This is a genomic window from Pseudomonas sp. KBN12P06040, from assembly GCF_037574965.1.
Lineage (GTDB): Bacteria > Pseudomonadota > Gammaproteobacteria > Pseudomonadales > Pseudomonadaceae > Pseudomonas > Pseudomonas aeruginosa.
Window position 1 is genome coordinate 6,134,174 of sequence record NZ_JBBELS010000001.1, and the last position, 111,436, is coordinate 6,245,609.

112 protein-coding genes and 4 pseudogenes (2 of these 116 cut by a window edge) are annotated in these 111,436 nt (G+C 62.8%); 57 read left to right on the forward strand and 59 right to left on the reverse strand.

Going from position 1 to position 111,436, the window contains the following annotated elements; all coding sequences use genetic code 11:
* Both VQ067_RS28810 and VQ067_RS28815 read left to right on the forward strand, forming a co-directional pair.
* Positions 1-139: the 3' end of a class I adenylate cyclase gene (locus VQ067_RS28810; RefSeq protein WP_340080951.1), read on the forward strand. It extends 2,714 nt beyond the left edge of the window; 139 of the gene's 2,853 nt are visible here — the last part of the coding sequence; the start codon falls outside the window, past its left edge; the stop codon is at positions 137-139.
* Between the two features lie 40 nt (positions 140-179).
* Positions 180-878 (forward strand): glycine-rich domain-containing protein, encoded by a 699-nt coding sequence (locus tag VQ067_RS28815; RefSeq protein ID WP_003096422.1) that lies wholly within the window; start codon positions 180-182, stop codon positions 876-878.
* Between the two features lie 43 nt (positions 879-921).
* Here VQ067_RS28815 and rnk read toward each other — a convergent pair whose 3' ends face one another.
* The 3 genes from rnk to cyaY form a co-directional block, all read right to left on the reverse strand.
* Positions 922-1,326, reverse strand: a complete 405-nt coding sequence (gene rnk / locus VQ067_RS28820) for a nucleoside diphosphate kinase regulator (RefSeq protein WP_003096424.1) — start codon at positions 1,324-1,326, stop codon at positions 922-924.
* 135 nt (positions 1,327-1,461) lie between these two features.
* The gene (locus VQ067_RS28825) at positions 1,462-1,671 is read right to left on the reverse strand and encodes a DUF1289 domain-containing protein (protein WP_003161172.1); all 210 of its coding nucleotides are present in this window, start codon (positions 1,669-1,671) and stop codon (positions 1,462-1,464) included.
* Positions 1,649-1,984, reverse strand: coding sequence for an iron donor protein CyaY (gene cyaY / locus VQ067_RS28830; protein WP_003121284.1), 336 nt, complete (start codon positions 1,982-1,984; stop codon positions 1,649-1,651). The genes VQ067_RS28825 and cyaY overlap by 23 nt, the downstream gene beginning before the upstream one ends.
* Before the next feature lie 253 nt (positions 1,985-2,237).
* Between cyaY and lptM the strand changes: the two genes are divergently transcribed.
* From lptM to VQ067_RS28860, 6 genes are read left to right on the forward strand one after another with little or no spacing between them, the layout of a single operon-like run.
* Positions 2,238-2,378, forward strand: a complete 141-nt coding sequence (lptM, locus tag VQ067_RS28835; RefSeq protein ID WP_003096430.1) for an LPS translocon maturation chaperone LptM — start codon at positions 2,238-2,240, stop codon at positions 2,376-2,378.
* Between the two features lie 10 nt (positions 2,379-2,388).
* Positions 2,389-3,636: a diaminopimelate decarboxylase gene (lysA, locus tag VQ067_RS28840; RefSeq protein ID WP_033989490.1), complete on the forward strand. Its 1,248-nt coding sequence runs from the start codon at positions 2,389-2,391 to the stop codon at positions 3,634-3,636.
* 10 nt (positions 3,637-3,646) lie between these two features.
* Positions 3,647-4,477, forward strand: a complete 831-nt coding sequence (gene dapF, locus VQ067_RS28845; RefSeq protein WP_003098223.1) for a diaminopimelate epimerase — start codon at positions 3,647-3,649, stop codon at positions 4,475-4,477.
* A 30-nt stretch (positions 4,478-4,507) separates the two neighbouring features.
* A complete protein-coding gene (locus VQ067_RS28850) occupies positions 4,508-5,209 on the forward strand; it encodes a DUF484 family protein (protein ID WP_003096433.1) in 702 nt (233 codons plus the stop codon).
* Positions 5,210-5,228: 19 nt separating this feature from the next.
* Positions 5,229-6,140 (forward strand): tyrosine recombinase XerC, encoded by a 912-nt coding sequence (gene xerC, locus VQ067_RS28855; protein ID WP_015503839.1) that lies wholly within the window; start codon positions 5,229-5,231, stop codon positions 6,138-6,140.
* Positions 6,137-6,835: an HAD family hydrolase gene (locus tag VQ067_RS28860; protein WP_003123715.1), complete on the forward strand. Its 699-nt coding sequence runs from the start codon at positions 6,137-6,139 to the stop codon at positions 6,833-6,835. The genes xerC and VQ067_RS28860 overlap by 4 nt, the downstream gene beginning before the upstream one ends.
* Positions 6,836-6,865: 30 nt before the next feature.
* Here the strand turns inward: VQ067_RS28860 and VQ067_RS28865 are convergent, their stop codons facing one another.
* Positions 6,866-8,035: an MFS transporter gene (locus tag VQ067_RS28865; protein WP_033990913.1), complete on the reverse strand. Its 1,170-nt coding sequence runs from the start codon at positions 8,033-8,035 to the stop codon at positions 6,866-6,868.
* A gap of 162 nt (positions 8,036-8,197) precedes the next feature.
* On the opposite strand from VQ067_RS28865, the gene VQ067_RS28870 reads away from it, so the two are divergent.
* Positions 8,198-9,574 (forward strand): aminotransferase-like domain-containing protein, encoded by a 1,377-nt coding sequence (locus VQ067_RS28870; RefSeq protein WP_023910432.1) that lies wholly within the window; start codon positions 8,198-8,200, stop codon positions 9,572-9,574.
* Positions 9,575-9,598: 24 nt separating this feature from the next.
* On the opposite strand, the gene VQ067_RS28875 is transcribed toward VQ067_RS28870, so the two are convergent.
* The 5 genes from VQ067_RS28875 to glnK all read right to left on the reverse strand — a co-directional run bounded on the left by VQ067_RS28875 (position 9,599) and on the right by glnK (position 13,737).
* Entirely contained in the window at positions 9,599-10,513 is a 915-nt protein-coding gene (locus VQ067_RS28875; protein ID WP_023100055.1) for a fimbrial protein, read from the reverse strand.
* Between the two features lie 436 nt (positions 10,514-10,949).
* Positions 10,950-11,267, reverse strand: coding sequence for a transcriptional regulator SutA (gene sutA, locus VQ067_RS28880; protein ID WP_003096440.1), 318 nt, complete (start codon positions 11,265-11,267; stop codon positions 10,950-10,952).
* Between the two features lie 77 nt (positions 11,268-11,344).
* Complete coding sequence (locus VQ067_RS28885) at positions 11,345-11,770, reverse strand: secondary thiamine-phosphate synthase enzyme YjbQ (RefSeq protein WP_003096441.1); 426 nt, start codon at positions 11,768-11,770, stop codon at positions 11,345-11,347.
* A 260-nt stretch (positions 11,771-12,030) separates the two neighbouring features.
* The gene (locus tag VQ067_RS28890; RefSeq protein ID WP_003109815.1) at positions 12,031-13,359 is read right to left on the reverse strand and encodes an ammonium transporter; all 1,329 of its coding nucleotides are present in this window, start codon (positions 13,357-13,359) and stop codon (positions 12,031-12,033) included.
* A gap of 39 nt (positions 13,360-13,398) precedes the next feature.
* Positions 13,399-13,737: a P-II family nitrogen regulator gene (glnK, locus tag VQ067_RS28895; RefSeq protein ID WP_003096476.1), complete on the reverse strand. Its 339-nt coding sequence runs from the start codon at positions 13,735-13,737 to the stop codon at positions 13,399-13,401.
* 439 nt (positions 13,738-14,176) lie between these two features.
* Here glnK and VQ067_RS28900 point away from each other — a divergent pair, with 439 nt between their 5' ends.
* From VQ067_RS28900 to VQ067_RS28915, 3 genes and pseudogenes are all read left to right on the forward strand, one after another.
* Positions 14,177-14,437: an accessory factor UbiK family protein gene (locus tag VQ067_RS28900; protein ID WP_003096478.1), complete on the forward strand. Its 261-nt coding sequence runs from the start codon at positions 14,177-14,179 to the stop codon at positions 14,435-14,437.
* Between the two features lie 40 nt (positions 14,438-14,477).
* Positions 14,478-15,506 (forward strand): annotated as a pseudogene (locus tag VQ067_RS28905) (YifB family Mg chelatase-like AAA ATPase); the annotation flags it as partial.
* 637 nt (positions 15,507-16,143) lie between these two features.
* Positions 16,144-16,365 (forward strand): hypothetical protein, encoded by a 222-nt coding sequence (locus VQ067_RS28915; RefSeq protein ID WP_003109817.1) that lies wholly within the window; start codon positions 16,144-16,146, stop codon positions 16,363-16,365.
* A 263-nt stretch (positions 16,366-16,628) separates the two neighbouring features.
* Here the strand turns inward: VQ067_RS28915 and VQ067_RS28920 are convergent, their stop codons facing one another.
* From VQ067_RS28920 to VQ067_RS28955, 8 genes are all read right to left on the reverse strand, one after another.
* A complete protein-coding gene (locus VQ067_RS28920) occupies positions 16,629-16,886 on the reverse strand; it encodes a hypothetical protein (RefSeq protein WP_003109818.1) in 258 nt (85 codons plus the stop codon).
* 62 nt (positions 16,887-16,948) lie between these two features.
* Positions 16,949-17,179 (reverse strand): hypothetical protein, encoded by a 231-nt coding sequence (locus VQ067_RS28925; protein WP_153274562.1) that lies wholly within the window; start codon positions 17,177-17,179, stop codon positions 16,949-16,951.
* 413 nt (positions 17,180-17,592) lie between these two features.
* Complete coding sequence (locus VQ067_RS28930; RefSeq protein ID WP_010794463.1) at positions 17,593-17,784, reverse strand: AbrB/MazE/SpoVT family DNA-binding domain-containing protein; 192 nt, start codon at positions 17,782-17,784, stop codon at positions 17,593-17,595.
* A 111-nt stretch (positions 17,785-17,895) separates the two neighbouring features.
* Positions 17,896-18,180 (reverse strand): hypothetical protein, encoded by a 285-nt coding sequence (locus VQ067_RS28935; RefSeq protein ID WP_003109820.1) that lies wholly within the window; start codon positions 18,178-18,180, stop codon positions 17,896-17,898.
* Entirely contained in the window at positions 18,177-18,578 is a 402-nt protein-coding gene (locus VQ067_RS28940) for a hypothetical protein (RefSeq protein WP_003109821.1), read from the reverse strand. Before VQ067_RS28940 ends, VQ067_RS28935 begins: the two co-directional genes overlap by 4 nt.
* A 185-nt stretch (positions 18,579-18,763) precedes the next feature.
* On the reverse strand, positions 18,764-19,558 hold the full coding sequence (locus tag VQ067_RS28945; RefSeq protein WP_003118060.1) for an SIR2 family protein: 795 nt from the start codon (positions 19,556-19,558) through the stop codon (positions 18,764-18,766).
* Positions 19,555-20,115, reverse strand: coding sequence for a non-canonical purine NTP pyrophosphatase (locus tag VQ067_RS28950; RefSeq protein WP_042852419.1), 561 nt, complete (start codon positions 20,113-20,115; stop codon positions 19,555-19,557). Before VQ067_RS28950 ends, VQ067_RS28945 begins: the two co-directional genes overlap by 4 nt.
* Positions 20,112-21,161 (reverse strand): adenosine deaminase family protein, encoded by a 1,050-nt coding sequence (locus VQ067_RS28955; protein WP_034019956.1) that lies wholly within the window; start codon positions 21,159-21,161, stop codon positions 20,112-20,114. Before VQ067_RS28955 ends, VQ067_RS28950 begins: the two co-directional genes overlap by 4 nt.
* A gap of 311 nt (positions 21,162-21,472) precedes the next feature.
* Between VQ067_RS28955 and VQ067_RS28960 the strand changes: the two are divergent.
* From VQ067_RS28960 to VQ067_RS29000, 9 genes and pseudogenes are all read left to right on the forward strand, one after another.
* Positions 21,473-21,945: pseudogene (locus VQ067_RS28960) on the forward strand (transposase); the annotation flags it as partial.
* 285 nt (positions 21,946-22,230) lie between these two features.
* Positions 22,231-22,440, forward strand: coding sequence for a hypothetical protein (locus VQ067_RS28965; protein ID WP_079383353.1), 210 nt, complete (start codon positions 22,231-22,233; stop codon positions 22,438-22,440).
* Positions 22,441-22,500: 60 nt separating this feature from the next.
* Positions 22,501-23,663 (forward strand): IS3-like element IS222 family transposase gene (locus tag VQ067_RS28970; protein WP_086937300.1). Its coding sequence is split into 2 segments (ribosomal slippage): positions 22,501-22,756 and positions 22,756-23,663, totalling 1,164 coding nucleotides; the frame shifts between segments, so codons are not numbered across the junction.
* A gap of 64 nt (positions 23,664-23,727) precedes the next feature.
* On the forward strand, positions 23,728-23,937 hold the full coding sequence (locus VQ067_RS28975; protein WP_079759005.1) for a hypothetical protein: 210 nt from the start codon (positions 23,728-23,730) through the stop codon (positions 23,935-23,937).
* A gap of 28 nt (positions 23,938-23,965) precedes the next feature.
* Positions 23,966-24,925, forward strand: coding sequence for a hypothetical protein (locus VQ067_RS28980; protein WP_003109827.1), 960 nt, complete (start codon positions 23,966-23,968; stop codon positions 24,923-24,925).
* The gene (locus tag VQ067_RS28985) at positions 24,913-25,575 is read left to right on the forward strand and encodes a hypothetical protein (RefSeq protein WP_003109828.1); all 663 of its coding nucleotides are present in this window, start codon (positions 24,913-24,915) and stop codon (positions 25,573-25,575) included. The genes VQ067_RS28980 and VQ067_RS28985 overlap by 13 nt, the downstream gene beginning before the upstream one ends.
* Positions 25,576-25,659: 84 nt before the next feature.
* Complete coding sequence (locus VQ067_RS28990; RefSeq protein ID WP_162836287.1) at positions 25,660-25,815, forward strand: hypothetical protein; 156 nt, start codon at positions 25,660-25,662, stop codon at positions 25,813-25,815.
* A 123-nt stretch (positions 25,816-25,938) separates the two neighbouring features.
* The gene (locus tag VQ067_RS28995; protein ID WP_042853231.1) at positions 25,939-26,223 is read left to right on the forward strand and encodes a hypothetical protein; all 285 of its coding nucleotides are present in this window, start codon (positions 25,939-25,941) and stop codon (positions 26,221-26,223) included.
* Positions 26,171-26,600: pseudogene (locus tag VQ067_RS29000) on the forward strand (tyrosine-type recombinase/integrase); the annotation flags it as partial. The gene VQ067_RS28995 and the pseudogene VQ067_RS29000, both read left to right, overlap by 53 nt.
* 17 nt (positions 26,601-26,617) lie before the next feature.
* Here VQ067_RS29000 and VQ067_RS29005 read toward each other — a convergent pair.
* The 5 genes from VQ067_RS29005 to VQ067_RS29020 form a co-directional block, all read right to left on the reverse strand.
* Complete coding sequence (locus VQ067_RS29005) at positions 26,618-27,262, reverse strand: hypothetical protein (protein WP_034019957.1); 645 nt, start codon at positions 27,260-27,262, stop codon at positions 26,618-26,620.
* 1 nt (position 27,263) lies between these two features.
* Complete coding sequence (locus VQ067_RS29010) at positions 27,264-27,398, reverse strand: hypothetical protein (RefSeq protein ID WP_023082484.1); 135 nt, start codon at positions 27,396-27,398, stop codon at positions 27,264-27,266.
* 80 nt (positions 27,399-27,478) lie between these two features.
* Positions 27,479-28,261, reverse strand: a complete 783-nt coding sequence (locus VQ067_RS33550; protein ID WP_161564197.1) for an IS3 family transposase — start codon at positions 28,259-28,261, stop codon at positions 27,479-27,481.
* Entirely contained in the window at positions 28,258-28,551 is a 294-nt protein-coding gene (locus VQ067_RS29015) for an IS3 family transposase (RefSeq protein WP_031632600.1), read from the reverse strand. The genes VQ067_RS33550 and VQ067_RS29015 overlap by 4 nt, the downstream gene beginning before the upstream one ends.
* Positions 28,552-28,728: 177 nt before the next feature.
* Positions 28,729-29,238, reverse strand: coding sequence for a hypothetical protein (locus tag VQ067_RS29020; RefSeq protein ID WP_052156523.1), 510 nt, complete (start codon positions 29,236-29,238; stop codon positions 28,729-28,731).
* A 187-nt stretch (positions 29,239-29,425) separates the two neighbouring features.
* On the opposite strand from VQ067_RS29020, the gene VQ067_RS29025 reads away from it, so the two are divergent.
* From VQ067_RS29025 to VQ067_RS29060, 8 genes are all read left to right on the forward strand, one after another.
* A complete protein-coding gene (locus tag VQ067_RS29025; protein WP_034019959.1) occupies positions 29,426-30,046 on the forward strand; it encodes a hypothetical protein in 621 nt (206 codons plus the stop codon).
* Positions 30,039-31,148 (forward strand): XRE family transcriptional regulator, encoded by a 1,110-nt coding sequence (locus VQ067_RS29030; protein ID WP_034019961.1) that lies wholly within the window; start codon positions 30,039-30,041, stop codon positions 31,146-31,148. The genes VQ067_RS29025 and VQ067_RS29030 overlap by 8 nt, the downstream gene beginning before the upstream one ends.
* A gap of 341 nt (positions 31,149-31,489) precedes the next feature.
* Positions 31,490-33,412, forward strand: a complete 1,923-nt coding sequence (locus VQ067_RS29035; protein ID WP_034019963.1) for an ATP-dependent nuclease — start codon at positions 31,490-31,492, stop codon at positions 33,410-33,412.
* The gene (locus tag VQ067_RS29040; protein WP_034019966.1) at positions 33,409-35,079 is read left to right on the forward strand and encodes an ATP-dependent helicase; all 1,671 of its coding nucleotides are present in this window, start codon (positions 33,409-33,411) and stop codon (positions 35,077-35,079) included. The genes VQ067_RS29035 and VQ067_RS29040 overlap by 4 nt, the downstream gene beginning before the upstream one ends.
* 235 nt (positions 35,080-35,314) lie before the next feature.
* Entirely contained in the window at positions 35,315-36,955 is a 1,641-nt protein-coding gene (locus VQ067_RS29045) for an ATP-dependent nuclease (protein WP_160295900.1), read from the forward strand.
* A gap of 1 nt (position 36,956) precedes the next feature.
* The gene (locus tag VQ067_RS29050) at positions 36,957-37,769 is read left to right on the forward strand and encodes an HNH endonuclease (protein WP_128472872.1); all 813 of its coding nucleotides are present in this window, start codon (positions 36,957-36,959) and stop codon (positions 37,767-37,769) included.
* Between the two features lie 873 nt (positions 37,770-38,642).
* Complete coding sequence (locus tag VQ067_RS29055; RefSeq protein WP_225517907.1) at positions 38,643-39,176, forward strand: hypothetical protein; 534 nt, start codon at positions 38,643-38,645, stop codon at positions 39,174-39,176.
* The gene (locus VQ067_RS29060) at positions 39,173-40,885 is read left to right on the forward strand and encodes a UvrD-helicase domain-containing protein (RefSeq protein WP_171891570.1); all 1,713 of its coding nucleotides are present in this window, start codon (positions 39,173-39,175) and stop codon (positions 40,883-40,885) included. The genes VQ067_RS29055 and VQ067_RS29060 overlap by 4 nt, the downstream gene beginning before the upstream one ends.
* A 153-nt stretch (positions 40,886-41,038) precedes the next feature.
* Here the strand turns inward: VQ067_RS29060 and VQ067_RS29065 are convergent, their stop codons facing one another.
* The 4 genes from VQ067_RS29065 to VQ067_RS29080 all read right to left on the reverse strand — a co-directional run bounded on the left by VQ067_RS29065 (position 41,039) and on the right by VQ067_RS29080 (position 46,947).
* Entirely contained in the window at positions 41,039-42,289 is a 1,251-nt protein-coding gene (locus VQ067_RS29065) for a tyrosine-type recombinase/integrase (protein ID WP_171891569.1), read from the reverse strand.
* Between the two features lie 104 nt (positions 42,290-42,393).
* Positions 42,394-42,903 (reverse strand): hypothetical protein, encoded by a 510-nt coding sequence (locus tag VQ067_RS29070; protein ID WP_124082609.1) that lies wholly within the window; start codon positions 42,901-42,903, stop codon positions 42,394-42,396.
* The gene (locus VQ067_RS29075) at positions 42,887-44,851 is read right to left on the reverse strand and encodes an integrase (RefSeq protein ID WP_034020105.1); all 1,965 of its coding nucleotides are present in this window, start codon (positions 44,849-44,851) and stop codon (positions 42,887-42,889) included. Before VQ067_RS29075 ends, VQ067_RS29070 begins: the two co-directional genes overlap by 17 nt.
* The gene (locus tag VQ067_RS29080) at positions 44,851-46,947 is read right to left on the reverse strand and encodes a hypothetical protein (protein ID WP_034020102.1); all 2,097 of its coding nucleotides are present in this window, start codon (positions 46,945-46,947) and stop codon (positions 44,851-44,853) included. The genes VQ067_RS29075 and VQ067_RS29080 overlap by 1 nt, the downstream gene beginning before the upstream one ends.
* Before the next feature lie 85 nt (positions 46,948-47,032).
* Between VQ067_RS29080 and VQ067_RS29085 the strand changes: the two are divergent.
* Positions 47,033-47,497 (forward strand): annotated as a pseudogene (locus tag VQ067_RS29085) (ATP-binding protein); the annotation flags it as partial.
* Between the two features lie 124 nt (positions 47,498-47,621).
* Entirely contained in the window at positions 47,622-49,607 is a 1,986-nt protein-coding gene (gene betT / locus VQ067_RS29090) for a choline BCCT transporter BetT (protein WP_003096496.1), read from the forward strand.
* Between the two features lie 42 nt (positions 49,608-49,649).
* On the opposite strand, the gene pchP is transcribed toward betT, so the two are convergent.
* Both pchP and VQ067_RS29100 read right to left on the reverse strand, forming a co-directional pair.
* Positions 49,650-50,699, reverse strand: a complete 1,050-nt coding sequence (pchP, locus tag VQ067_RS29095; protein ID WP_003110458.1) for a phosphorylcholine phosphatase — start codon at positions 50,697-50,699, stop codon at positions 49,650-49,652.
* Positions 50,700-50,849: 150 nt separating this feature from the next.
* Entirely contained in the window at positions 50,850-51,767 is a 918-nt protein-coding gene (locus VQ067_RS29100; RefSeq protein ID WP_033991411.1) for a LysR substrate-binding domain-containing protein, read from the reverse strand.
* 148 nt (positions 51,768-51,915) lie between these two features.
* Between VQ067_RS29100 and VQ067_RS29105 the strand changes: the two genes are divergently transcribed.
* Positions 51,916-53,382 (forward strand): NorM family multidrug efflux MATE transporter, encoded by a 1,467-nt coding sequence (locus VQ067_RS29105; RefSeq protein ID WP_033991412.1) that lies wholly within the window; start codon positions 51,916-51,918, stop codon positions 53,380-53,382.
* Here VQ067_RS29105 and VQ067_RS29110 read toward each other — a convergent pair.
* Positions 53,294-54,970, reverse strand: a complete 1,677-nt coding sequence (locus tag VQ067_RS29110; protein ID WP_003121292.1) for a putative bifunctional diguanylate cyclase/phosphodiesterase — start codon at positions 54,968-54,970, stop codon at positions 53,294-53,296. The genes VQ067_RS29105 and VQ067_RS29110 overlap by 89 nt on opposite strands.
* A 187-nt stretch (positions 54,971-55,157) precedes the next feature.
* On the opposite strand from VQ067_RS29110, the gene rep reads away from it, so the two are divergent.
* From rep to VQ067_RS29125, 3 genes are all read left to right on the forward strand, one after another.
* Positions 55,158-57,167: a DNA helicase Rep gene (gene rep / locus VQ067_RS29115; RefSeq protein WP_003110454.1), complete on the forward strand. Its 2,010-nt coding sequence runs from the start codon at positions 55,158-55,160 to the stop codon at positions 57,165-57,167.
* 133 nt (positions 57,168-57,300) lie between these two features.
* Positions 57,301-59,019 (forward strand): ubiquinone-dependent pyruvate dehydrogenase, encoded by a 1,719-nt coding sequence (locus VQ067_RS29120; RefSeq protein WP_003096506.1) that lies wholly within the window; start codon positions 57,301-57,303, stop codon positions 59,017-59,019.
* 163 nt (positions 59,020-59,182) lie between these two features.
* Positions 59,183-59,755 carry a xanthine phosphoribosyltransferase gene (locus VQ067_RS29125; RefSeq protein WP_003096508.1) on the forward strand — a complete coding sequence of 191 codons (573 nt, stop codon included), beginning with the start codon at positions 59,183-59,185 and terminating at the stop codon, positions 59,753-59,755.
* Positions 59,756-59,762: 7 nt separating this feature from the next.
* On the opposite strand, the gene VQ067_RS29130 is transcribed toward VQ067_RS29125, so the two are convergent.
* The 9 genes from VQ067_RS29130 to VQ067_RS29170 form a co-directional block, all read right to left on the reverse strand.
* Positions 59,763-61,622, reverse strand: coding sequence for an acetyl-CoA hydrolase/transferase C-terminal domain-containing protein (locus VQ067_RS29130; RefSeq protein ID WP_074241225.1), 1,860 nt, complete (start codon positions 61,620-61,622; stop codon positions 59,763-59,765).
* A 209-nt stretch (positions 61,623-61,831) separates the two neighbouring features.
* Entirely contained in the window at positions 61,832-62,260 is a 429-nt protein-coding gene (locus VQ067_RS29135; protein ID WP_003096511.1) for a c-type cytochrome, read from the reverse strand.
* 203 nt (positions 62,261-62,463) lie between these two features.
* Positions 62,464-63,012, reverse strand: a complete 549-nt coding sequence (locus VQ067_RS29140) for a cupin domain-containing protein (RefSeq protein ID WP_003096513.1) — start codon at positions 63,010-63,012, stop codon at positions 62,464-62,466.
* Between the two features lie 150 nt (positions 63,013-63,162).
* Positions 63,163-64,236, reverse strand: a complete 1,074-nt coding sequence (alr, locus tag VQ067_RS29145) for an alanine racemase (RefSeq protein ID WP_033939533.1) — start codon at positions 64,234-64,236, stop codon at positions 63,163-63,165.
* A gap of 90 nt (positions 64,237-64,326) precedes the next feature.
* Positions 64,327-64,680, reverse strand: a complete 354-nt coding sequence (locus VQ067_RS29150; RefSeq protein ID WP_003098273.1) for a RidA family protein — start codon at positions 64,678-64,680, stop codon at positions 64,327-64,329.
* A complete protein-coding gene (gene dadA, locus VQ067_RS29155) occupies positions 64,655-65,953 on the reverse strand; it encodes a D-amino acid dehydrogenase (protein ID WP_003098274.1) in 1,299 nt (432 codons plus the stop codon). The genes VQ067_RS29150 and dadA overlap by 26 nt, the downstream gene beginning before the upstream one ends.
* A 356-nt stretch (positions 65,954-66,309) precedes the next feature.
* On the reverse strand, positions 66,310-66,654 hold the full coding sequence (locus VQ067_RS29160) for a YdbL family protein (RefSeq protein ID WP_003096521.1): 345 nt from the start codon (positions 66,652-66,654) through the stop codon (positions 66,310-66,312).
* 12 nt (positions 66,655-66,666) lie between these two features.
* Entirely contained in the window at positions 66,667-66,858 is a 192-nt protein-coding gene (locus VQ067_RS29165; RefSeq protein ID WP_003096523.1) for a YnbE family lipoprotein, read from the reverse strand.
* 20 nt (positions 66,859-66,878) lie between these two features.
* A complete protein-coding gene (locus tag VQ067_RS29170; protein WP_033991416.1) occupies positions 66,879-69,446 on the reverse strand; it encodes a YdbH domain-containing protein in 2,568 nt (855 codons plus the stop codon).
* Between the two features lie 153 nt (positions 69,447-69,599).
* Between VQ067_RS29170 and dadR the strand changes: the two genes are divergently transcribed.
* The 3 genes from dadR (at position 69,600) to VQ067_RS29185 (ending at position 73,260) form a co-directional block, all read left to right on the forward strand.
* On the forward strand, positions 69,600-70,088 hold the full coding sequence (dadR, locus tag VQ067_RS29175; RefSeq protein WP_003096535.1) for a transcriptional regulator DadR: 489 nt from the start codon (positions 69,600-69,602) through the stop codon (positions 70,086-70,088).
* 177 nt (positions 70,089-70,265) lie between these two features.
* Positions 70,266-71,585: an NAD(P)/FAD-dependent oxidoreductase gene (locus VQ067_RS29180; protein ID WP_033991418.1), complete on the forward strand. Its 1,320-nt coding sequence runs from the start codon at positions 70,266-70,268 to the stop codon at positions 71,583-71,585.
* Between the two features lie 85 nt (positions 71,586-71,670).
* Positions 71,671-73,260 (forward strand): phospholipase D family protein, encoded by a 1,590-nt coding sequence (locus tag VQ067_RS29185; RefSeq protein WP_019485946.1) that lies wholly within the window; start codon positions 71,671-71,673, stop codon positions 73,258-73,260.
* A gap of 3 nt (positions 73,261-73,263) precedes the next feature.
* Here VQ067_RS29185 and VQ067_RS29190 read toward each other — a convergent pair whose 3' ends face one another.
* Both VQ067_RS29190 and VQ067_RS29195 read right to left on the reverse strand, forming a co-directional pair.
* Positions 73,264-74,427, reverse strand: a complete 1,164-nt coding sequence (locus tag VQ067_RS29190; protein ID WP_003096541.1) for an MFS transporter — start codon at positions 74,425-74,427, stop codon at positions 73,264-73,266.
* 146 nt (positions 74,428-74,573) lie between these two features.
* Entirely contained in the window at positions 74,574-76,067 is a 1,494-nt protein-coding gene (locus tag VQ067_RS29195; RefSeq protein ID WP_003098285.1) for an aldehyde dehydrogenase, read from the reverse strand.
* A 229-nt stretch (positions 76,068-76,296) separates the two neighbouring features.
* Here VQ067_RS29195 and VQ067_RS29200 point away from each other — a divergent pair, with 229 nt between their 5' ends.
* Both VQ067_RS29200 and VQ067_RS29205 read left to right on the forward strand, forming a co-directional pair.
* Entirely contained in the window at positions 76,297-77,631 is a 1,335-nt protein-coding gene (locus VQ067_RS29200) for an aspartate aminotransferase family protein (RefSeq protein WP_033991420.1), read from the forward strand.
* A 65-nt stretch (positions 77,632-77,696) separates the two neighbouring features.
* The gene (locus VQ067_RS29205) at positions 77,697-78,059 is read left to right on the forward strand and encodes a cupin domain-containing protein (RefSeq protein ID WP_003096551.1); all 363 of its coding nucleotides are present in this window, start codon (positions 77,697-77,699) and stop codon (positions 78,057-78,059) included.
* Positions 78,060-78,195: 136 nt separating this feature from the next.
* On the opposite strand, the gene rpmG is transcribed toward VQ067_RS29205, so the two are convergent.
* Together rpmG and rpmB are read right to left on the reverse strand one after the other, a co-directional pair.
* Positions 78,196-78,351, reverse strand: a complete 156-nt coding sequence (rpmG, locus tag VQ067_RS29210; protein WP_003096555.1) for a 50S ribosomal protein L33 — start codon at positions 78,349-78,351, stop codon at positions 78,196-78,198.
* Between the two features lie 11 nt (positions 78,352-78,362).
* Positions 78,363-78,599 carry a 50S ribosomal protein L28 gene (gene rpmB, locus VQ067_RS29215; protein WP_003096556.1) on the reverse strand — a complete coding sequence of 79 codons (237 nt, stop codon included), beginning with the start codon at positions 78,597-78,599 and terminating at the stop codon, positions 78,363-78,365.
* Between the two features lie 355 nt (positions 78,600-78,954).
* On the opposite strand from rpmB, the gene VQ067_RS29220 reads away from it, so the two are divergent.
* Entirely contained in the window at positions 78,955-80,535 is a 1,581-nt protein-coding gene (locus VQ067_RS29220; RefSeq protein ID WP_023100059.1) for an ABC transporter substrate-binding protein, read from the forward strand.
* Positions 80,536-80,874: 339 nt separating this feature from the next.
* On the opposite strand, the gene radC is transcribed toward VQ067_RS29220, so the two are convergent.
* Positions 80,875-81,549, reverse strand: a complete 675-nt coding sequence (gene radC / locus VQ067_RS29225) for a RadC family protein (RefSeq protein WP_003096559.1) — start codon at positions 81,547-81,549, stop codon at positions 80,875-80,877.
* Positions 81,550-81,688: 139 nt separating this feature from the next.
* Between radC and coaBC the strand changes: the two genes are divergently transcribed.
* From coaBC to argB, 4 genes are read left to right on the forward strand one after another with little or no spacing between them, the layout of a single operon-like run.
* Positions 81,689-82,897, forward strand: a complete 1,209-nt coding sequence (coaBC, locus tag VQ067_RS29230) for a bifunctional phosphopantothenoylcysteine decarboxylase/phosphopantothenate--cysteine ligase CoaBC (protein WP_003098292.1) — start codon at positions 81,689-81,691, stop codon at positions 82,895-82,897.
* A 7-nt stretch (positions 82,898-82,904) separates the two neighbouring features.
* The gene (dut, locus tag VQ067_RS29235; protein WP_003096567.1) at positions 82,905-83,360 is read left to right on the forward strand and encodes a dUTP diphosphatase; all 456 of its coding nucleotides are present in this window, start codon (positions 82,905-82,907) and stop codon (positions 83,358-83,360) included.
* Positions 83,361-83,396: 36 nt separating this feature from the next.
* Entirely contained in the window at positions 83,397-86,009 is a 2,613-nt protein-coding gene (locus VQ067_RS29240) for a phosphomannomutase/phosphoglucomutase (RefSeq protein WP_033991423.1), read from the forward strand.
* A 16-nt stretch (positions 86,010-86,025) separates the two neighbouring features.
* Positions 86,026-86,931 carry an acetylglutamate kinase gene (gene argB, locus VQ067_RS29245; RefSeq protein WP_003096572.1) on the forward strand — a complete coding sequence of 302 codons (906 nt, stop codon included), beginning with the start codon at positions 86,026-86,028 and terminating at the stop codon, positions 86,929-86,931.
* Between the two features lie 44 nt (positions 86,932-86,975).
* Here argB and sphR read toward each other — a convergent pair whose 3' ends face one another.
* Complete coding sequence (gene sphR, locus VQ067_RS29250) at positions 86,976-88,046, reverse strand: AraC family transcriptional regulator SphR (RefSeq protein WP_003096573.1); 1,071 nt, start codon at positions 88,044-88,046, stop codon at positions 86,976-86,978.
* Positions 88,047-88,271: 225 nt separating this feature from the next.
* Between sphR and VQ067_RS29255 the strand changes: the two genes are divergently transcribed.
* On the forward strand, positions 88,272-89,222 hold the full coding sequence (locus VQ067_RS29255) for a SphA family protein (protein WP_003096575.1): 951 nt from the start codon (positions 88,272-88,274) through the stop codon (positions 89,220-89,222).
* Between the two features lie 70 nt (positions 89,223-89,292).
* On the opposite strand, the gene VQ067_RS29260 is transcribed toward VQ067_RS29255, so the two are convergent.
* From VQ067_RS29260 to VQ067_RS29270, 3 genes are all read right to left on the reverse strand, one after another.
* Positions 89,293-90,501 (reverse strand): DSD1 family PLP-dependent enzyme, encoded by a 1,209-nt coding sequence (locus VQ067_RS29260; protein WP_074241022.1) that lies wholly within the window; start codon positions 90,499-90,501, stop codon positions 89,293-89,295.
* A gap of 82 nt (positions 90,502-90,583) precedes the next feature.
* Positions 90,584-91,912 carry a D-arabinono-1,4-lactone oxidase gene (locus VQ067_RS29265; RefSeq protein WP_003136261.1) on the reverse strand — a complete coding sequence of 443 codons (1,329 nt, stop codon included), beginning with the start codon at positions 91,910-91,912 and terminating at the stop codon, positions 90,584-90,586.
* Positions 91,913-91,989: 77 nt separating this feature from the next.
* The gene (locus VQ067_RS29270; protein WP_003098306.1) at positions 91,990-92,379 is read right to left on the reverse strand and encodes a c-type cytochrome; all 390 of its coding nucleotides are present in this window, start codon (positions 92,377-92,379) and stop codon (positions 91,990-91,992) included.
* A gap of 173 nt (positions 92,380-92,552) precedes the next feature.
* On the opposite strand from VQ067_RS29270, the gene VQ067_RS29275 reads away from it, so the two are divergent.
* The gene (locus VQ067_RS29275; RefSeq protein ID WP_033991768.1) at positions 92,553-93,017 is read left to right on the forward strand and encodes an acyl-CoA thioesterase; all 465 of its coding nucleotides are present in this window, start codon (positions 92,553-92,555) and stop codon (positions 93,015-93,017) included.
* Here VQ067_RS29275 and VQ067_RS29280 read toward each other — a convergent pair.
* Both VQ067_RS29280 and pyrE read right to left on the reverse strand, forming a co-directional pair.
* Positions 92,997-93,614, reverse strand: coding sequence for a hypothetical protein (locus tag VQ067_RS29280; RefSeq protein WP_033991769.1), 618 nt, complete (start codon positions 93,612-93,614; stop codon positions 92,997-92,999). The two genes, VQ067_RS29275 and VQ067_RS29280, sit on opposite strands and share 21 nt — an antisense overlap.
* A gap of 20 nt (positions 93,615-93,634) precedes the next feature.
* Positions 93,635-94,276: an orotate phosphoribosyltransferase gene (gene pyrE, locus VQ067_RS29285; protein ID WP_003096586.1), complete on the reverse strand. Its 642-nt coding sequence runs from the start codon at positions 94,274-94,276 to the stop codon at positions 93,635-93,637.
* An 80-nt stretch (positions 94,277-94,356) separates the two neighbouring features.
* Here pyrE and VQ067_RS29290 point away from each other — a divergent pair, with 80 nt between their 5' ends.
* On the forward strand, positions 94,357-95,136 hold the full coding sequence (locus VQ067_RS29290; protein ID WP_003098313.1) for an exodeoxyribonuclease III: 780 nt from the start codon (positions 94,357-94,359) through the stop codon (positions 95,134-95,136).
* A gap of 58 nt (positions 95,137-95,194) precedes the next feature.
* Here VQ067_RS29290 and VQ067_RS29295 read toward each other — a convergent pair whose 3' ends face one another.
* Positions 95,195-95,566: a DUF4870 domain-containing protein gene (locus VQ067_RS29295; protein WP_003096590.1), complete on the reverse strand. Its 372-nt coding sequence runs from the start codon at positions 95,564-95,566 to the stop codon at positions 95,195-95,197.
* Positions 95,567-95,612: 46 nt separating this feature from the next.
* Complete coding sequence (gene rph / locus VQ067_RS29300; protein WP_003096595.1) at positions 95,613-96,332, reverse strand: ribonuclease PH; 720 nt, start codon at positions 96,330-96,332, stop codon at positions 95,613-95,615.
* 180 nt (positions 96,333-96,512) lie between these two features.
* Between rph and VQ067_RS29305 the strand changes: the two genes are divergently transcribed.
* The 6 genes from VQ067_RS29305 to VQ067_RS29330 all read left to right on the forward strand — a co-directional run bounded on the left by VQ067_RS29305 (position 96,513) and on the right by VQ067_RS29330 (position 101,800).
* Positions 96,513-97,376 (forward strand): YicC/YloC family endoribonuclease, encoded by an 864-nt coding sequence (locus tag VQ067_RS29305; protein ID WP_003096599.1) that lies wholly within the window; start codon positions 96,513-96,515, stop codon positions 97,374-97,376.
* 58 nt (positions 97,377-97,434) lie between these two features.
* Positions 97,435-98,046, forward strand: a complete 612-nt coding sequence (gene gmk, locus VQ067_RS29310) for a guanylate kinase (RefSeq protein ID WP_033991771.1) — start codon at positions 97,435-97,437, stop codon at positions 98,044-98,046.
* Between the two features lie 88 nt (positions 98,047-98,134).
* Positions 98,135-98,401, forward strand: coding sequence for a DNA-directed RNA polymerase subunit omega (gene rpoZ / locus VQ067_RS29315; protein ID WP_003096602.1), 267 nt, complete (start codon positions 98,135-98,137; stop codon positions 98,399-98,401).
* Positions 98,402-98,466: 65 nt separating this feature from the next.
* Positions 98,467-100,572 (forward strand): bifunctional GTP diphosphokinase/guanosine-3',5'-bis pyrophosphate 3'-pyrophosphohydrolase, encoded by a 2,106-nt coding sequence (gene spoT / locus VQ067_RS29320; protein ID WP_003096603.1) that lies wholly within the window; start codon positions 98,467-98,469, stop codon positions 100,570-100,572.
* 61 nt (positions 100,573-100,633) lie between these two features.
* Positions 100,634-101,014, forward strand: coding sequence for a RidA family protein (locus VQ067_RS29325; RefSeq protein WP_003096609.1), 381 nt, complete (start codon positions 100,634-100,636; stop codon positions 101,012-101,014).
* Between the two features lie 54 nt (positions 101,015-101,068).
* Positions 101,069-101,800, forward strand: a complete 732-nt coding sequence (locus VQ067_RS29330; protein ID WP_003096611.1) for a hypothetical protein — start codon at positions 101,069-101,071, stop codon at positions 101,798-101,800.
* Between the two features lie 6 nt (positions 101,801-101,806).
* Here the strand turns inward: VQ067_RS29330 and VQ067_RS29335 are convergent, their stop codons facing one another.
* From VQ067_RS29335 to VQ067_RS29345, 3 genes are all read right to left on the reverse strand, one after another.
* Positions 101,807-102,427 carry a LysE family translocator gene (locus VQ067_RS29335; protein WP_033991773.1) on the reverse strand — a complete coding sequence of 207 codons (621 nt, stop codon included), beginning with the start codon at positions 102,425-102,427 and terminating at the stop codon, positions 101,807-101,809.
* A gap of 66 nt (positions 102,428-102,493) precedes the next feature.
* Positions 102,494-103,297 (reverse strand): AraC family transcriptional regulator, encoded by an 804-nt coding sequence (locus VQ067_RS29340; protein WP_033991776.1) that lies wholly within the window; start codon positions 103,295-103,297, stop codon positions 102,494-102,496.
* Positions 103,297-104,148, reverse strand: coding sequence for an NAD-dependent epimerase/dehydratase family protein (locus tag VQ067_RS29345; protein WP_023092768.1), 852 nt, complete (start codon positions 104,146-104,148; stop codon positions 103,297-103,299). Before VQ067_RS29345 ends, VQ067_RS29340 begins: the two co-directional genes overlap by 1 nt.
* A 137-nt stretch (positions 104,149-104,285) precedes the next feature.
* Between VQ067_RS29345 and oxyR the strand changes: the two genes are divergently transcribed.
* The 3 genes from oxyR (at position 104,286) to VQ067_RS29360 (ending at position 108,789) form a co-directional block, all read left to right on the forward strand.
* Positions 104,286-105,218, forward strand: a complete 933-nt coding sequence (gene oxyR, locus VQ067_RS29350; protein WP_003096622.1) for an oxidative stress transcriptional regulator OxyR — start codon at positions 104,286-104,288, stop codon at positions 105,216-105,218.
* On the forward strand, positions 105,215-107,290 hold the full coding sequence (gene recG / locus VQ067_RS29355) for an ATP-dependent DNA helicase RecG (RefSeq protein WP_033991777.1): 2,076 nt from the start codon (positions 105,215-105,217) through the stop codon (positions 107,288-107,290). The genes oxyR and recG overlap by 4 nt, the downstream gene beginning before the upstream one ends.
* A gap of 89 nt (positions 107,291-107,379) precedes the next feature.
* Entirely contained in the window at positions 107,380-108,789 is a 1,410-nt protein-coding gene (locus VQ067_RS29360) for an aminoacyl-tRNA deacylase and HDOD domain-containing protein (protein ID WP_003136268.1), read from the forward strand.
* A 71-nt stretch (positions 108,790-108,860) separates the two neighbouring features.
* Here the strand turns inward: VQ067_RS29360 and VQ067_RS29365 are convergent, their stop codons facing one another.
* The 5 genes from VQ067_RS29365 to VQ067_RS29385 form a co-directional block, all read right to left on the reverse strand.
* Complete coding sequence (locus tag VQ067_RS29365; protein WP_003096629.1) at positions 108,861-109,253, reverse strand: hypothetical protein; 393 nt, start codon at positions 109,251-109,253, stop codon at positions 108,861-108,863.
* Positions 109,254-109,388: 135 nt separating this feature from the next.
* A complete protein-coding gene (locus tag VQ067_RS29370; protein ID WP_003096630.1) occupies positions 109,389-109,661 on the reverse strand; it encodes an HU family DNA-binding protein in 273 nt (90 codons plus the stop codon).
* 201 nt (positions 109,662-109,862) lie between these two features.
* The gene (alkT, locus tag VQ067_RS29375; RefSeq protein WP_033990132.1) at positions 109,863-111,017 is read right to left on the reverse strand and encodes a rubredoxin-NAD(+) reductase AlkT; all 1,155 of its coding nucleotides are present in this window, start codon (positions 111,015-111,017) and stop codon (positions 109,863-109,865) included.
* Positions 111,018-111,068: 51 nt separating this feature from the next.
* Complete coding sequence (locus VQ067_RS29380; RefSeq protein WP_003098329.1) at positions 111,069-111,236, reverse strand: rubredoxin; 168 nt, start codon at positions 111,234-111,236, stop codon at positions 111,069-111,071.
* 183 nt (positions 111,237-111,419) lie between these two features.
* Positions 111,420-111,436: the 3' end of a rubredoxin gene (locus VQ067_RS29385; protein ID WP_003098330.1), read on the reverse strand. Its footprint extends 151 nt past the window's final position; only the last 17 of its 168 coding nucleotides appear in the window; its start codon lies off the right edge, out of view — the gene reads right to left on this strand; its stop codon occupies positions 111,420-111,422.

Genomic DNA, 111,436 nt, shown 5'->3' on the forward strand with positions numbered 1-111,436 from the left:
AAGCGAACCCTACCCCTGCTACCTGACCGACCTCGACCTGTCGCGGCTGTTCGCCGACGAACAGCCGCAAACGCTGCACTATCTGCGTTATAAAAGCGTCCTGGAAACGGCGCTGAACCAGGCGCTGCTGGAACAATGACCCAGCGCCGCACCGCGCGGGGCTCGACAAGGACGTACGGATGGCACTCCTCGGTATTACCCTGCTCGCTGGCGCCGCATTCGTGGGCGGCTATCTCTACCGCCGCGGCCTGGATCGCCGGCGCTACCGCTTCATCCAGCAATTCCGCCTGCCGCCGCGGGTCGCCCAGGCGGTCCGCGAGCGCTATCCGCAGCTCAGCGAGGAACAGGTCCAACGGGTGCTCGGCGGCCTGCGCGAATACCTGCTGCTATGCCGCGCCGCCGGCAAGCGGATGGTCGCGATGCCGTCCCAGGTGGTGGATGTCGCCTGGCACGAGTTGATCCTGCATACCCGGCTCTACCAGCACGTCTGCCGCAAGGGACTCGGGCGCTTCCTCCACCATACGCCGGCGCAGGCGATGCGCAGCCCCCGACAGGCCCAGGAAGGCATTCGGCGCGCCTGGAAGCTGGCTTGTCGCCGCGAAGGCATCGACCCCCAGAACCCCACGCGCCTACCGCTGCTGTTCGCTCTCGACACGGAACTGGCGATCGCCGACGGCTTCCGCTACACCCTGAACTGCGCGCAGCGGCAAGACGGCGGCGCAGCGGTGTATTGCGCCAGCCATATCGGTTGCAGCAGCGGCTGCGCCAGCGATAGCGGCAGTACCTTCGGTTCGGACGGACAGGATTCGCGCCACGGCTGCGGCGGCGATAGCGGTGGGGACGGCGGCAGCGGTTGCGGGGGCGGTGGGGGCGACTGAGGGTCGCGAAGCCCGTCGCCGGCAGGCGACGGGCGAAAACCGATCAGCGCGCGTAGTCGCCGGCGGCTTCCGGCTGGTATTCGATTTCCAGCAGGGTCAGCTTCAGCGTCTTGCCGCTCGGCGCCGGCCAGTCGATGGTCTGGCCGATGGTCAGGCCCAGCAGCGCGGTGCCCACCGGCGCGAGGATCGAGACCTTGCCTTCGCCGGCCACGTCTTCGGGATAGACCAGGGTCAAGGTGTACTCCTTGCCGCTGCTTTCCTCGCGGCAACGCACGGTGGAGTTCATGGTCACGACGCCCGGCGGAATCTCGTCATGCCCCACCACCTGGGCGCGCGACAGTTCGGCCTCCAGCGCCTCGGCGGCGGGTCCGAATTCGTCCAGGCCATCCAGCAGGCGCTCCAGGCGCTGCAGGTCCAGACGAGTGATGGTGATCGGCGGCGTGCTCATGATCGCAGGCGTGCTCCTTGGTCCGGTTCGGTTGATCGATGAAAAGCAGGAATCGCAAAAAAGCAAAAACCCCGCCCGAAGGCGGGGTTTTCCCGGACACTAACACAGTCGCAGGAATTAGCAACATCCCCCCTATCAGGAGAGACGGCCCGCCAGCGACTGGCGTCGAGCGGCCTGTGACCTGATCTGCAAGCGGCGGGAATCGTCGGCCTTGCCCCACTCGCGGATTTCCGCCAGGGAACGTCCGCAGCCGACGCAAACGTCCGCATCGTCGAGGCAGCACAGGCGCCGGCAAGGCGAGGCCACCGCCGGCGGCGAAGCCTCAGAGGCCGGGGAACTCGACATCCTCGCCCCCCTGCTCCAGGGTCGCCCGGTTGAGCAGCGCGCCCAGCGGTTCCTGGCTGCCATCGTGGCGCCAGAGACCGCTGGCCTCGTCGTAATCGAAGTGGAAGCCGCCCGACTTCGCCGCCACCCACAGCTGGCGCAACGGCGCCTGGCGGCTGAGGATCAGCTGCGAGCCGTTCTCGAAGCGTACGGTGAGCACGCCGCCGGCGTTCTCCAGGTCGAGATCCAGGTCGCTGTCATCGAAGGCGTCTTCCACCTGCTGCTGGAGCGCATCGACCAGGTCGTGGAAACGCGCTTCATTCATCGTACTCATGCATTGCCTCGGCATTCGCTAACGGGAAAAAAGGCGGGCGACTACCTTCGTCTTGCCCTATTCCGACAATTCTACGCTGGTATTGCCGTAGTCCGCGCTGTTTTGCCGCGACGCTCGCGGAAAACGCCGGCGCCCCCTCTGCCTCAGGCCATTCCCCTGCAAGCCCCGGCACACCTGATCCGGCTCGCATAGGCAAGGCGCCGGGGGGTCGGTATACTCCGGAACAATTCACGTTTTCTACAAGGATTCCGTCATGAAGCGGCTGTTCCTGTCCTTCGTCGCGCTCGCCCTCCTCGCCGGCTCCATCGCCGCCTGCGGCCAGAAAGGCCCGCTGTACCTGCCGGACGACGAAAAAGCCAAGAAAGAACACAGCAAAGACCGCTACGGTTTCTGAGAGAGCGCCCATGGACACATTCAGTTACCGCGACGGTGAGCTGTTCGCGGAAGGGGTGGCGCTTTCCCGCATCGCCGAGCGTTTCGGCACGCCCACCTACGTCTACTCCCGCGCGCACATCGAGGCCCAGTACCGCGCCTATGCCGACGCCCTCGCCGGCATGCCGCACCTGGTCTGCTTCGCGGTCAAGGCCAACTCCAACCTCGGGGTGCTGAATGTGCTGGCGCGCCTCGGCGCCGGTTTCGACATCGTTTCCCGCGGTGAGCTGGAGCGTGTCCTGGCCGCCGGCGGCGATCCGGCCAAGGTGGTGTTCTCCGGCGTCGGCAAGACCCGCGACGACATGCGCCGCGCCCTGGAAGTCGGTGTGCACTGCTTCAACGTCGAGTCCGGCGAAGAGCTGGAGCGCCTGCAACGGGTGGCCGCGGAACTCGGCGTGAAAGCGCCGGTGTCGCTGCGGGTCAACCCGGACGTGGATGCCCAGACCCACCCCTATATCTCCACCGGCCTGAAAGAGAACAAGTTCGGCATCGCCATCGACGAGGCCGAGGCGGTCTACGCCCGCGCCGCCGAGCTTGACCACCTGGAGGTGATCGGCGTCGACTGCCACATCGGCTCGCAATTGACCCAGCTGGAGCCCTTCCTCGACGCCCTCGAGCGCCTGCTCGGGCTGGTCGACCGCCTGGCCGGCAAAGGCATCGGCATTCGCCACCTGGACCTCGGCGGCGGCCTCGGGGTGCGCTACCGCGACGAACAGCCGCCGCTGGCCGGCGACTACATCCGCGCCATCCGCGAGCGCCTGCATGGCCGCGACCTGACCCTGGTGTTCGAGCCGGGCCGGTCCATCGTCGCTAACGCCGGCGTGCTGCTGACCCGCGTCGAGTACCTCAAGCACACCGAGCTCAAGGATTTCGCCATCGTCGACGCGGCGATGAACGACCTGATCCGCCCGGCTCTCTACCAGGCCTGGATGGACGTGCAGGCGGTACGCCCGCGCGATGCCGTGCCGCGCCGCTACGACCTGGTCGGGCCGATCTGCGAGACCGGCGACTTCCTCGCCAAGGATCGCGACCTGGCGCTCGCCGAAGGCGACCTCCTGGCGGTGCGCTCGGCCGGCGCCTACGGCTTCGTCATGAGCTCGAACTACAACACCCGCGGTCGCGCCGCCGAGGTGCTGGTGGATGGCGAGCAGACCCACGAGGTCCGTCGCCGCGAGACCGTCCAAGAGCTCTACGCCGGCGAAAGCCTGCTGCCGCAGTGAGGCCCAGACCATGCTTTTGCGCTTCACCAAGATGCATGGCCTGGGCAACGACTTCATGGTCCTCGACCTGGTCAGCCAGCACGCCCATGTGCAGCCCAAGCACGTCAAGCTCTGGGGCGACCGCAACACCGGGGTCGGCTTCGACCAGTTGCTGATCGTCGAAGCCCCGAGCAGCCCCGACGTCGACTTCCGCTACCGGATTTTCAACGCCGACGGCTCCGAGGTCGAGCAGTGCGGCAACGGCGCCCGCTGCTTCGCCCGCTTCGTTCAGGACAAGCGCCTGACGGTGAAGAAGAGCATCCGCGTAGAAACCAAGGGCGGCATCATCGAGCTGAATATCCGCCCGGACGGCCAGGTCACGGTGGACATGGGTCCGCCGCGCCTGGCCCCGGCCGAGATACCGTTCCAGGCCGAGCGCGAAGCCTTGTCCTATGAGATAGAGGTGAATGGCCAGCGCGTCGAACTGGCCGCGGTATCCATGGGCAATCCCCATGGCGTGCTGCGCGTCGAGAACGTCGACAGCGCACCGGTACACAGCCTCGGTCCGCAACTGGAAGTCCATCCGCGCTTCCCGAAGAAGGCCAACATCGGCTTCCTCCAGGTGCTCGATCCGCACCATGCGCGCCTGCGCGTCTGGGAGCGCGGCGTCGGCGAGACCCAGGCCTGCGGCACCGGCGCCTGCGCCGCAGCGGTTGCCGGGATTCGCCAGGGCTGGCTGCAATCGCCGGTGCAGATCGACCTCCCCGGCGGCCGCCTGCACATCGAGTGGGCAGGTCCCGGCCAGCCCGTTATGATGACCGGGCCTGCCGTCCGCGTGTATGAAGGCCAGGTCCGCCTGTAAGGGCCGTCGCCCGCGATAACCGAGACGCTTATGACCGAGAAAAGCCAGGAACCGACAGCAGCGCTGGACGCCGAGCAGGTGGCCGCCTATCTGAGCCAGCACCCGGAGTTCTTCGTCGAGCATGACGAGCTGATCCCCGAGTTGCGCATCCCGCACCAGCCCGGCGACGCCGTGTCGCTGGTGGAGCGCCAGGTACGCCTGCTGCGCGAGCGCAACATCGAGATGCGCCACCGGCTCTCGCAACTGATGGACGTGGCCCGCGAGAACGACCGCCTGTTCGACAAGACCCGCCGCCTGGTCCTCGACCTGCTCGACGCCACCAGCCTGGAAGACGTGGTCAGTACCGTCGAGGACAGCCTGCGCCACGAGTTCCAGGTGCCCTACGTGAGCCTGATCCTGTTCAGCGACAGTAGCGTCTCGGTGGGCCGCTCGGTGAGCAGCGCGGAGGCGCACCAGGCCATCGGCGGCCTGCTCTCCGGCGGCAAGACCGTCTGCGGCGTGCTGCGTCCACACGAACTGGCGTTCCTCTTCGGCGAGAGCGACCGCGACGAGATCGGCTCCGCAGCGGTGGTCTCCCTGAGTTTCCAGGGCCTGCACGGCGTGCTCGCCATCGGCAGTCCCGATCCGCAGCATTACAAGAGTTCCCTCGGCACCCTGTTCCTCGGCTATGTCGCCGAGGTCCTGGCCCGCGTGCTGCCGCGCTTCTCCTCGCCGCTGCGCTCGGTCCGCTGAGCGCGGCGGGCGGTCCGAGATGCGCGCCGACCTGGATGCCTTCCTCGAACATCTGCGCAGCGAGCGCCAGGTCTCCGCGCACACCCTCGACGGCTACCGCCGCGACCTGCTGAAGATCCTCGCCCTCGCCGAAAAGGCCGGGCTCCCCGACTGGAACGCCCTCGACACCCGCAGCCTGCGCACCTTCGTCGCCCGCCTGCACCAGCAGGGCCAATCCAGCCGCAGCCTGGCACGGCTGCTCTCGGCGACGCGCGGCCTCTACCAGTACCTGCTACGCGAAGGGCGCTGCCGGCACGACCCTGCCAACGGCCTGAGCGCGCCGAAGAGTCCGCGCAAGCTGCCCAGGACCCTCGACGCCGACCGCGCCCTGCAATTGCTCGACGGTGCCGTGGAGGATGACTTCATCGCCCGCCGCGACCAGGCCCTGCTGGAGCTGTTCTATTCCTCCGGGCTGCGCCTCTCGGAACTGGTCGGCCTCGATCTCGAATGGCTGGACCTCAAGGAAGGCCTAGTGCGAGTGCGCGGCAAGGGCAACAAGGTCCGCGAGCTGCCGGTCGGCAAGGCCGCGCGCCAGGCGCTCGAAGCCTGGCTGCCGCTGCGCGCCCAGGCCGCTCCGGAAGACGGAGCGGTGTTCATCGGCCGCGGCGGCAAGCGCCTGACGCCACGGGCGATCCAACTGCGAGTGCGCCAGGCCGGCGTCCGCGAGCTGGGCCAGCACCTGCACCCGCACATGCTGCGGCACTCCTTCGCCAGCCATCTGCTGGAGTCGTCCGGCGACCTGCGCGCCGTGCAGGAACTGCTCGGCCACGCCGACATCGCCACGACCCAGATCTATACCCACCTGGACTTCCAGCACCTGGCCTCGGTCTACGACCGCGCCCATCCCCGCGCCAAGCGCAAGGGCAACGCCGATGGAGGCAACGACCCATGAGCAGCCTGCGACTGATCACCTTCGACCTCGACGACACCCTGTGGGACGTCGCCCCGGTGATGAACAACGCCGAGGCCCTGCTCCGCGAATGGCTGGCGAGCAACGCGGCGCGCCTGGGTCCGGTGCCCATCGAGCACCTGTGGGCGATCCGCACCCGCCTGCTGGATCGCGAGCCGATGCTGCGCCACCGTCTCAGCGAGCTGCGCCGGCGCATCCTGTTCCATGCCCTGCTCGACGCCGGTTATCCACAGGCGGAGGCGGAAAGCCTGGCCGAGGCCGGTTTCCAGGTATTCCTCGAAGCGCGCCACCGGGTCACCCTGTTTCCCGAAGTCCACCCGACCCTGGAGATCCTCGCCGACCGCTTCACCCTCGGCGTGCTCACCAACGGTAACGCCGACGTGCGCCGCCTGGGCCTGGCCGACTACTTCCGGTTCGCCCTCTGCGCCGAGGAACTGGGCGTCGGCAAGCCCGACCCGACGCCATTCCGCGAAGCCCTGAAGCGCGCCGGCGTCGAGGCCTCGGCAGCGGTACACATCGGCGACCACCCCAGCGACGACATCGCCGGAGCGCGCCGCGCCGGCATGCGTGCCATCTGGTTCAACCCAAACGGCAAGCCCTGGGCCGGGGAGGAAGAGCCGAGCGCGGAGATCCGCAGCCTCGCCGAGCTGCCGGCCCTGCTCGCCCGCCTGCAATGACGAACCGGGCCCCCGGTCGCGGGTAGCGCCCTAGGCACGCGAAGCGCCGGCCTTGAAGCGCCCGACCCCGCGCAAGATGGAAAACGCCACCGCAACGGCAGCCAACGTCAGCGACACGCCGAAAAGCAGCAACGCCGTCGACGCACCGAAGCGATCCGCGATCAACCCGGTGAAGATCACCGGCAGGCTGAAGCCGAGGTAGGCCAACAGGAAGTAGCCCGCGCTGGCCCGCGGCTTTTCCGCACCGGCCAGGACATTCACCGCCGACAGCCCGCCCAGGTAGGTGAAGCCGTAGCAGGAACTGCTCGCGCCCAGCGCACCGAACAGCACCGCAGCCAGTGAGCCGTGGATCGCGCCCCAGGCCAGCAGGGCATAGCTCGGCGGCAGGATCACCAGCCCCAGGCAGGTCGCCGAGGCCGGCGCCATCCGCCGCGCCAGCGGCTGGAACAGCAGGCCGCAGCTGATCACGGTGAAGGTCGAGAAGCCCGACCAGCGCGCCAGCCCGTGGGCCGCCAGCAGCGAAGGCAGGACCGCGATGACCAGGCCCACAGTGGCCCATGCCAGCAGGATCGAGAAGCCGTACGGCAGGCTGCCGGCGGGAAAGAACGGCAGCCGCAGCATCGGCGTATCGCGCCCGCGCGGCGCCTCGTCCGGCAGGCCCGCCACCGCCGCCAGGGCCACGCAGGCCAGTCCCAGCTGGACCCAGAAGCTGCCGGGAACCAGGCTCTCCCGGAACAGCAGGAACAGACTGGTCAGTGCCGCGCCGAGGCCGAAGCCGAGCGAGGTGCTGGCGGTCACCCAGTTGGCCGAGGTGCGGGAATCCCCGCCCGCCATCAGTTCGCTCATGTAGGCCGTCCCGGTGGCCGATGCCAGGGCCGTGCCGACGCCAAGCAACAGGCGCGCCACGCCGAGCGCCTCCAGGCGCGGCCAGAGCGCCATCACCAGGGTGGCCACCATCGACAGCAGCAACGCGACGACGATCGGCGGCTTGCGCCCGATCCGATCGGACAACCCGCCGAGTACCAGCAGCACCGGCAGTACGCCAAGCACATAGCCGGAGAAAGCGCTGGCGGTAGCTGCCGCGCCGTAGCCGGAAAGCTCCGCGTAGGCGGTGTACAGCGGCGCCTGGAGGTTCACCGCCAAGGTGATCAGGCACAGGCCGAAGGCCAGGCATGCGGCGTGGCGATGGGTATTGCTCATGCGTTTCTCCGTACAAGGGCCTGCCGCGGCAGAGCGGTGGGCATTGGCTAGCCCGCGAGAAGAGGCGTCGACTATCCGGCGCGACGGCGCTACGGAACAAGTAACAGCTGTTCGGATTTGTGATTAACTGTTCGCCTGAAAAGACCGAACAGTGAGTCAGGCATGCACCTCCGGATCGACCGCAATGCCAGCGAGCCGCTGGTGCAGCAGATCGTCGCAGGGGTCAGCGGCTGGATCCGCGGCAATCGCGTCCGCGCCGGCACGCGGATTCCGTCGATACGCCAGTTGGCCAGGGAAAACCAGCTCAGCCAGTCCAGCGTGATCGAGGCCTACGACCGCCTGGTCGCCCTGGGGATGCTGGAATCGCGGCACGGCTCGGGGTTCTTCGTCGCCGAGGCACCCACCGCCGCTACCGAACTCGACAGCGAGTGGCACGAAGGCGCGGAAAACGCATGGGGCCAGTTCAGCGGCAGCTCGACGAAACTCAAGCTCGGCTGCGGCTGGATTCCGGACAGCTGGCGGGAAGTCGAGGAACTCAGCTACGCGATCCGCCAGGTCGCCCGCAGCGAACTCGCCGGGCTGTTCGACTACAGCACTCCACTGGGCCTGCCGGCGCTGCGCCAGCACATCCAGAAACGCCTGCGGCTAATCGATATCCATGTCGACCCGGAGCAGATCCTCACCACCACCGGCGCCAGCCATGCCCTCGACCTGTTGGTGCGCACGCTGCTCAAGCCGGGCGACGTGGTGGTGGTGGAAAACCCCGGCTACTACAACCTGTTCAACCTGCTGAAATTCCACGGGGTGAAGATGCTCGGCGTGCCGCGCACCCGCCACGGCCCGGACACCGCCGCGCTGGAGGCGATCCTCCGCGCACACAAGCCGAAGTTCCTTTTCACCAACAGCATGTACCACAACCCCACCGGCACCAGCCTCAGCCCCTCGGTGGCCCACCGCGTGCTGCAACTGGCCGAGCAGCATGACTTCCACATCGTCGAGGATGACATCTACGCCGACTTCCAGAACGGCCCCAGCACCCGCCTGGCGACCCTCGATTCGCTGCGCCGGGTGATCTACCTGGCGAGCTTTTCGAAGACCCTCAGTTGCTCGCTACGGGTCGGCTACCTGATCGCCGGCCCCGAGCTGATCCGGCGCCTGGCGGATGTGAAGATGTACACCAGCATCGGCAGCCAGCGCTTCGCCGAATGCGTGGTCTCGACCATGCTCGCCAACGGCAGTTACCGCAAGCTGGTGCAACGCCTGCGCCAGCGCCTGACCCGGCAGATGGCGGCGACCCTGCGGGTGCTTGGGGACAACGGCTGGGAGGTGTTCGCCGAACCGGTCGGCGGGATGTTCGTCTGGGCCCGTATCGGCGACTACCCGTTCGCCGAATTGCAGGCCGTGGCGACACGCCTGGACGTGCTGCTGTCGCCGGGCAGCGGCTTCAGCCCGGAAGGCGAGGAGAGCGACTGGCTGCGTATCAACATCGCCTATGCCAGCGACCCGCGCGCCCTGGCGTTCTTCGAGGCGTTCGGGTGAGGCGCGCTCTTGCCCTCCCCTGCCTCACTGGTAGTCGAGCAGGATCACCATCGCGGCCAGGACCGAGCCGGGCGTGATTTTCTCGGCGGTCTGCACATAGGACGCTTTCATCGGGATCCAGTACGCCCCGCCGGTGTTCTTGTCGTACGCGGTCACCGGCAACGAGAGTCCCATCCGTAGCGGCACGCCGGCCTCGTCGGTGATCCGGATCGATACGCCGGTCGCGGTGCTGCCCGCCAGGCGCGGCAGCACACCCGAGCCTTCGGCCACCGCCCCCCCCACCGCTTGAAGGCTGTAGCCGACGCGGTTGTACCCGCGAGGACAGCCGGCCACTACGAGATTGAACGGGGTAACGGCCGCGTAGGTGCCGACGCCGTTCAGCCGGGCGGCAGCGATCGACTGCAGCTTCACGGTCTGGTCGGCGACCTGGCAGGTCGCATTGATCGTGGTGACGCTCCCGGTCAACCTGACGGAAGAGGTGCCAGACGCGACAAGCCCGTCCTTGTAGGTAATGAGGAAGTACGAGTTGAACGCTCCGCTCGCGAATTGGCCGTCGGAGAGCGGCGTCGAGTTGCGGAACAACTGGACCTCCGCGATTTGCGAGAAAGTGCCCTTGAAACGGCTGCTCGCCGGTATGCCATCCAGCAGCAGGCGCACCGAAAGGCCCGGCACGTTGGTATTCAGGTCCGGACCATCGACCGGGTCCCAGACACTTCCCTTGTTGTACAGAGCGACGCCGATGAGATCGCAGCTGGGCTTGCCGCACAGTTGCATGGGAGTGAACGTGTAGCGCGACGTGACGTTTCCCTCGGGAAGGATCGAGGGGACGGCGATATCGCGGCCGCCGAAAGCGTACAGATTGGCAGCCATGCTGGTGCCGGCGGGAACGAACAGGACTGCCGCGATCAGCAGGGTTCGACGGAACGTCTTGAACTCCATGGGATGACAACCGATGTGTCCGGCATGTCCGGGAAAATCCGGCGGAACCGGCGCGAACTTGATGGGTGGCGAATCTTTTCAGAACGCCTGGAAAAGAGCCATAAGACAGGACCTACACGGCTCCGCGAATCCACCTAAGAATCGCTAGGAAAATTCTTAAGCAAGCTCTACAGCTCGCTCTCCGGCAAGTGCAGGATCGGCCCCGGACGCCGCTTGGAGCGCCTGGATGGCAAGCAGCTTCGGTTGACGATGTGGAACGGTAGCGCTGCCACCGGAAAGGAAAAGGCCTTGGCCCGTCGCCAGCCGTGCCTGAACAGGCGAAAGATCGGCTCGCCAACCGGGATGCGGCGGGGCGAGATGCCCGCCAAGATAGCAGGCGCCATAGCACAAGGCCCGCCACTCCCTCACGGGTGGCGGGCCTTGGGATGACGCGAAATCAGATGGGGCGGCTGCCGTACTTGCTGTCCGGCTTCTTCGGCGGATCGGCCACCACGTTGGGTTCGATCTCCTGCACCTTTCCACCGCGGGAAAGGAATTCCTCCATCGCCTTGGCGAGGGCGTCACGCTCTTTCTGCTTGGCTTCGACCGAGGGCAGTTCCTCTTCCACCACGGCGGCTTTCGCCTTCTTGCCGGGGGCGGGGGCCTCGTCGCCGTCACTGCTGTCCGCTTCGCCGTCGTCGGCCGCGGCCAGCTCTTCGCCGTCGTCCTCGTCAGCGCCGTCCAGCTCGTCCTGTTCCAGTTCTTCTTCGCTCATGGTCAACCTCTCGGTGCTGCAAAAGCAGGTTAGTTATAGCCCAGCCGCGCGTTTTGATGAGCGCCGCCGGAAAAAATTCATACTGACTCGCCCTGCCAGGTGGCGAGCACGCGCCGTGCCCCGCCCCTGTCCCGGTGTTCACCGAGATAGATCCCCTGCCAGGTGCCCAGTGCCAACCCTCCCGACTGTATCGGCAGGGTCAGTTGGCAGCCCAGCAGGCTGGCCTTGAAATGCGCCGGAAGGTCGTCCGGACCTTCGTCGTTGTGTTCATAGCCGACTTCGCCGCGTGGCGCCAGCCGCTCGAAAAAACGCTCGAAATCCCGGCGTACGGCAGGATCGGCATTTTCATTCAGGGTCAGTGAAGCCGACGTATGTTGCAAAAGCAGGTGCAGCAGGCCGACCCGGCACCGCCGAAGCTCCGGCAAGGCGTCGAGTATCTCCTCGGTGACGAGGTGAAAGCCCCGCGGACGCGGGCGCAAGGTGATCAGGGTCTGCTGCCACATGCTGCTGTTCCAAATCGGCTCCGATCCGTCGCGCCGCGCATTCTAGCGCGGCATTTGAAAAAGCAAAGAGCGTAAGAGACAGACCTGTGAAAGCTGAGGGTTGCGCAGTCCGCCGGCAGTCGCTGAAAGACCGGTTGCGGAGAGGTCGTGGCGGTCGCGGGAAGTGCCCAGGACTTTCGACGCACAAGGGCATGGCGTTCGGCGAAGGCGAGCGCGGGAGGCAAGCCGACGCCCGGCGGAAAGCCGGGCGCCGGCAGGTATTACAGGTTGTAGCCGCGCTCGTTGTGCAGCGCCAGGTCGAGGCCGACCGCTTCCTCTTCCTCGGTGACCCGCAGGCCCATGACCAGGTCCAGCACCTTGAGGATCACGAAGGTCACCACGGCGGTGTAGACCACGGTGAAGGCCACGCCCTTGAACTGCACGAAGAACTGCGCGCCGATGTCCTCCACGCTGCCGAAGCCGCCCAGCGACGGCGCCGCGAAGATCCCGGTGAGCAGCGCGCCGACGATACCGCCGACCGCATGTACGCCGAAGGCGTCGAGGGAATCGTCGTATTTCAGCGCGCGCTTGAGACTGGTGGCGGCGAAGAAGCAGATCACCCCGGAGGCCAGGCCAATCACCAGCGCGCCCATCGGACCGGCGGTGCCGGCGGCCGGGGTGATCGCCACCAGACCGGCGACCACGCCGGACGCGATGCCCAGGGCGCTCGGCTTGCCGTGGGTGATCCACTCGGCGAACATCCAGGCCAGGGCCGCGGCGGCGGTAGCGATCTGGGTCACCAGCATGGCCATCCCGGCGGTGCCGTTGGCGGCGGCGGCGGAACCGGCGTTGAAACCGAACCAGCCGATCCACAGCATGGCCGCCCCGACCAGGGTGTAGCCGAGGTTGTGCGGCGCCATCGGCGTGGTCGGGTAGCCCTTGCGCTTGCCCAGCACCAGGCAGGCGACCAGGCCGGCGATACCGGCGTTGATGTGCACCACGGTGCCGCCGGCGAAGTCCAGCACGCCCCAGTCCCACATCAGGGCGCCGTCGCCACTCCAGACCATGTGCGCGATCGGCGCGTAGACCACGGTGAACCAGACCGCCATGAAGATCAGCATCGCCGAGAACTTCATGCGCTCGGCGAAGGCGCCGACGATCAGCGCCGGAGTGATGATCGCGAAGGTCATCTGGAAGGTGATGAACACGCTTTCCGGGAACAGCGCGGTGGCGGAAGTCAGGCCGTCGGCGGTGAGACCGCTGAGGAAGGCCTTGTCCAGCCCGCCGACGAAGGAATTGAAGTTGAGGACGCCCTTCTCCATCCCGGCGGTATCGAACGCCAGGCTGTAGCCATAGACCACCCAGAGAATGGTGATCAGGCCGGTGATGGCGAAGCACTGCATCATGATCGACAGCACGTTCTTCGCTCGCACCATGCCGCCGTAGAACAGCGCCAGACCGGGGATGGTCATGAGCAGGACGAGCGCAGTGGAGATCAGCATCCAGGCGGTGTCGCCGCTGTTCAGGACGGGTTCCTCGGCGGCCAGGGCGACGCCCGGCAAAGCGAGGGACAATAGGGCTCCTAGCCCTGCGATCTTACGCAGAGTCATGTTGGTATTCTCCTGGGGCTTTTGGGGGTTCGGTTGGGCTTAGATCGCGTCGGTATCGGTTTCGCCGGTACGGATGCGGATGGCCTGTTCCAGGTTCACCACGAAGATCTTGCCGTCACCGATCTTGCCGGTATTGGCCGCCTTGGTGATCGCCTCGATGACGCGGTCCAGCTGGTCGTCGGCGATCGCCACGTCGATCTTCACCTTGGGCAGGAAGTCGACGACGTACTCGGCGCCGCGATACAGCTCGGTGTGGCCCTTTTGCCGGCCGAAACCCTTGACCTCGGTCACCGTGATGCCCTGCACACCGATCTCGGACAACGACTCGCGGACGTCGTCCAACTTGAACGGCTTGATGATGGCAGTGACTAGCTTCATGAAACTCTCTCCCGTGTTTGGTGGACTCGCCCCAGGAAAACGAACCCGAGGACAGTCTAAGCGCAGTGTCTGGCTTTGTAACGCGCCGGTCCCTCTGGGAAGCATGATCGGGACCCTCCGCCCCGACCTGGCCCTGCTGCGGCCGTTCGATGCCGCAACCTGCCGGCCTCCCGCAACCGCCTCATCTGCCGCACCGGTACTGCTTCAGTGCACGCCTCACCCCGGCCAAAGCAGAAAGCTTGCCAGCTCCGGCAAATCCGCCGGATTTCAAGCCCTTAGCCGCCAACCCGGGGATAGTGCGGAACGCCGGCCTCCGGGCGGCGCACCAAATAGGCGCAGACGCGCTCCGACAGTTGCGCAAAAAGTGTGCAATGGCCCTCCCGCGAGCGCCGCCGACATCGTGCTAGACTGCCGCCCACTCGTTACCGGAACCCTCGCCATGCTGCCGCCCAAAGCCGTCTTCGAAGCCCTCAGCCAACAAGCCAGCCGCCTGTTCGCCGGCGAATCGCCGTTGCCCAAGGCCGAGCTGGAGTCGCAGTTCCGCGCCCTGATGCAGAGCGCTTTCAGCAAGCTCGACCTGGTCAGCCGCGAGGAATTCGACAGCCAGATGCTGGTCCTCGCCCGCACCCGCGCACGGCTGGAAGCCCTGGAGGCCAAGGTGGCGGAACTCGAAAGCAAGCTGACGCCGCCCGCCGACTGATCCTTCCCCCTGCGAGCGGCGTGAGATCAAGGAGCGATCCATGTCCCTGGCGATTGTCCACAGCCGAGCCCAGGTCGGCGTCGAAGCCCCCTGCGTCAGCGTCGAGGCGCACCTGGCCAACGGCCTGCCTTCGCTGACCCTGGTCGGCCTGCCGGAAACCGCGGTGCGCGAGAGCAAGGACCGCGTGCGCAGCGCCCTGCTCAATGCCGGTTTCGACTTCCCCGCGCGGCGCATCACCCTCAACCTCGCCCCCGCCGACCTGCCCAAGGACGGCGGTCGCTTCGACCTGGCCATCGCACTCGGCATCCTCGCCGCCAGCGGCCAGTTGCCCGGCACCGCCCTCGACGGCCTGGAGTGCCTCGGCGAACTGGCCCTGTCCGGGGCGATCCGGCCAGTGCGAGGCGTATTGCCGGCCGCGCTGGCGGCGCGCGACGCAAGGCGCGTTCTGGTGGTACCGAAGGAAAATGCCGAAGAGGCCAGCCTGGCCAGCGGGCTGACGGTGTTCGCCGTGGACCACCTGCTGGAGATCGCCGGACACCTCTCCGGCCAGGCCCCGCTGCCGCCCTACCAGGCCCGCGGCCTGCTCCGCGCGCCCTTCCCTTATCCAGACCTGGCCGAGGTCCAGGGCCAGGCCGCCGCCAAGCGCGCCCTGCTGGTGGCCGCCGCCGGCGCGCACAACCTGTTGCTCAGCGGCCCGCCGGGCACCGGCAAGACCCTCCTGGCCAGCCGCCTGCCCGGCCTGCTGCCGGCGCTCGACGAGGACGAGGCCCTGGAGGTCGCAGCGATCCATTCGGTGGCCAGCCACGTCCCCCTCAGGCACTGGCCGCAGCGACCGTTCCGCCAGCCGCACCACTCCGCCTCCGCGCCGGCCCTGGTCGGCGGCGGCAGCCGCCCGCAGCCGGGCGAGATCACCCTGGCGCACCAGGGCGTGCTGTTCCTCGACGAACTGCCGGAGTTCGAGCGCAAGGTCCTGGAGGTCCTGCGCGAGCCGCTGGAAAGCGGCGAGATCGTCATTGCCCGGGCCAACGGCCGGGTACGTTTCCCGGCGCGCTTCCAACTGGTGGCGGCTTTTGTAAGCGAAACTGCTGATCAGGGATTTAGAAGCCAATGCTAGCTTCCCGCTCGCATACTCGCGCCTGAGAAAAGACAGGTCAGTCGCGCTGTTATCGAAGTACTTTGGCCCAGTCACGTCGGATCAGTGCTTCGCAGGATCGTATTCTGGCTGCGAAGTAGTGTTGCGAAACAATCCTCATGCTCCTCTACGTGGAGTAGGAGATGGTCACACCATCTGGATCAAGCAGACCCTACCAGCCCCGGTCAACAGCACATGCCCCACAACCACATCATGAGCCGATACCAGGAACAGTAAACCTCACCATCACCTGCCGCTACGCGAGCAAGTCGATAAGCGATACTTGGCATAGCGACAAAATGACCAGTCCAACATCACATCGTCATTGACCAACGACACACCGCGTCGTCAAGGCCGGACACGGAGGTACTGCTGTCGATCTCTTAGACTTGGAGCGCGATGCGCTGGCCCACGCTGTACCTGAGGGATGCTTGGCGGAGAACGGTTGGAAGGTGGGTCGCCGGGGTTCTTAGTCGATGCTATGAACAGTCGTCGAGTGTTCAAGAACGACTTCACCATGGCATTGGGCAAGGTTTTAGCGCAGCAAAAGACTTAATTCTAATTCGGAGGAAGCATGGGTATTTCGTACTACCTTGCATGTTTGGAGACGCGGCAATACGTCTGGGTAGGCAAGCTTGCCCCGCACGGGGTAGTGCCGGCGGCGGATGCCGACGGCTCCATCGCCATGTTCGCGCTGGAGAATCGGAACAAGCCGTTAATCGTCGTGAGCGAAAGCCATCCGATCCTCGAAGAGGGCGTAGAGTGGTCGCCGCCGATAACGCCGGGGCAACAATGACCAATTCACGCCAATCGAATCTCCAGACACTCGCCGCGCTACCTGTGATAGCGCACATCATCGATGGGCAGCTTGAAGCCCTGAAGAGCAGTACATCGCTCTCCAGCAAACACAAGACCAGCCCGGTTCGATGGATGACAGGACAGTTGAGCATGTGCTGAAAGGGGAAAACATGGGGCGCCGACAGCACTATTCTGCGGGGCCCCTCGCTTGCTTTTGGATAACACCAAGCACTGCCACCGAGATACCTTAAGACGCGGAGGCTAGGCGCTGGCACTTACCCGCCGAACCTGGATAGCATGGCCAACGCTCACCTTGCGGCGGGGCTTGGCGTTGCCCACGACAATCGCGGATCCGTCGGCTTTGGTTTCAACGAGGTAGCTGCCCTGCACCTTCATGACGGTATGCCCGGCTGCGAGCGCTCGCAGATAGGCCGCGCGAGTCGCATCTGCGGCGACTGCTGGAATCTCGTCTTCAAGATTCCGAATCTCGCGTTCGGTAAGGCGCTTTTTTCTTGGCATACGTTTCTCCCGAGAGGAAGCTGGGCGTATCGGTGCCGCTCTAGGGCAATGCTACCCGCCGCTCACCAGATTCCGGTAGAACCGACCATCACATCTTCATTCCACCAACAGCTCGAACGGTCGAGAATCGACTGGGTCCGAGAACAGCAACGCCACAAGGTATAGTGTTTGAGATATTCGGCGACATTGGCCAAGGTGTTCTCGCTGGAACTCATGAACTTCAGGGCATCGAAGGGAGCCACCTTTGAGCGCATGTTCATCGACCCACAGCCAAGATCGAGGCGAATGTTCATGGTTGTCTAGCAGGCTGATTCGCCAGCTCGTCAACTCTGTGCCCACCGGTTGCAGATCCAGCCATGGATCTGCTGCGCACGGGGCATTGACTCCCCATGCGAGCGTAACCTTGTTTAAGGTAGAGAACGATGTCCACTATTTGCTACATCCGGCACGCGGCCTGTATGACCTGCTCGTGATCCAAGTACTGTTATCGGCTGAGTCGGATCTGGAGCGGCACTGAAAGGGAGGATGAGGTCGACCGGAATTTCATGAGCGCGCCGTAATAGCGACCTTGCCCTCCAGACCTGATGTGTGCAGGCAAACCATGTCACGGCATCGACGTGAGGTGTCCGCGGGTGGGACGGTTTCCGATCAACAGGCCCCACAGCTCATACAACCAGATACATCAAAAAAATTACGATGGGCAGGTCTACTCGGCTGGCTCACCAGGCGGGTGCTTAAGTTTCAAGGACAGCACACCCTCGACACGCTCAAGGATCAACTCATCCCCCACGATCCATCCCAGCCTATCCAGCAACTCGGAAGGCAGCTCGATGATGGCGTCACCACTACCGTCTCCGGGGTCTTGGCAGACCACTCGCCAGCTGTTGAGGTCACCCATGGTCATGTCCTCGTCACGTGATTACATCGCAGGCAATCGAGCAGTGGTCCCGGCCAAGCCGCGTGAGTCCAAGCTGAGCCGGCCTGCTCTATGACTTACGGAATCGGCCGCTCATGAGTAGCGGTACTCTTGCGGCGAAAAGCGTCCCTGGGGACCAAACAACAGCGTGGCAGTGAACTTTTCCAAATAGGCCACCGCTTCCTCTGGTGCGTGCTGCGTGAAATACGCCCGTTGCGCTGCGGGCAGTATGGCGCGGTGCGCCAGACAGGCCTTCACCATTTCTGCCAGCACAGAACCGCGAACGTCGTAACGCGCATCCACGGTGTCTAGGACCGTGCGATAGCAGGAGTGGTAGGCCGATTGATGATCGACCTGCCGTTGGCCATCACGACTCATCCCTGACTTCCCGCCTGCCAGGAGGCCAGAAACTGCAGCACTCGTTCAACCTGGCCCTGACTGACCAGTTGCTCCGCGGTCTGCTGTTCGAAGGTCGGTAAAGGCTCGAGGCGAAACCAAGTGATCGCCCGCTCGACGGCGACTCCGCTCTCGGCTACGGCCAAGATCACCCGCAGGACATCCGCGATAAAACGTTGTGTCGCTTCGGCATCGGATGCGCTGGCCGCATTTGGTTGGCTGCGACGATAGGCCGCGACCTGACCGGCAAACACGGCAGGGCTGAGGCCAAAGATCTCGGCATAGTGCTCAACCGAATAGGGCGCCCCGTTCGCGGGACACAGACAGTCGATAAGCTCGGCGGCCGACAGCACCTCTGGCCGGAGTGCTCCCTGGTTCATGGCTCATTCCTCCTGCCACGTCTCGCTCACAGCATGCCCGCAAACCTGCAAGGGGCAAAGCTCCCATTCGCTAGCCCGGGCCATTACGGTCTCCTTTTCCACGGAGTCGGCCAAAAGCTGCCGCTCGTATGCCCACTCTCGCCATGAGGGATAAATATTAACCCCTCAGGTCGCGACCAAATTTCCTAGCTCACCAATTCCTGAAGAAAGTCCGTGAGCGCCTTCTTGGGGTCATCCTCCTCCGAGACGATCATCTCAATTCCCCATTGACCCAATACTTCCCGTGCCACAGGGTTTGGTCGATTCATGAAGACGTAGGACTTCGGTCTGGCAGATGGCAGAACCGAGCGCCCCCACATTTCAGTCAAGCGATAAAACAGGAGTCGAATGTTGATATCCGAAATGCTGTATCCGATGAAGAGAACGGAATTTCCCAAGACGTCGTTGCTGAGCTTGATGTCCAGCGGAGAGTCATAATTCAATCGCTGAAAGTAACTGGTTTCATCAAGTACGATTGATGCCTCGTCATCGAAATCTCCATGAAATTTCACAATCTGACGCCGACCCTCAGTAGCAGATACGAGGTCGGCAACGCTTGCAATCTTGTCGTATGGCACCTCGTACTTGTCGTGGGCCATTTCCAGCCATCGATCGTAGTTGGTAGTGTAGATCCGCGAGAATCGTCCAAGAGCAATCAAACGATGAATCTCGGATGCAGCGATATCTGTACTGGACTTGTGCCATTCGCGGTCCATCCAACTCCGAAGCGGCCCCAAACTACCTTTTTTCCTCTTGTAGTACTCCGCAAGCGCTAGCGGCGTTCCATAAGTGGAGAAGATCTTTGGGTCATAGCCCAAGTCCTGAGCAATGCGCGCGATTAGTTCACCCCAAGTAGGCAGGCTAAGATTGGCAGACACCCCAGCACCTACAAAAAGCATCAACTTGCCGGTTTGATATGCACGTAGTAACTCAGCGTTCATCTTATGCCCCCACAAGTTTTGAGATATTCGGCGAACTGGTCGAGTGCTTTGCGGCGCATTGAGATAGCGTCCTTAGCCGATCCCATCTCAGCGAAAGTTTGGGTGTGCCCGTTCGGGACGAAAACACAGTCCCATTGAAAGTCCGTTGGACCGGCCGGTACGAGTGGCACAGTTCCTTCGATGGAGCCTTCGAAAAGACGAATCTCGCGCCCATCACAATACCCGAGCACCGTCTTTGCGATTACTGCGGCATCTTTGAGACCAGCTACAAGCTTAACGAATCGATCTTCCTCCAGCTTATCCCAGAAAATCTGGGTTAAACCTGCTGGAAGCCCATTGAGACCGCTCAAGTAGAGTCCTGTGTGCTCGACGAAAAGAGGACGACCTATAGCCTCGAATGCCTTGGTCAACTTGTCCCGCACCAAGCGGTCAACATCCTCGGTCTGCAGCTCTTCAATTTTGCGCGACACCGATACGACTTCTACCCCAACAGGGGCAAGAATTCGCTGCACCTCAGTGACCTTGTGCTGATTTCCGGACATGAATCGAATTTTCAATCTAGACCCTCTATGAATGAATACCGTTTGGCGACGTCGAACTGCTCGTAAATATCACTAGCGGAGAGTCCCTCAATCATCGCCGTCGTATGATCATCCGCTAGGCCTCGCTGATGAATCGCCGGGTTGTCCGAGCAAATTACAAAGGGGACTTGGTGACGCCGAAACTCCAGCAGAGGATGGGCCTCGTCGACAGGAACAGCTCCGGTGAGCCGGTTGCTAATTGGGCATACTTCGACGCAGATATCCTGCTTTGCCAAGAGGTCTAGCAAATGAGGATCCTTGCTGGCTGCTGTTCCATGGCCAATACGATCTGCGCCAAACAATTCCACGGCTGCTCGAACGTTGTCCACGCGACCGGTTTCGCCTGCATGTATGGTGATCCCGAGTCCGAACCGATCTTTCGCCTTCCGAAACAGTGACGGTAATTCAGCTGGATGCGCAATTTCCTCGTCACCTGCCAGATCAAGCCCCACCACTTCATCCGGTTCACCGAGGTTTTGATACGCTTGCAGAAGTGCAGACAAACCAACCGAGCTGTAATCGCCGCGCGTCACCGTGAGGATCAAGCCGAGACGCATGCCGAAGAGGTCCGACGCGGCTCTGGACGATTCTATGAGGCGTTCCAGGGCTTGTGTGGGTGAGCAATTTTGCAGAGTAGCAAGGTACAAAACGCTGCTTCGGAGCTCCACAAAGCGCACATTGTTCTCCGCGAGACTCGTGACGACTGCAAGGGAAAGACGATCCAGGTTTTCGCGTTTTTTAGGAAAGAGCCGCAACACTTGCCAAGGGGTCAGGTATGACGCCAGTGACTGACACGGCGTGTACCGCAACAGATCCCGCTCAATTAGAAAGCCAGACGGCAGCTCTGTTAATTCGTCCGCAAGAATGTCTTGAATGGTCGATACCGGGATCGCTCCGTTCATGTGCACATGAAGCTCTCCGCGATACAGCTTACTAAATTCTGCAGTAAAGCTCTGGCGCACCACCTCGTGCTCTATCTCTTCGCTCTGCGTTTTTGATAGGTCAACCTGCCACTGATTCAATCGCTATCCTTAGTCGCTAGCCACGAGCCAAGTTTTCACACCCCTTGACCGTCTGCATTTTTACGACAATCCGAAAACCACCCTATGTACCTGCTGGTCAGGTAGTTCGTCCACATTTCTGACTTAGTACTTCCTCATTGCTATGGCTCGAGGGGTGACGGTTGGCCCGTACAGGGATCGGTGGCTGCCGGACTCGGTAGCATAAGCTGCTGTTCGTGACAGGCTGCTTCTAGCCGATTCTGTTGAAAAAGTAGCTGCTTCCCCATGCCGTCGGCAGAATTGCTCTGTCAGCGAGTGTGGGGGCGAACAGCATGATGGGACAGTTACCGAGAGGGCAGCAGCGCCTGTTCTACTCGTTCAATCTGGAAGATCACGTCCCAACCCAACACCTCCTGCGCAGCATCGACCAGTGTCTGGATCTCAGTGATCTGCGCGCCTCTACCTGGCGGATTTCTATAGCCCCATCGGGCGCCCCTCGATTGATCCGGAATTGATGGTGCGCATGCTGGTCGTCGGCTACTGCTATGGCATCCGTTCCGAGCGGAGATTGTGCGAAGAGGTACATCTAAACCTGGCCTATCGCTGGTTCTGCCGGCTGGGTCTGGAAGACGAAGTACCCAATCACTCGACCTTTTCGAAGAATCGCCACGGCCGTTTCCGTGACAGCGATCTGTTCCGCTGGTTGTTCAATGAGGTGCTGCGGCGCTGCATGGCGGCCGGCCTGGTAAAGGGGGAAGGTTTCGCCGTCGACGCCAGCATCATCAAGGCTGATGCCAGCCGGCAAACGCCGAAAGGCAACTTGAAGTAGCTTGCAGCCACTTCAACTACAGGCACACCCAACCGTCTGGCTGCCGCTGACCCTACTTTTTCAACAGAATCAGCCAAAAGCGGACGTCAAGAGTAGCGAAACCCACTGCCGGCAGTGCATTGTGCCCAGTCCCCCGGGCTCCACCCTGCTCCTAATGAACGACTTGTAATCCAAACGCATTCCTTGTGGGCATTGTCCGGTAATTAACATCAAAGTAGCATCAGGCCAGCCTACAGAAACCGATCTCAATGGATATGGTGCATGCACGATACGATCAATACGGACACTCGCCCCTCCCGCAGCGAGAGAAACATATCGCCTTTCTTAGCCAAGGCTGGGATACCTCGCACAGGTGAAGATCGGCTTCCGGGATATTACTGCGAGCAACAGAAAATGTGGGTGGTCGACACAGAGCAAGGCACACAGCCCATTATCAATGAGCAGGCGCTCTCGCAGTTGCTGACCATGTAGTGGCCTACTGATCCCGGACACCGATTTAGGCGAAAATCCTCGCCGTGAGAGAGGTGTCTGATGAGCAAGCAACGACGTACGTTTTCCGCCGAGTTCAAACGAGAGGCCGCGGCCCTGGTGTTGGACCAAGGCTACAGCCATATCGACGCCTGCCGTTCGCTGGGGGTGGTGGATTCGGCCTTGCGCCGTTGGGTGAAGCAGCTCGAGGCGGAGCGCCAGGGTGTGACCCCGAAGAGCAAGGCGTTGACGCCTGAGCAGCAAAAGATCCAGGAGCTGGAAGCCCGGATCAACCGGTTGGAGCGGGAGAAAGCGATATTAAAAAAGGCTACCGCTCTCTTGATGTCGGACGAACTCGATCGTACGCGCTGATAGACCAGTTGAGTGAGCAGGAGTCGGTGGAAGTGGTCTGTTCAGCTTTCGATGTGGCGCGGTCTTGCTACTACGTCCACCGTCTTCGACGGCGGCGTGTCGATGCTCGCCGCGTGGCGCTACGCAGCCAAGTCAACCAGTTGTTCAGCCAGAGTCGGGGCTCGGCCGGCAGCCGCAGCATTCTGGGCATGCTGCGCGAAGAGGGCGTGACCATCGGCCGTTTCCGAGTGCGTCGGTTGATGCGTGAGCTAGGCCTGGTTAGCAAGCAACCGGGCTCGCACGCCTACAAACAGGCCACGGTTGAGCGGCCGGATATCCCGAATCGGCTGAACCGCGAATTCGCGACCGAGCATCCAAATCAGGTGTGGTGTGGCGACATCACCTACGTCTGGGCGCAAGGCCGTTGGCACTACCTGGCCGCGGTGCTGGATCTGCATACCCGGCGGGTGATCGGCTGGGCGTTCTCGGCCAAGCCGGATGCCGAACTGGTGATCAAGGCCCTGGACATGGCCTACGAACAGCGCGGCAAGCCACAGCAGGTGCTGTTCCATTCAGACCAGGGCAGCCAGTACGCCAGCCGCCTGTTTCGGCAACGGCTCTGGCGCTATCGGATGCAGCAGAGCATGAGTCGCCGAGGGAATTGCTGGGATAACTCGCCGATGGAGCGCCTGTTCCGCAGTCTGAAGTCGGAGTGGGTCCCGTCAACGGGTTACCTGACGGCGCAGGAGGCCCAACGGGACATCAGTCATTACTTGATGCACCGCTACAACTGGATCAGGCCGCATCAATTCAACGACGGGTTACCACCAGCGGTGGCCGAAGAAAAACTCAACCCACTGTCCGGGATGGGTTGACCACTACACCAAGACGCGAGCGCACGAAGAGGAAGATGACGATTCCTACCTTGCGCTTGAACTGATGACCAAGACCCATCAGCAAATCGAGAGTGACGATGACACCCGGCCCACGGGGTACAGCAACCTCTTACAGCTAGTGACCAAAACTGAATCGGTTCAAGAGGTTGATGACAATTACTCAGCAAGCCAACTGCTGGAGCTGGTCACCAAGACCAAGGTTCAACAGGAAGCAGACGATGACGGCTTCCAGTCCTTTGGGTTTCATTGCTGACCAGGACGGATCAAGTTAGGGAAAACGAATGCTGTTATTAGTCACAAATCGCCGCGACATCACGGTCGATTACGTCGTGGCCGAGCTGAAGCGCCGGCAGACTTCCTTCTTCCGTCTGAACACCGAAGAGCTATCGACGGCCCGCTGCACAATGACTGCATTTCCCAGAAACGCCTGGTCACTGTCCTTCGAGGGGCCAGTGCTTCAGGGATCCGATGTCAAAGCGGCATATTTCCGACGTCCAGCCCCCCCTACTGGCAACGTCAGCATCACCGATAACGGCGAACGGGAGTACGCGGAAGCAGAATGGGGCGCCTTCCTGAAGAGCTTGTATGCACGCCTGGAAGGTCTTTGGCTCAACGCGCCGATGGATATTTTCGCGGCTGAAGACAAGCCAAGGCAGTTGATGCTCGCGAGCGAGATTGGCTTCAACGTACCGCAAGCAGTGATCACGAACGATATCGCCTCGGTACGTGAGGTAGTCCAGGCAGGGCCTGCTATCGGAAAGCCACTTAGGCAAGCGCTGATCAACGGCGAGCAGGAGCGGGTGATTTTTACCACTCGACTGGAGGATCTTCGCGACAGCGACGAAGACGCCATTTCGCTGGCCCCCTTCATTGCCCAGACCGAGATCAAAAAGCAGTACGACGTCCGAGTGACAGTCGTAGGAAGCCAACTTTTCGCAACCGCGATCAGGTCGCAGGAGTACGAAGAAACCACGGTGGATTGGCGCCAGGGTAGCCGGTCAGATCTTAAGCATGAGCGCATTGAGCTTCCTAGCGAAGTTGAGGAGCAATGCACTGTGCTCATGAAGCACCTGAACCTACGTTATGGGGCGATCGACCTAGTGTGCGACCAACAGGGCAAACTGTGGTTCTTGGAGATCAACCCGAATGGACAATGGGCCTGGATCGAGAACCTCACCGGGTACCCAATTGCCGCCGCGATCGTTGATGAGCTTGAGGACATCGCCCGATGCCAAAGCTAATCCCAGCATGGCTGTGGCCCCGCTTGACGCCTTCATCACCAGAGGATGAATCCCGACAGCAGAAGTGGCTTCGAAGTGAGCAAGAAAAGGTCGATCAAGGATCTTGGGCAGATAAAAGTGATGTTGCGCTGGAGGAGGCACGTAGGCTCTTTGACGCTGAGCATGAGCGCCGCCGAGGGGCAGACTCCAAAGCCGGCCTTTATCTCGCAGCAATTACCGCGCTGATCCCTATCCTAGCCACAATCCTTCCTGGACTCTGGAATGATCAGATCAGCAGAACCCTGAGAGGCACCCTGCTTGGGATCTTCATCTGCGCACTGCTCTATCTGATGCGTGCCGGGTTGTGGGCCTTGCAGACCATCAAGACCACGCCTGCGGCACAGTTAGGTGCAGGCGATATCGCTGAAAGCTTCAGCTCCGATAAGCCTGAAGAGAAGCTTGTGAAGCAGCTGCTGAGTGCCGTGATTTACAACTTCACTGGTACGAACCAGAAAATCAGCTGCATAAAGATGACGCACGAGTTTTTGCTGCGAGCCTTCTTTTGCTTCGTGGCCTTTCTGGCCATTCAGGCAGTTTGGCCTGCGGCAGCTTGGGCGATTGGTCGGATTCATAACGAGATCATCACCCCGCTAATGAGCTGTTTCCCTTAGGCCCCGCGCCCCTAGAACGCTTGGCTCACCTTGCTCACGTCGTGACAGCATTATCTAGAGCTCCACTTACACGGAGCTCTTTGTATGAACGACCTCACGATTTGCCTGGACTGCGGTCTGCCTTTTGGACCAGTGGAATGGAGCGCGGACCTCTCCGGCATCGGTGATGACTGCTCCAACTGGGTAACCTTCGTAGACGATGAGGTGTGCCAATGCGCCGTCGAGGATCACGATGATTGACTCTTTGGCCAAGCCTCCCCCTGACCTGCAGGCCGTGAGCGATCAGAAGCCTCAACCGGCTTGCTCGATAATCGTGTTGGCCTTGAGCTCGGCCATATCAATCTATTCGCCCTGGAGAGCCCCATGACATTTCGCGTCGAAACCCTCTTCGATCAGACCCATACCTGCTCCACGGGTCATGATGATCCTGATCACATCACCGACCGCGACCTGCGCACCTGGACTTGTTCGCCCCCCCTTCGCGACGTCTTCCAGTGCCGTCAGATGGCCTACCTCGATGCGCAGGCGATCGGCGTGCAACTGGTGACCCTGCGCAGCGAATCCGTGCGTGGCAACTTTGTGTTCCCCGGGCCGGATAGCCGGGGCCACCATCCGCCGCAAACTGGCGGCGCTGGCCAGCCTGTTTGATCACCTGCTGGAATCTAACGCGGGAGCCGGCGGCAACCCGGTACACGGGTTACGCTTATCTCGAATCCGACGCCGAGCGGGGGCCTGGGCCGGGTCCATTATTTCGCTCGCTACGCGGCCGTGACCTGTCCGGTACCGGGATCAGTGCGAACGGGATCTACCTGCTGGTGGCCCACTGGGCCAACGTCGCGGGGATCCAGACGAGGGCTTGGGGGTGCACGGACTGCGCACCACGGCGGCAATCAACGCCCTGAAACACGATGCAGATATCGCCAAAGTTCAGGCCTGACTGGGTCATGCCAACATCAGCACGACCCGCCTATACGATCGCAGGGGCTGCGGCCAAGGATTCGCCTACCTACAAAGTGAAGTATTGAGGCTGTGCTCATAGCCGCTATACCGCATCAGGAACTTTGCCTAGACGAGGATCGGCGACCGTCAGGCCTCGGATGAAGTAGGCCCTGAACGCAGGCTTTCCGTCCTCGGGATGGACCATATCGGCGTGCAGCAGCCCGAGCGAATAGAGTTCCGACAAGCCGGCTCGAACGTCCGCCCGTCGAACTCCCGTGTGCTCCACGATTTGCTCGTAGGTCAGAGCAGTCCAGTCAAATTTGTTGCTCCGGCGCGCAATCAAAATCACATAGATCTTCAAAGCGGCCAAGCGTATTGCACCACGATTCCCCAACTCTTTAAGGCGAAGACGGAGGAGGTCGAAGGGAAGCTTCGCCCAGTAATTGTCGCCCACCTCATTCACCGTATAGCGGTGCGCGTGATCGCCAGCGATCGTAAGGATCTGCATGTCCGCAAGCATTCGAAGTCCCTTCGAGATCATGGGCCGCGAAAGGCCGGTGAGCAGCTCAAAATCGTTATAGGACACAGCAGCCGTGCGGGTGTGGAAATCGGCCTGCAGCGAAACCGCGAGTAAGCACTTCAGCGCAGCAATGCTTGTTCCCGCTTGTCCGCCGGCCTTGAATGCCCCCAGATCGCAACCAGTGGTCCGCGTCCATCCGGTTGGGAGCTTGCTGAATCGGTAGGCCATATCAGTCCTTCTTCGAGCCGGTGAGATGACGTACAACCTGGTAGATCACCACCAGGGCAACAATAGAAACGCAAGACACCAAGACAGCCGGATCGGCATGGGAAAGGGTACTTGCAAGTTTGGAAATGGAATCCATGGGTAGGCCCTCATTGGCTGAATGTGTGTCCATTCCACCCTACATCACAGATGTTAATCTAGAATAGGTGCCAGCCCTTTCTATGCTCGTGATCTCTGTAAGCCTTGTTGTGAAAGGGCTATACGAGCTAATCGGGAAAAAATGAAAATCCCATGTTGGTTAACGAGATGGAGAAAAGTACCCATTTTTGGTAAATGGCAAAGATGGTGAAAATTCCTCTTAGTAAATGGGAAGCACCTAAAAACTCCTAGCGCTCTAAAAATCTTGGCTAGGGACGGCCCGATCAGGCGCCACTGACGCCCATGCACAAGGTCGGCACGTCCACTGGCTTTTGGGAGAAAGCGCGTAGGCGCTTCGTCAGTGCCGGCGTCGACTGACCGTGGACAACCGACGACAGCGCGTGAATAAAGATCGAGCACGACGGCCAAGTACAACCAGCCTTGGGCTGTCCGCACGTAGGTCATGTCCGAGACCCAATGCCGGTTGGCGCGATCCGAGGCGAACTGGCGATCCAGATGATTCGGGGCAATCGGCAGAGCATGACGACTGCTGGAAACCAGCCGCCAGCGTTTGCGCGAACGAACTTGCAGTCCGGCTTCGCGCATCAGGCGAGCGACCCGGTGCCGACCACACGCATGCCCCATGGCCGTCAACTCGGCCTTGATACGGCGACGGCCATAGATCCCGTTCACCTCGTGGTGGATGGTGCGAATCTCCTGGCTCAGACGCCGATTCGCCATTTCTCTCGCCGAGGGAGGTCGTTGCTGCCAGGCATAGAAACCGCTGCGTGACACCTGCAGCAGCCGGCACATCGGCGCTACGGGATAGCGACCGGCCAACGCCTCGATGGCGCGAAACCTCACTTCGTGGGCTGCGAGAAGATGGCGAGCGCCTTTTTTAATACGTCGCGCTCCATGGTGACCTGGGCCAGTTGCTGGCGCAGGCGACGCAGCTCCGCGCTTTCGCCACGCTGCTTGCCGTTACCCGGAAAGGCATCGTCACCTTGCTGTTCGTACTGGCGCTTCCATTTGCCCAACAGGCTTTCAGCGATGCCGAGCGTCTCGGCCACATGACGAAGCGGAGTGCCGGAAAGCACCTGGTCTACCGCTTCGCGTTTGAAGGATTCGGGAAAACGTCGTCTGGTCTGGGTCATGAACACTCCTTGCGGCGGACATTATCCACCTTAAGTCAGTGTCCACTCAGCCCGGGACAGACCACTCGATGATTGCTTTTTGGCCCATTACTGCGGCCCCACCGGCTTCTTCGTGTCGGTAGCTGCCTCTCGTCAGGGGCAGAAAACGGCCAGACTCGGGCAGACATCAGCCATTTTTCAGCTACTGCCAGCCAACCTCATCACTCGATAGTCCTGCACCAGCACAGCCTGCGTGACAAGCTCGAAATCTGCTCGATCACCAACATGCCGCTGTAGCGACGAAAAAGCTTCTTTCGATAGTGCCATGGCGTACTTCGAGCTATCACCCTCAGCTAGGTATGACAGGTTCAGGAGTATCGCGTCATACATTGACATAGCAGCTTGTTGCTCAATTTCTAATCGTCGGCCTGGGCTAGGCCGAGAAAAATCTGTGCTGTTGCGAACCATTTCCTCTGCTTCATGGGCCATTGACTCGATGACCGCTCTAGAAGCTACAGATAGCCCCAAGCCCTCTGCAAAAGCGAGGTCGGTCAGACCGCCGAGTCGGCTAATTTGTGCGTGCACATCTGGCGGTTCTGTGTCACCGCTCTGGTTTTCAATGAGGTATCGCAGTTGCTCGACTTCATTCCTGATCACGCCTAACAGGGACTTCTCCCAAGCCAAAGCCCCTTTGTCCCGATTAGTCATAGCACCTCCGGTCTCAAGAAAGTTCGAGCTTGCCCCCTGATACTCAATTTTGTGAGTAGAACTTGGTGCTTCGGAAGGGGCTGTCGGGAAGCAGACGCGGTCACGCAAGGTTGACAAAACTCTTTATCTGCACAAAAATCCAAGTTGACACCTTCTCGAATTTGCACGCTTTGCGGGAGAGCAGCTTATGCGCGACATCGGACATCCGAGTGAGCTGGAACCAAGACTGACGGCTGAGTATCTCGATGTGGTCTGCAACAATGCCTTGCATGCGGCTTACAAGGCGCTGGAAGCAGCGTCGACGGATGACGATACCAACTGGACAAAGGGTACCCTATCGTACGGGCGCGTCCATGGCCGTTTCATCAAGATGAGCGTCGCCCCCGAGCTCCCTTGGTTCCGATTGACTAACAAAACCATGGACTACACGCCCAGCATCAACGGTGTGCTCCTCCAGGTAGTCATGGATGATCCGCGGGAGCGAAAGAAGTCCCATCGCCTTGCTGCTAATGGTGTCGAGCGCTACCAAGCTAGTCTTTTGGGTCCATCCAGTGACCGTAACCTTACTTGGCGCCTCTACATCGACAGCGATGGAAACCCAGACGGGCAAGAGCTCACGGCAACAATTATGGGATTTGACTCGAATCTCAACGTCGTATGCCAATGGGTTCACGACTATGTGCCGCTTGTCTCTGTTCGCACCACCGACCTGCCGCAGGAAGTTGAGATTCAGGAACAATTCCCGCTGCGTCGAAACAAAGATGCCGAGCAAGGCAAGCTAGACGATACAGAACTGAAAGATGAATAACAGAACAGGTGATCTGCCGCTAGGCGATGAGTTTTCACCAGATAAGCTTCGGCTCGCGAGGTGTGCTGCCGGCCTGTCACTGGCCGATATTGGCGAAAAGCTGGACGTAACGCGGCAGTACGCTCACAAGCTAGAAGTGAATGCGATGCCGTCCCCTTCACAACTCAAATCGTTGAGCGAGCTCCTTGATGTGGAGGAGCATTTTTTCTTCATGCCCAGGCGCAGTTCCGTTGAGCTGGAGCAGTGTCACTTTCGAAGCCTAAGGTCATCAACCCAGACCTTGAAGAAGACTATTGCAGCGCAGGTTGAAATGTTCGAGTTGCTGGTAGATGAGCTCGAAAAGGAAATTGCATTCCCTCCCGTGGACTTCAAAGCTTTCGATGGGGCCATTGATTCGACGTCGAAAATTGAGCAGGTGGCGGAAAAATTTCGCCGAGAGCAAGGTCTAGGGCTTGGGCCGATTTCAAGCGTGACCAAGCTGGCTGAGAAGATTGGGGTCTTAGTTGTTGACCTGAACGAAGCAGATGAAAAGGTGGATGCCTTCTCTTTGTACAACAAGCGTCCCTTAATCGTCCGCAGCACTGCCAAAACAAGCCCAGGTCGCCAAAGATTCGACCTTGCTCATGAGTTAGGGCATCTGATCATGCATCAGGGCGTTGAAACGGGTTGCCGTGTCACTGAAGACCAGGCCAACCAGTTCGCTAGCGCGTTTTTGATGCCACGAGCCAGTTTTGCTTCTGAGTTTCCTGCGATGCGGGGCCGATACCTCAATTGGCCCGCCCTCAAGGAGCTTAAGCTGCGATGGAAAGTCAGTTTCAAAGCCCTGATCTACCGTGCTCGAAGCCTAGATCTGCTTACGGTTGAGCAAGCCAAATCAGGGTTCACTTATCTGAACAGGAAGGGCTTCACCAAAGACGAGGAGTTCGACGATCTTATCCCTATGGAGTCGCCGGTACTCGTGCAGCGTGCAATTGACCTCCTGGACTATGCGACTTGGAAAAGGGTTTTAGGCGACTCAGGCCTGACTTCCCGAAAGGTAAAGGAGCAGTTCCTACTCAAAGTACCAGTCTCGCCGCTTCGTCTAGTGGGGCGAGAGAGCTGACCAGGGGCCTGGCGCTCTATGAGCGAATCGGATATTCAGCGAGCTCCGTTTGTTGTGGGCGGATAGACCGTTTAGAAAATGCCCGCTTCTGGCCGGTAGCTGCCTCGCCAAGGGCAGCTACCGGCCAAAGGCGGACGTTATCAAGCAGTGAGTTTCGGCCTCTAGCTCATGCACGAAGATCTTCCTCGACACACTTGCGTGATACTTCCTACCAGCTCATGCCTGTATGCTTCACTGGTAAAGTGATGTACTAGATCAAACGAAGAGCTATCGGGCGCGTCATTCGATGTCCTTCAGGCCTGAGATGAGCGAACTCAAAAAGTCAGAAGGGAAGCTGAGCTATGAGGCTGAGCAGTCTATTTGTCAGCAACTTCCAGTCCTTTGGGCCGGTCGCGGAAGATATCTCGTTCGAAGATGTTACGTACCTCTTAGGCCCCAATGGCGCAGGAAAAACAGCCGCGCTGCAGGCGCTCTGCAGGATGTTTTCCTTTGACCCAAGCCTGCGCCGAATTCGCCGTTCAGACTTTCACGTTCCTGCCGCAGAAGCCGAGCAGCCAGAGCAGCGTCATCTCTGGTTGGAAGCGGATTTTACGTTCGAGGAAACACTCGATGATGACGATAACGACACCGTGCCGCCTTTCTTCGGGCAAATGGCGATGCGTAAAGCAGGAGAGCCCCCGCGGGTACGCTTTCGTCTAGAAGCAACAATGTACGAGGATGGGGAGATCGAAGAGCAGTTTCTCTTCGTGACCAAGACGGATGAGAATGGCGATCCTGTGTCGAAACAGGCGGTTCCCAAGCGGCATCGTGACACCATCCATCTCCACTACCTCCCTGCCAGGCGCGACCCTTCCGATCACGTAGCTTACGGGGCGACAGCGCTTCTGGGCCGGCTCCTTCGTGCCGCCAATTGGAATGACGACCGCGAGACAGTAAAGGAACTCACGGAGCAGATCACCGATTGTCTAGTCGAGAACGAGTCAGTAAAAACGCTTAGCGATAGCCTCACCACCGCTTGGCAGCGCCTGCACAAGGGGGACTTCTTCGCCTCGCCCCGCCTGACGTTCGAGAACTCTGAGATCGAAGCATTACTTCGGCACCTCACGGTCTCTTTCAGCCCAGGTCATGGAGAGAACCAGGTTGATTTTGCACGTCTGAGTGACGGGCAGAAATCCATGCTTTACCTCTCGCTTGTTTTGTCCGCGCTCACGATAGGGCGAGAGGTGAGGTCTGGAGAGAACAAGGCCTTCGATCCCCATAAGCTGAAACCGCCGGCATTCACAATTCTTGCGGTGGAGGAGCCGGAGAACAGCCTTTCGCCGCATTATCTCGGACGCATCGTCAATTCACTGAAATCCTCGGTCGACGTGGACGCCCAGGCTCTAATCGCTACCCAAGCGCCTTCCATGCTGCGGCGGGTTGAGCCTGAAAACATCCGGTACCTTCGACTGAATGGTGATCGGTGCACCCAAGTCACAACTATTCAGCTACCTCCGAAGCTTACTGACGCGTACAAGTTTGTTAGGGAGGCCGTGCAGGCCTTTCCTGAGGTCTATTTCGCCCGTCTGGTCGTGCTGGGAGAAGGTGATAGCGAAGAGATCGTGCTCCCAAGGATCCTCCAGGCGAAAGGTGCGCCTGTCGATGAGTTTGCCGTTGCAATCGCACCATTGGGTGGCCGCCATGTAAACCACTTCTGGCGGCTGCTTTCTGCGATCGGCACCCCTTACATCACGCTTCTGGACCTTGATGTCGGCCGTCACCAAGGAGGCTGGGGGCGCGTGAAGTATGTAAGGGATCAGCTAGATCAGTTTGCACCTCAAGACAGCCTGCCCGCTGGCTGGCCTTACCATGAATGGAACGATCCCCAGACGCCTGTGCGGACCCATAACTGGTTCGAGGGTGGGACGGTAAGTCTGTTCAATGAGCTCGAAAAACGTAACGTCTTCTTCTCCGACCCCTTGGATTTAGATTTTGCAATGCTGTGCGCATTCCCGGACGCCTATGAGGCTGAAGCCGTCCCGGCAACCTTGAAGAGCCACACCAAGGTCCTGGGAGATAGCCATTTCAATCCAGACCAGTACGACGAAGAGGAGCAGCGCTGGTTCGAGGCCTACCACAAACTCTTCAAGTTGAGCAGCAAGCCGGCGGCACACTTGGGCGCGTTGGGAAGGCTCACCGATCAGGAACTTCTTGATGGCCTGCCTGACTCGCTCGATCGGCTAGCAGACAAGGTGATCGAACGGCTCGATGAGTCGCCGGAATGATCAAGCCTGAACGCTGGGTTCCCTCTCCAGGAATTCGACTGGAAAGAAACGCGTGGGAGGCAGTTCGTGAGCGCGAAAGGTCAGTGGTGCTTACTGCTGGCCCTGGTGCGGGAAAAACAGAGGTGCTCGCACAGCGAGCTGACTTTCTTCTGCGTACAAACGCCTGCCGCTACCCAAAACGCATCCTTGCCGTTTCATTCAAGACGGACGCAAGCCGGAACCTCAAAAAGCGAGTACAGCTTCGCTGTGGTTGGGATCGCGCGTCACGTTTCGACAGCGTTACCTTCCATGGCTTTGCGAAGCGGATCATCGACCGGTTCCATCCAGTTTTGGTGGATGAGGCGTTGAGCCAGGACTATGAAATTGGTCCGGAATACATCTGGGGCCAACAGATCACCTTTAAACACCTACTTCCGTTCGCCCTTCGGATCGTGAAAGAGAGCGCGATCGCACGCAATACGATACGGCAGTCCTATACGCACGTGTTCCTCGACGAATTCCAAGATTGTACGGCAGACCAATACGAACTGATCAAACTGCTGTTCCACGACACGCCGGCGATCCTGACCGCCGTAGGGGACACTAAGCAGACCATCATGGGATGGGCGGGGGCGCTCGAGGGGATATTCAAAACCTACGCTGACGACTTTGATGCCCGACCGCTACGTCTGTTTTTGAACTTCAGATCCCAGCCAGCACTACTGCGAATGCAGAACGATATTATTCGGGAGATCGAGGCTGAGGCAGTGATGCCGGATGATCTCGCCAAGGGCGAAGGCGGGGAGATTCTGGCTGGGAATTTCCGAAATGCCGCTGAGGAAGCTGAGGCTCTTGCGAACCTTATTCAGCGCTGGATTACTCAGGACGGCATACCACCTAGTGAAATTGCCGTTTTGATGCCTCGCCAAGTTGAAGAGTATGGCGAATCACTAATGCTGCGGCTCACTGAGCGGGGAATCGCTCATCGTAATGATCACGACCTTCAGGACCTACTGAAAGAGCCAGCAGTCGGCCTTGTAATCGATTACCTCACTTGCCTCTACGGCCAGGGCGAGGCAGAAGCATGGTCACGGTTAATGGACCATTTCACCCCGTTCGAAGACGACGACAGCCAAAATAGCGCTCAACGGATCTTTGAAGAGACATACCGGGATCACCTCAAGAAGGTTAAGCAGGAGCGAAAAACAGCGAGCCCATATGGCTCGTGGTGGGATCTGACCAATGAGTTCCTAAAGAAACTTGGCCTGTCGTCCGTCAGCGCACTCTCCGCCGACTATCGCTCAAAGGCCCGCTTGTTAGAGGTTGTTCGAGACGTTCGTGATCGTATCCGGGCGCAACTTGCGATTGAGCCAGATTTACTCAAGGTATTGGCACGCCTTTCTGACGATTCGGCAGTTCGCTTCCTAACCATGCACAAAAGCAAAGGTCTGGAGTTCCATTCGGTAGTTGTGCTCGGCGTCGAGAAGCAAACGTTCTGGGGGCACCTCGACCAAGAGCGCTGCGTGTTTTTTGTAGGAGTTTCTCGGGCCAAACACAGTCTTGCGCTCACCACTGCGGACTATCGACCACGCCCTAAGAACGTCAAGAGATGGGATGAGCATCGAGCTCCACATGGTGAGTTTGTGAGTCATGTTGTTCGACACCTCACCAGTCAGCACTTTAAGTAGGGCCGCGCTGCGCATCGCGCATCAACCTTATGGGGAGACTGAAGCCGTCACAGAGGACGGCCACCATTGGCCGGGAGTCACCAGTACAGTGGGCTGGAGTCGGCCAGAGGCGGACAGTCATCCCAACAAATCTGTCCGCTTTTCCGAAAGTGCATCGTTTTTGTTGCCAGACAGTATCAGTAGGCCGCTCGCGCTGATAATGTCGCGGCGCGCCTGACTTAAGATGGATCTTGGAATGCCAGCGAAAAAAAGCTCTAACGCTAATCCTAACCAGCCACTGACCTCCTTCCTTTTGGATGAGAGCTTCGCGGAAAGCTCCAACGCGGAAGCATTCATTGTTCCGCTGGCCCGAAAATTTAACGACTTCGGCTACCTTATAGCATGCTCCATAGGCTATCGCGATAAACAAGGGCAGATTTATTGGCTTGAAGGGAGGTGTGCCATTCAAGGAGAAAAAGATCTCTTTGAGGCTGTTGGCAGTCTGCTTTCGCCTGAAAAACCTGAAATTTACCACCGCGAAATTAAAAAACCGTTCCGCACACTGCTGGTAGATGCAAAGTCATACAGCTTTTTGCGGCGGACGCTAGGCGAGACTCAGGCAAGGAAAATCCTAGCTAGCTTACAAGATGTAGCAACGACTAAAAGCCGGACCTTCACCAATAATTGGTATGACTTCTATAAAGAAGAAGTGTTCACCCATGCGATGATTAGATCAAGCGAAGCCTACTTTGCTTATCGCAAGGGGGAGCGCATATTGCAAGGCTTGCAAGAGCTTGATGCTGATGCACGTCAACCTTTCAGTATTGAGTTGAAGGGAACTGGCCCCCAAGCCCAGTTCGACTTCCAGTTTGATAGCAAAAATTTTCTCAGAGGGCGGATCGCGGTCATTATCGGCCAGAATGGCTGCGGCAAAACTTCGGCGCTTGCAAAGCTCTCAAAAGTTTTGGCCGACAAAGAAAGTCGATCTGCTGAAATTACCAATCGCCCCGAACTGAATCAAGTTATAGCTTTCATTCACACTGCATCTGTTCGACAGTTCTCCCCCACGTCAAAGGAGGGGCTCGCGAGAGCTAGGATTTTTACATTCAATCCGGCAAGCCCCCGCAAGCAAGGCGAGGACTCTGCAACAACATTGCTTGTCGATGTGGCTCGCGGACATGATGCTCAAGGTGCTTTGCTTAAACATCTCTCGGATATTTTGCGCACTGAATTCAGTGAGCTTGAAGTTCTGGTCCCAATGAAAAAAGACAGACCAGGAGAGTCAGGAAGAATGGCGCTGTACGATGTAGACTATATGCCATTTTCAGAGTGGAAGCGTGGTGGCGAACAACGTATTTTAAAGAATGCGGCAAATGTCGCCTCTTGGCAGTCATTGAAATTTGTCGATAAACACGGAAAGGAACGTAAGCTTAGCTTGGGCCAGCAGGCCTTCCTAAAATTCATTTTGGTTGCACTAGCTAACTCTGGGCCGGCATCCGCGTTGATTATTGATGAGCCGGAGAATTTTCTGCATCCAAACCTTATATCAAGGTTTATGCGTAGTCTAAATAAAATTCTGAACGGTACACGTTCGGTAGCATTCATCGCCACACACTCCCCGTTTGTCGTCAGGGAAGTTCAAAGTGCTCAGGTGCATGTGATGCGCGATGAAGATGGAGTACTCACTGTAAGAAAGCCGCGCATGCAAACTCTAGGAGCCAATGTCGCATCAATCTCGAATGAGGTATTTGGCGACGATCTACCCCATCATCTCTATGAAGAGTTGTTAGAGCTAGCAGAGCAAGAGAGCAATACGTTTTCGGAGGCACTTGATAGATACTCTTCAGAGTTGAGCGCCGAAGCTCTCATGCGCCTGCGTAGGATGATGGAGCAGTAAAATGAGGAAACTCGATCCGCCCGTCATTCAAGATAATTTGCTTCTCAGCTTTCTGCAGCACTCTAGAAAGGAAAATGCGAAAGCAATTGTGCATCGCATAGCTGATATTGCTGAGCGCTATCAAGCGTATGATATTTGCAATGGTGATCCCTGGGGTATCGCTGAGGACGTGTCATACGCCCCACTAAAAGAAGACCTTAACGGAATTTATAAAGCGCCACCATCCGTTCTAAATTTCATTGCGACGCTGCGATCTCAACTTGACGGCGTGTGCCCCGTGTGTGGGCGAGATGCACTGGGGACCTTGGATCATTACCTACCCAAAGCAAATTACGCAGAATTCTCATTTTACTCAAAAAATTTGGTGCCAGCTTGTGATAGGTGCAACAACAAGAGAAGCAACGCGTTCAAAGGCGCGAATGCAGGAGAGCGCCCTCTGCATCCATATTTTGACTACTTTGCAAATAACAAGATCCTGTCCGTACGATTTGAACCTGATTGGAATGCGCCACTGCTGACGCCAATACCTTACAATGTGACCGGAAGTCAGCTTGCTGTTGTCCAGTGGCACATCGACAATGTCCTAAGGCGAGCGGGAATCGATGAATATCTGACGACACAATGGGGGGTCTTGATCAATGGAATAAGGACGTTTCTTCCAGATCGATCTAGCTTGGTAAGCATAAAAACGGAAATTCAGCGGCTCGAAAGCTATGAATTTGAATGCGGAAAGTCGGCTAACGGATGGCGTTGCGCCTTCTGGCATGGATTGAACCTAAATGATGATGCGCTCAGGTACTTGCAGTCGCTATGAACAGTGCATTGATTAGTAATCAATAAATAAAACCACCGCACCTTGGTGAATCTACTTTATGGAAACTCTGACATCTAAAGCCGAGGCGGACGGGTTGGCACAGGAAAAGTGGGCTGATTTATTTATTGGGAAGAATGGCAGCTTTTGGCTGTGGATTCAGCCGATCCCGGCCCGTCGCGACCGGCGGAAACCGGCCAAATGCGGACGTTTTATCGAACTGCTTCCGCCCAAACAGTCGATGGACATGTTTCTACCATGCCTCAGTCGTCAAGCTTTGCGGGCGTGCTCTCGATAATTTTTATTGAGATAAAAGAAATCAGATAGACCGCCAGATCCGAAATCTCCCGAGTGTCGTCAATCTCTGGAAATGGTGGAAGTGGGGACCGGCGGAAATGCGGCCAGAAGCAGACGTTCTGCCTGCATCACTTGCCTGAGATCCGGTGTCCAGTTAGAGCGAGAAGTATCAAATCGAACGACGTCGATTTGCACCGGCCAGACGGCCGACCGGCTCAAGGTCTTTGCCTCTTTCCAAGCCAACAGCGATGAAGCGTCGCTCTATCTCAGTTACCTTACCAGCCAGCCTCCTGGCCTCAGCTTCAAACTCGGCAATTCGGTGCTTCAGGTCCTTTCGGCGCTTTCTCGACATACAGACCTCCCAAAACAGAACTGTACTTCAGGGTAGCCGCTTTTTGAGTGGCCACTGCGTGTTGGAGATCGCTGCCGCCCATCCACCGGAGTAATCATCAGGAGGTAATCAGCCACTCAGGGACGCATGTTGTGGGGTCGTTCTCTGTCGGTCATGGCCACGCGGTGTAATGGTCAGATCCGATGCAAATGCTTGGTCAAGTCGAATGCAATCAGGTGGTCAAGTAAGTGCAATTGCGCACATTCTTCCTGTCACTCGGTAAGAGCGTGTTTGCGGTGTTCGACAAGCAATCGCCGGAGGCACTCGCAGCCATCAAGGCCTCAGTCGATCATCCTTACGAGTCTGCGAGCGCAGGCTTCGAAGACCTGGTGCTGCAGGGCGCATCTGAGGCCGCACTCCGCAGCTATGCCGCTGCTGTAGTTGCCGGAGGCGATTGGCCGCAGCATCTCGCGGCATGGACACCAGCAGCCGCAACGCCGTTGGCTGATCTGCAGGCTGCTCTGTCGAGTTATTTCAGCTGGGCTAAGGGTGGTGGCGACGCCGGCGACTTGCTCGCCTCCTGTCAAACCGCCGACGACATGCCTGAATACGTGAGAATCACGTTGGCAGCCATCAAGAACGTCATTGAGCCACCACGGCTGCCTCCATTACCTCCCCAGGCAGCCGGCATGCCCCTTCTCCCAGAAACTGCAGCCAAGCCGGCACCATTGGCAGCCGCCTATGGAAGGTTTCAACCGTCCCCGCCCCAGCCTTCGACATGACTGAAGTGTGGAGCGATCAGAAGCGCGGCTTCCTGGCGTGCACCGGGCACGCCCTAGCGCTGGGTGGTCCTGGTGGAGGCAAAACACACGTCGCGCTGGTGAAGGCTCGCGATGAGATTCGCTCAGGAGTACTCAAGCCAGGCCAGAAGATTCTCTTCTTGAGCTTCGCCAGACCTACCGTAGCGCGCATCATCGAAAAGGCTTCTGAGCTGATTTCTCGTGAGGACCTGAAGCAACTGGAGGTTAGTACGTACCACGGTTTTGCATGGAGCATTCTCCGGAGCCATGCCTATTTGCTGAATGGCAGGCGAAGCCTGCAGCTCCTGCCACCGCCAGAAGCAGCAGCGCATTTGACTGATATCGATAAGGCCCAACACGAAAATGAGAAGCGGCGCCTTTTCGAGCAGGAAGGCCGTCTGCATTTCGATTTGTTCGCAAGCTTGGTCAGCGACCTGCTTCGTCGAAGTGATCGGCTAAACACCATCTTCTCCGACACCTATCCCATAATCATCCTCGACGAGTTTCAGGACACAAACAGTGATGAATGGGCGCTGATTCAGCAGCTTGGAAGACGCAGTCGCCTCATTGCACTGGCAGACCCCGAACAGCGAATCTACGAGTTTCGAGGCGCTGACCCCAGGCGGGTGGGCGACTTTCTGGAGAGCTTCAGCGCCGCTCACTTCGATTTCGCCGGTGAAAACCATCGCAGCGGCGGTACCGATATCGCAACCTATGGGAACGACCTTCTCACCGGGGCGAACAAGGGCAGGACCTATCAACAGGTCAAAATCATTCGCTACGGCTTCTTATATGGAAAGAGCTCGCACTTCAGCGCCAAGACCGCAGTTTACTCGGCATTGGAACGGCTCAAGAAAGTACCGGACAAGTCGATCGCGGTCCTGGTGCCATCCAAACGGCTAATGCTTGAGCTTTCTGACTATTTCTCATCCACGTCTGATGGTCTGCCGGAGCTATATCACGACGTTGCAATGGATGCAGAGCCGCCGGCTCTAGCCGCTGGCGTTATCGCCACGCTACTGGAGGGAGGTACGGCTAGCGATGTGGCAAGCCGCATGCTCGGCGCACTTCACTCGCACATTCGCGGACGGCGCGGAGGCAAGCCTACACCTCAGACGGAGCTTGACCTGGCAGGCGCTCTTAGCGGTTTCCTTTCCACGGGAAAGATCCGCGGTGCCAAGCGCCAGTTGATTGTCAGCGAAGTTCAACGGATCTCAGAGTTGCGGCAACGACTGGAATTCACAGGTGACCCTTCGGAGGACTGGCTATATCTGCGCGGCCTGTTGGCATCCTCCACCGCGGAAGCCTTGAGGCAAGTAGCAACGGATGCCCGCTACTTACGACTTCTTCATCGAGGCTCGGTACTGCGCACCAGCTTGGGTGCCCTGTGGCGTGCCCAGGGTGGGTACAGAGGTGCTGAAGAGGCAGTCCGCAGTGCCTTGATGCAGGAGCATTTCGCTGCTGCTCAAAAAGACTGGCGCGGCATCCATCTCATGACAGTTCATAAGTCCAAAGGCAAAGAGTTCGACGAGGTCATCATCTACGAAGGCCTATACCAGCGCATCGCCAAACCCCCGCAGGACCCAAAGACCTGCGCTCAAGACCTGTTAGCTCTACGGGTAGGAGTGACTCGAGCGATACGCCGTACTACCGTTGTGACGCCGAAGCGCGAACCTTGTCCTTTCCTGTGACTCTGCATTGCGGGGCACATCAAAGCATAGGAAGTTTCTAATTCAGAAGCGGTCCTAAAGCGGATTCAGTCATAGCAGAAAGAAATCAGGTTATTGTGACTACTTGCAAATAAGAAATCCGAAACGACGCAGGCAAGACTATACATGTCGAGACTAAGTAGCAGAGCCACGAAGGGAATGGGCCACCACACTTGGTAACTCATAACTCTTCGTCCTGAGTTGCAACAAAGCCTCTTTCACAATTAAAATTGACTCTGCTAGAGCCCTATTTTCACTACTCTTCGCTTCACCCATCAAAGCTTCAATAACACTCATCGCCTCGGCGGCGACGTTTGCAGAATCCTTGTATTCAACCTCAAGCTCTTCGTAGGCCCAATCTACATAGCGCCACATGCTATCAAGCGAAGAGTGACCACTGAGACTCGCGACCTTTGAGAGAACAGTAGTAAGTGCCTCAACGCCAATTGACCCCCGGCTGCTCAAAGATCGAAGCCTAGCCATAACCTGCAATGTAATATATCGGTGCCTAAGCATGTGAGCGGATACCCGCTCAGTAAGGCCCGCCTCTGCCCGGAGATCAGAAAACAACTGTGACACTGTTGAGGGCGCCATCTTGAACCCCTCTCTGGTGCAAAACAGCCAGTCCAGATCTTTGAAGCCAATCTTTCTCCTCTTTAATCTCCTAACCTGAATAGAGCGAGTAACATCGATATACTCCAAGAGCATTCTAAACGTTTCGTCTGAGATAGGTATTAACCTGTAAGGATTGCCTTTTCTTTTAGATGTTCTTACGGGCAATTTCCGGTCAGCAGATGCCCCTACAATATCAGAAACTCGGATCCAAGTTAGCTCTTCTCTACGTATGCCCGTATCTGCAAGGAGAACAAGCATACATCGATCACGGCTGCGACGAAAATTAGTTTTGGCAGTCCATTCACAAGAATCCAGCAGAGCAGATATTGCATTAGAAGAAATAGGGCGAACTGTACGAGGAATGCTTGCAGGCACCATCGCATAATGCTGGGTTCGAACCCTTACAACACCTTGCTTACTCTTCAACGAACGCAAAGAAATTGTTACTTGAGCCCCCTGCCCTAATGAACCCACTAAACGCTTTCCAACCAAAAAAGTTTGATACCACTCTAAGAACGATATAACCCGCAACAAAATTCTATTTATGTGGCTCCCAGAAGATTTTTTGCGCTTAATTAACCAGTCTGAAAATGAAACCAGCACATCATCACACACTTCCTCAATCACCACCTCAGACTCAAACAAAAAACGTACAAACAAGGATAGCTCTGATGCATAAGTGTTAATTGTGGAAATAGCGCTATTTGAGCGCCTAAGATGAAGGAAATAAACGTTAAGCTGCCAACATATACAACCATCTGGCCAATACATCACCCTCATTTCGGGGGCCGCCCATCGCTCCGACCTCCTCAACTTATCATATCCAGGCAAATAAAATTCTTTAGAGGAAGTGCGCCAAAGCCGACCAGCCGAAGTCATTTCACAACCTTAATGTGAGGATTTTTTTCATATCGCCGATAATGCCGTTGCAACTCAGACTCTGCTAAATCTGACCGCAACGATAATCTCTTCAGCCGTTCAAGCAAATCCAAGTATCTAGCGGTCATGTCTAGCGCAGCATCTACCGCTAACTGAGAGCTTAACTTCCAAGCATCAACATCATCAGAAGACTTTTTTCGGATCAGCTGTCGGGAGTCGCCGATGATCAAAGCAGCATCACGTAGAAGCTGGGAAAGTCCACCTTCATATAGCCCATTCACATATTTCCGTAATGTTTTATGACTTAAAGGAGTAATTCCAAGAGACTCATTATCCCAAGCAGCTAGTTTTGAAACAGAGGTGAAAGCTGATAGCTCACTCTTAGAAGGGGAAGGAGTTGCTCTAATCCTATCAAACTCAGAGATTCTACAAGCAGCGCTCCTAGCGGCAGTTTCAGATAGGACTTTGATGCTTGATGCAATTTGGCCTTTACCAAGTCGAGGCATCGGCACCCTCCCTAACTGAAACTGCCACCGTATACCTCTTTCTTTTTCCAGCATTAATTTGAATTGGGGTAGCGGTGTATACACCTTTTTCTGACAATAATTCTAGGTAATCTCTTAACTCATCCTCATGCATGACGTTGATTTTTTCAGTGCCAAAATGCTTAATAAGGATATTCCTGAGTTGCTGAACGCCATGAGATTGATCATCAGAGCAAACTGCAGAAGTAGCCAACGCAGCTTCGGATGCACTGAGCTCTTTTCCTGTTAAGCTTTCTTTAATGTAGCGCCAGGTTTCCCCAATATCTTCATGCCCCATAAACCAAGAAAGCGCCGGCAATGAATTCTCCAATCCTCCGAAGTGAAAAAATGTCATAGCAAAATAGCGGCGAAGTTGATGTGGGAGCACCACCCATCGTTCTCCCGAGTTATCAACAAGTTTTAGGTACTCACTAAGCTCCTTTAGAAAAACATAAGCATCAGCCACATTGAATGGAGAGGCACCTCTGACGTTAACTTTAAAAAACGCCTGCGACTTAAATAAAATATCACTTGAAGGCACTATGATTTGCCAAAGTTTTTTTAGCGCATTTAAAGATAATAAACACTCATAAACAAGGCGCGGAACCGGCTTTTCCATCGGCTCACGCATATTATCAAACCCAGTTTTCCTCAGTAAAACAGAAAGATAGAATCTACCGTCAACCTCATAACTAGCGCTTTTATCCAGATCAACCAGTTCATTTCTGCGACAACTAGTCAGGACACCGATCAAGCAGAAGCAGACGGCCGTATGAAGCCTCAACAAGAAAATCGAGAATGGAAACTGAGTTCTAATTTTTGCCTCAGAGATAAGAGGATCCACCTGCATTCGTCTGTAAGCATCAAAAGCAGAGACCAGTCCATCTGGAATCGGAACAATTTCTTCTGATATGGATAACGCCGTAAACACTGAAACATTCGACTCATCCATTATCGACCGTGAAAGAGGAACAACTTCATTGCAGTAATAGTTGAGTGCCGGATACGTATCAATCATCCATTTGCCGCAACCGAACATAAGACTTCTTCCCGTAGAAAGAGGCAAGGTTCTTGTTCTACCGTTTCCTCCGATGCGGAAAGGCCGCACAATATCCGATATTAAATAAGGATTACCTATTTCTACATGCGATTGAATAGGCAGAGAAGATAGCAGTTCACAGAAATTAACCATCCAGTTTGATAGAGCAGTTGTGGCTCTTGATGCCCCGTTCTCGCTGGACTTACCTCCAGCCTCACAATCAAACCCATGCGTCAAGTATCTTCTGAACTCGGTAGATTGAGATAACCGTTTGTAGTCAACCCCCAAAGCAGCCGCAGCGAAGCGCAAATTTAGATTACCGTTACCATCCAGTGCTCCTAGTTTTCCCAAATGCTCGGAAAGTGATATTGGCTCAATTCCATCCTTGGAATTTGCTAGATAATCTTCCCAGCGCTGTATGAAAGCCCCTGTTCCACTAACACCTCCTACCTCTGCCGCTCCAAGAAACTCAACTACGTCATCCACCCCAAAAATAGAAAACCCCTCTTCAGAAAACTTGTTTCCATATCGAACAGCAAGAAACTCAGCTAGCCACAACAGATATAAATGAAAGTGAAGAATGCCTCTTAACGATCTAGCGACTTTAAGAGCTCCATCATAGGCGCACACCACTATCATTTTTGCCTGTTCCAAAGGAACCGCATAAACAGGGCTTGTGAAGCTTCCGCTTGGCAAAAGCCTGTTCCAATTTAGACGAACACCACCTTTAATGGTGCCGTCTACATTCCGAACAACCACCCCTGAGTCTACGACCCATGTAGAACTTTCCAGCTCATTAAGAAGCCATGCAGGTCTGTATATATGATTTATTTTTCTAGTTGTTCGATCAAAAAAATCAATGACTCCGACCGGTAATTTGTGTCGACTCATCACCCCACCTCTGGCAGGATAACCATAGTCGACATCGCTTCTTTCTTCAAAAGCGCCTTCTTAACAAGATTACTTAAATCGCTCATTGATAACGGAAGTGGTGCCATAACTGCGTCAATGAAGTCCATCCAAAATTTTGGTGTGATGCCAGTAAGACTGTCTGGCCTATTTAGGAAGGTTGGGGTTGCTTTGTCGAGAGCATCCCGATAAAGCATTGCAACCGCAAGCGCTTCAGGATCATTAGATATGACGAGTCTGGACAAGGTGGCAAAATCAAAGGTTAGCTTTTCGGATGTTTCCCTTCTTTGCGCTTCCAATTCACTTTCAAACAAATAATTATCGATGGACTTAAGAAATTCATGTAATTGTTCCACTGTTCTAAAATCCGAAATCTTCAGCATTTCGCTTTCTTCATCCATCGCTGAAGTGATTAGTAGATTCTGATGCCTACGGATCTGCCGCTCAAAAATTGCACGCTGCAGCGCAAGCGGAATATAATTATTAATAGTAGTTTTAATGTGCTTATGGCCAAATGCCTTAGCTGTAGCAACCAAGTCGCCATTAGTATTAAGATATGTCGCCACACCTACATTGACACGAATTGCCTTATAGTTGATCTTATCTCTCCACGGCATGAGCACCGGGTGTCTATCTACAAATGAATACGCCCTTGTACTAAACTCTTCCTTACCTGTCGAACGCCAAATTGGATTCATATAAAGCGCTCCTACCAACGCCTTCTCAGAAAAGGACTTCAAGTCATAGTTCAAAGAGCTTATTCCCACCCAAAGATTAGAAGCCTCCTCGTTTCGCCCCTGCTTTCTCAACTCTTCTCGGATAGGGGCAGTCCACTCCATTACTTTCGAAATAACGTCTCTCGCCAAGTCACTCAATATTTCTGATTTCTGCTCCCTAGCTCTCGGCTTTTTAACCGTAAGGCGCAAATTATTTCCATCGGCAGACGACAGGAGGATTGCGAATCCATCCGCGTCTTCAATTTTGGCTCTGTACAATGAAGTCGAATTGAACTTTGGATGCTCTATCATTATCAAGAGCATGCAAACTGCCGCAGCCTCGCTATTCATTAATCCTAAATACGGGATGAGCTTATTCTTTCCGTATTTAGCAACATATTGCCAATGAGAATTTCCGCTGTTTGATACCGGCCTTCTGTCACTCGACTTGAATTTTCGATGAGGCTTAGGGATCCCCCCCATCTCATGATGAACAACAGAAAGTAGGTTTCCAAGCAAGTTAGGATGTCCACCGTCTGCCTCAAAGTAATGGCACCTAGTGGAAAAATCAAAATACCTCATAAGCCACGGATTCTCTTTCATAGCCGTCAGATAACCACAGCCGGTATTCTTTATCAGCGCATCTCCTTCTGCCTGTTTCGACTTTAGTAGATTAAAGTCCTCTAGCGCGCACGACTTAATTGTATCCAGCACACGATTTATTCTAGCAGTGTACTCGGTCAGGTACCTTTCATCAGAAGCAGTTAAAGATATTGACTCAAAAAGATCGTCATTGTATGAGTTTTTATCCGGTCTAAATGATTTCGGCACCGAAACAACCGCAGCACCATCAACCACTGATTGCCTTTCAGTTAATATTTCTGATTTTCCTGGAGCTCGAACGTATGCACCTATAGTGATATTGGGGATAACTTCTGCAACTACTAGAATCTCAATTAGTCTTACGAAAGATATCCACTTATTTGAGGTCGTTGTGAGGGCCAACCCCTTTTCTGTCTCATCGGTATAAAAGCTTCTCCGAAGCTCAGATAGTTGAAGTTTGAAGTCATCCGCATCTGTATCCTTAGGTTTTTTCCAGCCTCTCTTTCTATGCATCATTGCCCAATACTGGAGAATACGCCGTATAGCGTATGTAGGGGCCGCACTTGTGTAGCGTCTAGAGAAGCGCGAAATGCCTTTCAAAAAGGGATCTGCATCCTCACCCAACCAGTCAGTCAGGAAGTCAAAGCTGACGACCGTAAATCCTGACTGGCGGCCATCGTTCCTGACCTTCAGTTCTAGCCCAGACTTCTTTTTCCCTGATGAAGCTTTTCCCTTGGTGGAGCGTGCGCGCTTAGCCATTTTTGCTCTCTAGCAGCTGAGTTTCGGGCGCATGCTCCACGACGGTTCTATTTCCCTCAATAGGGTTTGCTAACAAAAGCTCCAGATGAATCCCTGTCCCTGTGGCTACCTCGGCGATCCCAGCGGCCGCTGCCGCTGCACCCCGGAACAGGTCCAGCGCTACCGGGGCAAGCTGTCCGGACCGCTGCTCGATCGCATCGACCTGCACGTCAGCGTGCTCCGCGAAAGCACCAGCCTGCAGCCAGGACACGGCGAAACCGCTACCGCCGAGGTCAGCGAACGGGTTGGCGCCGCACGGCAACGGCAACTGGCCCGCCAGGGCTGCGCCAATGCCCATCTCGACCTCCAGGCGATGCACCGCAATTGTGCACTCGCCGAAGCGGACCGCCGCTGGCTGGAGGCTGCCGGAGAGCGCCTGGAACTTTCCTTGCGCGCCTTGCATCGCATACTCAAGGTGGCCCGGACGCTGGCCGACCTGGAGCGCATCGATGCCATCGAACGCCGGCACCTGGCGGAAGCCCTGCAGTATCGGGCAACGACCTCCACGTGAAGCGTAATAATTCAGCAAAGCTATCGATTAAGGCTTTACGAATCAAATTAGCTATCACGATGTGTTAGGCTGTTTCGTCTTCCGCCTTCGGCGGGCAATCCGATCACAAGGAGAGCTAGCTTACATGGAGACACCCACTACCCCCCGGAGCACCCTGAATCCTCCGGTCTTCTATACCTCCGCCGCCCTGATCCTGGCCCTGGTGCTGTTCACCGTGCTCCTCCAGGAAGAAGCGCAATCGCTGTTCAACCACGTCCAGCAATGGATCATCACCAACGCCAGCTGGTTCTACGTACTGGCCGTGGCGCTGATCCTGATCAGCGTGGTGTTCCTCGCCGTCAGCCGCTACGGCGACATCAAGCTCGGCCCCGACCACAGTCGTCCCGACTACCGCAACACCACCTGGTTCGCCATGCTGTTCTCCGCCGGCATGGGCATCGGTCTGATGTTCTTCGGCGTTGCCGAACCGGTGATGCACTTCACCACCCCACCGGTAGGCGAGCCGAACACCGTGCAGGCGGCGAAGGAAGCGATGAAGCTGACCTTCTTCCACTGGGGCCTGCATGCCTGGGCGATCTACGCCATCGTCGCGCTGATCCTGGCCTTCTTCAGCTATCGCCACGGCCTGCCGCTGACCCTGCGCTCGGCGCTGTATCCGCTGATCGGCGAACGTATCTACGGCCCCATCGGCCACGCGGTGGATATCTTCGCGATCATCGGCACCGTGTTCGGCGTGGCGACTTCGCTCGGCTACGGCGTGCTGCAGATCAACAGCGGCCTGCACCACCTGTTCGGCTGGCCGGTGAACCAGACCGTGCAGATCGCCCTGATCGCCGCCACCTGCGGCCTCGCCACGCTCTCGGTGGCCAGCGGACTGGACCGCGGCATCCGCATCCTGTCCGAGCTGAACCTGAGCCTGGCGGTGATCCTGCTGCTCTTCGTGCTGGTCCTCGGGCCGACCGTGTTCCTCCTGCAGACCTACGTGCAGAACACCGGGGCCTACCTGTCCGACATCGTCAACAAGACCTTCAACCTGTACGCCTACGAGCCCACCGACTGGATCGGCGGCTGGACCCTGCTGTACTGGGGCTGGTGGCTGTCCTGGTCGCCCTTCGTCGGCCTGTTCATCGCCCGTATCTCGCGCGGCCGCACGATCCGCGAGTTCGTCTGCGGCGTGCTGTTCGTCCCGGCCGGCTTCACCCTGCTGTGGATGACGGTGTTCGGCGATACCGCCATCCACATGGTCCTGCAGGAGGGCTTCACCCAGTTGGCCGAAGTGGTCAACCAGGACAGTTCGGTGGCGCTGTTCGCCTTCCTCGAGCACTTCCCGCTGGGCAGCGTGATCTCGCTGGTGGCGGTGCTGATGGTGGTGGTGTTCTTCGTCACCTCGGCCGACTCCGGCGCGCTGGTGGTGGACATGCTGGCCTCCAGCGGCAAGGACCACTCGCCGCTCTGGCAGCGGATATTCTGGTCGGTGCTGATGGGCGTGGTGGCCATCGCCCTGCTCCTCGCCGATGGCCTCAAGGCGCTGCAAACCGCGACCATCGCCAGCGCGCTGCCGTTCTCCATCGTGCTCCTGGCGTCGATCTGGGGCCTGTTCAAGGCGCTGCACCTGGATGCCACCAAGCGCGGCATCCGCTACCAGGCGCTGACCTTCTCCCGCCCCACCACGCGCAGCGGCGCAAGCGAGGGCGACGGTTGGCAGCGCCGCCTGCGCAACATCGCCATGTTCCCAAGGCGCAGCCACGTCAACCGCTTCATCACCGATGTGGCGCGACCGGCCTGCGAGGACGTCGCCGCCGAACTGCGCAAGCAGGGCTACGAAGTCCAGGTGCAGGACGGCGAGGACGGCCGGGTTCGGCTGGAAGTCAGCCACGGCGGCGAGGTCGATTTCATCTACGAGGTGCGTCCGCGCGCCTTCACCACGCCGAGCTTCGTGATGCGCGACACCGAGGACAGCAGCGAGTCGCGCAAGTATTTCCGCGCCGAGGTCCATCTCCAGGAAGGCGGCCAGGACTACGACATCATGGGCTGGAGCCGCGACGGCGTGATCGGCGACATCCTCGACCAGTACGAGCGGCACATGCACTTCCTGCACGTGGTGCGCTGAGGGATGCGGGGGCCGGCCAATGCCGGCCCCTCGCCGTTTCGCCTACTGGATCTGCTCCGGGGTGACGATCACCCAGTTCCTGTCCGCCGTCACCGGCAGGCCGGCCTTGGCCTGGGCGGCGGAATGCTGCTTGATCATGCCGTTGATCTGCTCCATGTACTTGGCCTTGCGGTTGACCCACAGGTGCACGCCGTTTTCCGCGGTGCCGTTGAACAGCATGTAGCCGTCGCTGTCCGGGGTATCGCCGGCGACCAGGATCGGCCGCTTCCAGCGGTCGATGTAGGTGAGGATCGCAGCCTGCTTGCCGGCCATCCAGGTCGCCGGGGTCCACAGGTAGGGGGTCACCTCCAGGTCGAGGTTGGCCTTGGGGTCGTACTTGCCCTCGGCGATCTGCTTGCGCGCGGTGGTCAGCTCGCCGGTCTTGCGGTTCTTCAGCAGGGTGGTGACGCCGATGACGTTCTCCGGCTTGGCGTTGTAGCCATACCTGGGGTCCGCCGCGACCATCCGCACCAGTTCCTCGTGGGCCGCGCTGATCACGTAGACCTCGATGCCGTTTTCCATCAGCTTGTTGTACAGCTCGCGCTGGCCGCTGAACACGCGCGGCGGCTCGACGTCGAGCGTGGCGAGCTTGTCGCCGTCGTAATAGGTGGCGGGGATCGGCTTGCCGTAGGCCATCAGTTCGTCGACATAGCCCTTCAGTTCCCTGAGGGTGAAGCCTGAGAACACCTGGGCGACCCAGGGATAGCAGACCATGTCGTCGATCTCGCAAAGCCGGTAGTAGTAGCTGAACAGGCTCTCCTTGTGCCCGGCCTGGTCCTTGAACGGGATCAGTTTCAGCGAAGGGTCGAGCCTGTCGCGGGTCAGCACGCCCTTCATTTCCAGATAGGGCAGCAGCGATTCTTCCAGGTCGTAGCGATAGCTGGTGTTGTCCATGTCGAACACGGCGTAGGCGCCCTTGTTCGCGTTGGCCTCGATCAGTGCATTCAGTTGCCTGGCGGCGGGGGCCGGCCAGTGCTCGAGTTCGGTGGCGCTGGCCTGGCCGACTGCGGCGGCGAGCGCCAGCGCGGCGAGTATTCCTTTGGCGAAGGTCATGGCGGGTTCCTTTGGGCGGTTGGAAGGAAGCTCCGTCCCCTGTCGCTCCCGACAGGCAACGACCAACGACCCTAGCGCAAACCCTGCGCCCGGCCCAGCGACGGCAGCGACCTGTAACGTCGCGTCAGCGCCAGGAGTTGTCCGGCGGCGTCACGCCAGCCGCTCGACGACGGGCAGACGCATCGCCGCCACCTCCGCGAGGAGGAAGTCGCGCAATCGCTGGAAGCGTTCCTGTCCCCTGCGGGCGCGAGGCCAGACCAGGTGATAGCTTTCGCCGCTGACCACCGCCACCGGCCAGGGCAGGCCGATGCGGCCCTGGGCGACATCCTCGGCGACCATCACCAGGTCGCCGATGGACACGCCATAGCCTCGCGCGGCGGCGACGATGCCCAGCTCCAGCGTGTCGAACACCTGGCCGCCCTTGAGCGACACCTCCTCCCCCAGCCCGGTCCGTTGCAGCCAGCGTCGCCAGTCGCGACGATCCGGCGTGGGGTGCAGCAACTCGCTGTCACGCAGGCGTTGGAGGGTCCAGGGCTCCACGGCCTCGTCGGGATCGCAGACCGGCACCAGCCATTCGGCGAACAGCGCTGCCGTTTCCCATTCCGGGCTGAACTGGCCGCTGCCCAGCAACACCGCGCAGTCGAAAGGCTCGCGCTGGAAGTCCACCGAGTCCACATCCATCCAGGCACTGGTGAGCTGCACCTCGATATCCGGGTTCAGGTGGCGGAAGCGGCTCAGGCGCGGTAGCAGCCAGCGCAGGGTAAGGGTGGAAGGCGCCTTCAGGCGCAGGGTGGCGTCGTCCACACGCAGGGCGGTGCAGGCCCGTTCCAGCGCATCGAAGCCGTCGCGCAGCCCGGGCAGTAGCAGGCGTGCCGGCTCGGTCAGCTGCAACTGGCGGCCATGGCGCTCGAACAGACGACAACCGAAGTGCTCCTCCAGGGTACGGATGTGCCGGCTCACCGCGCTCTGGGTTATCGCCAGTTCCTCGCCGGCGCGGGTGAAAGAGGCGTGCCGGGCGGCAGCCTCGAAGGCGCGCAGGGCATACAGCGGGGGCAGGCGACGGGTCATTGGGGAATTACCTCTTTCATGACTTTTACTCATGCCTGGCATCTTGTTTTTCCTTTTGTGGAGCCATGCCAGTCGCACCGAGAATAGCCGCATTCTCAACGCCGACAGGCCATCGCGGCAACCATCTCCTCCTGAGCCTTACTCATCCATGTCCTCGCCATCCCTCGTCGAACTCAAAGCCATCCTGCGCCTGGCGGGCCCGTTGATCGCCGCCCAGCTGGCCTATGTCGCCATGGTCTTCACCGACACCGTGATGATGGGCAAGCTCGGCCCCGACGCGCTGGCCGCCGGCGGCCTGGGCGCGGTCAGCTACGCCTTCGTCTCGACGTTCTGTGTCGGCGTGGTGGCAGCGGTCGGCAACCTGGTGGCGATCCGTCACGGCTGCGACGACGCCGCTGGCGCCGCCGCGGCCGCTCGCTCCGGACTCTGGGTCGGCGCCGCGCTGGCCCTGGCCGCCGGCCTGCTGCTATGGAACCTGCGGCCGCTGCTCCTGCTCTTCGGCCAGGCGCCGCAGACGGTGGACGGCGCCATGCAGTTCCTCCACAGCCTGACATTCGCCCTGCCCGGCTACATGGCCTTCATGGTCCTGCGCGGCTTCACCAGCGCCATAGACCGCGCCGGACCGGTGATGGCGATCAGCGTGCTCGGCGCGCTGGCCAACCTGGCTCTCAACTATTCCTTCATAGAAGGCCTGTTCGGCCTGCCGCGCCTGGGCCTGGCCGGTATCGGCCTGGTCACCGCCCTCGTCATGAACTGCATGCCGCTGCTGCTGGCCCTGTATATCCGCCGGCAGCCGGCCTATGCCGCGTACTCGCTGCTGCGCGGACTGGGACGGCCGCAGCGGGCGATGGTCGAGGAGATCCTGCGCCTGGGGCTGCCCATCGGTGGCACCTACGCGGTGGAGTCGGGGATGTTCATGGTCGCCACCCTGTGCATGGGCATCATCGGCGATCACGCCCTGGCCGCGCACCAGATCGCCATCCAGGCGGTATACGTGGCGTTCATGGTGCCGGTGGGGTTGTCGTACGCCACCACCTACCGCATCGGCCAGCATTTCGGCGCCGGCCGCCTGCTCGAAGCACGTCGCGCCGGGCGCGTCGGCATCGGCTTCGGCGCGCTGTGCATGCTGCTCTTCGCCGGGCTCTTCTGGTGGATGCCGGAGGCCATCATCGGCCTGTTCCTCGACCGCGACGCCCCGGCCAACCGGGAGGTGGCCGCGATGGCCGTCTCGCTGCTGGCGATCGCCGCCTGGTTCGAGCTGTTCGACGGCACCCAGAACGTCGCCATGGGCGCGATCCGCGGTCTCAAGGACGCCCGCACCACCTTCCTGGTCGGCCTGGCCTGCTACTGGCTGGTCGGCGTGCCGCTGGCCTGCCTGCTGGCGTTCGCGGCCGGCTGGGACGCCGCGGGCGTCTGGTGGGGGCTGGCCGGCGGCCTGGCCTGCGCGGCCATTGGCCTGACCCTGGCCTTCGAGTGGAAGACCGCGCGGTTGCTGCCGAAAGCCACGGCCAGCGAGACGTCGGCGCTCAATTGCCGAGCGGCTGGCCGCGATGCGCCGAGCGCTCGCCGATGCCCAGGAAACGCGCCAGTTCCGCCAGCGGCAGCGGCGGACTGATCCAGTAGCCCTGCACCTGGTCGCAACCGAAATCGCGCAACTGCTCCTGCTGGCGCAGGGTCTCTACGCCTTCGGCAACCACTTCCAGGTTGAGGTTGTGCGCCAGGTTGATCATCGCCCGCACCAGTTGGAAGTTTTCCGCCCGTTGGTCCATGCCGCCGACGAAGCTGCGGTCGATCTTCAACAGGGTGATCGGCAGGCTATTGAGGTGGACGAAGGACGAGAAACCGGTGCCGAAGTCGTCCAGCGAAAAGCGCACGCCCAGTTGGCCGAGCGCCTGCATGGTCTGCAGCACCTGGTCGCTGCGCCGCATCACGGCGGTCTCGGTCAGTTCGAACTCGAGCCAGCGCGCGTCGACGCCGTGCTCTTCGATCAACCGTTGCAGGGTCGGCAGCAACTGGCTGTCCTGGAACTGGCGGAACGACAGGTTCACCGCCATGTGCAACGGCTCCAGGCCGCGCCCGTTGAGCCACTGCATGTCGCGCAGGGCGCGGGCGATGACCCAGTAGCCGAGCGGCACGATCAGCCCGCTTTCCTCGGCCAGCGGGACGAACTCGCTGGGCGTGAGCAGGCCCCGCTCGCCGTGGCGCCAGCGCACCAGCGCCTCCAGGCCGACGATGCGCCCGCTGTCCAGGCACAGTCGCGGCTGGTAGTGCAGCTCCAGCTCGTCGCGACGCAGCGCCCGGCGCAGTTCGGCTTCGAGGTCGGCGAGGCTGCGCACGCCACGGTTGATGCGTTCGTCGAAGACATGGAAGGTGCAACCCTGGCGGCTCTTGGCCTGCTGCATGGCGATGTGCGCATGCCACATCAGCGGGTCGGCGCCTTCGTCGGCACGGGCGTGGGCGAGGCCCAGGCTGCAACCCAGCAACAGGCTCTCGCCATCAATCCAGTAGGGCTCGCCAAGGCATTCGACGATGCGTTCGGCGACCCGCTCGGCGCGTTGCGGATCGCGACGGGTGTCCAGCAGCAGGGCGAACTCGTCGCTGCCCAGGCGCGCCAGGCTGTCACCGTTCTCCATGAAGCCGCGCAGGCGGTTGACCACCTGCAGGATCAGGCGGTCGCCGCCCTGGTGGCCGAGGGAATCGTTGACGTGACGGAAGTTGTCCAGGTCGAGGTGGCCGAGCACCAGGCCACGCCCGTCGAATTCGCTGAGGCGCGCCGCGAGCAGGGTCTGGAAGCCCTGGCGGTTGGCGATGCCGGTCAGCGGATCCTGCTCGGCGAGCAGTTGCAGGGTCGCCTGCAAGCCCAGGCGCTCGCGCGCGTAGCGCAGGCAGCGGCGCAGGCTGTCCTCGGAAAGCTGTTCGGCGGCCAGCCAGTCGACCACCCCGACCGGCGCCTGCGCCGGCTCCTGCTGCAACAGCAGGATCACCGGCCAGGGGCAGGGAGTCCCCAGCGGCAGGCAGGCCGGCGTGGCCAGGAGCAGCCCGCGGGGCTCGGCGGCGAACAGGGTGGCCGCACCCTCCCAGGTGGTGACGATGCTCAGCGAAAAGGCAGGCCCCAACGCTCTCAGGCGTTCACCTAGCAGTGGCGCCCAGTCCGGCGTATCCGCCAGAAGGAGCAGGCGCAAGGGTTCTGCGGGCGCTGACAAGCAACCTCCAAAGTTTTAAGAATCTTCGTAAAGAACGAACGGCATCATCCTAATGCGGTAGGGAATCTACAGCAAAATGGCGTGAACGATCTCGGGATCGGTCACAGCTTGCACGCTAATTCTCGCGGATGCCAGCCAGCCTGTTAGAATACGCCCCCGCTTCAACCCTCTCTTCCGGCCTGTTCCTATGTCCCGACTCAATCCCCGGCAGCAAGAAGCCGTGAACTACGTCGGCGGTCCCCTGCTGGTCCTGGCTGGCGCCGGCTCCGGCAAGACCAGCGTGATCACCCGCAAGATCGCCTATCTCGTCCAGCAGTGCGGTATCCGCGCCCAGTACATCGTCGCCGTGACCTTCACCAACAAGGCCGCGCGGGAGATGAAGGAGCGCGTCGGCACCCTGCTGCGCGGCGGCGAGGGCAAGGGCCTGACCGTCTCGACCTTCCACAACCTCGGCCTGAACATCATCCGCAAGGAACACGAGCGGCTCGGCTACAAGCCCGGCTTCTCGATCTTCGACGAGTCGGACATCAAGGCGCTGCTGACCGACATCATGCAGAAGGAGTATTCCGGGGACGACGGCGTCGACGAGATCAAGAACTACATCGGCGCCTGGAAGAACGACCTGATCCTTCCGGAGGAGGCGCTGGAAAAGGCCCGCAATCCCAAGGAGCAGACCGCCGCGATCGTCTACCTGCATTACCAGCGCACCCTGCGCGCCTACAACGCGGTGGACTTCGACGACCTGATCCTGCAACCGGTGAAACTGTTCCAGGAACATCCGGACGTCCTCCAGAAGTGGCAGAACAAGGTGCGCTACATGCTGGTGGACGAGTACCAGGACACCAACGCCAGCCAGTACCTGCTGGTCAAGCTGCTGGTGAAGGACCGCGCCCAGTTCACCGTGGTCGGCGACGACGACCAGTCGATCTACGCCTGGCGCGGCGCGCGCCCGGAAAACCTGATGCAGCTGAAGGAAGACTTCCCTTCGCTGAAGGTGGTGATGCTGGAGCAGAACTACCGCTCCACCAGCCGCATCCTCAAGTGCGCGAACGTCCTCATCGCCAACAACCCGCACGTATTCGAGAAGCAGTTGTGGAGCGAGATGGGCCACGGCGATCCGATCCGGGTGATCCGCTGCCGCAACGAGGACGCCGAGGCCGAGCGCATCGCCATGGAAATCCTCACCCTGCACCTGCGCACCGAGCGGCCGTACAGCGAGTTCGCCATCCTCTACCGTGGCAACCACCAGGCCAAGCTGATGGAGCTGAAGCTCCAGCACCACCAGATTCCCTATCGGCTCTCTGGCGGCACCAGCTTCTTCGGGCGCCAGGAAGTGAAGGACCTGATGTCCTACTTCCGCCTGCTGGTGAACCCCGACGACGACAACGCCTTCCTCAGGGTGATCAACGTGCCGCGCCGGGAAATCGGTTCGGCGACCCTGGAGAAGCTCGGCAACTACGCCACCCAGCGCAAGATCTCGATGTACGCCGCCTGCGACGAGATGGGCCTGGCCGAGCACCTCGACAGCCGTTTCCACGAACGCCTGCAACGCTTCAAGCGCTGGATGGACGGTATCCGCCGACAGTGCGCGGAGAACGAGCCGATCGCCGTGCTGCGCAGCATGGTGATGGACATCGACTACGAGAACTGGCTGCGGCAGAACGCCTCCAGCGACAAGGTCGCCGAATTCCGCATGAGCAACGTCTGGTTCCTCATCGAGGCACTGAAGAACACCCTCGAGCGCGACGAGGAAGGCGACATGACCATCGAGCAGGCCATCGCCAAGCTGGTCCTGCGCGACATGCTGGAGCGCCAGCAGGAAGAAGAGGAAGGCGCCGAAGGCGTGCAGATGATGACCCTGCACGCGTCGAAGGGGCTGGAGTTCCCCTACGTATTCATCATGGGCATGGAGGAAGAGATCCTGCCCCACCGTTCCAGCATCGAGGCCGACACGGTGGAAGAGGAGCGCCGCCTGGCCTACGTCGGCATCACCCGCGCGCGGCAGAACCTGGCGATGACCTTCGCCGCCAAGCGCAAGCAGTACGGCGAGATCATCGACTGCTCGCCGAGCCGCTTCCTCGACGAACTGCCCCCCGAAGACCTCGAATGGGAAGGCATGGAAGACGCCCCGCAAGAGGTCAAGGCGGCCAAGGGCAACGCCGCCCTCGCCGACATCCGCGCCATGCTCAAGCGCTGAGCCCGCCGCGCCTCGACTGTCTCGATTTTCACAAAAGTGTCTTGCCCGATGCCTAGCCTCGGGCGAGGAACTTTTGCCGCTCCACGCGCGACCAAAATTAGCTAGCTAACGAATTCCATTTGAGGACAGCTTCATGTCGAGCAAGAAAGTCGCCGAGATCGTCGTGGAAACCCTGGAAGCCGCCGGCGTCCGCCATTGCTATGGCATCGTCGGCGACACCCTCAACCATGTCACCGACGCCATCCATCGCAGCCAGATCCAGTGGGTCCACGTGCGCCACGAAGAGGCGGCGGCCTTCGCCGCGGGCGCCGAGTCCTACATCAGCGGACGCCTGACCGCCTGCGCCGGCTCCTGCGGACCGGGCAGCCTGCACTTCATCAACGGCGTCTACGAGGCCCAGCGCAACCGCGCGCCGATGGTGCTGATCGCCAGCCAGATCGTCACCCCGCAACTGGGCATGGAGTTTCCCCAGGAGGTCGACTTCAAGGCGGTCTACGCCAGTTGCTCGGTGTTCTGCGAGCAGGTGCACAGCCCGGAACAGGCGCGCCGGGTGGTGGCCCTGGCCTGCCAGGCGGCGCTCAACCGGCGCGGCGTGGCGGTGGTGATCCTGCCGGCCGACATCAGCCAGGCCACGGTGAAGGACGACCTGCCGTTCTCGGTGCATTTCCCGCAACCGGTGCTGCGCCCCAGCGACGCCGAACTGCAGGATATCGCCCGCCTGCTGGCCCACGGCAAGAAGATCGGCATCTACGCCGGCTCCGGCTGCCAGGGCGCCCACGACCTGCTGGTGGCCCTCGCCGACCGCCTCAAGGCGCCCATCGCGCACACGTCGCGGGCCAAGGACTTCGTCGAGTACGACAACCCCTTCAACATGGGCATGACCGGTATGCTCGGGATCGAGTCCGGCTTCCACATGATGACCGAGTGCGACACCCTCCTGCTGCTCGGCGCCGACTTCGCCTGGGCGCAGTTCTATCCGCAGAAGGCCACCCTGATCCAGGTCGACCGCGACGGCAGCCACCTGGGTCGCCGCCACCCCGTCGATCTCGGCGTGGTCGGCGACGTGATCCCCACCCTCGAGGCGCTCCTGCCGCTGCTCGAAGTCCGCGAGGAACGCAGCTTCCTCGACGAATGCCTGGAGCACCGCGAGCGCTCGCTGCGGACGCTGGAAAAAGAGGAGCAAGCCGGCAAGGGCGAGCTGATCCACCCCCAGCACCTGGTCAGCCTGCTCGACCAGCACGCCAGCGAGGACGCCCTGTTCACCGCCGACGGCGGCTCGGCGATGGTCTGGCTGTTGCGTCACATCCACAGCAACGGCAAGCGCCGCACCCTCACCAGCCTGGTCCACGGCACCATGGCCAACGCCATGCCCCAGGCGCTGGGACTGAAGAAGGCCTACCCCGAGCGCCAGGTGATCTCGATCTCCGGCGACGGCGGCCTGGCCATGCTGCTCGGCGACCTGCTGACGGCCATCCAGGAAAAACTGCCGATCAAGGTAGTGGTGCTGAACAATGCCTCGCTGAACTTCGTCGAGCTGGAACAGAAGGTCGAGGGCCTGCTGGACAACTACACCGACCTGCTCAACCCGGACTTCGCCCGGCTCGCCGAGGTCATCGGCTTCCACGGACGCAAGGTGACGCGCTCCGAGGATCTCGAGGCGGCGGTGCAGGAGTTCCTCGCCCAGCCCGGTCCGGCGCTGCTGGACGTGCATACCAACCCTGCGGAGCTGGTGATGCCGCCGAAGATCGAGTTCGGCCAGGTCGCCGACACCGCGCTCTACGCCGCCAAGGCCGTGCTCAGCGGGCGCTTCAAGGACGTCGAGACGCTACTGGTGAACAACCTGCTGAAATGAGCCGGCAGCGGCGCGGCCCGCCTGCCACGGGGCCGCGCCGGGCAGGCGCGGATTCCTGACCGCTCGATCATGTTCGCTCGTCCGAGAGAACGTCGCGCGCGGCGCCGGCTGGCGGTACAATGCCGCGCTTCATCAGCGACAGCCGCTTCGCAGGAAGCCACCCGTGGACATTCTCAAAGACAAAATCCGCTCGGAAGGCATCGTCCTTTCCGAGCACGTACTCAAGGTCGACGCCTTTCTCAACCACCAGATCGACCCGCAGCTGATGCAGCAGGTCGGTCACGCGTTCGCCATGCGCTTCCGCGACCAGGGCATCACCAAGATCGTCACCATCGAGGCTTCCGGCATCGCCCCGGCGGTCATGGCCGGCCTGGAGCTGGGCGTCCCGGTGATCTTCGCCCGCAAGTACCAGTCGCTGACCCTGAAGGACAACCTGTACATCTCCAAGGTGTTCTCCTTCACCAAGCAGACCGAGAGCACCATCGCCATCTCGGCCAAGCACCTGAACGCCCACGACCACGTGCTGGTGATCGACGACTTCCTCGCCAACGGCCATGCCGCCAAGGCGCTGATCGACCTGATCGGCCAGGCCGGCGCGAGCATCGCCGGGCTCGGCATCGTCATCGAGAAATCCTTCCAGGATGGCCGCGCCCTGCTGGAAAGCGAAGGCTACCGGGTCGAGTCCCTGGCCCGGGTGAAATCGCTGGCCGGCGGCCAGGTCGAGTTCCTCGACTGAGCGCCACTCAGCCCCGCTCTTCCTGGCTGGCCCGCAGGCCGGCCAGCAACAAGCGCTGGTAGAGTTCCTCGCGAAGCCCCTGCGGATCGTCCAGGTCCATGCGCCGCAGATGCGCCGGGTAGGCTTCTGGCTCCGGCGCGTCCAGGGTCGCCTTGCCCAGTTCGAGGATCTCGCTCAGCTTCAGCTTGCGCTTGAGCCAACCCAACGCCCGCAGCAGGTCCTGCTCGACCTCGTCGAAATCGCTGCCCAGGGGAAACTCCGGCAGCGCCGCTGCGTGGGCCTGGTGCAAGGCCTGCAGGCGCTCCGGGGTATTGTTGCGATAGCGTTCGGGCAGGACGAAATCCTTCGGCAGCTTGCCGGCCGCCCGGGCCTGCTCGGCCAGCGCCTGCTGGAAACGCGAGTCGGCGATGGCCAGCAGCGCGGCGATCACTTCCGCGTCGTTCTTGCCGCGCAGGTCGGCGATCCCATACTCGGTCACCACCATGTCACGCAAGTGCCGGGGAATGGTGGTGTGGGCGTACTGCCAGACGATGTTCGAACTGACTTCCCCGCCGGATTCGCGCCAGCTACGCAGCATCAGGATCGAACGTGCGCCCTCCAGCTCGTGGGCCTGGGCGACGAAGTTGTACTGCCCGCCGACGCCACTGAGCACCCGGCCGTCCTCCAGCTGGTCGGCGACCCCGGCGCCGAGCAAGGTCACGGTGAAGGCGCTGTTGATGAAGCGCGCGTCGCGCCGCTGCAGACGCTTCAGCTCTTCCTGGCGGTACAGGTTGTTGACGAAGCCGATGCCGGTCATGCCAATCCCGGCGCGCTCTTCCAGCGACATCTCGCGCAGGCGCCGGTAGAACGCCAACGGACCGAGGAAAAAGCCGCCGTGCAGCCACACCCCGCCCTCCTCCGGCGCCTCGCCGCGCTCGGCGGCACGCTGCCGCGCTTCGTCGGGGTAGACCCGGCGGCTCAGCACGCCGGCCTCGGCCAGCGCCAGCAGACCCGGCACGAACATCTCGCTGCAACCGTAAAGCCCCCGGCGGAACGGCTCCAGGCCACCATCGCGCTCGATCGTCTCGGCCCAGCGCGCACGCACACCCAGCTCGTCGATCAACGCTCGGTAGGTGGCGTTGTCGAGCTGGCGCAGCAGCAGGGCAGCGGTCAGCGCGTCGCCCATCGAGCCGATGCCGATCTGCAGGGTGCCGCCGTCGCGCACCAGCGCGCTGGCGTGGAGACCGATACAGTGATCCTGCAGGTTGACCGGCATGTTCGGCGTGGAGAACAGCCGGCTGCTTTCCGCCGGCGCGTCGATCAGCAGGTCGAATACCGCCTCCTCGACCTCGGCGTCGCCCGGCAGGTAGGGCAGGTCATCGTGGACCACGCCGATGGCGACGATGGTCTCGCCAGCGGCGCGACGCTTCTCCAGCATCGGCAGGAGGTCCAGGGTGATATCCGGGTTGCAGGCCAGGCTCAGCTTGCCCGGCCGCTCGGGATGCCGCGCCACCAGCTGGGCCACCGCGTTGACGCCCTTGGCATTGATGTCGCGGGCGACGTGGCTGTAGTTGCAACTGATGTAGTGCTGCTGCGCCGGCGCGCTGTCCAGCAGGCTGCCGGGCTGCAGGTAGAACTCCTCGACGCGGATGTTCGCCGGCAGTTCGTCGCGGCGCAGGGCGTGCAGGTAATCCAGCTCCGGGTAGTCGGCGAAGACCCGTTCGGCGAAAGGCTCGAGGAAACGCCGTTGCAGGTCGCCGCCAGCGGCGGGACGCCCCAGGGAAAGCGCGGTATACAGCGTCAGCTGGCGCTCCGGCAGGGTCCGCAGCCGCTGGTACAACGCATTGACCAGTCGGTTGGGCTTACCCAGCCCGAGGGGCAGGCCCATGCGGATCGGGCCCTTGATGGTCTGCAGCAAGTGATCGACTGCGGCGTCGATGGAACAGGTTCGGCTCAAGACGATGCCCTCCGGCGAATGGGTAGCCGGAAGTTTGGACCCTGTTTGCTGGCGGGACGATCCGCCAGCGGGAAAAACCCGCACCGCGGATACGAAAAAGCCGCCAGGAGGCGGCTTTTCGCGACACTGTCCCGGCGTTGTTACAGACCGGACATATGCTTGATCGCGGCTTTCAGCTCGTCGTCCGAGCAATCGGCGCAGGTGCCTTTCGGCGGCATGGCGTTGATACCGGAAATCGCCTTGGCCAGCAGGCCATCGAGGCCGCCCTGCTCCTTGGCGCGCTTGCCCCACTCGGCCTTGTCGCCAACCTTCGGCGCGCCCAGCAGGCCAGTGCCGTGGCAGGTGTTGCAGGTCTTGCCGACGATGTCTTCGCCGGAACGCGCACCGCCGCCACCGGCGGCTGCCGCGACGGCGCCGACGCCTTCGCATTCCTTGCCTTGTACGCAGACCTTGCCTACCGGCTCGAGGCGCTTGGCGATCGCATCGTCAGTGGTCGTAGCCTGAGCGCTTACAGCCCACAGGGCCAACACGGCAGCTTGGGCCGCCAGCATTTTTTTAATCAGGTTCACCCTTACACCCTCATCGTGGCTTATCACACCCGGGCACGATACCGATCACTGCGGGCCGCGCGGGCGGGCGCAAGTATAACGGCAAAGAAAGCCCGGCAGAAACAATTGCACACCCTCGCAAAGCCTTGCGGCATTAGGTCGCAGCCCCGCATGCCCCTTGTCGGCCGGCGCCCTTCGGGCCCTGCGGGGTCTTGTGCTTCAGGTCAGAAATTTGCGGGCGTGGTGGCGCTGATCAAGCGTGCCGGCACATCGTAGGGATTGCGAAAACGGTGCGGCTTGTTGCTCTCGAAATAGTAGCTGTCGCCGCGCTCGAGCACATAGGTCTCGCTGCCAACGGTCAGTTCCAGGCGCCCGTCGACCAGCACCCCGGCCTCCTCGCCTTCGTGGTTGAGCATTTCCTCGCCGGTGTCGGAGCCCGGCGGGTAGGTTTCGTCGAGGAAGGCGATCGCCCGGCTCGGGTGCGCCTTACCCACCAGGCGCATGGACACCGCACCGCTGGAAATGTCGATCAGTTCGTCTGCCTTGTAGACAACCTGGGTATGGCTGTCCTGCTCCAGGTCCAGGGAGAAGAACTCCACCAGGGACATGGGGATACCGCCCAGCACCTTCTTCAGCGAACTGATGGAAGGGCTCACGCTGTTTTTCTCGATCATCGAGATAGTGCTGTTGGTGACACCCGCCCGTTTGGCGAGTTCGCGCTGGGAAAGACCTTTGAGCTTTCGGATGGTTTGCAGACGAGCACCGACGTCCAAGGGTGGAGTCCTCCTTATTCTTCTGGCAGGCAAGGCAAAACGAGGCCGCACACGGCTGGCGACCCCAAGTCGGCCGTATCATGGCAACACTGTTCAGTATTTACAACAGATCGGTCGACATGCCTGCGCAAAGAATTCGGAAAGTTTTTCTCAAGCCCCGGAATAGACGCGCGGCACCCTTTTCAGGTTGCACAGCAGCTGGTAGGGAATGCTGCCGAACTGCGCCGCCAGGGCGCCGACCGGCACGTTCGGGCCCCATAGTTCGACCCGGCTGCCCAGCCCGGCCTGGGGATGGTCGGTAAGGTCGACGGTGAGCATGTCCATCGATACCCGGCCAACCAGGCGCCCCGGCTTGCCGTCGATGAACACCAGGGTGCCGTCGGCGGCGTGCCGCGGGTAGCCATCGGCGTAGCCCATGGCGACCACGCCGATGCGCTGGCTACGCTCGGTGCTGTAGCGCGCGCCGTAGCCGACCGGTTCGCCGGCCGGCAGGTCGCGGACGCTGATCACCTTCGATTCCAGGGTCATCACCGGGCGCAAGCGGTCGGCCAGCGGATGTGCGCGCTCGAACGGCGTGGCTCCGTAGAGCAGGATGCCCGGACGTACCCAATCGCTGGGCACCTTCGGCCAGCCGAGCACGGCTGGCGAATTGCGCAGGCTGATCTCGCCTTCCAGGCCCTGGCTCGCGGTCGCGAAGGCGGCGAGCTGTTCCTCGGTGCGCGGGCAATCCAGTTCGTCGGCGCGGGAGAAGTGACTCATCATCACGATCTTCGCCACCTTGCCGCTGGCCCGCAGGCGCTCGTGGGCGGCGCGGAAGTCCTCGGGGAAGAAGCCGACGCGGTGCATGCCCGAATCCATCTTCAGCCAGACGTTCAGCGGGCGGTCCAGGCTGGCGCGTTCGATCGCCTCCAATTGCCAGGCGCAATGCACCACGCACCAGAAGTCGTGGGCGACGATCAGCTCCAGCTCGGACGCCTCGAAGAAGCCCTCCAGCAGCAGGATCGGCTGGCGGATACCGGCCTCGCGCAGCTCCAGGCCCTCCTCGATGCAGGCCACGGCGAAGCCATCGGCCTCGGCCGCCAGCGCTTCGGCACAGCGCACCGCGCCGTGGCCGTATGCGTCCGCCTTGATCACCGCGAGCGCACGGGCGCCGGTGGCCTCGCGGGCCAGCCGATAGTTGTGACGAAGGGCTTGCAGGTCGATCAGGGCACGGGCGGGGCGCATGGCGACGGGTCTCTCTTCAGCGAGGTGCGGCATCGCGCACCTTTCATCAGGCGAAAAAAAGCCCGGCTCTCCGGCCGGGCCAGACAAAACTCAGGGCAGCGCAGCGACCACCGACATCTCTACCAGGATCTCCGGCTCGCAGAGCTTGGCTTCGACGGTGGCGCGCGCCGGCGCGACGCCGCGCGGCAGCCACTGGTCCCAGACGCGGTTCATGCCTTCGAAGTCGGCGTCGATGTCCTTCAGGTAGATGGTCACCGAGAGGATCCGGGTCTTGTCGGTGCCGGCCTCTTCCAGCAGACGCTCGATGGCCGCCAGGGTCTCGCGGGTCTGCTGCTCGACGCCCGCGGACATGTCCTCGCCCACCTGGCCCGCCAGGTAGACGGTGCCGTTGTGGACGACGATCTGGCTCATACGTTCGTTAGTGTGCTGGCGCTGGATGGGCATTCTTGGCGTTCTCCGGGGAATTGCTGTAGCGGGAAATATCCAGGCCTTCGGTGCTGATCTGCGGGCGCTTCTTCGCCATCAGGTCGGCCAGGTAGCGACCCGACCCGCAGGCCATGGTCCAACCCAGGGTGCCGTGGCCGGTATTGAGGAACAGGTTGCGGTAGCGGGTGGCGCCGACGATCGGGGTGCCATCCGGGGTCGCCGGGCGCAGGCCGGTCCAGAAGGTCGCCTGGCTGATGTCGCCGCCCTCGGGATAGAGGTCGGTGGTGATCATTTCCAGGGTTTCGCGGCGGCGCGGGTTCAGCGACAGGTCGAAGCCGGCGATTTCCGCCATGCCGCCGACGCGGATGCGCTGGTCGAAGCGGGTGATCGCCACCTTGTAGGTCTCGTCGAGGATGGTCGAGGTCGGCGCCATCTCCGGGTTGGTGATCGGCACGGTCAGCGAGTAGCCCTTCAGCGGATAGACCGGAGCCTTGATACCCAGCGGCTTGAGCAGTTGCGGCGAGTAGCTGCCCAGGGCCAGCACGTAGTGGTCGGCGGTGAGCAATTCGCCGTTGACCAGCACACCGTTGATGCGGTCGCCGGCGAAGTCCAGGCGTTCGATGTTCTGGCCGAAGCGGAACTCCACGCCCAGGCCCTTGGCCATTTCCGCCAGGCGGGTGGTGAACAGCTGGCAGTCGCCGGTCTGGTCGTTGGGCAGGCGCAGGGCGCCGACCAGCTTGTCGGCGACCTTGGCCAGGGCCGGCTCGACGCGGGCGATGCCGTCGCGGTCGAGAACCTCGTAGGGCACGCCGGAGCGCTCGAGCACGGCGATGTCCTTGCCGGCGGCGTCCAGCTGCGCCTGGGTGCGGAACAGTTGGGTGGTGCCGAGGGTGCGGCCCTCGTAGGCGATGCCGGTCTCGGCGCGCAGTTCGTCGAGGCAATCGCGGCTGTACTCAGACAGGCGGACCATGCGCTCCTTGTTCACCGCGTAGCGCTCGGCGGTGCAGTTGCGCAGCATCTGCAGCATCCAGGCGTACTGGCTGGGATCGGAGGTGAGCTTGATGGCCAGCGGCGCGTGCTTTTCCAGCAGCCACTTCATGGCCTTCAGAGGAATGCCCGGGGCTGCCCAGGGCGAAGCGTAGCCGGGAGACACCTGGCCGGCGTTGGCGAAGCTGGTTTCCAGCGCGGGACCGTCCTGACGGTCGACCACCACCACCTCGAACCCGGCTCGGGCCAGGTAATACGCACTGGCGGTACCGATGACACCGCTGCCAAGGACCAGAACTCGCATTGTCGCCTCCCACGTCGCGGAGGAACCGCGGACGTTTGTTATTTTGAGCGTGTAGATGCGCGCAGTATAGGAAGAGGCAGGCAGAAATAATCACCAATTTTAGGCGACTACTTAGGTAAAAAACCGGACAAAGAGGGGTTTTACCGAGGCGCATCCACCATAAAACTGGAAAAATACCGCATATTTAAATGATCGAACTCAGGCCGGGAGCCGCTTTTTCGGGAAAGCCTGTCGCAGAATCCATGGAAAACGACAGGAGTCCCTGGGGGAAGCGCTCGCGACAGGAAAAATCCCGCGGACGCTGCCCGGCCCTTGCGACCGGAGCAGCGTCCCAGAGCGCTCGCAGAGCCTTCGCGCTATTTCTTCACCCACTTGCCGCCAACCTGGACGTACTGCCCGGCAGGGGTTTTCTCCATCGCCTTCTTGCCGGCCATGGCCTCCACGTCGGCCAGCGAAGCGCCGCTGCTGTTGGCCACCTTCTGGTATTCGGCGCGGCGCGCGGCATTGATCTGCGCGGCGATGTCCGCCGCCTGGCCGCTGTTGCTGACCACGCCAAGGTAACCGTCCGCCTGCTCGCCGACCAGGCCCTGGGCCTTGGCGCCGCCAAGGGCCGACATGGCCTGGCCGAGGTCCATCGCCATGGCGGAAAGGCTGATGCCGAGGGCCAGCAGGGCGATACCGAGTTTGCTACGGGTTGTCATGGATCCGCTCCTTTAGAACAGGCCGCTGTTCTCGTTGATGATGCCGTCCAGAGCCTTGTCGACCTTGATGTAGATCTCGTGCTCGATTTTCACGTTGAGATTGATGTTGATCGGCTCGCTGGGAGCCGCCAGCTGCACGGTGGGCGTGCAGGCCATCGTCAGGCTGCCCAGCAGCAGGACAGCGAATAGAGCGCAGAGGCGCATCGGGGGTTCTCCTGTATGGCTCATGGCGCCGAAGCCTTGCGTTTCTGCATGCGCTCCTGCACACGTTGGCGAATGGTTTCGCTGACCCGGTCGCTCAGTTGCAGGCTGGTCAGCAGTGCCGGGATATCCTCCTCCAGGTTGACGTTGAGGTTGACCGGGCGCCCCTTCTCCAGGTCCGGGTTGCTGCCCTGCAAGCGCAGGCCGAGCAACAGCTTGCCGTTCTCATGATAATCGACGCTGCTTTGCAGGACGTCGTAGTGGAAATCGTCGAGGGCATCGGCGACCAGCTTCATCCCCGGGTTGCTGCGCCCCAGCGCCTCGATCTTCGCCGAGCGGAAGCGCAGGTAGCCGGGCTCGCGGGCCTTGACCTGGCCGCCGGAGACGCTGGGCTTCCAGCGGTTCAGCATCAGCGGCAGTTCGCCGTCCAGGGTGCCTTCGCCGGCCAGGCCCTCCGCCGGATAGACCCGGAAAATCTCGCCGAGTTGTATGCCCTGGATACGCAAGGCGAACTTCTGCTCGGCCTGACCCAGGCGGATGCTCCCCGCGGGGACCGAGGCCTGCCCGCCGAACAGGCCGCTCTGCAACGTCTGCCAGCTCAAACGGCCGCTGCCCGGCGCGGAAAGCGGGGCCTCGTAGCGCCCGCGGAAACTCACCGGCCCCAGCGGCAGGCCGGGATTGGCCTCGGCCAGGCTCAGGCCGGGGCTGTCCAGGCTCAACTGACCGCCGCGCAGGCGCAAGGCCAGGCTGCCGCCCAGCCCCTTCAGCTCGCTGCGGTCGTAGATACCGTCGAGGCCTTTCAGGGTCAGGTCCAGGTCGAGGGACGAGCCACCCGCCGCGTCGAGCTTCCAGCCGGCCGCGGCGGTCGCGCGCCCATTGCCCAGTTCGAGCAGCCCCGGCCAGTCGGCGAGGGTCGCGGCCAGCGGATTGCCGGTACGGAAGAACACCTCGGCCAGCTTGGCGGAGAGTGCCAGGGGCGTCTTCGCATCGCGCTGCAGCTGGAAGTCCGCCGCCAGCCCCGCACCGTTGCTCAGCCGTCCCTTCAGGCTGGTGCGCTCGAGGGTGGTGTCGAGCGGCCCCTCGAAGGTCCAGGCCAACGGCTTGAGGTTGGCCTGGCGGAGTTGTCCGACCTGCGCCTGCAGCGGCCCGGCGAAATGCAGCGCCAGCGGCTGGTAGGCCAGTTCGAGAGCGGTCCCGGCGAGATTGAGGCGGGGCTGGCCAAGGTGCAGCGTCGACGGCTCGGCCAGGGACGCCGCCTGCAACCGCGCGCCCCTGCCGAAGGAGAGGTTGGCGCGCTGCCCGTCCAGCCGGCCCTCCAGGGGAATCTCCGCGACCAGTCGCTCGGCTTTCCAGCCCAGGTATTGCAGGCGCGGCGCGTCCACCTGCAAGCGACCCTCCACCAGCCTGGCGGCCCACGGCGAGATGCCCAGCAGGTCGAGCCGAGTCTCCAGCTTCAGCGTACTCGCGCCCTCGCTGGTGAACGCCAGGCGCAACGCGGTGACGCTATCGGCATCGCGCTCCAGCGGCTCGCTGCGCAAGCCCAGCGCGCTCGGCCGCAACTCGGCCGGCAGCGCCTGCAACCACTCGCCGTGCAACTGGCTCAGGCGCAAGTCGCTGCGCAGCTGGCGTGGCAACCAGGCGCCCTCGTCTCCATCCAGTTGGACTTGCAGTTCGCCCTGTACATTACCCAGACCGGGCAGCGGCCAGGCTTGCGGAGCCTGCACCAGCAGCGCCGCCGAGCCACCGCCGTCGAGCACCCGGCGCGGCTCCAGCCAGTCGCGGCCAGGCGCCAGGCGGATCGTCCAGTCCGCTTGCAGACGCAGGGCTTGCGGTGCGTCGGGCAGGCGCTGCGCTTCCGGCAGCCAGCGATTGAGCCAGACCACCAGGCCACGGGTGTCCGGCAGGCCGGGCGCCTCCAGGCGCCCCTGCCAGAGGCCGTCGCCATCGGACGGCGCGAGCTGGCTGTCCAGCGTCAGCAGCGCCTGCCGGTCGAGTTGCGCGCGCGCACGCAGGCGCCAGCCGGTAGGCTCCTCGAAGAGCTGGGCGTCGAGCTGGGCCTGCTGCGCCTCCTGTTGCAGGCGCAGTTGCGCAGCCAGCGGAAACAGCGCTCCCGACGGGCGGCCGATGTCCAGTCCGCCGTCCTGCTCGCAGCGGCCGGCGGGACAAGGCAGGTCGAGATGGAAGCGTTCGAGGTGGATCTGTTCCGGCAGCCAGGCGAGGGTCTCGCGCAGGGACGTCCAGTCCAGCGCAGCGGAGTCGTCGTCGGAACTCGCGGCAGCCGGTTGCCAGGCGAGCGCCACTTGCTCCACGCGCAGGCCGGGTAGACGCGGACGCCAGCCCGACAGCCCGGGCCAGCGCAGCAGCGCGTGTTCCACGTCCAGTCGCAGGCTGGCGCCATCCGCGCCGCGCCGCTCCAGCGCCAGCCGTCGCAGCCCGATGCCTTCGGCGGACAGGCCCAGGCCTTGCCACTCCAGGCGCTCGACCCCCTGCTCGCGCAACAGGCTGCGCCAGGCATGCCAGCCGTAGCCGAACGCCAGCAGCAACAGCACTGCAAATACCAGCAGCAACGTCGTCCTTCTGCGCAAACGCATGTCCTACCTCTGTCCGTTGCCGACCCGGCCAAGGGTGGCGGGGCCCTCGTGCAAGATCAAGGCGTTTTCCCCGGCCAGTGTTTTTCCCTGCTTTCGACGTTATATTGGCGGAAAATTTCCGGATTTTCCGAGCCAGACGGGGAGCCTCCATCCATGCGTACCCAGCATCAGAGCAAGCGCGAGCTGGACAAGATCGACCGCAACATCCTCCGCATCCTGCAGGAGGAAGGTCGCATTTCCTTCACCGAGCTGGGCGAACGCGTCGGCCTCTCGACCACACCCTGCACCGAACGCGTGCGCCGCCTGGAGCGCGAAGGCCTGATCATGGGCTACCACGCCCGGCTCAATCCGCAGCACCTGAAGGCCAGCCTGCTGGTGTTCGTCGAGATCAGCCTGGACTACAAGTCCGGCGATACCTTCGAAGAGTTTCGCCGGGCGGTGCTCAAGCTGCCCCATGTGCTGGAATGCCACCTGGTGTCCGGCCACTTCGACTACCTGGTGAAGGCTCGCATCTCGGAAATGGCGTCCTACCGCAAGCTGCTCGGCGACATCCTGCTGAAACTGCCGCACGTACGCGAGTCGAAGAGCTATATCGTCATGGAAGAGGTCAAGGAATCGCTCGACCTACCGGTTCCGGATTGACCCAAGGCACTTTCCGGGAGTCCGCCAGGACTCCCGGCATAGACGGGAAACACCGTCGTTTCCGCACACGATCCCCGCAACACCTCGCAGTTTTTTCCTTTTTCGCCCTTGGCGAGCGCCTCGACTGACGTTTATGCTCCGTCAAATTTTCCACACATAATAATCAGGATTTCACACATGAACGCCCGCGTTCGCCAGCCGGTGCATACCGCCCAACACGCCCCCTCCTACTACGCCGCCACGCTCAACCGACGCATCGAGTGCCCACCCCTGGCCGGCGAAGAGCAGGCCGACGTGTGCGTCGTCGGCGGCGGTTTCTCGGGGGTGAACACGGCGTTGGAACTGGCCCAGCGCGGCTTCTCCGTGGTCCTGCTGGAAGCGCACCGGATCGGCTGGGGCGCCAGTGGGCGCAATGGCGGCCAGTTGATCCGCGGCGTCGGCCATGACGTCGAGCAGTTCCTCCCGGTGATCGGCGCCGACGGCGTGAAGGCACTCAAGCTGATGGGCCTGGAGGCGGTGGAGATCGTCCGTCGCCGGGTCGAGCAATACGCCATCGACTGCGATCTGCGCTGGGGCTACTGCGACCTGGCGAACAAGCCCGGCGACTACCAGGGCTTCCGCGAGGACATGGAGGAACTCCAGGCCCTCGGCTATCGCCACGAGATGCGCCTGGTGCCGGCCGCGGAGATGCGCAGCGTGGTCGGCTCCGATCGCTACGTCGGCGGCCTGGTGGACATGGGTTCTGGCCACCTGCACCCGCTCAACCTGGTCCTCGGCGAAGCCGCCGCTGCCCAGTCGCTGGGCGTCCGCCTGTTCGAGCGCTCGCCGGTGACGCGCATCGACTACGGCGCGGAAGTCCAGGTGCATACCGCCACCGGCAAAGTGCGGGCGAAGACCCTGGTGCTGGGCTGCAACGCCTACATGAACGACCTCAACCCGCTGCTCGGCGGCAAGGTACTGCCGGCCGGCAGCTACGTGATCGCCACCGAACCGCTGGACGAGCAACTGGCCCGCCAACTGCTGCCGCAGAACATGGCAGTGTGCGACCAGCGCGTGGCCCTCGACTACTACCGGCTCTCCGCCGACAACCGCCTGCTGTTCGGTGGCGCCTGCCATTATTCCGGCCGCGACCCCAGCGACATCGCCGCCTACATGCGGCCGAAGATGCTGGAGGTATTCCCGCAACTGGCGAACGTCCGCATCGACTACCAATGGGGCGGCATGATCGGCATCGGTGCCAATCGCCTGCCACAGATCGGCCGCCTGCCGGGGCAGCCCAACGTGTACTTCGCCCAGGCCTATTCCGGACACGGGGTGAACGCCACGCACCTCGCCGGGCAGTTGCTCGCCGAAGCCATCGGCGGCCAGCAGAGCGACGGCTTCGACCTGTTCGCCAAGGTGCCGCACATCACCTTCCCCGGCGGCAAGCTGCTGCGCTCGCCACTGCTGGCGCTGGGCATGGCCTGGTACCGGCTGAAGGAAAAACTCGGTAGCTGAGCCCATCCGAGGCTCGGCGGATTCTGAAAAAATCAGGCGGGGCATCGCTCTTCCGAGGAAAACTCCTAGAATTCGCACGACCGGGATGAGCCGGTCGTTCGAGTTTCCACGGGAGATGTCCTTGCTTCGCCGATTCCTCCTGCTGGCCCTCCTGGCCCTCTCCGGCTGCGCCAGCACTCCTCCGCCGCAACCGTCGTCGGCACTGCCCGCCGAGGGTACCTGGCTGGCCAGGCAGGCCGAAATCCAGGGACGCGACCACCCCGGCCAGTCCGGCTTCCACCTCCTGGGCGCCAGCGAGGATGCCTTCGTCGCCCGCGCGGCGCTGATTCGCGCAGCCCAGCGCAGCCTCGACATCCAGTACTACATCGTCCACGACGGACTGACCACGCGCGCCCTCGCCTACGAGTTGCTCAAGGCAGCCGACCGTGGCGTGCGGGTACGCATCCTCATCGACGACACCGCCAGCGATGGCTGGGACTACGAGATCGGTGTGCTCTCCGCCCATCCGAACATCCAGGTGCGCCTGTTCAACCCGTTGCACCTGGGCCGCGCCACCGGCATCACGCGAGGCGTCGGCCGCCTGTTCAACCTGTCCCAGCAACACCGGCGCATGCACAACAAGCTGTGGCTGGCCGACGGCACGGCGGCCATCGTCGGCGGACGCAACCTCGGCGACGAGTATTTCAACGCCAAGCCGGAGATGAACTTCACCGACCTCGACCTGCTCGGCGTCGGCCCCATCGCCAACCAGCTCTCGCACAGCTTCGACCAGTACTGGAACAGCGCCATCAGCCGGCCGATCGAGGATTTCCTCTGGCGCGCGCCCTATCCCGGCGAGCTGGAGTCGGCCCGACGCAAGTTGCAGCGCTACCTGCGCAAAGAGTCGGTGAAGGAGTCCGGCTACATCCGCCACCTGTTCGACCGCGGCGACCAGCCACGCCTGGGCAACTGGCTGGAGAATCTCACCTGGGCCCGCGCCGAGGCGATCTGGGATGCGCCGCTGAAGGTATTGAGCCGCGGCGAGCCCGACCCGCACCTATTGCTCAGTCCGCACCTGGCGGGCCTGTTCAAGGGCGTGCAGAAGGAACTGATCCTGGTCTCGGCGTATTTCGTTCCGGCCAAGGACGGTCTCAACTACCTCACCGGCAAGGCCGACAGCGGCGTCCGCGTGCGCCTGCTGACCAACTCCCTGGAAGCCACCGACGTGCCCGCCGTGCATGCCGGCTACGCACCCTATCGGATGGCGCTGCTGGAACATGGCGTGAAGCTCTACGAGCTGCGCGCCAATCCCGACCAGCCGCTGAGCGGCGCGCCCTGGCGCCTGCACGGATCGAGCAGCGCCAGCCTGCACAGCAAGGCGATGGTCTTCGACCGGCGCAAGGTATTCATCGGTTCGTTCAACTTCGATCCGCGCTCGATCCTGTGGAACACCGAAGTCGGGGTCATCGTCGACAGTCCGCTGCTGGCCGAGCAGGTCCGCCAACTGGCGCTGGAGGGCATGGCGCCGAGCGTCAGCTACCAGGTTCGCATCGACCGCAGCGGCAGCCGGCCGAAGCTGGTCTGGATCGACGAACGCGACGGCCGGGCCCAGGTCCTGCGCCACGAGCCGGGTAGCCTGTGGCGACGCCTGAACGCCTGGGTCGCGGGAATGATCGGACTGGAAAAGATGCTCTGAGGGTCACTCGGAGGCTTCCAGGCCGGTCGCCTCCTCGTCCGCCGGAATCGCCCCGCGCAGCCGCACCAGCACCACGAAGCCCGCCGCGCCGAGCGCCATCATCAACGGCAGGGCGTGACCGCTGATCCACTGGCTGGCGGCGCCGGTGGCCAGCGGGCCGAGCAGGCAGCCGATCCCCCATAGCTGCGCGACATGGGCATTGGCCCGGACCAGGGCATCGTCTCGGTAGCGCTCGCCGATCAGGATCAGCGCCAGGGTGAACAACCCGCCGGCGCTGGCCCCGAACAGCACCAGCAGCGGCCAGATCAACGGCGTCTGCAGCAGCAGGGGAATCGCCAGGCTGCTCAGCAGCAGCACCAGGCCGCAGCCGCCGAACAGGCCGCTGCGCGAGACCCGGTCGGCGAGCCAGCCGATCGGCAGCTGCAACAATGCATCGCCCACCACCACGGTACTGACCATGGCCAGCGCCACCGCTTGCGGAAAGCCCTGGCGCAACCCGTAGACCGGCAGCAGGGTGAGGATCATCGCCTCGAAGGCAGCGAACAACACCACCGCCCAGGCGATCGCCGGCAGGCCCCGGCAGAAGGCCCACAAACCGCGCCCGGAGGCACTGTGCGGATCGACCCTGGGCGCACCGCCGCGGCCCAGCAGCAGCAACGAGCCAGCAATCAGCAGGCAGACGCCGAACCAGAAGCCACGGTCGTCGGCGGTACCGATGAAGGTCAGCAGTACCGGCCCGGACAGTTGGCTGAGGGCGTAGCCGGTGCCGTACAGCGCGACCAGCCGGCCACGCCACTTCTCCACCGCCAACTGGTTGATCCAGCTTTCCCCGAGGATGAACACCACGGTGAGCTGCACGCCGATCAGCAGGCGCAGCAACAGCCATACCGGGTAGCTCTGCAGCAGCGCCAGCAGGCCGATGGAGGCTGCCCCGGTGAGCAGGCACAACTGCATCAGCCGCGGCGTACCGACGCGCGCGGCGAGGCGCCCGGCGATCATCGCGCCGAGCAGCACGCCCACTGCCGGCGTGCTGGCCATCACGCCGATGGCGAAACTGCCGTAGCCCCAGCTCTCCAGGCGCAACGAGACCAGCGGCATGGTCAGGCCAAGGGCGAGGCCGATGCTGATGACTGCGGAACAGACGGCGAAATAGCTTCCCCAACGCATTGCGATTCTCCCGTTGGCACCCCGGAAGCCTTGCCGGGGCGAGCGGATATATCCGGCGCACGAAGCACAGCGGCCGGGCTTCCAGAAGGAAACCCGGCCGCGGGTGTGGCTCGAGAGAGCCGGCCCGGAAAGGCCGACCTAGGCGATCAGAGCTTGATCCAGGTCGCCTTCAGCTCGGTGTACTTGTCGAAGGCGTGCAGCGACTTGTCGCGACCGTTGCCCGACTGCTTGAAGCCGCCGAACGGAGCGGTCATGTCGCCGCCGTCGTACTGGTTGACCCAGACGCTGCCGGCGCGCAGGGCCTTGGCAGTCAGGTGCGCCTTGGACAGGTTGCTGGTCCAGACCGCCGCCGCCAGCCCATAGGGCGTGTCGTTGGCGATGCGCACGGCCTCCTCGGCATCCTCGAACTCGATCACCGAGAGCACCGGGCCGAAGATTTCCTCGCGGGCGATCTTCATCGCATTGGTCACGCCGTCGAAGATGGTCGGCTCGACGTAGGTGCCGCCGGTTTCTTCCAGGGTCCGCTTGCCGCCGGCAACCAGCTTGGCACCGTCGTTGTGACCGGCCTCGATGTAGGACAGCACGGTGTTCATCTGCTGGGTGTCCACCAGCGCGCCGACGTTGGTTTCCGGATCCAGCGGGTTACCCGGCTTCCAGCCCTTGAGGGCCTCGATCACCAGGGGCAGGAACTTGTCCTTGATGGAGCGCTCCACCAGCAGGCGCGAACCGGCGGTGCAGACTTCGCCCTGGTTGAAGGCGATGGCGCCGGCAGCGGCTTCGGCGGCGGCCTTCAGGTCCGGGGCGTCGGCGAAGACGATGTTCGGGCTCTTGCCGCCGGCCTCCAGCCAGACGCGTTTCATGTTCGACTCGCCGGCATAGACCATCAGTTGCTTGGCGATCTTGGTCGAACCGGTGAACACCAGGGTGTCGACATCCATGTGCAGTGCCAACGCCTTGCCTACCGTGTGGCCGTAGCCCGGCAGCACGTTGAACACGCCTTTCGGAATGCCGGCCTCGACGGCCAGCTGGGCGATGCGGATGGCGGTCAGCGGCGACTTCTCGGAGGGCTTGAGGATCACCGAGTTGCCGGTGGCCAGGGCCGGACCGAGTTTCCAGCAGGACATCAGCAGCGGGAAGTTCCACGGCACGATGGCGGCGACCACGCCGACCGGCTCGCGGGTCACCAGGCCCAGCTCGGCATGGGGAGTGGCGGCGACTTCGTCATAGATCTTGTCGATCGCCTCGGCGCTCCAGCGCAGGCTGTTGGCGGCGCTGGCGACATCGATGTGCAGCGAGTCGCTGATCGGCTTGCCCATGTCCAGGGTTTCCAGCAGGGCCAGCTCCTCGGCGTTCTCCAGCAGCAGATCGGCGAAGCGGATCATCGTCTGCTTGCGCTTGGCCGGCGCCAGGCGCGACCAGGCGCCGGAATCGAAGGCATTGCGAGCGACCTTGACCGCCTGCTCGGCATCGGCCAGGTCGCAACTGGCGACCTTGGCCAGGAAGCGGCCATCCACCGGGCTCAGGCAATCGAAGGTCTCGCCGGAGGCGGCGTTGCTGTATTCGCCGTTGACGAAGGCGCGGCCTTCGATCTTCAGGTCTTTGGCGCGGGCTTCCCAGTCGGCGCGGGTCAGGGTGGTCATGACAACGTGTCCTCTTATTGGTGTTCTGGGCGCCTGGGAGACAGGCGCGCTGTCAGATTCTGCAAGGCGGGCGCGCGGCCCGTGGTGTCCGCCACCCTAAACCAGAGCAGCGCCTGTTTTCAATATATTTGACAGGAACCCCTCTAACTCCCTTGTCACGTTCATTATTTTAAACATAGACTCGCCCGGACTAGCGTCTTCATCCCTCGCGTGCAACCTGGGTGGCCCTATGACAATGAATAACGAGCCGCAGTCGAGCAGACTCGACAACTTCTGGATGCCCTTCACCGCCAACCGCCAGTTCAAGGCGCGGCCGCGCCTGCTGGAAAGCGCCGAAGGCATCCACTATATCGCCCAGGGCGGGCGCCGCATCCTCGACGGCACCGCCGGCCTCTGGTGCTGCAATGCCGGCCACGGCCGGCGCGAGATCAGCGAAGCGGTGGCCCGGCAGATCGCCACCCTCGACTACGCCCCGCCGTTCCAGATGGGTCACCCGCTGCCGTTCGAACTCGCCGCGCGGCTGGCGGAAATCGCCCCGCCGGGCCTGAACAAAGTGTTCTTCACCAACTCCGGCTCGGAATCGGCGGACACCGCGCTGAAGATCGCCCTTGCCTACCAGCGCGCCATCGGCCAGGGCACCCGCACCCGCCTGATCGGCCGCGAACTGGGCTACCACGGGGTCGGCTTCGGCGGCCTGTCGGTAGGCGGCATGGTCAACAACCGCAAGGCCTTCTCCGCCAACCTGCTGCCGGGGGTCGACCACCTGCCGCACACCCTGGCCGTCGCCCGCAACGCCTTCACCGTCGGCCTGCCCGAGCATGGCGCGGAAAAGGCCGAGGAGCTGGAACGCCTGGTGACCCTGCACGGCGCCGAGAATATCGCCGCGGTGATCGTCGAGCCGATGTCCGGCTCGGCCGGCGTGGTGCTGCCGCCCAAAGGCTACCTTCAGCGGCTGCGCGAGATCACCCGCAAGCATGGCATCCTGCTGATCTTCGACGAAGTGATCACCGGTTTCGGCCGCGTCGGCGAAGCCTTCGCCGCGCAGCGCTGGGGCGTCGTCCCGGACCTGTTGACCTGCGCCAAGGGGCTGACCAACGGCAGCATCCCGATGGGCGCCGTATTCGTCGACGAGAAGATCCACGCCGCCTTCATGCAAGGCCCGCAGGGCGCCATCGAGTTCTTCCACGGCTATACCTATTCCGGCCACCCGGTAGCCTGCGCCGCCGCCCTGGCGACCCTGGACATCTACCGTCGCGACGACCTGTTCCAGCGGGCCGTCGAACTGGAAGGCTACTGGCAGGACGCGCTGTTCAGCCTGCGCGACCTGCCCAACGTGGTCGACATCCGCGCCGTCGGCCTGGTCGGCGGCGTGCAACTGGCGCCGCACGCGGACGGCCCCGGCAAGCGCGGCTACGACGTCTTCGAGCGCTGCTTCTGGGAGCACGACCTGATGGTCCGGGTGACCGGCGACATCATCGCCATGTCGCCGCCGCTGATCATCGACAAGCCCCACATCGACCAGATCGTCGAGCGCCTGGCCCAGGCCATCCGCGCCAGCGTCTGATCCAGGCGGGCGGCTGGCGCCGCCCTGCCTCCAACTGGCCAGAACCACAAGAACCGAGAGTCAGCATGAACATCGAACAGATCGTCGACTTCGCCCAGGCCAACAGCGCTCCGGAGCACTACAGCCCGGCGCCGGAGAAAATCCTCAAGGGCGACCCGAAACAGAGCGTGCGCAACCACTACGGCAGCCCCTGCGGGCAGTTCAACGCCGGTATCTGGGAAGGCGCCGTGGGCCAGTGGACGGTGAACTACACCGAACACGAGTACTGCGAGATCATCCAGGGCGTCTCGGTGCTGCGCGACCGGCACGGCAACGCCAAGACCGTGCGCGCCGGCGACCGCTTCGTGATCCCCGCCGGCTTCCAGGGCACCTGGGAAGTGCTCGAAGCCTGTCGCAAGGTCTATGTGATCTTCGAAGCCAAGGCCTGAGCCCCGGCTTCATCCCGAATGCTTGTTACCCTTGCCCGCCACCTGGCGGGCTTTTTTGTGCGCCAGCCCGGGAGTTCGTACGCCGGAAATGAAAAAGCCCGCCGGATGGCGGGCTTTTCGCAAGGTGCCGGATCAATTACTTGATCTTGGCTTCCTTGTAGATCACGTGCTGACGAACGACCGGATCGTACTTCTTGATCTCGATCTTCTCAGGCTTGGTACGCTTGTTCTTGTCGGTGGTGTAGAAGTGGCCGGTACCGGCGCTGGACACCAGACGAATCAATTCACGCATGATTCAGCTCCTTAGAATTTTTCGCCGCGGGCACGCAGGTCAGCCAGGACGGCCTCGATGCCACGCTTGTCGATGATACGCATGCCCTTGGCGGAAACGCGCAGACGTACGAAGCGCTTCTCGGACTCGACCCAGAAACGGTGGTGCTGCAGGTTCGGCAGGAAACGGCGGCGGGTTTTGTTGTGTGCGTGGGAAATGTTATTCCCGGTAACCGGACCCTTACCGGTTACTTGACAGACTCTAGACATGCCTCAGCCCTCTATAACCTCATGCCCAACCCGGCATGGGTTGGCTGCTTTAACTCAAGTTCGATACTCAGTTTCACCGGGGTCTTACCCGCTGCATCCCGACGAAGGAGAGCGTGGCCCCAGAAAAGAGCGCAGCTTTATATCAGAAAGGCGCCCCGCGCCGCAAGGGCGAAGGCCCATGGCGCAGCCGCGGCCCGCCTCGCTGCGGGCTTCGCACCGCGGCCGTTCGTCGCCTTGCCTCGTTGTCGCTGCCCGCCGCATGGTCTAGGGTAGCGATTCAAGGCCGCCAACGGCCTTGCATGACTGCGCCCAACCGCTGCGGATGGGCATGTTAACCGTTCGAATGGAGCCCGTCATGCGCCTCGCCGCTTTCTCCCTGTTCCTCGCCCCCCTGCTGCTCGCCCAGCCCGCCGCCGCTGCCACCTTGAGTGTGTGTACCGAGGCCAGCCCCGAGGGCTTCGACGTGGTCCAGTACAACTCGCTGACCACCACCAACGCCTCGGCCGATGTGCTGATGAATCGCCTGGTCGAGTTCGACGCCGGCAAGGGGACGGTGGTGCCCTCGCTGGCCGAGCGCTGGTCGGTATCCGACGACGGCCTGAGCTATCGCTTCGACCTGCGCCAGGGCGTGCACTTCCACAGCACCGCCTACTTCAAGCCGAGCCGTACGCTCGACGCCGACGACGTGGTGTTCAGCTTCCAGCGCATGCTCGATCCGGCCAATCCCTGGCACAAGGTGGCGCAGAACGGCTTCCCGCACGCCCAGTCGATGCAACTGCCGGAGCTGATCAAGCGGGTGGAGAAAAGCGGCGACCACCAGGTGCTGATCGTTCTCGACCACCCCGACGCGACCTTCCTGCCGATGCTGAGCATGGGCTTCGCCTCCATCTATTCGGCGGAGTACGCCGACCAGTTGATGAAGGCCGGAACCCCGGAAAAGCTCAACACCGCGCCGATCGGCAGCGGGCCGTTCGTGTTCAAGCGCTTCCAGAAGGACGCGGTGGTGCGCTACGCCGCCAACCCCGAGTACTTCGCCGGCAAGCCGGCGGTCGACGCGCTGATCTTCGCCATTACCCCGGACGCCAACGTGCGCCTGCAGAAGTTGCGCCGCGGCGAATGCCAGATCGCCCTGTCGCCGAAGCCGCTGGACGTGGAGAGCGCGCGCAAGGACGCCAGCCTGAAGGTCGAGCAGACGCCGGCCTTCATGACCGCCTTCGTCGCCCTCAATACCCAGCATCCGCCGCTGGACGATCCCAAGGTGCGCCAGGCGATCAACCTGGCCTTCGACCGCACCAGCTACCTGCAGGCGGTATTCGAAGGCAGCGCCAGTGCCGCCACCGGCATCTATCCGCCAAACACCTGGAGCTATGCCAGGGATATTCCCGCCTACCCGCACGCCCCCGAACAGGCGCGCAAGCTGCTGGCCGGCAAGCAGCTTCCCGAGCTGAACATCTGGACCCGCCCGTCCGGCAGCCTGCTCAACCCCAACCCGAGCCTCGGCGCCCAACTGCTCCAGGCCGACCTGGCGGAGGCCGGGATCAAGGCCAACATCCGCGTCATCGAATGGGGCGAGTTGATCCGTCGCGCCAAGAATGGCGAACACGACCTGCTGTTCATGGGTTGGGCCGGCGACAACGGCGATCCGGACAACTTCCTCACTCCGCAATTCAGCTGCGCCAGCGTCAAGTCGGGGCTCAACTTCGCGCGCTATTGCGATCCCGGCCTGGACAAGCTGATTGCCGACGGCAAGGCCGCCAGCAGCCAGGAACAACGCACCGGCCTGTACCACCAGGCGCAGAAACTGATCCACGAACAGGCGCTCTGGCTGCCCCTGGCCCACCCGACCGCCTTCGCCCTGACCCGCCAGGAGGTGCAGGGCTACCAGGTCAATCCGTTCGGTCGCCAGGATTTCTCGCGGGTCGCCGTGAAACGCTGAAGGCCACGCCCGGGAGAACCCGGCGATGGATCTCGACCCCTCTACCTGCCGCATTGGCAGTTCAGCGAGCGCCATCAGCGGCTGATCGACGCGCCGGCCGCCGCGCTGCTCGACGCGGTGGAAGGCCTGTTGCGCTTCGACGACCCGCTGGGGTGCGCCCTGCACGAAGCGCCGGCGCTACCCTGCTGCACACGGAAACCCGGGTGTTCTGCCCCGATCGCGCCAGCCGCCTGCGCTTCACCCCCTACTGGGTGGCGATCCGCCCGGTCAGCGGGCTGATCCGCCGGCGCCTGCTGGCGGGCATCGAGCGGCGCCTGGGCTGGGCCCTTCGCCGAACGCTCACAGCCAACCGTATTCGGCCAGCGACAGAGGCTCGCCGTCGCCGATGATGAAGTGGTCGAGCACCCGCACGTCGATGAGCGCCAAGGCTTCCTTCAGGCGCGCGGTGAGCTGGCGGTCGGCGAGACTCGGACGGGCGTCGCCGGAAGGGTGGTTATGGGTCAGGATCAGCGCCGCCGCGTTGTGCGCCAGGGTGCGCTTGACCACCTGGCGCGGGTAGACGCTGGCGCCATCGATGCTGCCCTGGAACAACACCTCGAACGCCAGGACCCGGTGCCTCGTGTCGAGGAACAGGCAGGCGAACACCTCGTGCTGCTCGTGGCGCAGGCGCGCCTTGAGATAGTCGCGCACCGCCTGCGGGCTCTCCAGTATCGAATCGCGACGCAGGCGCTCGGCCAGGTGGCGCCGGCCCATCTCCAGCACGGCCTGCAATTGCGCATACTTGGCCACGCCGAGCCCGAGATGGCCGCAGAACGAGGCGAGGTCCGCCTCGAGCAGGGCACGCAGCCCGCCGAACTCGCTCAACAGCCGCCGCGACAGCTCGACCGCACTGCAACCGGTCACTCCCGTGCGCAGGAAGATCGCCAACAGCTCGGCATCGGAAAGGGCCGCCGCGCCCTGCTCCAGAAGCTTCTCCCGAGGCCGTTCGGCTTCGGGCCAATCGCGGATGCTCATTCGCTTTCCCCATCGAGCCCGCCCGCTGTTCCCGTGCGGACGCTGTGCTATCTTAGCCCATCCTTTTTGCGCGGCAGACGACCTGGGGAGGCGCGTTTGCCGAAGCGCATGTCATCCATTTCCTTATTAAGGCAAGCCTATGCAGCGGCTCTATCGGAAACGCATCGTCCTCGGCGTGGGCGGCGGCATTGCCGCCTACAAGAGCGCCGAACTGGTCCGCCGCCTGCGCGACCAGGGCGCTGAAGTCCGAGTGGTGATGACCCAGGGCGGCCGCGAGTTCATCACGCCCCTGACCCTCCAGGCGTTGTCCGGCCATCCGGTGCACACCGATCTGCTGGACCCGGCGGCGGAAGCCGCGATGGGCCACATCGAACTAGCCCGCTGGGCCGATCTGGTGCTGATCGCACCGGCCACCGCCGACCTCATGGCGCGCCTGGTCCAGGGCGTGGCCAACGACCTGTTGACCACCCTGGTGCTGGCCACCGACGCGCAAATCGCCCTGGCACCGGCGATGAACCAGGCCATGTGGCGCGACACCGCGACCCAGGCCAACGCCGAGCTGCTGCGCCAGCGCGGCTTCCACCTGTTCGGTCCGGCAGCGGGCAGCCAGGCCTGCGGCGACGTCGGCCTCGGGCGCATGCTCGAAGCCGAGGAACTGGCGCAGCGCGCCGCCGACTGCTTCCAGCGCCAGGCGCTGACCGGCGTGCATGTGCTGATCACCGCCGGCCCGACCCAGGAAAACATCGACCCGGTGCGCTACATCACCAACCACAGTTCCGGAAAGATGGGCTTCGCCCTCGCCGAGGCGGCGGTGGAAGCCGGCGCACGAGTGACCCTGGTCACCGGCCCGGTGCACCTGCCGACGCCCGACCGGGTGCAGCGCGTCGACGTAGTCAGCGCCCGCGACATGCTGGCCGCCTGCGAGGCGGCGATGCCCTGCGACCTGCTGATCGCCTCCGCGGCGGTCGCCGACTACCGCCCGGAAGTGGTCGCCGCGCACAAACTGAAGAAAGACCCTACCAGCGGCGAGGGCTTGCTCTTGCAGCTGGTGCGCAATCCCGACATTCTCGCCACCCTCGCACAGCGCGAGGATCGTCCCTTCAGCGTGGGCTTCGCCGCAGAAACCGAAAACCTGCTGGACTATGCTGCACGCAAGCTGAAGGACAAGAACCTCGACCTGATCGTCGCCAACGACGTGGCCAACCCCTCGATCGGCTTCAACAGCGACGAGAACGCGATCACGGTGATCGACCGCGACCTGCATCCGAGCACCTTCGCCCAGACCAGCAAGGGCAAGATCGCTCGCCAGCTGATCGCCTTCATCGCCGACCGCCTCAACCAGCAATGAGTTACTGATGCACTCTCTCCAAGCCAAGATCCTCGACCCCCGCCTGGGCTCCGACTTCCCGCTCCCGCAGTACGCCACGCCGGGCTCGGCCGGCCTCGACCTGCGCGCCATGCTCAAGGAAGACACCGTCCTCGGCCCGGGCCAGACCCTGCTGATTCCCACCGGCCTGTCCATCTACATCGCCGATCCCGGCCTCGCCGCCCTGGTTCTGCCGCGCTCCGGCCTGGGCCACAAGCACGGCATCGTGCTGGGCAACCTGGTCGGCCTGATCGACTCGGACTACCAGGGCGAGCTGATGGTGTCCTGCTGGAACCGCGGCGAGTCGCCGTTCACCATCGCCGTCGGCGAGCGCATCGCGCAGTTGGTACTGGTGCCGGTGGTGCAGGCGCATTTCGAGCTGGTCGAGCAGTTCGACGAAAGCCAGCGCGGCGCCGGCGGCTTCGGCCATTCCGGCAGCCACTGACCCCGAACACAGGACGAGACGCCGAGGAGACGCGGCATGAAGCTTTTCCAGCGCACCGCCAAGGATGGGAACGAGTTGGGCGACCTGCTCGAACCGGAAAAGAAGCCGCGCAAGGCAGCGTCCGAACGCGCTGACGGCAAGGACCTGCTGCCCGGCATAGGCGCCAGCCTGCTGGGCGTGGCGGCCGCCGGCGCCCTGCTCTGGTTCGGCGTCTTCGGCGGCGCCGGTGAGGCACAGCAGCGCCAGTTGGACGCGGCCTGGGCCGAAGGCCAGGCCGGCGCCTTGCGCCAGGCCTTGCAGCAACTCGCCGCCGACACCCGCGCCGCCGCGGCCAGCCCCCTCGCCCTCGAAGCCCTGCAAAGCGGCGACGCCGCCCGCATCGAGGCCGCCCAGCGCAGCCTGCTGGCCTGGGACGGCGTGGTCGATGCCCACCTGAACGCGCCCGGTCAGGCCACCCAGGACAACGACAGCCCCGGCCCGGTCAGCTTCGCCGCCCTGGATATCCTGCACCGGGTGGAAAGTGGCCAGAACGTCGCCGCCGAAGCCTACAAGGTCGGCCAGCGCTGGCTGCTGTACAGCGCCGCGCCGGTGCGCGGCGCCGACCAGAGCCTGCAAGGCACGCTGCTGCTGGCGGTCGACCTGCAACGGCTGCTGCGCGCCCTGCCGCCCTTGCCGGGCGATGCCGGCCAGGTGCAACTGGTCCAGCAGTTCTCCGGCGCACCGGCCCAGGTGCTGCTGCAACGCGGTACGCCGGCGCCGGGCAAGGGTGCGCAAGCGCTGGACAGCGGCAATCCGAACTGGAAACTGAACTACACGCCCGGCAGCGTCGCCTCGACCCAGGCCTCGCCGCTGCTGCTGGCACTCGCGGCGCTGCTGGCCCTGCTCGGCGGCATCCTCGGCGCCTACCTCACCCGTTCGTCGCTGTTGCGCCGCCTGCACCAGGATGTCCTGACCCTCGGTCAGTATCTTCAGGAACTCGGCGGGCAACGCACTGCCAAACCCCCTGTGCCTAGCCTGCCGGGCTTCGCCCCGCTGATCCAGGCATTGGCCCGCCAGCCGCGGCGCAAGCCGGAGCCGACCAGCGCGCCCAGCCCTGCCAAGGCAGCGCCGGTGGCGCCGGTGGCGGTGGCGGTGGCGAAAGCGCCTCCTCGCGAGGAGCCGGCATTGGCAGATCCGTTGTTCCAGAACACCGACATTCTGGATATCGACATTCTCGATGAAGACCAGGACCTCCTGGGATTGGAGCAAACCCCCATCATGAGCACTGCAAAAGCACCGACGCTGCCCGCCAGCATCTTCCGCGCCTACGACATCCGCGGCGTGGTAGGCGATACCCTCACCGCCGAGACCGCCTACTGGATCGGTCGCGCCATCGGCTCGGAAAGTCTCGCCCGCGGCGAACCGTGCGTCGCTGTCGGCCGCGATGGCCGCCTGTCCGGTCCCGAACTGGTCAAGCAGCTGATCCAGGGCCTGGTGGACTGCGGTTGCCAGGTCAGCGACGTGGGCATGGTGCCTACCCCGGTGCTGTACTACGCGGCCAACGTGCTCGAGGGCAAGTCCGGGGTGATGCTGACCGGCAGCCACAACCCGCCGGACTACAACGGCTTCAAGATCGTGGTCGCCGGCGAGACCCTGGCCAACGAGCAGATCCAGGCCCTGCGCGAGCGCATCGAGAAAAACGACCTGGCATCCGGCGTCGGCAGCGTAGAGCAGGTCGACATCCTGCCGCGCTACTTCAAGCAGATCCGCGACGACATCGCCATGGCCAAGCCGATGAAGGTGGTGGTCGACTGCGGCAACGGCGTGGCCGGGGTGATCGCCCCGCAACTGATCGAGGCCCTGGGCTGCAGCGTGATCCCGCTGTACTGCGAGGTCGACGGCAACTTCCCGAACCACCATCCGGACCCGGGCAAGCCGGAGAACCTGAAGGACCTGATCGCCAAGGTCAAGGCCGAGAACGCCGACCTGGGCCTGGCCTTCGACGGCGACGGCGACCGCGTCGGCGTGGTCACCAATACCGGTACCATCATCTATCCGGACCGCCTGCTGATGCTGTTCGCCAAGGACGTGGTCTCGCGCAACCCGGGGGCCGACATCATCTTCGACGTCAAGTGCACCCGCCGTCTGATCGCCCTGATCAGCGGCTACGGCGGCCGTCCGGTGATGTGGAAGACCGGCCACTCGCTGATCAAGAAGAAGATGAAGGAAACCGGCGCCCTGCTGGCCGGCGAGATGAGCGGCCACGTGTTCTTCAAGGAGCGCTGGTTCGGCTTCGACGATGGCATCTACAGCGCCGCCCGCCTGCTGGAAATCCTCAGCCAGGACCAGCGCGACAGCGAGCACGTGTTCTCGGCCTTCCCGAGCGACATTTCCACCCCGGAAATCAACATCACCGTCACCGAGGACAGCAAGTTCGCCATCATCGAGGCGCTGCAACGCGACGCCCAATGGGGCGAAGGCAACATCACCACCCTCGACGGCGTGCGGGTCGACTACCCCAAAGGCTGGGGCCTGGTACGCGCCTCCAACACCACTCCCGTGCTGGTCCTGCGCTTCGAAGCGGACACCGAGGAAGAGCTGGAGCGCATCAAGACCGTCTTCCGTAACCAACTGAAGGCAGTGGATTCCTCGCTGCCCGTGCCCTTCTGACATGTCGGAGCTCCCCATGACCCTGAGTCGCGATGACGCCGCCCAGGTTGCCAAGGTCCTTTCCGAGGCCCTGCCCTACATCCGCCGCTTCGTCGGCAAGACGCTGGTGATCAAGTACGGCGGCAACGCCATGGAGAGCGAGGAGCTGAAGGCCGGCTTCGCCCGCGACGTGGTGCTGATGAAAGCGGTCGGCATCAACCCGGTGGTGGTGCATGGCGGCGGCCCGCAGATCGGCGACCTGCTCAAGCGCCTGTCGATCGAGAGCCACTTCATCGACGGCATGCGCGTCACCGATGCGGCGACCATGGACGTGGTGGAGATGGTCCTCGGCGGCCAGGTGAACAAGGACATCGTCAACCTGATCAACCGCCACGGCGGCAGCGCCATCGGCCTGACCGGCAAGGACGCCGAGCTGATCCGTGCGAAGAAGCTCACCGTGACCCGCCAGACCCCGGAGATGACCAAGCCGGAGATCATCGACATCGGCCATGTGGGCGAAGTCACCGGGGTCAACGTCGGGCTGCTGAACATGCTGGTCAAGGGCGACTTCATTCCGGTGATCGCGCCGATCGGCGTGGGCAGCAACGGCGAGTCCTACAACATCAACGCCGACCTGGTGGCCGGCAAGGTGGCGGAAGCGCTGAAGGCCGAGAAACTGATGCTGCTGACCAACATCGCCGGCCTGATGGACAAGCAGGGCCAGGTGCTGACTGGGCTGTCCACCGAACAGGTCAACGAGCTGATCGCCGACGGCACCATCTACGGCGGCATGCTGCCGAAGATCCGCTGCGCCCTGGAAGCGGTACAGGGCGGCGTGACCAGCGCGCACATCATCGATGGCCGGGTGCCGAATGCCGTGCTGCTGGAAATCTTCACCGACAGCGGCGTCGGCACCCTGATCAGCAACCGCAAGCGTCACTGATCGTCCGGCCATGGCGCGCTCCGGCGCGCCATGGCGGTTCTCCCTTAGCGTCGCGCGGCCAGCGCGAAGGCCTGCTCCAGCGGGCTCGCACCCTCGCTGCGGAAGGTCGCTGGGCTCACTCCCGTCCAACGCTTGAAAGCGCGCCTGAAACTGCGGATGTCACGGTATCCCACTTCCTCGGTGATACGTTCGATGGACATCCCGGGGTTGCCCAGCAGGCTCATCGCCCGCCCTCGTCGCACCTGCTCCAGCAACGCCTCGAAGGTCAGCCCGTGTTCGGCCAGCCGGCGCCGCAGGGTGCGGCTGCTCATGTTCAGTTCGGCGGAAATCCTTTCGATCTGGCTGCCCAGGCTGAGGTCGCGGGCGATGGCCCGTTCCACCGCCTGGACCAGGTCGAGTTTCCGGTGCACCTGGGTGCTTTCCTGCTCCAGCAGGGCCAGCGCCTGGCGCAACGCCGGCAGGTTGTGGTTGGGCAGGCGCATGTCCAGCCAGTGGCTGGCGATCGCCATGCGGTTGTGCAGGCAGCCGAAGCGTACCTGGGGGCCCAGCAGGCGCAGGTACTCGCCCGCGTAGGGCGGAGCGGCATGGATGAGTTCGATGCCCAGCGGTTCGAACGCCGGGCTGACCAGGGCACGCCCATACACCAGCAAGCTGGCGAAGAACTCCTCGATGGCAAACACCTGCACCTCACTGCTGGGCAGGTGGCATTCGACCTCGACGAAGAAGGTTTCGCCCTGCTGGTAGACGCTGGAGGTGACGATCCCGCCCGAGCTGTGCTGGTAGCGCACGCCGATGTCGAACGCGTCGCGCAGGGTCCGGCACAGCGACAGCACATGGCCCAGCAGGCCAAGGGTGCCGAGCACGTTCTGGTGTCCGACCCACAGCCCCAGCCCCCGCTCCGGCAGGGCCTGGAGGGCACGCTGGATCATGCTCACGGCCTGGCGGTAGGAGATGCGCTGGGTAGGGTCCTGCAGGTCTTCGACGGTGAAGCCCAGGCCCCGGCACAGCCGCGCGGGATCGACGCCATGGCCTTCGACCACCTCGGCCAGCGTCTGCAGCAGGAAGGTGGATACCTGGGCGAGTTCGTAGCGCGCATCGGCGGCATTGTTGTGCATGGGCGAAATCCTGAGCCGGTCTCGGCTTCGTTCTTGTTCTGGCGGTGGATCGCGACATGGGATGAGCGTCCCATCATATAGCGTTCCGCACAGATGTAACAAAGCATTGCACGGTGTCCGCAAATCCCCCCCTCGCTGACCGTCAATGCCCTGCCTCGGCCTGTCGATAGGGCTTATTCCTATGCCGTACCCCGAGCCACGCCAAACAATAATAAGAGCCCGCCCATGAACCCGACCCACCCCCGCAGGCCCCTGCGCCTGGCCGCCTGCGTCACCCTCGCCTTCAGCTGCTGCACCCATGCCAGCGAAGGCGGCGTGGACAACATAGGTCCAGGAACCGACGGTTTCTTCACCCTGCCATTGGACGTCGACAACCTCCCGGACCACATGTTCGCCTTCAACGTCTACTACAACCACTACGAAGCCAGGAAGCTGAACATCAGCTCCTTCGGCGGCAAGGTGTCCGACGTGAAGATCAGCTCGGATGCGATCATCCCTCGCCTGGACTACCTGAGCCCGCTGCGGATCTTCGGCGGGCGCCTGGGCGGCTACATCGCCCAGCCCTATATCCGCCAACGGGTGGCCGCGTTCGGCCTGAGCGACGAACGGGAAAGCATGGGTGACACCACCTTCGCGCCGATCATCCTCTGGGACATGGGCAAGGACCTGACCCTGGCCGCCGCCGTGGAGGTCACCGTGCCCACCGGCAAGTACGATGCCGAGCGGCTGGCCAACACCAGCAACAACTTCTACACCTACAAGCCGCTGTTCTCCTTCACCTGGCTGCCCACCGAACGCACCGAGCTGTCGCTGAAGGCCACCTACAGCTTCAACATGGAAAACCACGACACCGACTATCGCTCGGGGCAGATCTTCCATTTCGACTATTCCGCCAGCTATCGGGTGACCGACAACCTGCGCCTCGGCCTGAACGGCTACTACCTCAAGCAGACCACCGACGACAAACAGAACGGCGAGACCGTACGGGTGTTCGGTTTCGGCGAGGAAGTCGACGACGGCGTACGCGGCCAGGTCTTCGCCATCGGCCCGGCCGTGCATCTGACCTTCCTCAAGTACGCCAGCGCGGAGATCCGCTGGGCCAAGGAATTCGACGTGGAGAACCGCCCCGAAGGCGACATGCTCTGGGCCAAGCTGACCATTCCGTTCGAACTCTGAGGCATCGGAACGAAGCGGCAGCCCGGTATCCGCGGGCTGCCGCCATCGACTAGGAAAAGCACCAGGCGTCCTAGGCGTAAACCGGCCAGCGCTCGACGATCCGCCCGCCGCGCAGCGCCAGCAGGTCGCCGAATTGCAGCAGCACCGACTCGCTCTGGGTCGGCCGCAGGAAGACCTGGTCGTCCACCTCCAGGCCCACCGAAGGCGAGCCGTTGACCATTTCCTGGTTCGAGCTGCGCCCGTAGATGCCGTTGCTGCGCAGTCCCTCGGGCGAGGCGAAGTCGGCCATCCAGTTGCCGCCGTAGATGAAGAAGGTGCCGCGCTGGTTGGGGTCCCACCAGGAAAACAGCCGCGACTTGCCGTCCAGCGCCGGGATCTGCACCGCGCCGGTGCTCTTGAGTACCGGCGTGGCGATGTAGACGGCCGGCACATGCTCGGCCAGAGACGCCAGGTCGTAGTGGCTCGGCTTGAGCATGGCGGTGCCCACCGAGACCTCGCTGCTCAGCGTTTCCTTCTCGTGCATGCGATAGCTGGGGCTGCCGGCGGTATTCAAGGTCAGCTGTGGCGTCCACAGCGCGGCGAAGCGCTGGCGGGCGAAGTCGACATGTCCCTGGTAGAGCGCCATGACCTTGGCGAACAGCTCTTCGGGCGAACCGAGGATGCCCGGCACACCCATTCCGACGAAGGGGTCGTAGCCCATGAAGCCGGCGAACTCCAGGTGCTGCGGATGCGCCGCGATCAGCGCCAGCAATTCACCCAGCGCGGCCTGGTCGGCCACCCCGCCGCGATGCAGGCCGACGTCCAGTTCGATGTTGACGCGCATCCGGGTACCCAGCCCTTGGGCCAGCGCCAGGTACTGACGCAAGCGCTGCGGCGTATCGATCAGCCATTGCAGCTGCCGCGCCGGGTCGAACGCACCCTTGTGCTCGCGGTAGAACAGTTCCGCCGAACGCACCGGCAACGGCTTGCCGAGGAGGATGTCGGCATCCGCAAAAGCGACCGCGTCGTGGTTGAGGAACGGTTGGTGGAAGGACATCAGCCGCCGGGTGCCGGCGCGCCTGGCGATGTACGCCAGCAGGCAGGGCGAGGGCAGCGACTTCTCCACCAGCCGCAGATGCTTGCCGCCGCGGCGGACCGAACGCATCACCACATCGATGTTGTGGTCCAGGCGATCGAGGTCGATGAGCAGCACCGGGCACATCGGGCCATTGGCCTTGAGTTCGCGGTTCAGCGCGCGGAAATAGTCGTCGTACGGCCCGCCACGGTCGGCGGGACGCATCCAGGCGGCAGCTCCCGCCAGCAGCGCGCCGGCCCCGAGGCCGGCGAACATGAACTTGCGTCGATTCACGGCGTCGCTCCTTTCAGGTCACGCCCAGGATGGAAGAGAGGTGCGCATTGAGGAACCGCCCGCGGGGATCCAGCGCCTGGCGCACCTCGGCGAACGCCTTCCAGCGCGGATAGAGCCCCTGTAACTGGTGCGCGTTGAGGCCATGCAGCTTGCCCCAGTGCGGACGCCCGGCGTATTTCCAGAAGATCGGTTCCACCGCGGCGAAGAAGTTGTGGTGGTCCATGCTGTAGTGCTGATGCACGGAAATGGAACAACTGTCGCGGCCCTCGAACATGCTCAGGGGAATGTCGTCGGCCTTCACGTAGCGGTACTCGATGGGAAACCAGGTGCGCAGGTCCTTGTCGCGGATCAGCGCGAGGATTTCCCGCAGGCAGGCGGGGCCATGCTCGGCGGGGACCGAATACTCCATCTCGTTGAAGCGCACGTTGCGCACGTTGGCGTAGACCGCATAGGAATCGTCGACCCGCTCGTCGAAGCGGGCGAAGTGGCGCAGGCTGTTGAGCAGGGTACGGCGGGTCTCCGGGAAGTCGCTGAGGTACTTGTCGAGACCTTCGATCAGGCCGACGAACTCGTTGCCGCCTTCCTTCGCCGGGTCCAGGGGCGGGGTCTTCGGCTCGTCGGTCTCGTTGAGGGCGATCGACAGGGCGTAGTCGGAGTGGGTCACCACCAGCATCTCCCAGTGCTGGTTCTCGCGCGTGTTCTTCTCCACGTCCTCCAGCAATTCCTCGGTCCGGGCGATCCACTGCCGTTCACGCAGGCGGTAGGCCGCGCGGTTCTGCAGGCGCACCCGGGTCACGACGCCCAGCGCCCCCAGCGAGACCCGCGCGGCATCGAACACCTCCACGTTGCGCTTGGCGTCGCACTCGAGCACCTCGCCGCTCGCGGTGACCAGTTGCAGACCGCGAACCTGGGCGGAATAGGAACCGAAGCCGACCCCGGTGCCATGGGTGGAAGTAGCGATGGCGCCAGCCAGGGTCTGGTAATCGATGTCGGCCATGTTCACCAGCGCCTGGCCGATCTCCCTGAGCGGAGCGCCCATCTGCGACATCGGCGTACCACCGCCGAACTCGGCCTGGAGGGTCGCGCTGTCGTGGCTGAGCAAGCCGCTGAAGTAGGCGAGTGAGAGCAGGGTGCCGTCGGTCGGGACCAACGCGCTGAACGAATGGCCGGAGCCCACCGGGCGGATCCTGCCGGACGCCTGGCGGATGACCCGGACCAGTTCGTCGAGGTCTTTCGGTGCCTCCCGCGCCAGGGGCAGGCAGCTTTGCGCGCCGGACCAGTTGCGCCAGGGAATCAGGCGCGGTGCGCGGAGCAACTCCGCCAGCGCGGGGTTTCCCACCATGGCGGCGAACGCACCGAGCGCTCCCGCCCGTTGCAGGAGCTGGCGTCGCGACAGATGACTTGGCATGCCGGTATCCCCTATCGGTCCTGCGCTGCGGACATGAAATCGATCAAAGCCCGGAACTGCTCTTCCGAGCACTGCATGCACATGCCCATGGGCGGCATGCCCTTGTAGCCGTTGATGCTGTGGTCCAGCAGGGTGTCGATGCCCTGCGCCAGGCGTGGCGCCCAGGCAGCGGCATCGCCGGTCAGCGGCGCGCCGGAGGCGGGATTGGCGTGACAGAGCTTGCAACTGGCGGAATACACCTGCGCCAACGCAGGGTCCGCAGGGACACGCTGGGAATCGGCGGCCCGCGCCGGCGGCTCCGTGGATTCTCCGCAGGCCACCAGCATCAGGCCCAGGGCAAGCAGCAACCCCGGGCGGCAAAGGCGCGAGTTGCCCGGTCCGGGGCGGAGCGTGGACGACATGGTGTTCCTCTCTCGTTGCGCACGGCGTGCGTTCTCGTCGAACAACACTAAGGCCGCGACGCCCCGAGGATGAGGGCAATGCGGGCCAGCGACGGGGGGTTCTGCGGCCAGCCCTTTCGCACCGCGCGATGGCGGTCTAGAGTCGATGTCTGCAGCAGCGTCGAGGAGCCGGCATGAGCAGCGCAGCACAGCGCCAGAACTACACCTTCTTCCATTCCCTGCGGGTTCGCTGGGCGGAGGTCGATCCGCAGGGCATCGTCTTCAACGGCAACTACCTGACCTATCTAGACGTCGCCACCACCGAGTACTACCGCCAGCTCGGCATGTCCTACCCGGCCGACCTGCTGCGCGGCGGAGGCGACCTGTTCGCGGTGAAGAGCACCCTGGAATACCGCGCCCCGGCGCATTTCGACGACTGGCTGGACATCGGCACCCGCGTGGCGCGGCTGGGGCGCAGCAGCCTGGTTTTCGAGCTGGGCATCTGGCGCGACGAGCAGCTGCTCACCGTCGGCGAGCTGGTCTACGTCTATGCGGATGCGAACGAGCGACAGAGCCAGCCCGTACCGGACTGGCTGCGCGAGAAGATCAGGGCGTTCGAGCGACAGTCGCCAGTGGAGTCAGGGGCTCACGCCGAGTAGCTGGGAGAGCCGCGCGCGGTCGGCGGCATAGGTTCTTTCCGCCTCTTCGCGGGCCTTCTGGAAGCGCCCGATCTCACCCTGCAGGCGCTTTTCCTCCTGCTTGAGATCGTCCAGCTGGTCCACCAGCGCCTGCGCCACCGGACGTCCGGCACGCTCCTGGTTGGCCGCCTGGCCTTGCAGGTTGGCCTGTTGCAGCTTGAGCGACTGCAGGTTGCCGCGCGCCACGCTGCTCAGCCCGTCCAGTTCCGCCAGGCGCCGTTCGCGAGCGCGGTCGACGTCCTCGAGGCTGGAATACAGGCGCAGCAACTGCGCATCGGAACTGGCCTGGGCCTGGGCCGCCTTGCGCTGCCGCAGCTCCTCGGCGGTCGGCGCCGGCGGTACGGTGCGGATCACCCGGCCCTGGTCGTTGAGGACCTGGTAGCCCTTGCCGATGTACTGCGGCGGCACACCCTGGCGGTCGAGCACCACCACGCCCTTGTCGTTGACGTAGCGGTAAAGCTCCAACGCTCCGCCCGGCGCCGCCTGGGCGCCGAAGGAAAGCCCCTGGAGCACCAGCCCCAGGGCCATCAGGCAACGCATTACATCCTGTCCGACCATGCCAGTCCCTTGTGAAAGGTTCAGATACCGTATTGGGCGCGATAGGCCTCTACCGCCGGCAGATGCTTCTTCAGTTCAGCATCTTCGGCAAGATATTCCAGCACCTGCTCCAGGGAAACGATGCTCACCACCGGCATGCCGAAGTCGCGCTCGACCTCCTGGATCGCCGACAGCTCGCCCTTGCCGCGCTCCTGGCGGTTCAGCGCGATCAGCACGCCCGCGGCCCTGGCGCCCTGGGCGTCGATGATCTGCATCACTTCGCGGATCGCGGTGCCGGCGGTGATCACGTCGTCGATGATCAGCACCCGGCCGCTCAGCGGCGCGCCGACCAGCGTGCCGCCTTCGCCGTGGTCCTTGGCTTCCTTGCGGTTGAAGCACCAGGGCAGGTCGCGCTGGTGCTGCTCGGCGAGGGCCACCGCGGTGGTGGCGGCCAGGGGAATGCCCTTGTAGGCCGGGCCGAACAGGACGTCGAAGTCGATTCCGCTGTCGATCACCGCCTCGGCGTAGAAGCGTCCCAGGCGGGCCAGAGCCAGGCCGCTGTCGAACAGGCCGGCATTGAAGAAATAGGGGCTGGTGCGCCCGGACTTGAGGGTGAACTCACCGAAGCGCAGAACCCCGCGCTCGATGGCGAAACGAATGAAATCGCGCTGATACGCCTGCATGAATGACACCAAGCCGCATGAATTTAGCTAAACCGTTTGAGCTCGGGTATCATACACGCACGTGATTTTGGGGGCCATTTATGCGGATCATCAGTGTGAACGTGAATGGTATTCAGGCTGCGGCCGAGCGCGGTTTGCTCAGTTGGCTGCAAGCACAGAATGCCGACGTGATCTGCTTGCAGGACACCCGAGCCTCCGCCTTCGATCTGGATGACCCGTCCTTCCAACTGGACGGCTACTTCCTTTATGCCTGCGATGCCGAGCTACCCGAACAGGGCGGTGTCGCACTCTACAGCCGTTTGCAGCCCAAAGCTGTGATCAGCGGCTTAGGTTTCGAAACGGCCGATCGTTACGGGCGCTACCTGCAAGCCGACTTCGACAAGGTGAGTATCGCCACCCTGCTGCTGCCTTCCGGGCAGAGCGGAGACGAGAGCTTGAACCAGAAATTCAAGTTCATGGACGACTTCACCCATTACTTGAGCAAGCAGCGTCGCAAGCGCCGCGAATACATCTATTGCGGCTCGCTGTACGTCGCCCATCAGAAGATGGACGTGAAGAACTGGCGCGAATGCCAGCAGATGCCGGGCTTCCTCGCGCCCGAACGGGCCTGGCTGGACGAAGTGTTCGGCAACCTCGGCTATGCCGACGCCCTGCGCGAAGTCAGCCGCGAAGGCGACCAGTTCAGCTGGTGGCCGGACAGCGAACAGGCCGAGATGCTCAACCTCGGCTGGCGCTTCGACTACCAGGTGCTGACCCCCGGCCTGCGCCGCTTCGTGCGCAACGCCAAGCTGCCGCGCCAGCCGCGCTTCTCCCAGCATGCGCCGCTGATCGTCGACTACGACTGGCAATTGAGCATCTGAGCCCTGTCAGATACGAAAAAGCCGGCGCATGCGCCGGCTTTTCTATTCCACGTGCGACCTACTTGATCAGCCGCAGGCAGAACGGATAGCGATAGGCCTTGCCTTCGTTGGCCTTGATGCCGGCGATGATGGTCAACACCAGCGCCGCCAGGCAGACCAGGCCGAGCAGGAAGAAGCCGATCACCACCAGCATCAGCAGGAAGCTGACGAACATCGCCAGCGCCACGGTGATCTGGAAGTTCAGCGCTTCCTTGCCCTGGGCGTCGACGAACGGATCGCTCTCGCGCTTGAGTTGCCAGACGATCAGCGGCCCGAGCAGGCTGCCGAAGGGAAACACCAGGCCGATGAACGCCGCGAAATGGCAGAACATCGCCCATTGCCGGGCTTCCTGGCCGGGGGTCGCGGCGACCTCTTCGGATACATCGTTCATGTAGCGCTCCTTCTCCGGGGCCCGGCAGGCAGTGCCGGGCGTCTGCTCATTCGGCCAGCGCGGCGCGCTGAAGTTCGAACAGCTCCTGCATGCCCTGCTGGGCCAGTTCGAGCATGGCGTTCAGCTCGGCGGGACGGAACGGCGCGCCTTCGGCGGTTCCCTGCACCTCGATGAAGCCGCCGGCATCGGTCATCACTACGTTCAGGTCGGTTTCCGCGGCGGAATCCTCCAGGTAGTCCAGGTCGAGGACCGGCACGCCCTGGTAGATGCCCACGGAAACGGCGGCGACCATCTGCTTCAGCGGATTGCCCTTGAGCGCGCCACGCTTCTTCAGCACCGCCAGGGCGTCGATCAGCGCCACGGTGGCGCCGGTGATCGAGGCGGTGCGGGTGCCGCCGTCGGCCTGGATCACGTCGCAGTCGATGTACAGGGTGTTCTCGCCGAGCTTGCTGAGGTCCAGCGCCGCTCGCAGGGAACGGCCGATCAGGCGCTGGATCTCCAGGGTACGACCGCCCTGCTTGCCGCGGCTGGCCTCGCGCTGGTTACGCTCGCCGGTGGAGCGCGGCAGCATGCCGTACTCGGCGGTCAGCCAACCCTGGCCCTGGCCCTTGAGGAAGCGCGGCACCCCGGACTCGGCGCTGACGGTGCAGATCACCTTGGTATCGCCGAACTCGACCAGCACCGAACCTTCTGCGTGCTTGGTGTAATGGCGGGTGATGCGGATCGGGCGCAGCTGGTCGGCGGCACGGCCACTGGGACGATTCATCGTGGATATCCTGTACTGAGAAAGCGGAATTGGCCGCCATTATAGAGGCCAGCCCGGGCTCTCAACCACCGTCGGCGTGCGGGCCCCGCCGGACGTGGGTTACAATGCCCGGCTCGAATCACGGCAGCCGCGCGCGTCCGGCGCCGAACGCACTCCCCACACGACTATCGAGGTAGACCCATGGTGCACAGCATGACCGCCTTCGCCCGCGTCGAGCAGGCCGGTACCCACGGCACCCTGAGCTGGGAGCTGCGCTCGGTCAACCACCGTTACCTGGAGCCCCACCTGCGCCTGCCCGACGCCTTCCGCGACCTCGAAGGCGCGGTGCGCGAGGCGCTGCGCCAGGGCCTGTCGCGTGGCAAGGTGGAATGCACCCTGCGCTTCGCCGAGGAAACCGCCGGCAAGAGCCTGCAGGTCGACCAGGAGCGCGCCCGCCAACTGGTCGCCGCCGCCGAAGGCGTAGCCGCCCTGATCCGCCAGCCGGCGCCTCTCGATCCGCTCGCCGTGCTGGCCTGGCCCGGCGTACTGGTGGCCGACTCGGCCGATCCGCAGGCGCTCAACGCCGCCGCCCTGGAAGCCTTCGGCCAGGCCCTGGAGCAACTCAAGGCCGGCCGCTCGCGCGAAGGCCAGGAGCTGGCGAAGCTGCTCAACGATCGGCTCGACGCGATGCTGGTGGAAGTCGGCAACCTGCGCGAACTGGTGCCAACCATGCTGGCCAACCAGCGGCAGAAGATCCTCGACCGCTTCGCCGAACTCAAGGCCGAACTCGATCCGCAGCGCCTGGAGCAGGAACTGGTCCTGCTGGCGCAGAAGAGCGATGTCGCCGAGGAACTGGACCGCCTCGCCACCCACGTCGGCGAGGTCCGCCGGGTCCTCAAGGCCGGCGGCGCCGCCGGTCGGCGCCTGGACTTCCTGATGCAGGAACTCAACCGGGAAGCCAACACTCTAGGCTCCAAGGCGTTCGACCCGCGCTCGACCCAGGCGGCGGTCAACCTCAAGGTCCTGATCGAGCAGATGCGCGAGCAGGTCCAGAACATCGAATGACCGGCGGGCGCCTCCGCCCGATCTCTTTCCAACCCGTACGAAGCACCAGGAACACCTCATGTCCGGCACCCTGTACATCGTTTCCGCTCCCTCCGGCGCCGGCAAGACCAGCCTGGTGAAGGCCCTGCTCGACGCCGCCCCCGAGGTCTGCGTGTCCGTCTCCCATACCACCCGCGGCATGCGTCCGGGCGAGGTGGACGGGGTCAACTACCACTTCACCAGCCGCGAGGAATTCCTCGCCATGCTCGAACGCAACGAGTTCCTCGAGCACGCCGAAGTCTTCGGCAACCTCTACGGCACCTCGCAGCGCTGGGTCGAGAAAACCCTCGCCGAAGGCCTCGACCTGATCCTCGAGATCGACTGGCAGGGCGCCCAGCAGGTGCGCCGGCTGATGCCCGAGGCCCAATCGATCTTCATCCTCCCGCCGAGCCAGGAAGCCCTGCGCCAGCGCCTGACCAACCGCGGCCAGGACAGCGACGAGGTGATCGAGCGGCGCATGCGCGAAGCCGTCAGCGAAATGAGCCACTACGTGGAGTACGATCACCTGGTGATCAACGACGATTTCGCCCACGCCCTGGACGACCTCAAGGCGATCTTCCGCGCCCGCCAGTTGCGCCAGGACGCCCAGCAGCAACGCCACGCCGAACTGCTCGGTCGTCTGCTTGCCTAAATCGGCTCTTCCATAAAGATTGGCGATTTTTTAGACTATTCAGTCCGCCCGGCAAACGTCGGGCTCACTTTTCGTTACGAGGAACACCATGGCCCGCGTCACCGTTGAAGACTGCCTGGACAACGTCGATAACCGTTTCGAGCTGGTCATGCTCGCCACCAAGCGCGCCCGTCAGCTGGCTACCGGCGGCAAGGAGCCGAAAGTGGCCTGGGAAAACGACAAGCCGACCGTCGTCGCCCTGCGCGAGATCGCTTCCGGCCTGGTCGATGAGAACGTCGTCCAGCAGGAAGACATCGTCGAGGACGAACCGCTGTTCGCAGCGTTCGACGACGAGGCCAACACCGAGGCCCTGTAAGCCATGGCCTCGGCTCGACGTCGCCTGCGAGCGCCGCAACCCGCCTACGGGCAGGGGGTGAACCCTTGCCGGGCATAGACGCCTTCGCCGACAGACTGTCGAGCTACCTCGGGCCGGACCAGGTCAACCTGGTCCGCCGCGCCTACTACTACGCCGAGCAGGCCCACGACGGGCAACGCCGCCGCAGCGGCGAGCCGTACGTGACCCACCCGCTGGCGGTCTCCAACATCCTCGCCGACATGCACATGGACCATCAGAGCCTGATGGCCGCGATGCTGCACGACGTGATCGAGGACACCGGCATCGCCAAGGAAGCGCTCACCGCGCAGTTCGGCGAGACGGTTTCGGAACTGGTCGACGGGGTCAGCAAGCTGACCCAGATGAACTTCGAGACCAAGGCCGAGGCCCAGGCCGAGAACTTCCAGAAGATGGCCATGGCCATGGCCCGCGATATCCGCGTGATCCTGGTCAAGCTGGCCGACCGCCTGCACAACATGCGCACCCTCGAGGTGCTGTCCGGCGAGAAGCGCCGGCGCATCGCCAAGGAAACCCTGGAAATCTACGCGCCCATCGCCAACCGCCTGGGCATGCACACCATGCGCGTGGAGTTCGAGGACCTCGGTTTCAAGGCCATGCACCCGATGCGCGCCGAGCGCATCCGCCAGGCGGTGAAGAAGGCCCGCGGCAACCGCCGCGAGATCGTCGGCAAGATCCAGGAGTCGCTGGTCAACTGCCTCGCCCGCGAAGGCATGGAAGGCCAGGTGATCGGCCGCGAGAAGCACCTCTACAGCATCTACCAGAAGATGCGCGGCAAGCGTAAGGCGTTCAACGAGATCATGGACGTCTACGCCTTCCGCATCATCGTCGACAAGGTCGATACCTGCTATCGCGTACTGGGCGCCGTGCACAGCCTGTACAAGCCGTTCCCCGGACGCTTCAAGGACTACATCGCGATTCCCAAGGCCAACGGCTACCAGTCGCTGCATACCACCCTGTTCGGCATGCACGGGGTGCCCATCGAGATCCAGATCCGTACCCGCGAGATGGAGGAGATGGCCAACCACGGGATCGCCGCGCACTGGCTGTACAAGTCCAACGACGAGACGCCCAAGGGCACCCATGCCCGCGCCCGGCAATGGGTGAAGGGCGTGCTGGAACTGCAGCAGCGCGCCGGCAACTCGCTGGAATTCATCGAGAACGTGAAGATCGACCTGTTCCCGGACGAGGTCTACGTGTTCACGCCCAAGGGCCGCATCATGGAACTGCCCAAGGGTTCCACCGCGGTCGACTTCGCCTACGCGGTGCACACCGACGTCGGCAACAGTTGCATCGCCTGCCGCATCAACCGCCGCCTGGCGCCGCTCTCCGAGCCGTTGCAGAGCGGCCAGACGGTGGAAATCGTCACCGCCCCGGGCGCCCGGCCGAACCCGGCCTGGCTGAGCTTCGTGGTCACCGGCAAGGCGCGCACCCATATCCGCCATGCGCTCAAGCTGCAACGCCGCTCCGAGTCGATCAACCTCGGCGAGCGCCTGCTGAACAAGACCCTCACCGGCTTCGACAGCCACCTCGAGAAGATTCCCCAGGAACGCATCCAGGCCGTGCTCGCCGAGTACCGCATGGAAGTCTTCGAGGACCTGCTGGAAGAGATCGGCCTGGGCAACCGCATGGCCTACGTGGTCGCCCGCCGCCTGCTGTCCAGCGAGGGCGAGGAAGCGCCGAGCGCCGAGGGTCCGCTGGCGATCCGCGGCACCGAAGGCCTGGTCCTGAGCTACGCCAAGTGCTGCACGCCGATTCCCGGCGACCCGATCGTCGGCCACCTGTCCGCCGGCAAGGGCATGGTGGTGCACCTGGAAAGCTGCAAGAACATCAGCGAAGTACGCCACAACCCGGAAAAATGCATCCAGCTCAGCTGGGCCAAGGATGTCACCGGCGAATTCAATGTCGAACTGCGCGTCGAGCTGGAGCACCAGCGTGGCCTGATCGCCCTGCTTGCCACCAGCGTCAACGCGGCCGACGGCAACATCGAGAAGATCAGCATGGACGAGCGCGACGGTCGCATCAGCGTGGTCCAGCTGGTCGTCAGCGTGCACGATCGCGTCCACCTGGCCCGCGTCATCAAGAAGCTGCGCGCCCTCAAGGGAGTGATCCGGATCACCCGCCTGCGTAGCTGACCCGCTTTTTCCTGTGTCATCCGGCGCCCCCGCGCCCACTCGATTTCAGCAAGGAGTTCCCATGACCAAGACCGTTATCCACACCGACAACGCCCCGGCCGCCATCGGCACCTACTCCCAGGCCATCAAGGCCGGCAATACCGTCTACGTGTCCGGGCAGATCCCGCTGGACCCGAAGACCATGGAACTGGTGGAGGGCTTCGAGGAGCAGACCGTCCAGGTGTTCGAGAACCTCAAGGCGGTGATCGAGGCTTCCGGCGGCTACCTGCACGACGTCGCCAAGCTGAACATCTTCCTCACCGACCTGTCGCACTTCGCCAAGGTCAACGAGATCATGGGCCGCTACTTCACCCAGCCCTACCCGGCGCGCGCCGCTATCGGCGTAGCCGCCCTGCCGAAGGGCGCACAGGTGGAAATGGACGCCATCGTCGTCCTCGAATAAGCCGGATGTTCGCGACGGGGCCCAAGGCCCCGTCGCTCTGCATGGAGTAGCACGATGCGCCGCGTGATTTTCCTCGCCGCAGCCGCCACCCTGCTGGCCGGCTGCGCCGGCACGGCCGATCCGTCCGGCACCTGGATCAACCAGGCCGCCATCGACGCCGCGAGCAAGGACGGCAAGCTGCGCGAGGCCCTGCTCGCCTATGGCCCGAACCTGGAGTGGAAGCTCGACAGCAAGGCAGGCGAAGCCACCTTCAGCAACGGCTTCGAACTGGGCGAAGGGACCCTGAGCAAGAGCGATGACGAGCACTGGAAGGTCGCCTTCTATGGCGACGACAACCAGGAGAGCCTCGAACTGGACGGCAAGGAGCTGATCCAGCAGGCCAGCGCCAACGGCCCGGAACAGCGTTTCCGCCGTCTCGACCCGCAACCCGCGGCCAACAGCCCTGCCGGCAGCGGTTTCGAGCGGGCCTTGTACGGCAGCTATCTGAAGGGCAGCTGGAAGATCCGCGAAGGCCAGGGCCAGGGCGGCAAGGTCGAGTTCCAGGCCAATGGCCTGGTCAGCGGTCTGCCCGGCGCCGAACGCTACGCGCTGTGCCTGGCCGGCGATTGCGCAGCGATGAGCGGCGACAACGACAGCATCTGGCTGCAACAAGGCAACCGCGGCCGCGAATTGCTGTTCAGCCTCGACGACGACGAGCTGCAACTGTTCGAAGCGGTCAATACCGCCGGCGCCAACGAGATGCCCAGCTACGTGCCCGGCAAGCGCGTCTGGCTGCTGGAGCGCTGACGCCTCTCAGAGGGCGGCCAGCACCAGCCAGCCGCCCAGCGCCAGCAGCAGGACGCCGCACAGCCGGTCCAGCGCACCTACCCGCCGTTGCAACCAGCCGCGCCAGCGCGGCCTGTCCAGCAGGCGCACCAGCGCCATGTCCCAGCACAGCACCGCCAGGCTCATCCACGCCAGGCACAGGGCCAGCGCCCAGCCCGGCAGGCTGAAGCGCACCAGCACGCCGAACAGCCCCGCATAGAAGATCGGCAGCTTGGGATTCAGGCTGCTCGCCAGCAGGCCGTCGCGCAGCCCGCGCAGATAGCCGCCGCGGGACGGGACGTCGCGCTGCGCCGGCATTTCCAGTCGCCTCTGCGCAAGCAGCGCCTGGCCCGCCAACCAGAGGAAGTACAGTCCGCCGAGCGCCTGCAGCCAGCGCAAGGCGCTGTGCGCCGAGTCCGGCACGCTGGCCAGCAGGCCGAGCACCAGCAGCATGCTCAGGAGGTTGGCCAGGGCGATGCCGGCGGCCACCCCGTCGGCCTGGCGCCGGCCGCGCAGCAGGGCGGCGCGTACCAACAGGAAGAAGTCCGGCCCCGGCGACAGCAGGGCAGCGAAATGGGTACTGGCGACAAGGACGAACGCGGCGAACATGAAGGCCCCTCGAAACGCGAAGGCCTCCAGTCTGTGCAGCGCGGCGGGCGCCGTATTGGAAAAAACTCAGGTCTTGGCGCTGCGCCGGAACTGCCCCGGAGTGACCCCGGTGAAACGCCGGAAGGTCGTGGAGAAGTGCGCCTGGTCGTAGAAGCCGAGGTGCTGGGCGAGTTCCGCCAGCGGCCGTTCTTCCAGCAACAGGCGCTTGGCCTGGCGCACCCGGCATTGCAGTTGGTAGGTATGCGGCGGCACGCCGTAGGCACGCCGGAAAGCCTCGATCAGGTGGCGCGGGTGGCGCTGCAGCAACTGCGCCAGCTGGTCCAGACCGAGCGCCTCGGTGGCATGCGCTTCCAGGTAATCGCGCAGGCGTGCGGTGGTTCCGCCGTCGCGGGGCGGCGCCGCGGCCGCCGGGCGCAAGCCGCCGTGGCGCACGAAGACCTGTTCGAGCAAGGCCAGCAGGCGGCTTTCCAACCCCAATGCGTCGCTGCGCTGGAAGTCCTCGGCCAGTCGCGCCAGGCCAACCGCCACGCTGCCGTCGTCGGCCGGGTTCAGTTCGCCGAAGCCGCGCGGCAACTGTTTGCGGCCGAGCAGGCCGAGCAGGCGCGTTTCCTCGACATAGAGCATCCGGTAGACCAGCCGCTCGGATTCGGCGTGCCCGGTATGCGGCTCTTCCGGGTTCATCAGCGACAGGGTGCCGGCCGGCAGCGCATGGCGCCGCCCGCGGCACTGGTAGCCGCCGACGCCGTGGAGGATCGAGCCGATGGCGAAGGCCGAATGGCTGTGGCGGCCGAACGCCTGGCCGGAGAAGTCCGCATGGAACAGCTCCACGCCAGGCAGCCAGGGACGCGCCAACAACCGGTTGGCAGCCATCAGGCGTCCCCGAGCACCGCCGCGTAGCCCTCGCGGTAGCTCGGATAGCGCGGCACCCAGCCGAGCGCCCGGGCGCGGCGGTTGCTGCAACGCTTGCTGCCGGCGCGGCGTACCGAATGTTCGTCGGCCCATTGGCTGACGCCCAGGCGCTGGCGCAGGTAGTCGACCACCTCGTGCATCGCCACGGGCGCGTCGTCGACACCGATGTAGCAGTCCTCCAGCGCCTGGCCGCCGGTATCGGCGCGCAACAGGAGGGCCAGCAGCCCGGCCGCATCGTCGGCGTGGATCCGGTTGGCATACAGCGGCGGCTCGCTGACCACCCGGTAACCCTGGCGCACCTGGTTGAGCAGCCATTCCCGCCCCGGACCGTAGATGCCGGCCAGGCGCACGCGGGTAGCCGGTATCCCGCTGTCCAGCGCGACCTGCTCGGCGTCGAGCATGATCCGTCCGGAATAGGCCTGGGAAAGCGCCGGCGACTCCTCGTCGATCCAGCCGCCATCGGTCTGCGCGTAGACCCCGGTGCTGGAGACGAACAGCAGGCGCCTGGGCCGCTGGCCGTGGGCCTGCAACCAGCCCAGCACATGGCGCAGGCCGTCGACGTAGGCGGCACGGTAGCCAGCCTCGTCGTGCTGACTGGCGGCGGCGCTGTACACCAGGTAGTCGAGCGGCTCGCTCGGCCACTGCGCGGGACACTCCGGAGCCTGCAGATCGCCAGCCACCGGCAGGATCCCCTGCGGCAAGGCGTCCACCGAGCGACGCAGGCCATGGACCCGCCAGCCATCGGCCAGCAGTGCCTCGCCGAGGCGCCCGCCGACATCGCCGCAGCCGGCGATCATCACTGTTTGCGACATGAAGCCGTCTCCTTCCTACAACAAGGCGGGCAGTGTAGGCGTCGAATCGTCTGCAATGCACGCCCGATCATGCCCCCGGAGGTTGGTTCGCGGCGGTGCAGCCGCTATGCTTGGCCGATCTTAACGGATGAGCAGCCATGACCCTCACCGAACTGCGCTACATCGTCACCCTCGCCCAGGAACAACACTTCGGCCGCGCCGCCGAGCGTTGCCACGTCAGCCAACCGACCCTCTCGGTCGGCGTGAAGAAGCTCGAGGACGAGCTGGGGGTGCTGATCTTCGAGCGCAGCAAGAGCGCCGTGCGCCTGACGCCAGTGGGCGAAGGCATCGTCGCCCAGGCGCAGAAGGTCCTCGAACAGGCCCAGGGCATCCGCGAGCTGGCCCAGGCCGGCAAGAACCAGCTGGCCGCGCCGCTGAAGGTCGGCGCCATCTACACCATCGGACCGTACCTGTTCCCGCACCTGATTCCCCAGCTGCACCGGGTCGCGCCGCAGATGCCGCTGTACATCGAGGAGAACTTCACCCATATCCTCCGCGACAAGCTGCGCACCGGCGAACTCGACGCGATCATCATCGCCCTGCCGTTCCAGGAAGCCGACGTCCTGACCAAGCCGCTGTTCGACGAGCCTTTCTATGTGCTGATGCCGGCCGACCACCCCTGGACCGCCAAGGCCAGCATCGATTCCGAGCTGCTCAACGACAAGAGCCTGCTCCTGCTCGGCGAAGGCCACTGCTTCCGCGACCAGGTGCTGGAAGCCTGCCCGACCGTGCGCAAGGGCGACGAGAACAAGCACACCACGGTGGAGTCCTCGTCGCTGGAGACCATCCGCCACATGGTCGCCTCCGGACTGGGCGTCTCGGTGCTGCCGTTCTCCGCGGTGGACAGCCACCACTACGCCCCGGGCGTCATCGAAGTGCGCCCGTTCAGCGCGCCGGTGCCGTTCCGTACCGTTGCCATCGCCTGGCGCGCCAGCTTCCCGCGTCCACGCGCCATCGAAGTGCTGGCCGACTCGATCCGCCTGTGCTCGGTAGCCCGCCCGCAAACCCAGGAACAACCGCAAATCGCATGACCGAGCTGTCCAGGGTCCCGGTCACCGCGCTAAAGGGCGTAGGCGCCGCGCTGGCGGAGAAGCTCGCTCGGGTAGGCCTGGAAACCCTGCAGGACATCCTGTTCCACCTGCCCCTGCGCTACCAGGACCGTACCCGCGTCACCGCCATCGGCGCCCTGCGGCCAGGGGCCGACGCGGTGGTCGAGGGCGTGGTGGCCGGCGCCGACGTGGTGATGGGGCGCCGCCGCAGCCTGCTGGTGCGCCTGCAGGACGGCAGCGGCACCCTGAGCCTGCGCTTCTACCATTTCAGCCAGGCGCAGAAGGACGGTCTCAAGCGCGGCACCCACCTGCGCTGCTACGGCGAAGTCCGGCCGGGCGCCTCGGGCCTGGAGATCTACCATCCGGAATATCGCGCGCTGAACGGCGACGAGCCGATTCCGGTGGAGCAGACCCTGACGCCGATCTACCCGACTACCGAAGGACTCACCCAGCAGCGCCTGCGCCAGTTGAGCCAACAGGCCCTGGCCATGCTCGGTCCCAGCAGCCTGCCCGACTGGCTACCGGCGGAACTGGCCCGCGATTACCAACTTGGCCCGCTCGACCAGGCGATCCGCTACCTGCACCGGCCGCCGCCGGATGCCGACATCGAGGAACTGGCCGAAGGCCGGCACTGGGCGCAGTTGCGCCTGGCCTTCGAAGAACTGCTGACCCACCAGTTATCCCTGCAGCGCCTGCGCGAAGCCGTGCGTTCGCAGGCAGCGCCGCGCTTGCCGGCGGCCAGCCGCTTGCCGAAACGCTTCCTTGCCAACCTCGGCTTCCAGCCAACCGGCGCGCAACGCCGGGTCGGCGCGGAGATCGCCTACGACCTGGCCCAGGACGAACCGATGCTGCGCCTGGTGCAAGGCGACGTCGGCGCCGGCAAGACCGTGGTCGCCGCCCTCGCCGCCCTGCAAGCCATAGAGGCCGGCTACCAGGTGGCGCTGATGGCGCCGACCGAGATCCTCGCCGAGCAGCATTTCCTCAACTTCAGCAAGTGGCTCCAGCCGCTGGACATCGAAGTCGCCTGGCTGGCCGGCAAGCTCAAGGGCAAGGCCCGCGCGGCGGCACTGGAACGCATCGGCGACGGCGCGCCGATGGTGGTCGGCACCCACGCGCTGTTCCAGGATGAAGTGAAATTCAAGCGCCTTGCACTGGCGATCATCGACGAACAGCACCGCTTCGGCGTGCAGCAGCGCCTGGCCCTGCGCCAGAAGGGCGTGGACGGCAGGCTCTGCCCGCACCAGTTGATCATGACCGCCACGCCGATCCCGCGGACCCTGGCGATGAGCGCCTATGCCGACCTCGACACCTCGATCCTCGACGAGCTGCCGCCCGGGCGTACCCCGGTGAATACCGTGCTGGTGGCCGACAGCCGCCGTATCGAGGTGATCGAGCGAGTCCGCGCGGCTTGCCGCGAAGGGCGCCAGGCCTACTGGGTGTGTACCCTGATCGAAGAGTCCGAGGAGCTTACCTGCCAGGCCGCCGAGACCACCTACGAAGAGCTTTCCTCGGCGCTGGGCGAACTGCGTGTCGGCCTGATCCACGGGCGCATGAAGCCGGCGGACAAGGCCGTGGTAATGGAGGCCTTCAAGGAAGGCATGTTGCAACTGCTGGTGGCGACCACGGTGATCGAGGTCGGCGTCGACGTGCCCAACGCCAGCCTGATGATCATCGAGAACCCCGAGCGCCTTGGCCTGGCCCAACTGCACCAGCTACGCGGCCGGGTTGGCCGGGGCAGCGCCGCCAGCCACTGCGTGCTGCTCTACCACCCACCGCTGTCGCAGATCGGCCGCGAGCGGCTGGGCATCATGCGCGAAACCAGCGACGGCTTCGTCATCGCCGAGAAGGACCTGGAATTGCGCGGCCCCGGCGAAATGCTCGGCACCCGCCAGACCGGCCTGCTGCAATTCAAGGTCGCCGACCTGATGCGCGACGCAGACCTGCTGCCGGCGGTCCGCGATGCCGCCCAATCCCTCCTGGTGCACTGGCCGCAGCATGTCAGCCCGCTGCTCGAACGGTGGTTGCGCCACGGCCAGCAATACGGTCAAGTGTGATCTATTTCGCTCTCGCTGACCGGCGTAGGTCTCAGTCTTGAAGCAGCTCTGGTTATACTGAGGGAAAATCCAGCTCGCATGGTCTCGTCATGACAGAAGCCGCCCTGGCCTCCGCCGATGCTCCTCACGCCCCCCAGGTCATCCTCCAGCTGCTCGCCAAGCTAGGCATCGCCTGCCGCGAGGTCAGCGACAGCGCGGAGCTGCCTGCCGCCCGCCGGGTCCAGGCGGTGCTGCTGGACGACGCCGTCGGCACCCTGCTGGTGCTGTTCCCGCAGAGCCAGTTGCTGGACCTCGCCCGGCTCACCGAACTGACCGGCCGCAAGCTGCTGGCGATCGAGCCCGAGCGCCTGGAACGAATGCTCGGCAAGCACGAGTTGCACCGCCTGCCGGCGTTGCCGCCCCTGACCAGTTCGCCCTGCCTGTACGACGAGCGCCTGTTGCAGGAACCGCGCCTGCTGATCGAGTCCGGCCAGCCCGGCATCCTCCTGGAGATCGCCAGCAACGACTTCCGCGGCCTGCTGGGCAAGGCCAGCGCCGCGCGCTTCGGCGAACCGCTGGAAAACATCAACCTGAACCTTGACCGCCCGGACGACGACCGCGCGGAAATCAGCCAGGCCGTGCAGGCCTTCACCGCCCGGCGCATCCAGCAGCGCCTGGAGCAGACCATCGAGATTCCACCGCTGCCGCAGACGGCGCAGAAGATCATCAAGCTGCGGGTCGACCCCAACGCCAGCGTCGACGACATCACCGGCCTGGTGGAAACCGATCCGGCGCTCGCCGCCCAGGTGGTCAGTTGGGCGGCCTCGCCCTACTACGCCGCGCCGGGCAAGATCCGCTCGGTGGAAGACGCGATCGTCCGCGTCCTCGGTTTCGACCTGGTGATCAACCTGGCCCTCGGCCTCGCCCTGGGCAAGAGCCTGAGCCTGCCCAAGGACCAGCCGCAGCAGGCCACGCCCTACTGGCAGCAGGCGATCTACACCGCCGCGGTGATCGAGGGCCTGACCCGCGCCATGCCACGCGAACTGCGCCCGGAGTCCGGCCTGAGCTACCTGGGCGGCCTGCTGCACAATTTCGGTTACCTGGTCCTGGCGCATGTCTTCCCGCCGCATTTCTCGCTGATCTGCCGGCACCTGGAGGTAAACCCGCACCTCGGCCATGCCTACATCGAACAGCACCTGCTGGGGATCACCCGCGAGCAGATCGGCGCCTGGCTGATGCGCGTCTGGGACATGCCTGACGACCTCTATTGCGCCCTGCGCTTCCAGCAGGACCCCAGCTACACCGGGCCGAACGCGGTCTACGCCAACCTGATCTGCCTGACCAACCGGTTGCTGCGCAACAGCGGCATCGGCGATGGCCCGCAGCAAGCGATTCCGGCGGCATTGTACGAGCGCCTGGGGATCACCCCGGAGAAGGCCGGGGACGCCGTGAAAAAGGTGTTGGAAGCGGAAGCGGCCCTGCGCGAACTGGCGGCCCAGTTCAATCGCTTGCCGGGGTGACCGGGTAGTCCGCCGCGAAACGCACTACCGAAAGGCTGCGGCCGCAGCCCGGATGAGATCGAAAGCCGCCCTCAGGCGGCTTTCTTCTCCGGAGCCTTCTTCTTCGGCTTGAGGTACTTCACCAGACCCTGGAACCAGATCACCAGCGCCGGATTGCCCTGTATCTGGATGTCCTTGTTCTGGATGCCCTGCATGAAGGCCAACTGCGGGTTCTTCGAAGTCATCGCGGCGAAACCGTAGGCTCCGTCCTTGAACCCCAGGGAAAATGCCGGTTGCGGATGGGTACCGCGCTTGCTGCTGACGCGCAGGTCCCTGACCAGGTAGTGGCGCGCCACCTTGCCGTCGAGGGTATGCAACTGGAACACCAGGTCCTTGCCCTCGAGCTGCTTCTGGAAAGCGGGATTGTCGCGGCTGGCCTTGGCCATCAGGCGACCAAGCATCCACAGGAGAAGACGAAATTTCATGCACGCGCCTCGATATCCGGGGAGATGAGCGGCGCATTGTAGCTGTTCGCGAGGAGGACTACAGCTGTCCTTTCGATGAGCGCGGAAGCGTCTTCGACGAAGCCCGGAGCCGCTCTGACTCCGGGCTCTCGGCGGTCAGTTGACCGCGTCGCGCAGGGCCTTGCCCGGCTTGAAGGCGACGGTGTTGCTGGCCTTGATCTTCACCGGCTGGCCGGTCTGCGGGTTCTTCCCCGTGCGGGCTCCGCGATGGCGTTGCAGGAAGGTGCCGAAACCGACCAGGGTCACGCTGTCCTTGCGGTTCAGCGCGCCGGTGATTTCATCCAACAGGGCGTTGAGAACGCGATTGGCCTGTTCCTTGGTGAGATCGGCCTTTTCGGCGATAGCGGCGGCTAGTTCTGGTTTACGCATAGTTGCCTCTTTGACGGTTTGTTGTTTTTGTGTCCGTGCTGTCTTCCCAGCAGCGCTCAAAGGCACCGCAGTCCACCGGAACCATAGGCTCTAGACTGCGGTAGACGCGATGGAGGATGGCATGCTCCCGAGGACTGCGCCAGTATCGTCCGACAATTTTGCCGCAAGTCTCGACGGCATAACGGCCGGAACCAATGGCATTCAAGCCATGAGGCCGGGTAACTCTTTGTTCAGGGCCAATTTTTCGTTCACCGCCGCTCCGGTCAGGGCATAACCGATCACTCGACCAGCGGTATCCCGGCACAGGACCTTGAGGTCCGTTCCAGAGCCTTCCACTAGCCATTGGCCATCCATTCCGCGCGGCGGCGGCGACACCACCAGCGGGCAGGCCGGGGTCTTCACCGTCACCGGCATGGGACCGTAGGCCACCTGGCTGGGGTTGCCGGCGAGGGTCTGCGCCAGCGCGCGTGCGCAAGCCATCAGCGGCATCACATAGAGCAGGTTGAGGCCGTCCACTTCGGCGCAGTCGCCCAGCGCGTAGATGTTGGCGTGGGAGGTGCGCAGCGAGCGGTCGACGACGATCCCGCGGTTGACCGCCAGCCCGGCGGCGAAGGCCAGTTCGGTGCGCGGACGCAGGCCGACGGCGGAGACCACCAGGTCGCAGGGAATCACCTCGCCATCCGAAAGATGCGCTTCCAGCCCCTCGCCGGCCTTCTTCAGGCTGGCCAGCACCGGCCCCAGGTGGAAGCGCACGCCAAGGCCTTCCAGGCCGGCCTGCACGGCCTTTGCCGCGGCCGGGTGGAGCAGGCCCGGCATGACCTGCTCGCAAGGCGCCACCACGTCGAGCTGGTAGCCGCCGCTGGAGAGGTCGTTGGCGAATTCGCAACCGATCAGCCCCGCACCGAGCAGCAGTACCCGGCGCTTGCCGACAGCCGCCTGGCGGAAGCGCGCGTAGTCTTCCAGGTCGTTGATCGGGTAGAGCGCGTCCTGGGCATCGCCCTCGACCGGCACCCGGATCGGCTCCGCGCCCCAGGCCAGGACCAGGTCGCGATAACGCACCTCTTCCTCGCCGATCCAGATCCGCTGATGGCCCGGATCGATACCGGTGACCCGGGTATGGGTCAGGATGCGCGCGTTCAGTTGCTCGGCCATGGCGCCCGGTTCGGCCATGGCCAGGCCGTCGGCGTCCTTGTTCTTCGAGAAGCCGGTGGAGAGCATCGGCTTGGAATAGGAACGGCCGTCGTCGGCGGTGATCATCAGCAGCGGCGTCTCGCCGTCCAGCTTCCGCCACTCGCGGGCCAGGTTGTAGCCCGCCAGGCCGGTTCCGATGATTACCAGGGGCGCACGCTCGCTCATTTCCGTTCCTCTGTGATTGCCGGCGCCGGGCGCCGCTTCTGTGGATTTCGCTCAGGCGATCTCGATCATCTCGAAATCGATCTTGCCGACACCGCAGTCCGGGCAGACCCAGTCCGCCGGGATGTCCTCCCAACGGGTTCCCGCCGGAATGCCTTCTTCGGGCAGGCCCAGGGCTTCGTCGTAGATGAAGCCGCAGACCACGCATTGCCACTTGCGCATAGCCACCCTCCTCGTTCGTCGAACCTAGCTCAGCGTCGGTGGCCGGCCAACGGCAAGGCTGCCGGGCGTTCCCGGCAGGACAGTCAATGACCGGACCCAAGCCCCAAGGATAACCCCTGGACGGCCGCTGGCCAGGCATGAAAAAAGGCGGCCAGGGCCGCCTTCTTCGCCGGCGAGCGGGGCTCAGCCGATTTCGATCA

Bases quoted from the DNA above. Each gene is read 5' to 3' on its own strand.
- VQ067_RS29280 (WP_033991769.1), bottom strand. From the start codon at position 93,614: ATGGTCGGACAGGATGTAATGCGTTGCCTGATGGCCCTGGGGCTGGTG.
- VQ067_RS29380 (WP_003098329.1), bottom strand. From the start codon at position 111,236: ATGCGCAAGTGGCAATGCGTGGTCTGCGGCTTCATCTACGACGAAGCC.
- cyaY (WP_003121284.1), bottom strand. From the start codon at position 1,984: ATGAGTACGATGAATGAAGCGCGTTTCCACGACCTGGTCGATGCGCTC.
- dapF (WP_003098223.1), top strand. From the start codon at position 3,647: ATGCTTTTGCGCTTCACCAAGATGCATGGCCTGGGCAACGACTTCATG.
- VQ067_RS29070 (WP_124082609.1), bottom strand. From the start codon at position 42,903: ATGCCTCGACTTGGTAAAGGCCAAATTGCATCAAGCATCAAAGTCCTA.
- VQ067_RS29050 (WP_128472872.1), top strand. From the start codon at position 36,957: ATGAGGAAACTCGATCCGCCCGTCATTCAAGATAATTTGCTTCTCAGC.
- rph (WP_003096595.1), bottom strand. From the start codon at position 96,332: ATGAATCGTCCCAGTGGCCGTGCCGCCGACCAGCTGCGCCCGATCCGC.
- VQ067_RS28945 (WP_003118060.1), bottom strand. From the start codon at position 19,558: ATGAACGCTGAGTTACTACGTGCATATCAAACCGGCAAGTTGATGCTT.
- VQ067_RS28995 (WP_042853231.1), top strand. From the start codon at position 25,939: ATGACATTTCGCGTCGAAACCCTCTTCGATCAGACCCATACCTGCTCC.
- VQ067_RS28850 (WP_003096433.1), top strand. From the start codon at position 4,508: ATGACCGAGAAAAGCCAGGAACCGACAGCAGCGCTGGACGCCGAGCAG.
- VQ067_RS29005 (WP_034019957.1), bottom strand. From the start codon at position 27,262: ATGGCCTACCGATTCAGCAAGCTCCCAACCGGATGGACGCGGACCACT.
- VQ067_RS29060 (WP_171891570.1), top strand. From the start codon at position 39,173: ATGACTGAAGTGTGGAGCGATCAGAAGCGCGGCTTCCTGGCGTGCACC.
- lptM (WP_003096430.1), top strand. From the start codon at position 2,238: ATGAAGCGGCTGTTCCTGTCCTTCGTCGCGCTCGCCCTCCTCGCCGGC.
- VQ067_RS28885 (WP_003096441.1), bottom strand. From the start codon at position 11,770: ATGTGGCAGCAGACCCTGATCACCTTGCGCCCGCGTCCGCGGGGCTTT.
- rep (WP_003110454.1), top strand. From the start codon at position 55,158: ATGTCCCGACTCAATCCCCGGCAGCAAGAAGCCGTGAACTACGTCGGC.
- VQ067_RS29255 (WP_003096575.1), top strand. From the start codon at position 88,272: ATGAACCCGACCCACCCCCGCAGGCCCCTGCGCCTGGCCGCCTGCGTC.
- VQ067_RS29040 (WP_034019966.1), top strand. From the start codon at position 33,409: ATGATCAAGCCTGAACGCTGGGTTCCCTCTCCAGGAATTCGACTGGAA.
- VQ067_RS28890 (WP_003109815.1), bottom strand. From the start codon at position 13,359: ATGACTCTGCGTAAGATCGCAGGGCTAGGAGCCCTATTGTCCCTCGCT.
- recG (WP_033991777.1), top strand. From the start codon at position 105,215: ATGACCGAGCTGTCCAGGGTCCCGGTCACCGCGCTAAAGGGCGTAGGC.
- VQ067_RS28935 (WP_003109820.1), bottom strand. From the start codon at position 18,180: ATGAGTCGTGATGGCCAACGGCAGGTCGATCATCAATCGGCCTACCAC.
- VQ067_RS29025 (WP_034019959.1), top strand. From the start codon at position 29,426: ATGCGCGACATCGGACATCCGAGTGAGCTGGAACCAAGACTGACGGCT.
- VQ067_RS28990 (WP_162836287.1), top strand. From the start codon at position 25,660: ATGAACGACCTCACGATTTGCCTGGACTGCGGTCTGCCTTTTGGACCA.
- VQ067_RS29305 (WP_003096599.1), top strand. From the start codon at position 96,513: ATGGTGCACAGCATGACCGCCTTCGCCCGCGTCGAGCAGGCCGGTACC.
- VQ067_RS28965 (WP_079383353.1), top strand. From the start codon at position 22,231: ATGCACGATACGATCAATACGGACACTCGCCCCTCCCGCAGCGAGAGA.
- lysA (WP_033989490.1), top strand. From the start codon at position 2,389: ATGGACACATTCAGTTACCGCGACGGTGAGCTGTTCGCGGAAGGGGTG.
- VQ067_RS29205 (WP_003096551.1), top strand. From the start codon at position 77,697: ATGAACATCGAACAGATCGTCGACTTCGCCCAGGCCAACAGCGCTCCG.
- VQ067_RS28860 (WP_003123715.1), top strand. From the start codon at position 6,137: ATGAGCAGCCTGCGACTGATCACCTTCGACCTCGACGACACCCTGTGG.
- oxyR (WP_003096622.1), top strand. From the start codon at position 104,286: ATGACCCTCACCGAACTGCGCTACATCGTCACCCTCGCCCAGGAACAA.
- VQ067_RS29275 (WP_033991768.1), top strand. From the start codon at position 92,553: ATGAGCAGCGCAGCACAGCGCCAGAACTACACCTTCTTCCATTCCCTG.
- VQ067_RS29075 (WP_034020105.1), bottom strand. From the start codon at position 44,851: ATGAGTCGACACAAATTACCGGTCGGAGTCATTGATTTTTTTGATCGA.
- VQ067_RS28875 (WP_023100055.1), bottom strand. From the start codon at position 10,513: ATGGAGTTCAAGACGTTCCGTCGAACCCTGCTGATCGCGGCAGTCCTG.
- VQ067_RS29065 (WP_171891569.1), bottom strand. From the start codon at position 42,289: ATGTATTGGCCAGATGGTTGTATATGTTGGCAGCTTAACGTTTATTTC.
- rnk (WP_003096424.1), bottom strand. From the start codon at position 1,326: ATGAGCACGCCGCCGATCACCATCACTCGTCTGGACCTGCAGCGCCTG.
- VQ067_RS28980 (WP_003109827.1), top strand. From the start codon at position 23,966: ATGCTGTTATTAGTCACAAATCGCCGCGACATCACGGTCGATTACGTC.
- VQ067_RS28815 (WP_003096422.1), top strand. From the start codon at position 180: ATGGCACTCCTCGGTATTACCCTGCTCGCTGGCGCCGCATTCGTGGGC.
- VQ067_RS29290 (WP_003098313.1), top strand. From the start codon at position 94,357: ATGCGGATCATCAGTGTGAACGTGAATGGTATTCAGGCTGCGGCCGAG.
- VQ067_RS29030 (WP_034019961.1), top strand. From the start codon at position 30,039: ATGAATAACAGAACAGGTGATCTGCCGCTAGGCGATGAGTTTTCACCA.
- betT (WP_003096496.1), top strand. From the start codon at position 47,622: ATGGAGACACCCACTACCCCCCGGAGCACCCTGAATCCTCCGGTCTTC.
- VQ067_RS29160 (WP_003096521.1), bottom strand. From the start codon at position 66,654: ATGACAACCCGTAGCAAACTCGGTATCGCCCTGCTGGCCCTCGGCATC.
- rpmB (WP_003096556.1), bottom strand. From the start codon at position 78,599: ATGTCTAGAGTCTGTCAAGTAACCGGTAAGGGTCCGGTTACCGGGAAT.
- VQ067_RS29020 (WP_052156523.1), bottom strand. From the start codon at position 29,238: ATGACTAATCGGGACAAAGGGGCTTTGGCTTGGGAGAAGTCCCTGTTA.
- dadA (WP_003098274.1), bottom strand. From the start codon at position 65,953: ATGCGAGTTCTGGTCCTTGGCAGCGGTGTCATCGGTACCGCCAGTGCG.
- VQ067_RS29045 (WP_160295900.1), top strand. From the start codon at position 35,315: ATGCCAGCGAAAAAAAGCTCTAACGCTAATCCTAACCAGCCACTGACC.
- VQ067_RS28940 (WP_003109821.1), bottom strand. From the start codon at position 18,578: ATGAACCAGGGAGCACTCCGGCCAGAGGTGCTGTCGGCCGCCGAGCTT.
- VQ067_RS29260 (WP_074241022.1), bottom strand. From the start codon at position 90,501: ATGCGTCCCGCCGACCGTGGCGGGCCGTACGACGACTATTTCCGCGCG.
- VQ067_RS29200 (WP_033991420.1), top strand. From the start codon at position 76,297: ATGACAATGAATAACGAGCCGCAGTCGAGCAGACTCGACAACTTCTGG.
- VQ067_RS29325 (WP_003096609.1), top strand. From the start codon at position 100,634: ATGACCAAGACCGTTATCCACACCGACAACGCCCCGGCCGCCATCGGC.
- VQ067_RS29130 (WP_074241225.1), bottom strand. From the start codon at position 61,622: ATGGGCCTGCCCCTCGGGCTGGGTAAGCCCAACCGACTGGTCAATGCG.
- dadR (WP_003096535.1), top strand. From the start codon at position 69,600: ATGCGTACCCAGCATCAGAGCAAGCGCGAGCTGGACAAGATCGACCGC.
- VQ067_RS28915 (WP_003109817.1), top strand. From the start codon at position 16,144: ATGGGTATTTCGTACTACCTTGCATGTTTGGAGACGCGGCAATACGTC.
- VQ067_RS29180 (WP_033991418.1), top strand. From the start codon at position 70,266: ATGAACGCCCGCGTTCGCCAGCCGGTGCATACCGCCCAACACGCCCCC.
- VQ067_RS29170 (WP_033991416.1), bottom strand. From the start codon at position 69,446: ATGCGTTTGCGCAGAAGGACGACGTTGCTGCTGGTATTTGCAGTGCTG.
- argB (WP_003096572.1), top strand. From the start codon at position 86,026: ATGACCCTGAGTCGCGATGACGCCGCCCAGGTTGCCAAGGTCCTTTCC.
- sutA (WP_003096440.1), bottom strand. From the start codon at position 11,267: ATGAGCGAAGAAGAACTGGAACAGGACGAGCTGGACGGCGCTGACGAG.
- xerC (WP_015503839.1), top strand. From the start codon at position 5,229: ATGCGCGCCGACCTGGATGCCTTCCTCGAACATCTGCGCAGCGAGCGC.
- coaBC (WP_003098292.1), top strand. From the start codon at position 81,689: ATGCAGCGGCTCTATCGGAAACGCATCGTCCTCGGCGTGGGCGGCGGC.
- VQ067_RS29220 (WP_023100059.1), top strand. From the start codon at position 78,955: ATGCGCCTCGCCGCTTTCTCCCTGTTCCTCGCCCCCCTGCTGCTCGCC.
- alr (WP_033939533.1), bottom strand. From the start codon at position 64,236: ATGCGCCCCGCCCGTGCCCTGATCGACCTGCAAGCCCTTCGTCACAAC.
- VQ067_RS29295 (WP_003096590.1), bottom strand. From the start codon at position 95,566: ATGAACGATGTATCCGAAGAGGTCGCCGCGACCCCCGGCCAGGAAGCC.
- VQ067_RS29190 (WP_003096541.1), bottom strand. From the start codon at position 74,427: ATGCGTTGGGGAAGCTATTTCGCCGTCTGTTCCGCAGTCATCAGCATC.
- radC (WP_003096559.1), bottom strand. From the start codon at position 81,549: ATGAGCATCCGCGATTGGCCCGAAGCCGAACGGCCTCGGGAGAAGCTT.
- VQ067_RS29360 (WP_003136268.1), top strand. From the start codon at position 107,380: ATGACAGAAGCCGCCCTGGCCTCCGCCGATGCTCCTCACGCCCCCCAG.
- VQ067_RS29035 (WP_034019963.1), top strand. From the start codon at position 31,490: ATGAGGCTGAGCAGTCTATTTGTCAGCAACTTCCAGTCCTTTGGGCCG.
- pyrE (WP_003096586.1), bottom strand. From the start codon at position 94,276: ATGCAGGCGTATCAGCGCGATTTCATTCGTTTCGCCATCGAGCGCGGG.
- VQ067_RS29015 (WP_031632600.1), bottom strand. From the start codon at position 28,551: ATGACCCAGACCAGACGACGTTTTCCCGAATCCTTCAAACGCGAAGCG.
- VQ067_RS29150 (WP_003098273.1), bottom strand. From the start codon at position 64,680: ATGCCCATCCAGCGCCAGCACACTAACGAACGTATGAGCCAGATCGTC.
- VQ067_RS28870 (WP_023910432.1), top strand. From the start codon at position 8,198: ATGCACCTCCGGATCGACCGCAATGCCAGCGAGCCGCTGGTGCAGCAG.
- rpoZ (WP_003096602.1), top strand. From the start codon at position 98,135: ATGGCCCGCGTCACCGTTGAAGACTGCCTGGACAACGTCGATAACCGT.
- glnK (WP_003096476.1), bottom strand. From the start codon at position 13,737: ATGAAGCTAGTCACTGCCATCATCAAGCCGTTCAAGTTGGACGACGTC.
- pchP (WP_003110458.1), bottom strand. From the start codon at position 50,699: ATGACCTTCGCCAAAGGAATACTCGCCGCGCTGGCGCTCGCCGCCGCA.
- gmk (WP_033991771.1), top strand. From the start codon at position 97,435: ATGTCCGGCACCCTGTACATCGTTTCCGCTCCCTCCGGCGCCGGCAAG.
- VQ067_RS28900 (WP_003096478.1), top strand. From the start codon at position 14,177: ATGCTGCCGCCCAAAGCCGTCTTCGAAGCCCTCAGCCAACAAGCCAGC.
- VQ067_RS28930 (WP_010794463.1), bottom strand. From the start codon at position 17,784: ATGGGTGACCTCAACAGCTGGCGAGTGGTCTGCCAAGACCCCGGAGAC.
- VQ067_RS28985 (WP_003109828.1), top strand. From the start codon at position 24,913: ATGCCAAAGCTAATCCCAGCATGGCTGTGGCCCCGCTTGACGCCTTCA.
- dut (WP_003096567.1), top strand. From the start codon at position 82,905: ATGCACTCTCTCCAAGCCAAGATCCTCGACCCCCGCCTGGGCTCCGAC.
- VQ067_RS29240 (WP_033991423.1), top strand. From the start codon at position 83,397: ATGAAGCTTTTCCAGCGCACCGCCAAGGATGGGAACGAGTTGGGCGAC.
- VQ067_RS28825 (WP_003161172.1), bottom strand. From the start codon at position 1,671: ATGTCGAGTTCCCCGGCCTCTGAGGCTTCGCCGCCGGCGGTGGCCTCG.
- VQ067_RS29265 (WP_003136261.1), bottom strand. From the start codon at position 91,912: ATGGTGGGAAACCCCGCGCTGGCGGAGTTGCTCCGCGCACCGCGCCTG.
- VQ067_RS29185 (WP_019485946.1), top strand. From the start codon at position 71,671: ATGAGCCGGTCGTTCGAGTTTCCACGGGAGATGTCCTTGCTTCGCCGA.
- VQ067_RS29335 (WP_033991773.1), bottom strand. From the start codon at position 102,427: ATGTTCGCCGCGTTCGTCCTTGTCGCCAGTACCCATTTCGCTGCCCTG.
- VQ067_RS29010 (WP_023082484.1), bottom strand. From the start codon at position 27,398: ATGGATTCCATTTCCAAACTTGCAAGTACCCTTTCCCATGCCGATCCG.
- VQ067_RS29370 (WP_003096630.1), bottom strand. From the start codon at position 109,661: ATGCGTAAACCAGAACTAGCCGCCGCTATCGCCGAAAAGGCCGATCTC.
- VQ067_RS28925 (WP_153274562.1), bottom strand. From the start codon at position 17,179: ATGAACATTCGCCTCGATCTTGGCTGTGGGTCGATGAACATGCGCTCA.
- VQ067_RS29165 (WP_003096523.1), bottom strand. From the start codon at position 66,858: ATGCGCCTCTGCGCTCTATTCGCTGTCCTGCTGCTGGGCAGCCTGACG.
- VQ067_RS29120 (WP_003096506.1), top strand. From the start codon at position 57,301: ATGTCGAGCAAGAAAGTCGCCGAGATCGTCGTGGAAACCCTGGAAGCC.
- VQ067_RS28920 (WP_003109818.1), bottom strand. From the start codon at position 16,886: ATGCCAAGAAAAAAGCGCCTTACCGAACGCGAGATTCGGAATCTTGAA.
- alkT (WP_033990132.1), bottom strand. From the start codon at position 111,017: ATGAGCGAGCGTGCGCCCCTGGTAATCATCGGAACCGGCCTGGCGGGC.
- VQ067_RS29345 (WP_023092768.1), bottom strand. From the start codon at position 104,148: ATGTCGCAAACAGTGATGATCGCCGGCTGCGGCGATGTCGGCGGGCGC.
- VQ067_RS29195 (WP_003098285.1), bottom strand. From the start codon at position 76,067: ATGACCACCCTGACCCGCGCCGACTGGGAAGCCCGCGCCAAAGACCTG.
- VQ067_RS29100 (WP_033991411.1), bottom strand. From the start codon at position 51,767: ATGACCCGTCGCCTGCCCCCGCTGTATGCCCTGCGCGCCTTCGAGGCT.
- sphR (WP_003096573.1), bottom strand. From the start codon at position 88,046: ATGCACAACAATGCCGCCGATGCGCGCTACGAACTCGCCCAGGTATCC.
- VQ067_RS29080 (WP_034020102.1), bottom strand. From the start codon at position 46,947: ATGGCTAAGCGCGCACGCTCCACCAAGGGAAAAGCTTCATCAGGGAAA.
- VQ067_RS29330 (WP_003096611.1), top strand. From the start codon at position 101,069: ATGCGCCGCGTGATTTTCCTCGCCGCAGCCGCCACCCTGCTGGCCGGC.
- VQ067_RS28865 (WP_033990913.1), bottom strand. From the start codon at position 8,035: ATGAGCAATACCCATCGCCACGCCGCATGCCTGGCCTTCGGCCTGTGC.
- VQ067_RS29105 (WP_033991412.1), top strand. From the start codon at position 51,916: ATGTCCTCGCCATCCCTCGTCGAACTCAAAGCCATCCTGCGCCTGGCG.
- VQ067_RS29365 (WP_003096629.1), bottom strand. From the start codon at position 109,253: ATGAAATTTCGTCTTCTCCTGTGGATGCTTGGTCGCCTGATGGCCAAG.
- rpmG (WP_003096555.1), bottom strand. From the start codon at position 78,351: ATGCGTGAATTGATTCGTCTGGTGTCCAGCGCCGGTACCGGCCACTTC.
- VQ067_RS28975 (WP_079759005.1), top strand. From the start codon at position 23,728: ATGACCAAGACCCATCAGCAAATCGAGAGTGACGATGACACCCGGCCC.
- VQ067_RS29340 (WP_033991776.1), bottom strand. From the start codon at position 103,297: ATGGCTGCCAACCGGTTGTTGGCGCGTCCCTGGCTGCCTGGCGTGGAG.
- VQ067_RS29270 (WP_003098306.1), bottom strand. From the start codon at position 92,379: ATGTCGTCCACGCTCCGCCCCGGACCGGGCAACTCGCGCCTTTGCCGC.